The organism is Parasedimentitalea denitrificans, assembly GCF_011813015.1.
Classification (GTDB): Bacteria; Pseudomonadota; Alphaproteobacteria; order Rhodobacterales; family Rhodobacteraceae; genus Parasedimentitalea; species Parasedimentitalea denitrificans.
Map to the genome: position 1 here is coordinate 1 of NZ_QHLQ01000014.1, position 115,343 is coordinate 115,343.

Below are 115,343 nucleotides of genomic sequence, written 5' to 3' on the forward strand. Positions count from 1 at the left end.
TCACAGGCAACGCGCCGCATAATCAAACCAACCAGATGAGCCAAACTCTCACTTAGTTTAGGCCGCCTTTGGACCCAAAAACTCTGCCGACGCACATTCGATCTGTTGGGAATCCCCTTTAGGATCCATTAGACCGCGCAAAAGGTTTTTTGTGTTTTTTGAAAATTCTGCAAGCAAGGTGGGGACTCATCGAAATTGTTTGGAGATTGTGACCGTATCGAGTGTCAGCGATCCTCTTGGAAGTTGCAACTGCTAAGGTTGATCCGGAGAGGAGTGTATACGTTTCCTAGTTGCTAGATCGTAGGATGTGCTCCATTGGCTTTGGTAGGTCAGTTTAGGATGATCCTTTATGATGCTCTTTCCTGTATTTGGCTTTTTTTCCATCGTGCTTCGGCATCGTAGATTGTCATGTCTACTACAACCTCAATGCTTTCAAACAACGCAAGTTATTCGTGTTCGACAACGCTGGTTGTGAGCTCCCGCAACCAGCGTTACAGAACGCCCCGGAGCATAATCGCTGCGGGCGTTTTGCGTTTGGCCCATTGACAACAAGCCCGCCATTTCGCTCACCAGTTCAATGGCCAGAGTGCCGTCGTCCGGAATGAGCAGTATCGCGGACAAAAGAGACCGGATGATCGAAGCCGCATCAGTCTTTAAATTTGAGACATCGAGCGCCTCCGCGAGGTTTGCGACTTGATCACGGTACTTATCTGAAAATCCAGGGGGGGAGCATACGAGCCAGGGGGAGTATACGAGACTTTCGTCAGGAACCGTCGCAAGTTTCTTCTCTAGCTTTGGTTTGTCTTCCTCGAGGCTATCAAGTTTGTCAGTAGGAAGTCATCGCCTAGGTCTCAAACGCTTTCTGGTGTAACACTGTGCAAGTTTTGGGCTGGTAGGAATGCCCAATGTAATCCCTGAATGTGTTCTAAGTCTCCGCAACAATAGGGTTTTTGAGCTGTCCGACGTTTTCGATTTCAACCTCAACCAGATCGCCTGCCTTCATGAACAGTTGCGGAGACCGGGTGAAACCCACGCCGCCTGGTGTGCCCGTTACAATCAGGTCTCCTGGAACAAGCGGGGTGAAGCGGGAAATGTATGAAATTTGGCTGGCGATATTATGGATCATCTGATCGGTCCGTGCAGACTGTACGATCTGCCCGTTCAACCGGCATGTAATGGCCAGATCTTGTGGGTCGCCAACTTCGTCTTTTGTCACAAGATAGGGGCCAAATGCTCCGGTTGAGATGAAGTTCTTACCGGGTAAGAATTGTGTGGTGTGGGTCTGCCAGTCCCGAATTGAGCCGTCATTGTAACAGGAATACCCTACAATATTGCTCAGTGCCTCGCCTTCGGACACCTTAAAACATGGCTTGCCTATGACCGCCACGAGCTCGGCCTCGTAGTCCAGCTCACGTGATTCAGTCGGAAGCATAATTGGGGCGCCATGTCCGCATTGCGAGGCCGCAAATCGCGTGAACAGCGTTGGAAAGCCGGTGGGGGCGTGGTTGGTTTCGACCCGGTGCTCTTCGTAATTCAGGCCAACGCAGATGATCTTGTCTGGATCCGGGATCGGCGGCAGAAACGTGATTTCGTCTTCCTGTATGAGCGCCGAACGCTCAATCGCTTCATTGGCGAGTCGCTTGAATTCCGGGTCGCCAATAAAGGACCTGAGGGATGGGAAGCGTCCTTGCAAACGCTCCCCAATGTTGGAAACCCCTTGATCGGTGCGGACACCCCAAGACTGTTTTCCATTATGCGAAAAAGTCAGAAACCTCATCGATTTGAGCCCTTCATGCACGTTTCTTTAATTGAACGGTCATCTCGATTTCTATCGGAGCGTCGATGGTTAGCTGGTCCTGATAAAGAGCCGCGCGGGCATGTTTGCCGCGGTCTTCGCCCAGAAGTTCGACCCAGAAATCCGAGGCGCCATTCAACACCTGCGGTGCGTCCTTAAAACCGGGCTTGGCGTTTATGTAGCCCACCATTTTGACGATACGCTCAACTCGATCGAGATCGCCAATCACATGTTTGATCATCGACAGGTGGTTGATGGCGGTCAGGCGGGCCGATTGATAGGCATCTTCTAGGGGAATTGCGCCAGCTTGACCTGGGTGGGGCATATAGTCTTCGCCGTTTTCGTCAACCTTGGTGCCTACCGTACCGGATACATAAAGAATTTCTCCGACCTCGGTCCCACAGGTATAGTTCGCCACCGGCTTGGGTGGGCGCGGCAGTTCGATCCCCATTTCTTCCAGGCGTTTTTCGATCTGAGACATATTGATTTCCCTTCCCTTGATTATCCGATGTTGAATGTAATGGTTTTGATTTCTGTGACTGCGCGCAGCGTGTGTTTGCCGCCCAAACGGCCAATGCCGCTGTTTTTCCCCGGAGCGCCGCCAAAAGGCAGGTGAAGCTCCCAGTAGCAACTTGGGTTGTTGATGTTCACGAGGCCGGCCTGAATGCGTTCACCAAAATTGAAGGCGCGGGACAGATCACGGGTGAACACGCCCGCCGCCAGTCCATGTCCGGCTGCGTTGGCGGTGCGGATCAGGTCTTCGTCATCTTCGCAGACCACAATGGGTGCTACCGGGCCAAATGTCTCGGCGGTGTTCAAGAGCGAGTCTATTGGCACATCATCGATAACTGTCGGCGCATAAAACAACTCCGAGCCATGTTCTGCGGCGACACGCCCGCCGGTCAGCAGTTTGCCACCCCGGTCAAGTCCATCTGCGACGTGTTGCGCGACCTTGGCCACGACCGAAGAGTTGTTGAGTGGGCCCATTGTTGTATTCTCGTCCAGCGGGTTGCCAAGTGTGATGGCTTCGGCACGTTCCTTCAGTTTCTGCGCCAGCGCCTCGTGGGTGTCGCGGGTTGTTAGGATCCTGCCGGTCGCCGCGCAGACCTGTCCGGCGTTGAAGAAACAGCCAAAGGCCGCCGCATCTGCCGCCTTTTCGAGATCGGCATCATTGAGAACGATGACTGGGCCGTTGCCACCAAGCTCTAGCAGCATGGGTTTGCCCGCGCCTCGTTTGGAAATTATGCCGCCAGTCACCGGACTGCCGGTAAAGCCGATGCCGTCGGTTCCTGGATTTACGACAATCTCGTCACCCACAACGTCGCCTGGCCCATGTACTAGGTTGATGGAACCTTCGGGCACTCCGGCCTCGACTATGCACTCCATAAGAGCACTGGCGCAGGCTGAGGTCGACGGGGCAGGGACCCAGACAACGCCGTTGCCCGCAGCCAGACAAGGCGCAAGGTATTCAACCGGGATGTTGATGGGGAAATTCCAAGGAGTAATCACGGCATAGACACCGCGCGCCTTGCGGTAGCTGACCGCGCGCACGTTTGGCGTTTCGACCGGAATGTATTCGCCCTCCATCCATTTGATCAGCTCGGCCGCCTCGCGAAACCCTGTGGCTGCGGCGTCTACCTCGCCGTAGGCCTCAGAGATCAGTGGCTTGCCCTGTTCTGCTGAAAGGATTGACGCCAGACTGTCGCGTCGCGACTGAATTTGATCGGCTACCGCGTTGCACAGAGCTGCACGCTCCCAGGCGGTCATGGCGTCAAGGATCTTGTGTCCTTTGCGGGCTGCGATAATCGCGCCTTGCGCGTCTATGCGGTCGCTTTTAGCAACCGATCCAATGACTGTGCCATCGGTGGGGTTGGTCGCGTTGAAGGTTTCGCCACTTGCTGCGTCACACCATGCGCCTTCGATGAAATTTCGGTAAATCTGAGTCTGCATAATCAAATACCCTTTTCTATGCCAAATCTGCGGGGGATGTCTGGCCCGTGTGCACCACGCCACGCGCGATCAGATGCGAGCAGCGCAGAGCCTTGTCGAATTCAATTGTCTCGCCAGTTGCATCAGTCAGAGAGTGCGCGCCGCCATTGCGATTGAACACAGCGATATTGGCAGTGCTACCAATCTGAATTCGACCGAGTTCAGGGCAACCGATAATTTTTGCAGGGGTAGTGGTGGTGGCGGCCAGCGCCTTGTCGAAGTTCACACCCAGGGCCAAAAGCTTGTTCAATGTGGTCAGGGCATCAAAGGCGGGGCCGTCGATGGACATGCAGTGGATGTCAGAGCTGATCAGATCGGGAACAAACCCTTCGCGCAGCATGTTGCGGCAGGTTTCAAAGCTAAAGCCCCCCATGCCGTGGCCGATATCGAACAACACACCACGTTCCTTGGCCATCCAGGCGATTTCGCGAATTTGGCCCTCTTTGACGGGCGCGTTTGGTTCGGGGCGACAGCAATGGGTCAGGATGTCTCCGGGCCGCAGATCTACGAGGATGTCCTCGATATGCGGCGGGTCTAGATCGATGTGGCACATCAGCGGCAGTTTGGCCTTCTCTGCCGCTTGTAGGCCGCGTTCCAGTGCGTTGGCACCGTTTTCACCTGCCGCCAATCGCCCTGCGCGAACCTTAATGCCGACAATAATGTCCGCGAACTCCTCGGCGGCTTCAACGCAAGTCTCAACATCGAGCAGGGCAGGGTTTTCAGCCTCTCCAACCATGACTTTTGGTGAAAAGCCGTAGATGCCGGGGAACGAGATGTTCAGATAGGCCAGAGTGTTGAATGGGCTGGGCTTGTGAATGAATTCGCGAAAGCCAAGAATATTGGCCGCGCCCGCAGATCCAGCATCGACAAAGGTGCCAGTGCCAGAGCGTGTCGCTGCGATCTCCGGCCGGACACCCAGGGCGGTTGCTCCCCAGTAGATATGCGTGTGTATATCAGTTAGTGCCGGGGTGACGAGGCTGCCAGTGGCATCAATTACGGTTGCACCTTCGGGCATGGTTACCGCGCCGATCTGCTCGACCTGGCCATCCTGCAAAAGAATGTCAGCAATTTCGCCGCCTTCGCCGGGCGTGACGTGGACTTCTCCGCCCTTGATAACAACCTGTCTCACATTTGGTCTCCGTCATTTTGCTACATACGCGTCATAAATGAAGCAGAGCGTATATTGCCTGGTAACGCAAGAATTCAACAAGCGAATTACCGACTGGTCAGTCAATAACAGCTTGCCGACTGGTCAGTCAATAACGGCTTACCGACTAGTCAGTCAATATTGACAGGGAATTATTTTTGACCTACGAATCGGTCACTCTTTGGCGGCGCAACCAAAAAAGAAATCAACGGGAGAAATACCTATGTCCATTAAGAAAGCAGGAAGACTATCAACCGCAATTTGTTCCATTGTCGGGGCTACCGTTCTGATGATCGGCACTTCGCAAGGGGTGTTTGCAAAAGACACGGTCCGCGTAAGATTCGCGGAGTACAGCACCAAGACGGGGCCCTTCTTCAAAGATCTGGCAGCCGAATTTAATGCAAGTCAGGATGACATCGAAGTTGTCGTCGAGCATTTGCCTTGGCCTGAGATGCAGCAGCAGCTGATCACCGATATCTCAGCTGGAACTGCACCTGATATTTCGCATATGGCGACGCGCTGGATGGCGGGATTTGCTGTTGATGGTGCGCTGGCGCCGATTGACGATCTGATGTCCGACAATTTTGCCGATACGTTTGTTCCAACCTTCCTTGATCTGCAAAAAGTAGAAGGTCAAACATGGGGGCTGCCAATCGCGGCATCTGCACGCGGTATGTTCTACAATAAGGACCTTCTAGAGCAAGCGGGCGCTGCTGTTCCAACAAATTGGGAAGAGACTCAGGAAGCTGCTGCAAAGATCGCCGCACTAAGCGACGAGATCTATGGCATCGGAGTTCAGGGCGCTGGGCTGGATACCGAAGGGTACTGGTTTTACTCGCTTTGGACCCACGGCGGGGACATCGTTGGACCGGACGGAAAAAGTGGTTTTGCATCTGAAGCTGCTGTTGCGGCGACCCAGAACTATATTGACCTGATCAAATCGGGGGTTACTCAGCCCGGCGTTTTGGGGGCAAACCGCGAAGATTTGCAAAATCTGTTCACCGCCGGCAAGCTCGGGATTGTTCTGTCTGGGCCGTGGCTGAATGCGCAGCTATCCCAAGAGGCACCTGATCTGAAATACGGTATTGCTGAAATTCCAATGGCAACAGATCGGGCAACTTATGGGGTGACTGATACCATTTCGATCCTGGCGGACTCGGAGGTCAAGGAATCTTCGATGAAGGTGTTGGAGTTCTTCTTCAACGACGCAAACCGTCTGGCCTTTGGTAAGAACGAGGGCTTTGTTCCGGTGCTCAATTCAATGGCGAACGAGCCCTACTTTACCGAAGACCCCAACATGGCGGTTTTCTTGGATATGTCCTCGGTTGCAAAATTCGCGCCACTGGTGCCGCAATGGGAAGAAATGGCTGAAAGCCTGAAGACTTCGTTGGCAAAAGCCTATGCCGGTGATGAGGATCCTGCTGTGGCGCTTGCTGCCGCGGCAGATAAGATGAACGCTTTGATGAACGAGTAATCGTCTAGCGTAACCCGGTGCCCGGCGGTCTAGCTGCCGGGCGCATCACCCCAAAGGCAGGCACCAATAATGCAAGCGACGCAAACAAATGATCTGGCACCTTCTGGAAGGCGCGCACGCAAGCCCAGGGAAAGCCGCAACCTGTCCAATCTGGTGTTCATTCTGCCCAGCATCGCGCTGTCGCTTACAATCATCGGCTATCCGATCTTTGAAGTGCTCCGCATGGCAGTCATGGATGTGAACCGATTTGGCAAGATCCGGGGTTTTGAGGGATTTGGCAACTTTATCAAGATTTTCAGCGATCCTGTCTTTATCCAGTCCTCTTGGCAGACCCTAATCTGGACAGTGTCAGTGGTGGGGGGGACAGTTCTGGTCGCGGTCCCCGTGGCGATTGTTTTGAACGAGGATTTTCACGGCAGGTCCATCGCCCGCACGATCATTCTACTGCCTTGGGCGGTGTCGCTTGCGATGACTGCACTGGTGTGGCGGTTTGTTGTGAATGGGGACTTCGGAACCCTCAATCTCGCCCTGACCCAGTTAGGGCTGCCATTCAATAACCATCCCTGGCTGGCAGATGCGCAGTCAGCTTTTGCCATCGAAATTTTGGTGGGTATTCTTGTGTCGGTGCCGTTTACCGTGACGATCATTCTGGGGGGGCTGACCTCCATTCCCGTGACCCTATACGAGGCGGCGGCGATGGACGGGGCGACGCGGTGGCAAAGCCTGAGACGGATTACGCTGCCGATGCTCAGCCCGTTTCTGCAGATCGCCATAGTGCTCAACGTAATCTACGTCTTTAATTCGTTTCCGATCATCTGGATCATGACCAATGGCGGGCCAGCCAACGGAACCGACATCCTGATCACCTATGTCTACAAACAGGCCTTTGCCTTTGGCAAACTCGATGTTGCAGCGGCTGGATCGGTTGTGATGTTCCTGATGCTGCTCTGCTTCTCGGTCCTTTATCTCTTTATGACCCGCAACCGGAGTACAGACGGATGAGCTCCAAAGCCAAATTTTCATTGCTATGTTGGGGCGCCTTGATGCCGCTGATGGTTGTGATCCTGTTTCCCTACGCGACGATGCTGTCCACCGCACTCAAGCGGAAAGATGAAATCTTTCAATTTGAGATTTCATGGCTGCCGGATGGCCTTTATCTTGGCAACTTTGTCGAGCTGTTCGTGAACCGCGGGTTTGGGCAGGCGATCTTTAATTCGATTTATATCAGTGTGGGGGCGACGCTTGTCTCTCTGCTTGTGGCTTTGCCGGCCGCATATGCGCTGTCTCGATTGAAGCTGCCCGGTAAGAGCACGTTTCGAACCTATCTTTTGATCACGCAGATGATCTCTCCGATCGTGCTGATTGTGGGCCTGTTCCGTCTCTTTGCTTATTTGGGGATGATCAATGATTTGAACGCGCTGGTGTTTGCGCATAGCGCCTTTTACATGGCCTTTGCGGTCTGGATGCTGCAAAGCTATTTCGACACGATCCCCAAAGATCTGGAAGAGGCCGCTTGGATGGATGGGGCTAGCCGTTTTGCCTCGTTCCGCCGTGTCTTTCTGCCGCTTTGTCTGCCGGGCATCGCAGTGACCTCGCTTTTTACATTTGTGAATAGCTGGAACGAATACGCCATGGCATTGACGATCCTGCGCGATGGATCGTTGCAAACCGCACCTGTAAGAATCGCTTTCCTGACCGGCACGCTCTATGAGACGGAATGGAATATCATTATGGCTGCCACACTCATTGCAACATTACCCGTGGCTATCGTTTTTGCGTCAATCCAAAGCTATTTAATTCGGGGTTTGTCCCTTGGTGGAGTCAAATAGATGTCCTCTATTGAAATCAGAAATGTCACGAAATCCTATGGGGCGTTGCAGGTCCTACACGGAATTGATCTGAACATCGTGGACGAAGAGTTCGTTGTTTTGGTCGGCCCTTCAGGGTGCGGGAAATCAACACTGCTGCGCATGATTGCCGGGCTTGAGGAGATCTCTGGTGGCGATGTTCTGATCGACGGTGACCGGATCAACGATGTCAGCCCTCAGAAGCGCGACCTGGCGATGGTGTTCCAATCCTATGCTCTGTACCCGCACATGACGGTTGCTGAAAACATGGGGTTCTCGCTGTCATTGAGCGGGGCGAAAAAGCCCCAGATCCAGAAAGAAGTCGGTGAAGCGGCTAAAATTCTGCACCTTGAAGACTATCTTGAGCGCCTGCCCAAGAACCTATCCGGTGGACAGCGCCAGCGTGTTGCAATGGGGCGGGCCATTGTGCGCGATCCAAAGGCGTTCCTGTTTGATGAACCACTTTCCAATCTGGATGCAAAACTGCGCACACATATGCGCGCCGAGATCCGGCAGTTGCACCAAACGCTTAACGCTACATCTGTCTACGTGACCCATGATCAGATCGAGGCGATGACGCTGGCCGACCGGATTGTTGTGATGAACGCTGGCCGGATCGAGCAAGTTGGATCACCGATTGAGCTGTTTGACACGCCCATGACCAAGTTTGTTGCAGGGTTCATCGGAGCACCGACAATGAATTTCTTTGACGGGTGTGTTCAGGCAGACGTCGACGCAAATCCCTATATCACGCTGGGTGCTGACAATTCCCATGTACCTTTGCCTGAGGGCATGAAAAATCATGTCGGGCAGCAGGTTTCTATTGGAATTCGCCCGCAGCACATCTTGGCTGAACCAGCCGCCCCCGAAAGTGGCATGATCACCGGTTCCGTTAGTCTTGTCGAACAAACCGGATGTGAAACCAACCTGCTGCTCAGTGCAGCTGGTCAGCAGGTAACCGTTCAGACAAAAGAACGGATGAACGTCGCCACAGGAGACTGGGTGAACCTTTCCTTGAAAGCCGATTGCCTTCACATATTTGACCAGGGCACCGGACGGCGTTTGAATTGAAGAGAGCGAGAAGTCGATGACCAAAACAGCCGCCCGTCCGCTGACACGAGACCCGGAAAAGAAATCGCGGATGATCCTAAAGGCAGCCCGCAAGGAGTTTGCCAAATCAGGCTATGATGGCGCGCGCGTGGATAAAATCGCTGCGACATCCAAACTTAGCAAGGGGCTGATTTATCATCATTTTCAATCCAAGGACTTCCTGTTTCAGGCCGTTCTGGAGCAGCTTTACGAAGAGCTGAGTGAAGAGAATAAGGCGCTATACCTCGAAGATTTCGAGCCGGAAACCGGGGTTCAGCGGTTGATCGAGCATACCTTTGACTATTTTGTAAAGAACCCGGAATTCATCGTTCTGGTAAACACCGAAAACCTGCTCAAGGCACAGCATCTGAAAAAATCTGATCTGGTTGGAAAGACGTTTGAGCCGTTGCGAGCGAGTTTGGAAGGCCTTCTTCTGAAGGGGGCTGAACAGGGGGTTTTCCGGTCCAATGTGAACTCGACCGAGCTCTATATCTCCATCGTCGGTCTGGGCTATTTCTACCTGTCCAACATGCATACGCTAGGCGTTGTTTTTGAGACCAGCCTGACAAGCCCTGACGCGATTTCCGCACGCAAAGCCCATATTACAGAACTGGTGATGGGCTACCTGCGCAATACGTCCGGAAACTGACACCATGGTAATCAAAGCCCTGTCACAACTGATCGCAACGCCACAGAAATGGCGTGATGTCCTTGATACTCCGGCTGTTGTGGTGGATCTGGATGTTGTTGAAAAAAACCTACAACGCGGCGCTGACGTTGCCCGGGCAAATGGCCTTGAGTTTCGACCGCACATAAAAACCCACAAAATACCGATGCTGGCCAAGGCTCAGATGGAATTGGGGGCGGTTGGGATCACAGCACAGAAGATCTCTGAGGCAGAGGTTATGGTGGACGCCGGAATTACGGACGTTCTGATTTCTTATAATATTGTCGGAGACCAGAAATTGCGGCGGCTTCGAAGCCTGTCCGAACGTGTAAAACTGCGGACTGTCGCCGATCATAAAACGGTGGTTTCCGGACTTGCCGAACACTTCCATGATGCAAAAACGGAGTGCGGTGTTTTGGTGGAACTTGACGGTGGCCTGAACCGCTGCGGCGCCACTACAGCGGATGTGGCGATGGAAGTTGCCCACGAGATCGATGCGGCCCAAGGTCTTCGCTTTGACGGCTTCATGATCTATCCGGCCCCCAACAAGTGGAAGCAGGCCCAGAATTTTTTAGCCGAATGCAAGCTGCGCTGTACGCAAGAAGGATTGAGCGCTCGGGTCCTGTCCACTGGCGGTACGCCGGACATGCTGAACGTCGCGGCGGACGACAATGTGACTGAATACCGTGCGGGCAGCTACATTTATAATGACCGCTCGCTTGTAGAATTTGGCACAGTGAGCGAGGCGGATTGTGCACTTTCGGTCTTGGCTACGGTGGTCAGCACCCCAACCGAACATCGCGCAGTTGTTGATGCGGGCAGCAAGTCTCTGACCTCAGATTTGTTCGGGATGGAGAATTTCGGGATCGTGAAAGGCCACTCCAAAGCAAGGGTTTTTGCGTTGAGTGAAGAGCACGGACATATCGAATTTTCACCACTGGAAAGACCTTCGATCGGCGATAAACTTGAAATCATCCCCAATCATGCCTGCGTTGTCTCAAATCTGGTGGATTACATCCATTTTGTCCGGGGCGATTACTTGGTCGGCAAGCAGGCTGTTGTTGCGCGTGGTACGGTGACCTAACAGCTGTCGCACAGTGCATAGACTACGTTTGGCCGACGCATCGCTTTTCCAAATGGGCTAACAGGCTGAATTGCTGGGATAGGCGCGGCTAGGTATTTTGTTCGGCATCGCTGGTTGCGCCCTCCCGCAATCAAAAATAATCACAACAAACACATGTTAGTCACCTCCTTCGCAGGGCTCGCGTTGCTCGCTCAGCCTTGGAAGCACTGTGGAAGCAAAAGGAGTGATTTCGCACTGTAGTTGTTTTGCAACGACAGGACATCGAGTGAACACCTTCGTAATGAGGAGATCTAATGCAGAGCTCGATATTAGTAACTGGTCGCCTTCTTGTTTTGGCAGAAGGCTTGCCCCTGATATTGAACCGCGGAGAAGCTTAGGTAAAGTACACTCACATTATCGAATTAGCAAAGTGGCGGGGAATTCAAATGGATGCAAGAGAACAGCTCATCGATTTTTACCTAAGCTACCCAGAAAGCATGCTAAGCGTCCACGGTAAAAACCGATCTGACATTGCTCCTGACCTCATTCAATATCGGGATATTCAACTATACAACTGGAGCCAAGCTGAGATCTTCAAATTTGATGATGATGCCGAGACCATGTTGGCTGGCTTAATGAATGAACTCTCCAGTGAAGGTCTGGAAGACACGTTTCAGCACGTCAAAATTACCTGCCAGCATTCACGCTTCAGCAGAATATGAAGCCGCCGATATCCAAAGCGCCGCCGCTCAGATGACAAACCCTTCAGCCAACCTCGTAGCTCAGCATCTGCTGACCGCTTTGACACGCGCCGATAGACACGCGGATCGATGCCAGCCAAGGCATAGGCCCGCCTCTGAGTGTATCGCTTCTCTGTCATAGCCCAGGTCACAGCTTTTCTGCGTGATCCGGGTGTCAAAAGGTTTTCCCAACATTTCCTGGAGCGTCGATACATCCATCACCTGCTCGGCCAGCAGTTTCTTCAGCTTGGCATTCTCAGCCTTAAGCGCCTTCAACTTCTTCGCTTCAGACACTTCCATGCCGCCGTATTTGGAGCGCCACTTGTAAAATGTCGCATCGCTCACGCCATGCTTACGGCACAGCTCCTTTGCACCAAGCCCAGCTTGATGCTCCTTTAGTATCCCGATTATTTGGTCCTCGCTGAAACGGATTCTCTTCATCATCTGTCTCCTCAGTTGGAGAACAGGCTGACCATAAATGCAGGACATTTCAGGGGAGCAGGTCAATTGGCACGAATTTAAGCTAACAAGTCAAAAACATCTCCACCAACTTTCAGGTTAATCTCATCCTGACCTGCGCCGTCTACGAGTGCCCAGATGATCTGCTCGGTGGGGCGGTAAATTACAAAGCCCTCGGCCACGTCGGCGTCGCCTGAACGAACGCCTTCAGCACTGGCTGTGTGGGCGAAATTGACCTGAAAATCATCGCCGCTTGCGCTGCCTTCTCCAAATAGCAACAGGTCACCCTCGGCCGCCATGTAATCCTGCACCCAATCGGAACCATGGTCATAAATTCCAAGATGGTAAAACTTGTCCGCTCCACTTCCGCCGTTGATTCGGTCGTGACCAAACCCTCCGTTGACAAAGTCATCGCCATTTCCGCCGAATACCAGATCCGACAATGCGGATCCGGTGATCACGTCGTTGCCGTCTTGGCCTTGCAGATCATCGGTACCGAAACCGCCAGCGATGGTATCATTTCCCTCTTGGCCGTAAACAAGATCATTGCCGTAACCGGCGTCAATGCTGTCATTGCCAGATCCAGCGTATACGATGTCTCTTAGGTCTGCCTCTGTTTCACCACCGAATATGAAATCGTCTCCGGCACCACCGTTAAGCGTGTCATTGCCATCACCGCCGAGCAGGCTGTCGTTTCCGCCGTTGCCGATCAAACGGTCAGGCCCGTCAAGACCACTGATGGTGTCGTCGCCTTCTTCACCATGCAGCACGTCTGCATCGGGCGTACCGATGAGGGTTAAATTCATCGGGGTTATAGCAGTGGTTGCCACGCTGCTGATGCTTTCAGCGGTACCTTGGGTGTCCGTATAGCTAAAGGTCACCGAAAGGCTTTTGCCGATATCCTCTGGTGTTAGGATGTAAGTCGCCTTAGTGGCCCCTGAGATCGCGGCGCCGTCACGCAACCACTGATAGGCGATAGTACCGACATCGATACCATCAAGATCAGTGATGCCGGTTCCATCAGCTGTCAGAGTTTCGCCCGGAGTCATCTCACCGCTAATTGTCACCGCACCAGTTGGTGCGTCGTTGACGTTCTGGACTGGCTTGGTGGCTGCACTGGTCAAGTTCACGTCTTCAAATAGACCGTCGAGGAAGACAACGCGGGCGGATATTTCTTCCGCCACATCATCTTGTTGTAGCGTATAGGTCTTCGCGTTCGCGCCGGAAATCAACACTCCACCTCTCAACCATTGATAGGTCAAAGTGCTGATGCCGTCCGGATTGACCAGCGGCCCGATGGTTGCGGTAAGGATTTCACCCTGCGTCGCTGTTCCGGTGACGGTAACCGGCCCAGAAGATGCAAGACTGCTGTCTGCAAAGGTCAAGAAACCCAGATTGTATTTCGAGCCGGAAAGGTTCCAGATGAAATTCAATCCGTTTGTCACAACATCGGTGGTAAGTTGCGCGATATCTAGAAGGGAGAATTCAGATAAATCCAGCCTGTCGATGCCAAACTGAAAGTCGGAGAATTGATCTCCCATGGGGCCAGTAAACAGCTCGCGGGAGACTACAAAGGTGTCGCTGCCCTCACCACCTGAATGAGTATCCTCTCCGTCCTTCCCGGCCAGTACGTTATCACCATCATTCCCGACAAGAATATTTCCCAGTGCGTTTCCTGTTGCATCTGTATTGTTCGAACCCGTTAGGGTCAGGTTCTCGACATTAGTGCTGAGGGTTCGGCTGATACTGGATTCAGCGGTGTCGATGCCTTCGTCTTTACCTTCGATGACTGTGTCACCTTCGTCATCGACTATGTACAGATCGTCATCAGTTCCGCCGGACATACCGTCGGCACCAGTACCGCCGTCCAGTGTATCGTTTCCAGCCAAACCCGTCAGTGTGTCGTTTGCTCCAGATCCTTCCAGATAATTGGCACCACTATTCCCGATAAGTGTGTTAGCCAATTCATTGCCAGTCCCATCCAGATCATCCGCCCCAAGCAAGGAGAGGTTTTCAACAAATGCGCCAAGAGCATAAGAAACCGCGGAATTGACCGTATCATTTCCCTCGCTTTCAGCCTCGGTCACCGTCGTTCCCGCATTGCCAACGACATACAGATCATCCCCGGCATGGCCGGTCATATTGTCAGCGCCAGCACCACCACCATCGTCGAGTGTATTGGCTCCATCATTTCCGATAATCTCTTGCGATAGCGCATTGCCGGTCAATGCCAGCGCGGTCGTCGCCACGCGATCTGCTGCCTTCAGAACTTCGATGTCGTTGTCACTGGCCAATGCGAAATCGACCGTTGTATGGACTTGATCGTCGGTTCCTTCACCGGAATTCTCGTAAATGCTCGTCCCAACTGCATTGACTAGATAGGTGTCGTTGCCCGCATAACCAGTCAGCAGATCCAAGTTGGCTCCGCCGCCATCATCAAGCCGATTATCGCCTGCATTGCCGTAGATCAGTTGAAACAGCTCGTTGCCGGTCAGATCAATAGAGGTGGTCGCAGAGGCATCATTGGTGCGAAGTTCCTCGATGCTGAGACCAGCTGTAAGAGTATAACTAAGGCTGGTTTCAATGGTGTCCGAATTTCCTTCACCATCGAACTCTTCGATAACGGTAGTAAGATCATCCACCCGGTATAAATCATTCCCTATCCCACCGGCCAAAGTATCTAGGCCGCCGCCACCGCTGAGAATATTTGGCCCTGCGTTTCCTTCGATCCGCTGGTTGCCAGAATTACCCTGTAGGATCAGCCCTGAGAAGCCAGTAGGACTAATTGTGCGTAGTATCTCAATTTCTTGAGCAGTACCCAGCGTGTAATTGATACTGGTCTCGATGACATCCAATACGCCTTGTCCTGAGGTCTCAGTCACGGTGTCGCCGATGTTGTCCACTCTGAAAACGTCATTGCCAAGACCGCCCGTCATCGTGTCGGCACCAGTGCCACCGTCTAGGGTGTCATTGCCGTCATTGCCTTCCAAGAGGTCATTGCCGCCAAAACCATTCATGACATCGTGCTGCGAACTGCCGTAGAACCTATTGGCCGCCCCGTTGCCGAAGACAACGATTAGGTCTTGATCATTGTAAGTGTCATTGTTCCAAGTTTGGAAAGTAAAGCCCGTCATATCCACATCAGGAACACTTAACGCATCAATCCGCAGGGTGTCGTCACTGTCATCGCCAAGGTTGCCGTCAACCAACAAGGCATCAAGGAACCCTGCGTTGCCGAGCAATTGATCGGTGCTGACAATCACCATTGAGTGGGCTGCAGGGCCGTTTGAGTCAAACTCGATTTCACCGATGTTGGTAAAGGTGACATCCCTCAGGTCGGATGTGCCACCACCGGAAATCAAAACCTTATTTGCGCCCTGACCCCCATTGGCAATTTCACCTACAGCGCCGTCCTGTCCGTCGCTGTAGCGGAAACTGTCGTTGCCAGAGCCACCGATCATCTGGTCAACGCCACTGCCGCCTTCCATGGTGTCATTGCCACCGCTACCAAGAATGATGTCATCAACTGGGGACCCGATCATGATTTCGGTGTCGGAATCTCCGATTATGGTTGTCCCATCTCCCGGCTGATCAAACCCGGCAAACCCCATACCCGACAGATTAAGCAAGGTCTGCGTGGACATCCGCAAGTTGACGCGCACGGTTTCCCCGGCATGGGCAGCAGCGCTCACATCAAGCAAGGGGCTGAATTGTGCGGCCAGGAAATAGGCGCGACCCGGCCCTGCAAAAGAGAGCGCTTCGTTGTCGAAAAAAGCTGATGTTTCAAAGTCAAATGTGGAAGAGGAGCTTAGCCCAAACAGTTGAACCGTGTCGTAATCGGCGCCACCGTCATAATAGTCGCCCACTGTTGGGTCCGATGGATCGATTTGAATATAGTCGTTTCCGGCCCCTCCCAAAATTCGGTCAGTGCCACTACGTCCTCCCAAAATGTCGCTACCGCCCATTCCGTTAATGGTGTCGTTTCCACCTTCACCGTTAATTATGTTGCCGCTGTCATTGCCAGTGATGCTGTCATTGCCACTGGCGCCGTATGCGTTTTCTATCACCACGCCATTGGCGATGGTAAAACCGCCATAGATGCCATCCACGTGAGATATCCAGCCACCACCGCCTTCTTCATACAGTAGAGTTGCAGCTCGCAGGTCAATTGTTGCACCAGTCGCCCCAAACACCTGAATGTAGTCAGTGCCGCCTGCATCCCAGATTGTCTTGAAACCGGTTCCAGCGTCGTTTGTGGTATCAAGTATATAAGCGTTGTTACCCGTTGCGACAGTCATGTCAGCGCCATAACGGGACTGCAGAATGCCCAGATCCAGCGCCGACGGCCCCAGTGCGAAGCCATAGTTCCCAGCGCCAGAGGTGCCGGTGCTGGGATCTCCACCGTCGATGTCACCCCGATAGTTGTACCCCATGATCGTATAGGCGCCTTGGTTCAGACCATAGTCGCCATAGTCACCTTTGTTCGCGTCCACGCCGTCCATGATGTTTGACGTGCCGCCGCCCGAATGTGCGTGGGCAAGGCCAAGTGCATGGCCAAACTCATGGATCAACGTGTGATAAGCACCATTCCCTGGATCCCAGTCGTTGGTGTAATAACTGTCGGCAAGATAGCTGCTAGTGGAGTTCAGATTCCATAAACCGACGTTTGCATCTATTCGGCCTGGTGGTCTGAAATAGCCCGAGTAGCCGTCATTTTCATCATAGGTGACTAGGAACATATTCGCGGTTCCGGCGGACAAGGACCGACTTGCCGTTAGATTGATGCCACTCACCATCGACTGCAGCGCGTGCATAGTGTCGTCAATCTGTTGCTGAGTGAACCCAAGCGAAGCTTTGTCACTATAAATCTCGCCCACCCCTGCAAAATAGACGCTGATGCTGGTGTCGTAAAAACTGCTGCCCCAGTCCAGACTGTCACGCGGGCGCTCAACTGTCTTATCTTCTACGATAAGGCTGTATTCACCGGTTAACGTGCCAACCGCAGAGGCTTGAACGTATAAAGTAGCATCCGTGGCAACAGTGAACTTTACATAAGAATTTAAATAGTCGTTAGGAGGGTAGTTGTATATTGAGTTATCGTTTTCTATCAGCAGGTTGGTCAGCCCCGCGTCGGTATAGACACGCAAATAGCTGTCGGTCAGAGAGTTCCGGTTGCCTGAGCTGTTGCCGAATAAATTTATGGTGTAGGTTTTGCCCGCTTCAACATTCAAAGTGTATTCGTCAAGCTCTCCGCTGGCGCTGATCTCTCCATTGGTGAACCCTCCGATCCCCAGTGACCCTGCTAATCCGCCGGAGGTTCCAGCGCTTTGGTTTTGAGCAGTATCTTCAGTCGGTGATTTTGTGATTTGGTTGTCGGTAAATGTATCGTCGAACCAATACGGTTCGAAAGAACTCGAAATTGCCTGACCACTCAGGCCTTCCCAGTTGCTCTTGAAACCTAACCCCAGTTGCCCATCAGTTTGCGATGTGAATGCATCCCAGTTAGGGCTCCAATACTCCTCGAACCAGATGTCTTTCCGCGACTGACGAACGGCGGTATCCCCCTGTACAATGTATTGAAGGGTATTCCAATCAGCCGCTACAGGGCGTCGGTCCGAACGGTAAGCCATTTCAACTACCTCAGATAAAGGACACAGCGAGATCGGTCCCAAAACCAAATTTTGGAGATTGATTGCAAGGAACCACCAGCCTGGCCGCCGGATAGGGCCCATTCACCTGATGCAGCCGACATCCATCGTAAATAGAGCGTAAAAAGCCAATGTCACGGTGTTGGGTGGTTTTTCTGATCCCCACCTTGTGACGGGCAGAAATGGACAATTAACGGCCCCTGCCCCTCTTCATTGTCACCAGTGTCAATAAAACCAGCTGTCCTTAACAGCCTCATCCCTTTCGGACAGAATGAGGCTGTTCAAAGGAGCAGTGTTTTCAAGCAGGCCTTCAGTCGTTAGGGGCTACATCCGGCGGGCCTTCGGACATGCCTTTTGCCCATTGGGCGTTCATAACCCGGTTGAGCCAAGCCAAGCCGACTAAGGCAAGGCCTAACCCCATGAATGAAAACACTCGTGTCAGTCCCGATAGGCCGTTCATATCGATTAGGAACACCTTGGCGATGGTCAGTACAACACCCGCCATTGCCATCTTGCGCAGTATATCCGAGCGTCGCCAGAACGCGACGATCAAGATAATGGCCGAGCTTGCCAATAGAGCCAGCGTGTAAGAATACAGTTCAGGATCTGTTATGCCGGGAACGGTCAGATCGTTGCCACGCCAAGATCGCCGGATCTCAAGGGTAACATACAATGTGGTGAACAGACCGGCCAAAGAGGCAAACGAGATCTGGGCGTATCGGCCGAAATGGGTCACCTTCCAGGCGGCAACTGCAAATATGCCACTCAAAACGAGGTAGGCTGCTGCAAGTGAATCCAGAACAGGAGGCCCGAACACCAGCTCGTTACTGCGGGTCAATGGGTTTGCATCGCCAAACAGCTCATCCAATAAGAACAATAGAGCTATACCGTACGCCGTGGCCAAGCCGCCGCGTACCAGCTGGCTGAAGCGGCCGCTGGCTTGCATACGGTATAACTGATTGACCATAGAGGCCGCCCAGACGGCCGCAAGAATCCCTACATCTGCATGCGACCTGTCACCGGGTGTCGAAATCAAACGCAGGATCATGACGCTAATGAACACGGCGCCGATTGTGGCGATGGCGCTTTCCAGAACCAAGCCGGTCTTGGGCCGCGTGTGACGGGCGGCATGCCATGCTCCGACCAGCGGGATCAGGGTGCCAAGATAAGCCAACAGAACTTGGGTGGTCGATGTCTTGGGAACCCAGACGTCGTCCACAAAATAGAACTTGCTAGCCCAATAAAAGCCGGGATCGATGACCAACCGATAGGTGATCACTGCAACGCCAACCTGGACGAACAGACCTAGGGCTGGCAGGTCGAATTTTCGGTCGATCAGAACTGTCAGCAATACCATGACTGCGAGCGCCAGTGTCAGCGCTGTCTTGGCCAATAGCAGGAAGAACGCTAGCGCAATCAGCGTCAGCGCAGCGATACCAGACAGGGCAACCCGCAGGGCGCGCCGGTTGGTGTCCTGACCGCGGGCCGTACGCTCGGCCAGCAGTGTCATCAGGGCTGCAACAGCGATGGCGGTCAATGCCCATGGATAGGCTCCAACAACCTCGGTTGGTTGCCAAAGGAATTCCAGTATCAGGATCGCAACGGGTGCAAAAACGGCGGCAGCCAAGGCCCAAACCACTGGCGAGTTATCGGCTTTTACCTCGGCGCCTTCCATCTGTTGCATCCGCAGGAATGCCAAAACTGTCCCTAGCACGCCAATGGCAGTCAAAACCCAAGCGGTTGTCGGGGCCGCAGTCTCAGGCGGGCGTTGGGCTCCGGCCATAAACTCGCGGAACAGTGGGCCAAAGTCGATAGGCTCTAGCAGCAGTACAGCCAGTATAGCCAGCGCTGGAACCAAGGCGTGATCGTAAAGGGCAGGGGCCTGACGCATCCAGATCAATGCCGCGACCAACAGGACCACAAGAGCACTCAAGGCTAGATAGACCTCTTCGGGTTTTCCGGCATCAATTGCTACCGCCATTGCCGCTGCAGAGGCTGCAACGGTTACAGCTGCCGACAATCGGGTCGCGAATTCAGGGTATACCCGTTTTCCTGAGAAGCTGCGGCACATGTCGAGCAAGGAAATGCCGCTGTGTTGTGGCCATATGCTGCGTTCAGGGATGATTATTGCAGCGCCCGCAATCAACAGTGTTGTGGCCAGGAAATGCAGTTCGATCGCGCCGGAGAGATACAGCAACCAGCTTGCGGACAACGTGGCGACCAGAGCGAGCACCGAAACCCAGGCCCATCGTTTGATTGTGTCGATTGCAAGCCCAACCAGCGCAATCAGGGTGAAGTAATAATAGAAGATCCAAGGCGCATCAGACTCGCCGCCGATCAGAAATGGCGTTGCAGTGGCACCGATGATCCCAAGCGCGCTTAGGAATGGGCCGTAGAACCAGCCCAAAACAATCGCCAAGGCAGATACTAGGCAAAGTGCCGCAAGCGCAGAACCCGGATCTATCAGGCCATACATTGCTCGCGCCGAGAGGAGGCCAGAGAAAAGAGCGATCAGCCCCGCCCCAGCTAGAGCCGATGGCAGGTATTGCATGCTGCCCTCGACCTCGTCACCAAAGCGACGACGGAACACTTCACCGGCGATGACTAAGGCTGCACCGAACCCCAATGCAGCCATTACCCGCCAGAAAGGTGTCAGCAGCCCGTTCTCGGCACCGTATTGGACCATGAATACGCCAGCTAAGGCCAACGACGCTGCTCCGGCAACCAACACCCAGTTTTCGCGCAGCCACTGGCCAAGAGCGTCATAAGTGTCTTGTTTGAACACAAAGGCGCGTGGCGTTTTCTCCGCTTGCGTTTCCTGCGGAGGGACCGGAGGTTTAATGGTTTTCTGTCCGGGACTTTTTGTTTGACTGGTATCCGCTACATGGCGCGCGCCCACATCCTGCAACTCTGTTCTTGAATCAGTCGACGTGGAAGAGGGTTCGCCAACCTTAGCTTCACCCCAGGGGCGTGTGGTCTTGCTAGCCGCACTTTCGGTTGCCCTAGGTTTCGTACCTTGGCGCAGATGGTCGCGGACACGGTTGGCTTCCAAATCTGCCACTCGCGTCTTTAATCGCGCATGGGACACCAGCAAGTATGGTACGCCAATGACAATCACCAAGCTCAATAGCCCAAGAAGAAGCAGACCAAATTCCAGCATGAAAATTCCTTTGTAACTGAACGCAAACTACGGGTGGGCGCTGGGGCTGGCAAGTGCCGCAGGCTTAGATGATTTGACAATCAACTGCAGTCTTAAAAATCGCGGCCAGGGTGCCAACACTCGGTTTCACTTTAGGAGAATGCAAAAAAGGGCGCCACTGAGGCGCCCTTTGTGTGCAAAGTTGTTTATCGACCTTACAGATGATCGGGCTGCGGCATTCCCAGGACATGGAAACCACCATCTACACGAAGGATCTCACCCGTGGTGCAGGCCCCAGCGTCGGAGGCCAGATATACTGCAGTCCCGCCCACAGCTTCAAGCGTTGCGTTCGAGCGCAGCGGCGAGTTCTGGTCTGTATGCTTGTAGGTTTTGCGAGCGCCACCGATAGCGGCTCCGGCCAAAGTTTTCATCGGACCGGGAGAGATAGCGTTGACGCGGATGCCCTCGGGGCCCAGATCGTTGGCCAAATAGCGGGTCGCAGACTCCAGGGCAGCCTTGGCCACACCCATAACGTTATAGCTGGGGCATACGCGGTTAGAGCCCTGATAGGTTAGTGTCAGCAGGGTGCCGCCGTTTTCAACCATCATCGGATGCGCCCGGCGGGCGACCTCGATGAATGAATAGGCCGAGATATCCAGCGAGTTCTTGAAGTTGGCGCGGCTGGTGTTCAGGAAGCGGCCGGTCAGCTCATTCTTGTCAGAATAGGCGATGGCGTGCACAACGAAATCGATGGTGGGCCAGCGGCTACCAAGCTGTTTAAATGCGGTGTCCAGCGACGCATCGTCGGTAACATCAACGTCCACCATAAAGTCACTGCCAACACTCTCTGCCAGTGGCTGCAGGCGTTTGCCAAAGGCCTCACCCTGGTAGGTGAAGGCCAGTTCGGCGCCAGCTTCGGCCATAGCCTTGGCAATGCCCCAAGCGATGGAACGTTCATTCGCGACGCCCATGATCAGGCCGCGCTTGCCCTGTAGTGGTCCAGACATATCCGATTAATCCTTGTACTTGCTCAGGATCATCGATCCGTTGGTGCCACCAAAGCCAAAGCTGTTGGTCATGACGCTGTCCAGGCCGGCATTGTCAACAAAAGACGTTGCAATCTCGCCTTCGTTGATCGCCGGGTCCAGCTCGTCTACGTTGATCGACGGCGTGATGAAGTCATTGTCCAGCATCAAGAGGCAGAAAATTGCCTCTAGCGCGCCTGCGGCACCCTGTGCGTGGCCAGTCATCGACTTGGTCGAAGAAATTGGCGGTGTGGAGCCCTCGCCAAATACACGGCGAACGGCTTCAACTTCGCCAACATCGCCAACCGGGGTCGAGGTGCCGTGGGCGTTGATGTAGCTGACTTTGCGGTCCTCGGGCAGGGTTTCCAATGCCAGACGCATGGCGCGTTCGCCACCTTCACCGGACGGGGCAACCATGTCGTGACCATCTGAAGTCGCGGCAAAGCCGGTAACCTCGGCGTAGATTTTAGCACCACGCGCCTTGGCGTGTTCCAGGTCTTCCAGAACCACGATGCCGCCACCGCCTGAGATGACAAAACCATCGCGGTTTGCATCAAAGGCGCGGCTGGCTGCTGCCGGGTCGTCGTTTTTCTTGGAGGACATCGCACCCATTGCGTCGAACAGGCAGGACAGAGTCCAGTCCAGCTCTTCACCGCCACCGGCAAACATCACGTCCTGCTTGCCCATCATGATTTGCTCGGCCGCGTTGCCGATACAGTGCAGCGAGGTAGAACAGGCCGAGGTGATCGAGTAGTTGATGCCCTTGATTTTGAACGCCGTCGCCAGATTGGCAGAAATGGTCGAGCTCATGCATTTTGGCACGGCAAAGGGGCCAATCCGCTTGGTCGCGCCGGTTTTGGCAACCACCTGATGCGCGGTCAGCATGGCGCTGGTCGATGGACCGCCGGAACCAGCAACCAAACCGGTGCGGGTATTGACCACCTGATCTTCGTTTAGACCAGCATCTGCAATGGCTTGGCTCATGGCGATATGGGCATAGGCTGCGCCATCACCCATGAACCGCAGGGTGCGCTTGTCCACCAGTTCCTTGGTGTCGATCTTCAGCGTACCGGCCACCTGGCTGCGAAAGCCGTGCTCGGTCATTGAGGAGCTGGCTTCGATGCCAGATTTACCTGCCTTGAGCGAGGCAATGACCTCTTCGGCATTATTTCCGATAGAGGAGACAATTCCCAGTCCGGTGACGACGACACGACGCATACGTGCACTCCCTTGTTTGCTTATGCCTTATTAGGCCATTGCAGTGCTGAGGTGCAAGGTGGGTTGCGCCGTCCTGCCAGACAAACCGGCGTGACGGCGCAATGCACCTTGCATCATGTTTATCAGTTGGTATGCGTAATGAGGCGCCCGCCAAGCCGTCTTTAGCCGTCCAGTTCAACAACGGCCCCGGTGATCTGGCTGATCGCCAAGCCGGTATTAACCGCCCGATACTCGGACCGTGGTGGGCGAGCTACTCGATCCACACAACGAAGCACCCACACTCTCTCTTCCAGTGACTTCAAAGAATGTGACAAGGCCCGGTCCGTAATATTCGAAAGCCTATGCCTAATTTGGTTAAAATGATCGTCCTGATTGAGCGATGCTAAGATGGGTAAAACCCAAGTGCGGCGCAATAGGTCCTGATCGCGCCCCCCTGTCGCTAGGATAATGTCCGATGCAAGAAGAGCGCTTTTCTCGCCTGCCAACGTCAACCTAAATTCCGGCCGCAATGGATGACCATATCCGGAGCTTCGCTCTACCAGTCCAATCTCGATCAAGTGGGTCATACTAAGAGCAAAGGCTGATCTGCTTGCCCCTGTTGCTTTCAAGAGTGGCGCTTGGCGACCCGGCACCCCTTCCTGAAGTCGTGCCAATATTGGCAATGCCCAGGCTCTTGACGTGATGTTGATAAATGTATTTATGTACATAAAGTATAGTTACCATAATTTTACGCAAAGGCAAAGAAAATGGCTCTGATTTCCCTTAAAAACACCGTTACGATCGCTCTTTCGGTCAAAGACCGACACAAAAGCGCTGAATGGTATGAATCTGTTCTTGGGTTTCAAACGATCTACCACGCTGATGATGCGGGGTGGTCTGAGCTGAAGACCAAATCCGAGGGTGTCACGCTCGGGTTAGGCGAACATACGCAGCCCGTGCCCGGCAACTGTGTGCCGGTTTTTGAGACCGCTGACTTAGATCGCGACCGAGAGGTACTGGAAAACGCCTCCATTCGATTTGATGGGCCAACAGTTGTGATAGAAGGCATGGTCAAAACCGCTACCCTGTACGATCCCGATGGGAATGCGTTGATGCTTGCGGAAGATCTTACAAATGCAGTCTGATCACTCCCCAACATAGATTAGAAACACCATCGCAACAAAAGGCGCCTCCGGGGCCTTTTCCAAATCGCTCCAAATGTTAGCGCCAATCAGCTCTCGCTGAGCGCGACCTTCATGCCTTTGACTTCCTGAATTCATTCGCCAACAGTCTCAACGATTTCGCTGCTGTCACCCTTGATCAGACGGTGAGTTTGGATTTCTGTAAGGCTACTGCACGTCTGACAAAAAAATGACGGCTCGTGAGCCGCCATAAGTTGACCTCGGGGGAGGTTGTTTCAGAGGGGGTGGGGGACAACCATCGTTGGGATGTTTGAGCGCCTAAGGACCCTTTTGACAACTGTGCCTAGGAATGTATGCCCTGTGCCGTGCTCGTGCGTACCCATAACGATCAGGCCACAGTCAAGCTCCTTGGCGCGCGTCAGAATTTCCTCGGCAGGATGCCCGTCAACCAGCTCAACAGAACCGACTAACCCGTAGGCGTCTTTTTCTTCGGCCGAGAGCTTTTTCACAAAGTCTTTCTGGTTTGCCTTCAAGAGCTGCTTGATCGCGCCATGGCGGTTTTTAATCGCTTCTTTACGGGACGCATCGTCCTGCATGAACATCTGCATTGTCACAATTGCGTCTTGCGTCAATGGTTCCGTCACATGGAGAACATGCAGGTTGGCCTTGCTGGCCTGCGCTATGCTGAGGGCATAGCGCAGGGCGTTGTCGGAGTTTTCGGACAGATCTGTCGCGACTAGGATATCTTGTATTTTTGGTAGCATCGTTTAGCTCCTTCTCTCTGACCGCGGCTCAATATCCAAAGAACCTGGGTAGCCACAGGGATATCTCTGGTACAAAGGCGATGATGAAAATCGCGACGGTGTTGATGAAGGCAAACGGCAGAGCTGCCAGCGAGATCTTCTCAATCGAGATGTTCGAGATCCCCGATGCGATGAACAGGTTTTCACCCAGCGGCGGCGTCTGGAAACCAATGCCCAGGCAACACACCATCACCACACCAAAGTGGATCGGATCGATACCAACGCTATAGGCAACCGGCAGCATGACAGGCACCAAGATCAGGATTGTTGCCAGTGTTTCCATGAACATCCCAACGAACAGCAGGAAGAAAATCACCAGCGTCCAGATGACATAGATATTTTCGGTAACCGACAACATGCCATCGGCAATAACCGCAGGAATCTGGTTTTCGACCAACAAGCGCCCAAACACAGTCGCGGTGAACATGATCAACAACACACGACCGGTCAGCCAGGTTGTAGTCTCAAGTGCTGCGAACAGTTTCTGCCAGCTCAGTTCGCGATAGATGAACGCACCGACAACCACAGTGTAGAAAATCGCAACAATCGCAGCCTCAGTAGGTGTAAAGAAGCCGGAGTAGATGCCACCCAGGATAACCACTGGAGCCATAAGAGCCCAGAAACCGCGGTACAATTCGCACCAGATTTGGCGAGCGGACCAACCTTTTGCAGATCCACTGTAACCGTGCTTTTTGGCCAGAATATAGTTCATGGCCAGAAGGCTGCCGGCGATCAGGAAGGCTGGCATGAAACCTGCGATAAACAGTTTAGGGATCGAGACTGTCTGGAACTGACCAAATTCTTCAACCGCAGCAGGTGGAGCGGGCATACCTAGGGCAGCAATACCAAAGATGATCAGGGGGATCGACGGTGGGATAACAATGCCCAAGCCACCCGATGAAGCTGTGATAGCCGAAGAGAAACTTCTGCCATAGCCACGGTCGATCATAGCGGGGATCATCAGCATACCAACGGCTGCTGTTGTGGCTGGGCCCGAGCCCGAAATCGCACCAAAGAACAGGCAAGCAAACACAGTTGCAGCTGACATACCGCCTGTGAAAGGCCCGGCAAAGCTCTCGGCCACATTAATTAATCGCCTAGATAGGCCAGAGGCTTCCATCAATGCGCCTGCAAGAATGAAGGCTGGCAGCGCCATAAGCGGGAATGATCCCACAGAGGTAAAGGCGATTTGGACGAACTTAATCGGGTTTTCGTCGAGGTACAAAAACGAGATCAGCGTAGACACTCCAAGGGCAACGGTGATCGGAGCCCCGATGAACAGCAGAAAGAGAAATCCCCCGAAGAGGATGAGAATGATTTGAGATTCCATTATGCCTTCTCCAGCTCAAGTTCGGCAGCTTCAGCGCGCACTTCGTCCAGATCAATGGCGTCCGGATCACGCATGTCTTCGCCCTTGATGATCTTTTTGTAGTTCACCTGAAGAACGCGGAATGTCATCAACGCGAACGCAATCGGGAGAACGATATAGACCCAGCTAAGGTGGAAGCCCAAGGTTTGGGATGACTGGAACCTGTTCATTTTATTGAAGATAAAGTCGATGGACAGATACACAAAATAGACATTGAAGAAGACCCAGAACAGGTCTGCAAATGCCTCGATGTACTTGATTGCGCCCGGTGGCAGGAACTTAAACTGAAAGGTCACGCGGTTATGGGCGCCCATCTTGGCGGCATAGCTTGCGCCAAAGAAAACGAACCAAACGAACATGTAGATCGAAAGCTCTTCAACCCACGAAAAGGAAAAGTCGAACAGGGTTCGAACGACCACCTGCAGAAATAGAAGGCAGACGAATATCGCAAGCAACGTGCGACAGATGTAGCTTTCTATGTTGTCAATTACATACCAGAATTTAGTCATTGGCCCCTCACCCTTAGTTGAGAAAAGCGCCCGAAGGCGCTTTTCGTTTTTTGTTGTTTTGAATTACTCAGAAACGGGGTCACGACCGATGGCAGTCAGCACAGCGTTCATCTTTTCGATGCCGCCGATGCTGTCGTAGAACTTCGGCCACACGGCCTCGGTTGCCAGGGTGATGAACTCTTCTTCGTTGTTCTCTGGATCCGAAATTTCCATGCCGTTTTCCAGCAGGATCTGCTTAATTTCGGCTTCTTTCTCGCGCAGGAATGTGGCGGATGCCGCTGTCGCAGCTTTACCAGCTTCAAGCACAATGGCCTGATCTTCGGCTGACAGTTCCTGGAACACCTGCTCAGATATGATCAGAGGTTCAATCGAGAAGATGTAACGGATGTTTGTCACGTACTTCTGAACTTCGTAGAACTTCATCGCGTTGATGGTGGTGTAAGGGTTGTCCTGACCATCCACAACTTTGGTTTGCAGACCGGCGAATGTCTCAGACCAAGCCATCGGGGTTGGGCTGATGCCCCATGCCTTATAGGTGTCGATCATGATTTCGTTTTTAGGAACACGGATTACCAGCCCCTTGAGATCGGCAACGGATTTGACTGGTTTTTTGGAGTTCGTCAGAACGCGGAAGCCGGTGTAAGTCCATGCAACGATGCGTACACCAGCGTCATTGATTGTGTTTTCTGTTAACTCTTGACCGATTGGTCCGTTTGTCAGCGTTTCGGCATCTTCCAGGCTCAAGATCACATAGGGCAGAGTGAAAACGCCAACGGATGGTGAAAACGGCGTGATATTGTTGATCGCCAGCAGTGACATGTCCAATGTACCGATAGCGGCATCATTAACAGTATCCTGTTCAGAGCCAAGCTGACCGTTCAGAAATAGGGTACCTGTGTGCTTGCCACCTGAAAGCTCTTCAAGGGCATTAACAAAGCCAATACCTGTAGCTTCTTGGCTACTACCGCCACTGTCGCCAACAGCAATCTTAAAGTTCTTCGCGCTAGCAGGAGCTGCAACCATGAGTGCAGCAATGGCCGCTGCCGTCGATAGGGATTTAATGAATTTCATTTCGTCTTCTCCACTTGTTGAACTGTGATTGGCTCGCAGAACGACTCGCCGCCAATCGGAAAGCCACTGACAGTAATTCTCAATAGGTTGCATTGAGGGTGTGGTTAATACAAAGTTATTGACGTATAGTTTGATGAATTGGAAACATTGATGGCACGAAAATCAGCGAGCAATAAGGTTACTAATGTCGACATAAGGTTGCTCGAGATATTTAAAACAGTTTCGGTTTGCGGGGGATTTACCGCTGCAGAGTTCGAATTGAATATTGGCAGATCAACAATCAGCAAACATATCTCCGATCTGGAAACTCGGCTTGGCTTTAAGCTCTGCCATCGCGGGCCTGCAGGGTTTTCTCTGACTTCAGATGGTGAAAACACACTGAATGCCGCAGAAGAATTGTTTCTGTCGCTTGATAGATTTCAAGAGCGGGTAGATGAGGTGCGCTCCGATTTTTCCGGAAAACTGCGCCTAGCTTGTCTTGATCACTCTTCGACAAACCCAGAGGCTAAGGTTTTTGAGGCGATTCGAATGTTTCGAGATGCTGCACCTGGTGTCACGCTGGATATATCACTTGAGCCACATAATGTGATTGAAGATGGTGTAATCAATGGGAAATTCAATATCGGAATTGTTCCATTGCACCGAAAGTCACCAATGTTGAGATACAGGAGGCTGTATACAGAGGACATGCGACTATATTGCGGTCAGGATCATGAATTGTATGATAGCCCTATTGAAATTCATGATTTGGTCGAGCTGGGAAAACATGCTTATGCAGGTTTGAATTTCAACTCTCCGAACATGGCAATTCACCACGAGTTAAATTTGCGGAAGTCAGCATTTGTGCAAAACGAAGAAGCACTTACGCTGCTCGTTCTTTCTGGTCGGTACCTTGGTTTCCTACCCACCCATACCGCGAAGCCATTTCTCAAAGCAGGACTTCTGCATGAACTGCGCAGCGACACAGCAATTTACACGTCAAACATGTCCGCCATCGTGCGAAAAAGCGCTTCCACCGGCCGGAGGCTAGGTGTGTTCCTCGACTGCCTTACCGCCGCACATTCATAACCTAAGCTCGCATCAGTAAACGGTTCTCAAATTGGTCCTGGGGCAGAAGTTGGATTAAAGAGATGTCCATGAAAAAAGAGGCCCAAAGGCCTCTTTTTTGTTTCCAGATGCTACAACTTATCAGCTCTCGCTAAGCGCGACTTTCATGCCTTTGACGTCGTAGATCACTTCGCCGTCTGCCTCGACGATACCATCGGCAACGCCCATGGTCAGGCGGCGGGTTTGGATCGCTTTGGTGAAGTCAATTTTATAGGTCAGCATCTTGCGCTCGGGGCGGACCATGCCAGTCAGTTTGACCTCGCCTACACCCAGAGCATATCCGCGACCCTGCCAGCCACGCCAGCCGAGGTTGAAGCCGGTCAGCTGCCACAATCCGTCCAGACCAAGACAGCCGGGCATGATAGGGTTGCCGGGGAAGTGGCATTCAAAGAACCAGAGCTCTGGGTTGATGTCGAATTCAGCCACGATGTGGCCCTTGCCGTGAGCGCCGCCGTCGGCGCTGACCTCAGTGATGCGGTCCATCATCAGCATCGGTGGAGCGGGCAGTTGGGCGTTGCCGGGGCCGAAAAGCTCGCCTCGGGCGCATTTCAGCAATTCGTCTTTGTCAAAGCTGCTAGGGTAATCAGCCATACTGGCGCATCTCCTGCCTGAAGTATCAAATGTTGTCTGGTTCCATGTAGCATCCTGCCAGAGGGGCCTGCAAGTGCGTGACGCGGGGGCAGGGATAAGAGCACATGTGTAGTTGCGAATGAATTTCATTTGAAATTGGAGGAAAGAATCCTCTATATATGCACAGCTACACGATGCAGGATCTGCTGATGACGCCAAACAGCGCCCAAATCGCAACCAACTGGCTGGAAACAGCCGGCCTGCGGCCGACTCGGCAGCGGGTTTCTTTGGCTGAGCTTTTGGTCGGGGATGGCAATCATCGCCATGTTACCGCCGAAAGCCTGTACGAGTCCGCCCAAACCGAAGGGGCGGTGGTTTCGCTGGCGACTGTCTACAACACTCTTCGTGCCTTTTGTGAAGCTGGGGTTCTGCAGGAAATTACTGTGGATGGGTCAAGAAGCTATTTCGATACCAACACCCACGACCATCCGCATTTTTTCTGGGAAGATGAGTGCCGTTTGTCGGATGCGCCGGCGGATCAGCTTGTGATTCAGCAGTTGCCGGATGCGCCCGAGGGCGTCGAGATTGCCTCGGTTGATGTGGTGATCCGCCTGCGTAAAACCTAAGATACGATCACATTTTCATTAAATGAGTGGCGAGTGCAGCCTGTGCGCCACCAATGAAGGTCTCTTTCGGGGCCTGAATGTGGCTGACCAAAACAATAGGTTCCTCTGCTTCGAGATCAGAAATCGGTACGCTGGCTAGTGGTTTGCCGTCGTAGCTGAGTTCGCCGGGTGGCAAGCTGTAGCTAATTCCAATTCCTTCGCCATTCGCAGCCAGACTTCTGAGAAGCTCCAGCGAAGCGGCGCGGTGGGCAACGCGTGGAACTAGTCCCTTGGATTTGAATAGCGAAAGCATGTGCTGAACCGAGAGCCCTTCCTGTGATAGGATTAAAGGGTAGTCCACCAAAGACGCAAGTGTCACGGAAGTCTGCGCCGCAAATGTGTGATCGGGAGTGATCAATGCGTGCGGGGCAACGCGGCCCAATTCGTGACGATTAAAGCTGCTGTCCAGTCCAAGATCATAGCTGAGCGCCAAGTCGAGCTCGCTTTTGGACAGGGCTGAAATCAGTTGTTCGAATCGGTCAACGTGAAAGTCGATTTGAACATCAGGCAGGGCGGTGCGCAGAATTTTCAAAGCCGGGGCCAGTAGAAACGGAGCCAAGTCGATAAAACAGCCAAGGCTAAGGCATCGCTGGTCGAGGGGCGTCATGTTTGGGGTCTCTAGCAGGGCGGCCTGATCCAGCAATACTTGAGCCTTGGCTGCGAAGTCACGACCCTGGGGTGTCAACAGCAATGACGCACCACGCCGTCGCAAAAACAACGGGTGCCCTAAGTGATCTTCGATCCGGGTCAATGCGGTCGAGAGTGCAGGTTGGCTGACATTCAAGGTGTCGGCCGCCGCCGAGAGGCTGCCATGGCGCGCAACGGCAACAGCATATTCGTAGTGGCGTAGGGTTAGGTATAACATAAACCTAAGGCTACCTTTGGAAAATATTATTTGAAACTACATTTAGTTCAACGCAGATTGGGCGCAGCAAAAATACACCTTTAGCCTCAGGAGCCCATCATGGTTCATCCGCTTATCACCCAAGATCACATCGACCAGTATCAGAAAGACGGGGTTGTATTGATCCGAGGGTTATTTGCCCATCAGGTCGAGACCTTGCGCAAAGGTGTCGCTGCAAACATGGCAGAGCCCGGACCCTATGCGTCGAACAATTTCAAAGAAGGCGAGAGTGGGCGGTTCTTTGATGACTATTGTAACTGGACCCGAATTGCCGAGTTCCAAGACGCTATTAAGGCGGCTCCGGTGGCAGAAGTGGCAGCGGACTTGATGTGTTCAAACTCGGTTCAGATGTTCCATGATCATGTGCTGGTCAAAGAGCCAGGGACGTCGATGGCAACGCCTTGGCACCAGGATGGCCCCTATTATTTCGTCGAAGGTCAGCAGAATATCAGCTTCTGGTCGCCGCTAGATCCTGTGCGCGAGGCCTCGTTGCGGTGTGTGGCAGGGTCGCATCGGTGGGAGAAGGAAGTGTTGCCGACCCGCTGGGTTTCAGAGGCGGATTTCTTCCCGGACGAGGGACAGTACATGCCCGTTCCAGATCCCGAAGCCGAGGGAATGAAAATTCTGGAGTGGGAGATGGAACCGGGAGATGCGGTGGCCTTTAATTACAAAACCCTGCATGGCGCGCGCGGCAATACGTCAGACAGTCGCCGCCGGGCGTTTTCACTGAGGTTGGTGGGGGACGATGCGCGTTATGTTGAGCGCCCTGGCCCCACGTCGCCGCCTTATCCTGGGCATGAGATGGTGCCGGGGCACAGGTTGCGCGAAGATTGGTTCCCGATGTTGCTGCAGCGTTAAGGGAAGGGGCGCTGCCCCCGCCGCCCATTGGGCGTCTCCTCCGGGATATTTTTAGCCAGATGAAGCGCGGATGCAAAGTGTCGTCTTGTTAGATTTTTTGCGTCAAAACCACTGCCCAGGTTCCATCAGTCCGAGGTCCAGCAGCTGGCGCGAGTGCCATTCAAACGGAGTTGAGTTGCGCCAGCGGAAAGTGTCGATGTCGAATGCAGAGCCTGGGTTCCGCTTTAGCGCCTTGGCCGTGCGGAAAGAGCAGACGGCAGCGGTTAGGTTATGGTGCCAGGGGCAGGCGTAGGTGTTGTATTCCTGATCGTTGAAGCTGTGATTATCTGAAAGCCGCAATTCAGCTTTCGCTCGAAACAATGAAATTCGGTCGATTTTGCGACTGTGTGGGGGGATGTGCTCTTCGTATCGCCAACGTACCCCGCCAAAGAAATCAAGCTGTCGGTCGCGAGGATTATTGGTTTCCGGATCTGGCCGTGCTTGGGCGTAATAGCCGGATTTGTCCAAGTAGGCATGCTCTAGCGAGACTGCATTCGGGGTTTGTTGCAAATCGCCAGCGTAGAGATCGACCACGTAGGTTAGCATCGCGTCGCGTCGCTCTTCTGAGTGGTAGCTAAGCATCTCGGCCACGCTGCGTGTTTCGCAAAATGGATAGAATAGGTATTCTGCATTGTAGCAATAGTACAGCCAGCAGCCGGGGTTTGCCGCTGCAATGACTGTGTTTACTCCGTTGATGACGGCTCCGGGCTTTATACTATCAAAAGGGACGCGGTGAACTCTGGCTTCGACATCCCTTGGAATATCGAATGCGTCTGGGATCAAGGCCACCACTGTTTCAAAGCCGCATTCAAGGTGGTGTCGTAAGGTGGTGGCGATCTCGACTTCGTCCTCGATGAAGATGAGGGCGACCGGCCCTTTGGCCAGCAAAGCCTTGCCTTGTTCCAGAAAGTTGTCCAGCGACGTGTACATCATACCTGCTTGTTCCCGGCTATCTGGTGTTTCGCGCCAAAATCGGTTAATCGCGCCAACATTGCAAGCCGCCGCTTTTGCCTTTATGGCAAGCGGCTACTCTACCGTCTTGGAAGGCTGATCCCATGAGCGCCCCGAAGAAGTTGTTTATCAAAACCTACGGCTGTCAGATGAATGTCTATGACAGTGAGCGCATGGCCGAAGCGCTGGGCGGGAAGGGTTATGTCGAAACCAAAGCCGCCGAAGATGCAGATATGATTCTGCTGAACACATGTCACATTCGCGAAAAAGCCGCCGAGAAGATCTATTCCGAGCTTGGGCGCATGAAGAAGTTGAAAAAGGGCAATCCGGATCTGAAAATTGGTGTGACCGGATGTGTTGCGCAAGCTGAAGGCGAAGAAATTATGCGCCGTCAGCCGATTGTAGACTTGGTGGTCGGGCCGCAGAGCTATCACCGGCTGCCTGAAATGGAGACCAAAGTTCAGGCTGGTGAAAAGGCGCTGGATACCGATTTTCCTGAAGAGGATAAGTTCGAGAAGTTGAAGGGTCGACCCAAGGCTAAGCGTGGCCCATCGGCATTTCTGACAGTTCAGGAAGGCTGTGACAAGTTCTGCGCGTTTTGTGTGGTTCCATATACGCGCGGCGCTGAGGTTAGTCGCCCTGCAGATCGCATCCTGACAGAGGCACGGGAACTGGTCGAACGTGGGGTGCGTGAAATCACTCTGCTTGGGCAGAACGTCAACGCCTATCACGGAGCCAGCGCAAATGGCGACCTGACACTGGCGCAGTTGATTTGGGAATTGGACAAGGTCGATGGGCTGGAACGGATCCGCTTTACCACGTCGCATCCCAACGACATGATGGATGATCTGATCGAGGCACATGGCACTTGCGACAAACTAATGCCCTATCTACATTTGCCAGTTCAATCAGGGTCTGACAAAATCCTGAAACGGATGAACCGTAGCCACACAGCCGAAAGCTATCTCCGTCTTGTTGAGAGAATTCGGGCAGCGCGTCCCGATATCCTGCTTTCGGGCGACTTTATTGTTGGTTTCCCCGAAGAAACTGAGGCTGATTTCCAAGCGACACTGGATCTAGTTGAAGAGGTAAAATACGGCACCGCCTATTCGTTCAAATATTCGACCCGGCCCGGTACTCCTGCGGCGGAACGGCCTTTGGTAGACGAGGACGTGGCCTCGGAGCGGTTGCAAAGGTTGCAGGCACTACTCACTCGTCAGCAGCGTGAGGTGCAGGAAAGTATGGTCGGCCGTGAGGTCGGTGTGTTGCTTGAAAAGCCAGGGCGCCTGCCGGGGCAAATGGTTGGCAAATCAGACTATCTTCATTCGGTTCACGTTGGCGACTGCGACAAGGAGGTTGGCGACATGGTGCGCGTTCACATCGTTGCATCCTCTACAAATTCACTGGCCGGAGAGCTCATCCGCTAATAGATTCGGTTGATTTTTCAGTTAAAGAGCAGCTAATGGTGGAAAATGAGACTACAGATAGGGTGCGGATTTGGGCACAATGACCGCCTAACTACATCAGTGTTCCTCAATCTGGTCTAATCCACTCAAAAAAAGCATATGAAAACATGAGCTAACTGTCTAAAAGTTAGGTAGATTAAATTTATTGATGCGTCGCGTTTGGGGCTTTGGCGGCGTTTTGGGGAACTTAGGTGAAGGAATACTCGTTGTGTTGAATTTCCAAGCGAAAGCTGCGTTTGCCAGGCTAGCCGCTGCCACGGCCGCTCTGACACTGTTGACGGCGCCGCTGCAAGCGCAAGAGCAGCGTACAGTTGTGGGTGAACGCTACGTGCCGACAATTTGGGTTGACCCGGATGGCTGTGAACACTGGGTAATGGATGATGGTGCCGAAGGTTTCATGTCGCCTCATGTGATGCCAGATGGCAAACCTGTTTGCCGTCGCGGTAACATTTGCGGTGTGATGCCCACCGATCAATTCTTTGCTACAAACCAGCATTCGATTAGTTCTGCCGGCAAAAAGCGCCTGCAAGAGTTCTTTAAGTCTGCTAATGCCCGTACCTTTGTCATTGCTGGCCATACCGATAGCCGAGCATCTGACGAATACAATATCCTTTTGTCCGAACGGCGCGCGAATGCTGTTGCGCAGGTAGGAAAATCTGTCGGCGCGCGAATCGCGGATGTTCGTGCTTATGGTGAGCGTGATCCAAGTGTACCGAACACCAGTGCCTCTAACATGGCAAAGAACCGCCGTGTCGAAATTTATTGCCTGCGCTGAGGGAGATAACTCATGCAAATTACCAAAGCCGCTTCGCTTGTCGCTGCTGTAGCAATGTTGTCCGCCTGTTCTGAGACTGGTGATAAAACCGTTGATCAGCATTTCGGTGACGCCAGTTCTGGTGGTCTGTCGCAAATGACAGCGGGGATCTGGGTTGATCCCCAAGGCTGTGAACACTGGATAATTGACGATGGTCTGGAAGGTTACGCCGATCTACGCCGCACCCCTGATGGCAAGCCTGTCTGTAACAGTGAGTTGCCCCGTAATACGGCCACTGGGCCATTTAAAAGCGGGTCCAATTTCCCGGACACTCTATAGGGTCATCTCACACGATGATGTTTATAACGGCCGCCTGAAAAGGTGGCCGTTTTGACTCAAACTGTGTGATTTTTTGTACGCTGTGCTTGCACATGGGCTCAGGCAGGGGCACACTGTAATGGTAACGCCCAATATAGGAGGTCAGTTTGGCCCTCGGCGCCCTAGACACATCGTCAGAACCCTCCGCAGATAACGAAATCTTGCTGGAATTCCCCGATAACCGATTGCTGATCGACCTCTGCGGTGAATTCGACCGCAATTTAGCCGACATCGAACATAACCTCGAGGTGCAGATTGTGCACCGAGGCAACCAGCTTGTGGTGATTGGCGAAGACGATATTCGCCAACGGGCCGTGGATGTTTTGCAGTCTTTATACGAAAGATTGGAAAGTGGCCGCACGGTCGAGGCAGCTGATGTCGATCGGGAACTTAGAATGAAGCCTCCACAGGATCTACCAAGCGGAGGTCAGCTTGAGATGTTCAAAGGTGGGCATGTCGAGATCAAGACCCGTAAGAAGTTGGTCGAGCCGCGAACAGACGCCCAAAAAGCCTATGTTCAGTCACTTTTTGCGCATGAGCTTGCATTTGGGATTGGCCCAGCCGGTACTGGTAAGACTTATCTCGCGGTAGCTGTTGGCGTCTCCATGTTCATCACTGGGCATGTCGATAAAATTATCTTGTCCCGTCCTGCCGTCGAGGCCGGTGAGAAACTTGGATATTTACCCGGCGACATGAAGGACAAAGTCGATCCTTACATGCAGCCACTGTATGATGCGCTGAGTGACTTTTTACCTGGTAAGCAGTTGGCAAAACTCATTGAAGAAAAGCGGATTGAAATCGCGCCTTTGGCCTTTATGCGTGGTCGAACTCTCAGCAATGCCTATGTGGTTCTTGACGAAGCCCAAAATGCTACAACCATGCAAATGAAGATGTTCCTGACCCGTTTGGGCGAGGGGTCACGCATGGTGATCACCGGTGATCGGACCCAGATAGACTTGCCGCGAAATGTTCCATCGGGCCTTCAGGATGCCGAGCGCTTGCTGTCTTCAATTCCAAAAGTAAGCTTTAATTACTTTACGTCGCGCGACGTTGTCCGCCACCCGCTTGTTGCTGCTATCATCGAGGCTTACGAGGCAGATGACAAAGCTTGACCTCTCGGTTATGTCCCCTGTTCATCTGGCCTTAAATATCCCGGGGGTATGGGGGCTGGCCCCCAATACGCAAAAGTAGGTCATGACACTGGACATAACATTAGAAGACACCCGCTGGCAGCAGGTTCACTTGGAAGCTTTGGTGACTCAAGTTGTGGCTTTGACGCTGCAGCACTTTGATATCGACGTCGAAGCTTGTGAGGTGTCGGTTTTGGCCTGTGACGACCAGCGTATTGCAGAGTTGAACAATGAATTTCGCGATAAACCCGGGGCAACAAATGTCCTGAGCTGGCCTGCCGAGGATCTGGCCGCAGAGCTCCCCGGCGGCATTCCCGAAAGTCCAGAACCCGATTTTACCGGTGAAATTGCCCTTGGCGATATCGCAATTTCTTTCGACACATGTGCCCGCGAGGCCATGGACGCAGGCAAAGTGATGGACGACCATATCCGTCATTTGATCGTTCACGGGGTCTTGCATCTGTTGGGTTATGATCACATTCGTGACCCGGATGCCACGTTGATGGAAAATGTCGAGGTCGAGATACTTGGCAAAATGGGTGTGGATAACCCATATGTAGAAAAAGAGGCCCTCGATACGGGGCGCAACGGATAGGAAAAATGGGCGATATAGACGGCAGTTCTAACGCGGCGCATAGCGCGCAGCAGAGCGATATCAGTGCGGAGCCAAGACCAGAATCCACGCAACGGACTGGTTTTTTGGGCCGATTTTTTGGAAGACTGACACGATCAGAAGCCGAAGCGGTATCACCAGTTAACGGCCATGTTGCAGCGCAAGAGCAGCCGCATGGTATCATCAACCTCTCAAGGATGCGGGTTGAAGACGTCGCAATCCCCACAGCAGAAATCATTGCTGTGCCCGTTTCCATTCCGATGGACGAGTTGGTGACTGTATTTCGTGATAGTGGTTTGACCCGAATCCCGGTCTATGAGGGTACGCTGGATACACCTTTGGGGTTTGCTCACCTCAAAGATCTGGCCCTAACCCACGGTTTCAGCAGCGATGATCGTGATTTTGACCTGTCCCTGATGCTTCGTCCCGTGCTGTTTGTGCCGCCATCGATGCCAATTGGTGTGCTCTTTTCTAAAATGCAAACTGAACGGCGTCACATGGCTTTGGTGATCGACGAATATGGTGGTGTTGACGGGCTGCTGACGATCGAGGACCTGATTGAACAGGTCGTCGGTGAAATCGAAGATGAACATGATGCAGGTGAAGATCAGACTTGGTTCAAGGAAAAACCCGGCTGCTACATTGCTCAGGCCCGAACCCCACTCGATGAGTTTGAAGCTGAAATTGGTCGGTCCCTGACCAGTCATGAGGACGTCGATGAAGAAGAAATCGATTCTTTGGGGGGGCTGGTGTTCATGCTGTCAGGCCGTGTTCCGGCCCGAGGTGAAGTTGTTCTTCATCCCGATGGCCCGGAATTCGAAGTGATGGATGCAGATCCGCGTCGTATCAAACGGCTTCGGGTTCGGCTGCCGGACGAAGCTGCGTGATTTCAATTTTACGTGGGGCAAATTCACCAACCTCTTTGCAGTATTGCTCGGCCATACTAACAATGGCAATGGGTGCGGTGTTGGCCCAAGCTCTTGCGCCTGTGCAATTTCTGTGGGGAATACCCATAGCTTTTGGGCTGGTCTCTGCCCAGTTCATGCGAGTGAACTCAGCTTGGACTGGTGCAAGAGTAGGCTGGTTTTTGGGGTTTGGCTATTTTAGCTTTGCCATGTCCTGGATTGTCGAACCGTTTCAGGTTGATCCAGACCGACATGCCTGGATGGCACCGTTTGCCTTGGTGTTTTTGGCTGCTGGGCTGGCGTTGTTCTGGGGGCTGGCATTTGGGCTGGCGGCCAAAGTTTCGCAACGTGGCTTGCGTGTTCTGGCCTTGATCGTAGCATGGTCGCTGGCCGAGTTTGGCCGCGCATATCTGCTAACTGGCCTGCCGTGGGCGGCTTTTGGTCAATTCTGGATGGACAGTCCTGTTGCCGTTTTGTTGCCCTGGATTGGGCCCCATGGGGTTGCGTTTCTGACACTAGCTGCGGTTTTGCCGCTGGGCTTGGCCCTGCGAAACCCCGTCGTGGCCAGCGTGCCTTTGCTGTCGGCAGTGGGGATCTTGTGGCTCCTTCCGTCCCCGCCTGAGACAATCTTAACCTCTAAAACAGTGCGGTTGGTGCAACCCAATGCACCGCAAGATCAAAAATGGCATCCTGAGTACCGCTGGGGATTTGTACGTCGGCAGTTGTCCTATACCAGTGCTCAACCTCGACCAGATCTAGTTGTTTGGCCGGAAACCGCAGTCCCGCAGATGCTGAATTCTGCGGGTGATATTTTGGCGGCGATAGCTGATGCTGCGGATGGTGTCCCGGTGATCACTGGGATCCAGCGTCGTCTGGATCTGCGGTTTTTCAACTCTTTGGTCGTACTGGATGCTTCCGGAGGCGCGCGCCAGATATATGACAAGGCCCATCTGGTGCCCTTTGGTGAGTATGTGCCGTTTGGGAATATCCTTGCGCGGTTTGGCATTACTGGTTTCGCCTCGCAGACCGGTTCTGGCTATTCAGCCGGGCCGGGGCCTCAGATTCTGGATCTAGCAATCGGCAAGGCTCTTCCTCTTATCTGTTACGAAGCGGTGTTTCCGCAGCTGCTGAACTCGGCCCCCACGCGGGCGGATATGCTGATCCAGGTCACAAATGACGCCTGGTTTGGTACCTATTCCGGTCCGTACCAGCATTTGGTGCAGGCCCGGATGCGGGCAGCCGAACAAGGTCTGCCGATGATCCGGGTGGCAAATACTGGCGTCTCAGCGATGATTGACGGATATGGTCGCATCCGTGAAAGCCTCCCATTGGGAGAGGCTGGATTTGTCGATGCCCGACTACCGCGCCCTCTGGCGCCAACATTGTATAGCCGAATTGGCGATATACCGGTGTTTGGGTTACTACTAATGCTGGCTGGATTTGTAGTCGTGCAATCTCGGCGCTCTACATCATCCTAACGTTCACTTAACCCACGCTGTGGATAGCGATTGACCCGCGCTGAAAGGGCGCGTATCTCCCCTCAATACCCACCACAACGGCTTCCTGACGTGGTAGGCGAAACCCAATGGAGCACTTTCATGACCCTTAAGAATTTTACTTTCACTTCGGAATCTGTTTCCGAGGGCCATCCTGATAAGGTCTGTGACCGCATTTCGGATGCTGTTCTGGACGCTTTCTTGGCCGAAGAACCAGAGGCCCGCGTGGCCGCAGAGACATTTGCTACCACCAACCGAGTTATCATAGGTGGTGAAGTTGGCCTGACAGATCAGGACAAACTTCACGATTACATGGGCCGTATCGACGAAATTGCGCGCGCCTGTATTAAAGATATTGGCTATGAGCAGGAAAAATTTCACCACGAGACTGTTGAAATTACCAACTTGTTGCACGAGCAGTCTGCACACATCGCCCAGGGTGTAGATGCCGCTGCTGACAAAGAAGAAGGCGCAGGCGATCAAGGTATCATGTTTGGCTATGCCACAACTGAAACCCCAGCTTTGATGCCGGCCCCTATCCAGTACTCCCACGCGATCCTGCGGCGTCTCGCCGAAGTTCGAAAGGATGGTACTGAGCCTACGCTTGGCCCTGATGCCAAATCGCAGCTTTCTGTTGTGTATGAAAACGGCAAGCCGGTTGGCGTTAGCTCAGTTGTTTTGTCGACCCAGCATCTGGATGAAACGCTGACTTCGAACGATATCCGCGCGATTGTTGCGCCGTATATCACCGAAGTTCTGCCCGAAGGCTGGTTGACTGACGCGACTGAATGGCACGTCAACCCAACCGGCAAGTTTGTCATCGGCGGCCCCGATGGTGACGCTGGCCTGACAGGTCGCAAGATCATCGTGGATACCTATGGTGGCGCTGCGCCGCATGGTGGCGGTGCCTTCTCTGGTAAAGATCCGACCAAAGTTGACCGCTCTGCCGCTTATGCCGCGCGCTATCTGGCGAAAAACGTGGTTGCTGCTGGTCTGGCTGAACGCTGCACCATTCAGCTGTCATATGCTATTGGCGTATCGAAACCTTTGTCGATCTATGCTGACACGCATGGCACCGGCGAAGTGTCACCTGCTGCCATTGAAAAGGCAATTGATCAGGTGATGGATTTGACCCCACGTGGCATCCGTGAGCATCTGGGCATGAACCGGCCAATCTATCAGCGTACCGCAGCCTATGGTCACTTTGGCCGTGAGCCTGAGGCCGATGGTGGCTTTAGCTGGGAGAAGACAGATCTGGTCGAGGCCATGAAGAAACTGGTTTGATCCTTGTTTGCTGAAGTTTAGAAAAGGCGGGCCTAGTGCCCGCCTTTTTGTTTTTAGACTGAAATTGCCCCATGTAGAACATTTAGGCTTGGGCCATGACATGATTATTGGACAGCCTCCGGATCAGGGCATAGCATCTAGATAGCAGCCACTTGGAGCCGGGAGCCAATATGTTACGTATCATTCTTGTCGGAATGTTTTCCTTTGTGGCGCTGCCCCTGGCGGCAAAGGGGCCGCTGCCCGCGAAATTCACTGTCGACGGGCAGGTGTTGATTTACGACACCGAAATGCAAATTCTGGGAGAAGACGTGGAGATGACCGTCGATGACGTCGACGACTTGAAGGACATGCTCAGCAAGCATCCCGAAGTAACCGAACTGCAATTGAACAGTAGCGGCGGTAGTGTGTTTGCTGGCGAGGAGATGGCGTGGATCGTCATTGGTTTTGGTCTCGACACCACTGTATCCGGAGAATGTATCAGCGCCTGCATAGATCTGTTCCTTGCGGGCAACAGGCGCAGAATGACATTGGGATCCAAGATGGGGTTCCATCAGCGCCGCTGGTCCCCAAAATCGGTCAAAAGCTATTATGAAAATTGGAGTGCTGAAGAAGGCTGGGAAACGCCTTTTGACTTTGGCAGTTGGATTTATGCGGACACCCAAACTGAAATCTATCAGCATCTTAAATATCTGATTGAACGGGGTGTCGATGCCGGGTTTGCAGTTGAAACGCTAAGGGTTGATTCCAGTGCCGAATGGTATCCCTCGCGATTGAAATTAATTGCGGCTGGAGTGCTTCGTGAAGATCCAATGGCAAATTGATCCGACTAGTGTGACTTGACCCTGCTGGGCAGTTGCGGCACAGGGGCTGCCAATATTGCCGCCGCAGCCGAACAGGAACCTGCCAGATGTCCGACGATCAGACCCCGAGTGACAAGACCAGTGATGCGCCTGCAGGCGTTGGCCATCAAAGCGGAGCCCCTTGGCGCAACTTTTATGGTCGCTTCAAAGGCAAAACACTAAAGCCTAACCAGAAAACCTATCTGGACGAGGACCTGGGTCCTCTTAGCCCAGGCGCTGTCACTTGGGAGGAAAACCCGGAGCGTACAAATCTCGATTTGCAGGCGCTTTTCGGAGGTCGTGATGTTTGGCTCGAGGTTGGTTTCGGCGGGGGCGAGCACTTGGTGCACCAAGCCAGCAATAACCCCGATGTTGGCATTATAGGAGCAGAGCCTTACGTCAACGGTGTTGCCACGTTGTTGGGCAAGATCCGACAGTCCGAGTGTGACAATATCGCGGTTCACCCTGGCGACGCACGGGACCTGATGGATGTTTTGCCCGATCAATCAATCTCGCGTGCCTTCTTGCTATATCCCGACCCATGGCCCAAGGCCCGTCACCATCGCCGGCGGTTCGTGACGCAGGAACACCTAGAACCACTGGCCAAGGTTCTTAAGCCCGGAGCCATCTTCCGCGTTGCCACTGACATTCCTGATTATGTGCGCCAGACCAATGAGGAAGTTCCACAGGCTGGTTTTGAACGGCTGACAGTTGAGGGTGAAGACTGGCATCATCCCTGGAGTGATTGGCTTTCTACCCGATACGAGCAAAAAGCTCTGCGTGAAGGCCGTACCCCTCATTACCTGACTTTCCGGCGTCTTCCCTAAAGCCCTGAGGCGGATAGGTGCTGGACCGTATGCCGCCAATTCGCTACCGATAGCGCAAACGACTGATTGACGAAGGAACATCCATGTCTGCTCACGGCACTCCGATCCCGATGACCTCTCACCGCTGTGGCCCGCTCAAGGGCGTGGCTGAGGTGCCTGGTGACAAGTCGATCTCACATCGCTCTTTGATCCTAGGTGCTATGGCGGTTGGTGAAACGAAGATCACCGGGTTGCTTGAGGGCGAAGATGTGCTGGACACCGCCAAGGCAATGCAGGCTTTTGGCGCCGAGGTGACCAACCATGGTGGCGGCGAATGGTCAGTGTTTGGCGTCGGTGTTGGTGGCTTTGCCGAGCCGGACAATGTGATTGACTGCGGCAACTCGGGCACTGGTGTGCGGTTGATCATGGGCACCATGGCGACCTCACCGATTAGCGTGACATTTACCGGTGACGCCAGCCTGAACAGTCGCCCAATGGCGCGGGTCACCGATCCGCTGGCACTATTTGGCGCACAGACTGTTGGTCGCAAGGGCGGTCGCCTGCCGATGACCATCGTCGGCGCAGCAGATCCAGTTCCAGTTCGGTATGTGGTGCCGGTTCCGTCTGCTCAGGTGAAATCGGCTGTTCTTCTGGCTGGCCTGAACGCACCCGGTGAAACTGTAGTTGTCGAAAAAGAAGCCACCCGCGATCATTCTGAGCGGATGCTGGCTGGATTTGGCGCCGACATTACGGTGGAAGAGACTGATGAAGGCCGGGTGATCACCCTGAAAGGCCAGCCGGAGCTGAAGCCGCAGTCGATTATCGTGCCACGTGATCCATCCAGTGCTGCCTTTCCGGTTTGCGCAGCCCTGATCACCGAAGGGTCTGACGTACTGGTGCCCAATATTGGCCTGAACCCAACCCGCGCGGGGCTGTATTTTACCTTGCAAGACATGGGCGCGGATCTGACCTTTGAAAACATGCGCGAAGAAGGCGGCGAACCTGTTGCCGACCTTCGTGCCAAGTATTCGCCCAACATGAAGGGGATTGAAGTTCCCCCGTCTCGGGCTGCATCGATGATCGACGAATACCCGGTGCTGTCTGTGGTGGCCTCGTTCGCCACTGGCAAGACCATGATGGCGGGCGTCAAAGAGCTTCGGGTTAAGGAAAGCGATCGGATTGACGCCATGGCCAAGGGCCTGCGCGCCAATGGTGTGACCGTTGATGAGGGCGAAGATTGGTGGTCGGTCGAGGGGCTGGGCATTGATGGCGTGCCGGGCGGCGAGAGCTGTGACAGCGTGCTGGATCACCGCATTGCAATGTCGTTCATGGTGATGGGCATGGGCTCACAGAAGGCTGTGTCTGTGAACGACGGCAGCCCGATTGCCACGTCTTTCCCCATTTTTGAAAGCCTGATGGGCAACCTTGGTGCCCGGCTGACCCGCGACAATCACTAAGGGACTGCTGATGTCGCATTGGGCCCCTGCCAGACAAGTGCTTGTAGCCTATTGGTTGTGCTTCGCTGCGGCTTTGGGGGTCTATGCGGCCATGGTGACATGGACACTGCCAGGCATTGCAGCCGAGGCCGGGGGGCTAACGCCTTTTGACATGCGCCCCTTTGGTTATTCGCACGACGAGGCCCTGGCGTTCTTGTCGGCGCTAACGGACGAAGGTCGCAGGCTATATACTGGCCCGCAGAAGATGTTGGATGCAGTTTACCCGGCTTTTCTGGCCATCGTGCTGGCAGGGGCAGTCAAACACCTGTTCCCGCGCGGGGTACTTTATTCGCTCATGATGGCCTGCATCGTAGCCGGAATGGCGGCGGATTATCTGGAGAATATGCGTGTCGCGATAATGTTGGCGGGGGAGACCAGCCCTGATGCCATCGCAGCGGCGGCGCGCGCAACGGTTCTGAAATCATCTCTGACCGGGATTGCAATGATTGTTATACTTGGGCGGTTGATCCGTACCGTCTGGCACAAATGGACAAAAAATGACTGATAGCTTTACCATCGCAATCGACGGACCCGCAGCAGCGGGCAAGGGCACGATATCCAAGGCGGTTGCGACCGAGTTTGGCTTTGCTTACCTAGATACCGGTCTGTTGTATCGGGCTGTCGGAGCGCGCGTATTGACAGGGGTAGATCCAATCGAGGCTGCCCAGACTTTGCAACCCGAAGACCTGGACCGTGATGACCTGCGCACAGCCGAGGTAGCACAGGCGGCATCCAAAGTTGCGGTGATTAGTGAAGTCCGCTCGGCGTTGGTAGATTTTCAGCGCGCCTTTGCCCGTCGTGCAGGGGGCGCTGTTCTGGATGGGCGCGACATTGGCACTGTGATCTGCCCGAATGCGGAGGCGAAGCTATATGTCACCGCCAGCGCCGAGGTGCGGGCCAAACGGCGGTTTCTGGAGCTGACCGGCAAGGGCGAAGTGACATCACTGGAAACGGTTCTGGCAGATGTGAAGATGCGTGACGACCGGGATATGAACCGAGCTGAGGCGCCGATGAAGCCTGCCGAGGATGCTGTCGTAATTGATACCAGTGATTTGAGCATCGAACAGGCGCTAGAGTTGGCGTTAAAGACCATCGAAGCCGTACGACGAACATAAGCCCTTATTGGTTGATGGTGCGGCGCGCGAAATTCAACACCGCGGTCTCGCCTTCTAATTCTTCCATAAAATACACGGTTGCAAACGACGGTTCTACTTGCGCCGGTAAGAGAATCCGAATATATCGCGCGCTGTCAGTATAGAGGCGGCTAACGTCCACACGGCATTATGAGCAGGGCTGGGGAATACTCCGGCCCTTTGTGTTTGTTTGCTTATACCGTTTGTGCGGCGCCCATATTGACCAAACCCCAAGACCGGCGGAGACAACCGCACGGCCAGAAAACAAATGTAAAAGGAAACATGAGACCTCATGGCTCAAAACGTATCTATGGAGGACTTCGAAGCCCTTCTTAACGAAAGCTTCGAAATGGACACCCCTGATGAGGGTTCCGTTGTAAAAGGCAAAGTCATCGCGATTGAAGCGGGGCAGGCCATCATCGACGTCGGCTACAAAATGGAAGGCCGCGTTGATCTGAAAGAATTCTCCAATCCAGGTGAAGAAGCTGAATTGGCTGTTGGCGACGAGGTCGAAGTCTACCTGCGTTCCGCTGAAAATGCCAAAGGCGAAGCCGTTATCTCGCGTGAGATGGCTCGCCGTGAAGAAGCTTGGGATCGTCTGGAAAAGGCTTACGCAAACGAAGAGCGCGTCGATGGCGCAATCTTTGGTCGCGTCAAAGGTGGCTTTACTGTCGACCTCGGCGGCGCAGTTGCGTTCTTGCCCGGTTCGCAGGTTGACGTCCGTCCCGTACGTGACGCTGGCCCTCTGATGGGTCTGAAGCAGCCGTTCCAGGTTCTGAAAATGGACCGCCGTCGTGGCAACATCGTTGTATCGCGTCGTGCGATCCTCGAAGAGTCCCGTGCCGAACAGCGCGCCGAAGTTATTGCTAACCTGACCGAAGGTCAGGCTGTTGACGGTGTTGTCAAGAACATCACCGAATACGGTGCGTTTGTTGACCTAGGCGGCGTAGACGGCCTGCTGCACGTCACAGACATGGCATGGCGTCGTGTGAACCACCCATCCGAGATCCTGACAATCGGTGAGACCGTTAAGGTCCAGGTTATCAAGATCAACAAAGAGACCCACCGTATCTCCTTGGGCATGAAACAGCTGCAGGACGATCCATGGGATCTGGTTGCTGCTAAGTTCCCACTGGAAACTGTGCACACTGGTCGCGTCACCAACATCACCGACTACGGTGCATTTGTTGAGCTAGAGCCAGGTGTTGAAGGTCTGGTTCACGTGTCCGAGATGTCCTGGACCAAGAAAAACATCCACCCAGGCAAGATCGTTTCGACCAGCCAGGAAGTGGAAGTGATGGTTCTGGATATCGACAGCTCCAAGCGTCGCGTATCCCTGGGTCTCAAGCAGACACAGCGTAACCCATGGGAAGTTTTCGCAGAAGCACACCCTGAGGGCACCGAAGTCGAAGGCGAAGTCAAGAACATCACCGAATTCGGTCTGTTCATTGGTCTCGAAGGCGACATCGACGGCATGGTTCACCTGTCCGACCTGTCCTGGGACGAGCGCGGCGAAGATGCGATCCAGAGCTACCACAAGAACGACGTTGTTCAGGCGGTTGTCTCCGAGGTTGATGTTGAGAAAGAGCGTATCTCTCTCTCGATCAAAAACCTGGGTGGCGACAAGTTCGCTGAAGCAACTGGCGGCGTGAAGCGCGGAACGATCGTAACTGTTGAAGTTACAGCGATCGAAGAAGGCGGTATCGAAGTTGTGTATGAAGGCATGAAGTCCTTCATCCGTCGCTCCGACCTGTCCCGTGACCGTGCTGAACAGCGCCCTGAGCGTTTCAACGTTGGCGACAAGGTTGATGTTCGCATCACTAACGTTGACAGCAAAACACGTCGTCTGGGTCTGTCGATCAAGGCGCGTGAAATTGCTGAAGAAAAAGAAGCAGTGGCACAGTATGGCTCCTCGGACTCCGGCGCATCGCTGGGCGACATCCTGGGCGCAGCACTGAAGTCGGGCGACTGATCTTCAGCTCTCTTTAGAGATACAAACAATAAAAAGCCCCGCTCAACAGCGGGGCTTTTTTTGAATGAAAAGTCGGTTGTTCGTGATCCGAACGAAGCATCGGGTAGCTATGACGTTGCTCCGAATCAATTGCCTTTCTCTGTTCTCGGTTGCGTAGCGACTTGCTGAAATGCTGCGACAACGGTTCAGAAGGGCGTAAATAGCTCTTCTATAAGCAAAATTTCGCTCGATACGGGGCGATTTGACGGTTTAGTGCTGCGGTTTCTGTTCCCGCATCCATATGTTTTGTCCTATAGTCGTTTCAAATCACTTAGCTTTTACCGTTGGCTTGGGAGGGCCTGGAATATGATCCGCTCAGAACTGATTCAGAAGATTGCAGACGAAAACCCACACCTGTATCAACGAGACGTTGAGCGGATCGTTAATACAGTGTTTGAGGAAGTCACAGGCGCGATGTCGCGCGGTGATCGGGTAGAACTGCGTGGATTTGGCGCCTTTTCGGTGAAAAAGCGTGACTCGCGCGTGGGCCGCAATCCTCGCACTGGTGAAACGGTTCAAGTTGATGAAAAGCATGTCCCGTTCTTTAAGACCGGCAAGTTGCTGCGGGACCGTTTGAACGGAAAATAAACTGATGCGTTATGTTCGCTATGCCTTCTGGGTTCCTCTCGGGATTGTCCTGATCTCTGTGAGCTTGGCCAATAGTGCCATTGTTGACCTAAAGCTGATGCCAGATGCAGTGGCAGAGTTGCTAGGCTTCAACCCCAGCATCTCTCTACCATTGTTTGTGGTTGTTCTGGGCGGGATCGCCACGGGCTTGATTGTTGGCTTTGTCTGGGAATGGATCCGCGAACACAAACACCGTCGTGCTGCTGGTGGGAACGCCCGCGAGGTGCGTAAATTGTCACGTGAAGTGAACAAGCTGAAAACGCAAAAGAACGCGGGCAAGGACGAAGTTCTGGCTATTCTTGAAGACGCCAATTGAGGCCAGACTGATGAGTGACATTCGGGTCAAAATCTGCGGTTTGCGCAGAGAAGAAGACGTGACCGCAGCGGCGCAGGCTGGCGCCGCATATGTGGGGTTTGTTTTCTTCCCCAAATCTCCGCGCCATGTGCAGATAGAGGACGCTGCAGCTCTGGCTGCTCTGGCTCCGATTGGTCTGTGCAAGGTAGCATTGACGGTGAATGCCAGTGATGCAGAACTGGACGCCATCACCGCAAAGGTGCCGCTGGACATGTTACAATTGCATGGCTCTGAAAGCCCTGAACGCGTTGCCGAAGTAAAGGCACGCTATGGATTGCCTGTGATGAAGGCTATTGGCGTGGCGGATGCATCCGACCTGCCTCAGATTGATGCCTACTCGGCAGTTGCCGACCAGTTGCTGATTGATGCCAAACCAACTAAGGACGCTGATTTGCCGGGTGGTAATGGACTGTCATTTGACTGGCGCCTTTTGGCTGGGCGTAAATACTGGCAACGTCCCTGGATGCTGGCAGGCGGTCTGACCCCCGATAACGTGACCGAGGCTGTTCGGATGACGGGGGCCAACCAGGTAGATGTTTCCTCAGGGGTTGAGACCGCGCCGGGCCAGAAGGATCAGGATCTTATCCGTGCTTTTGTCGGAGCTGCATCCAGCTCTTGATTTAGTGCACAGGCTTAGGCAACGCAGACTGCGTTGCCTCTTCGTGAAAACGGAGTAAGAAACGGTCATTGGAACTGAATTTGGCATACAGGTTGTGTTTGTCGGCAAGGGAAGTGCAAAAACGGGTTCCTCTCGGTGAATTTGCGCTTTAGAACCGTTTCAACTGATGACGGAGACAGCAATGGCCGAAGATCTATTCAACAGCTTCATGAACGGACCCGACGAGCAAGGCCGCTTTGGCATTTTCGGCGGACGGTTTGTGTCAGAGACGCTCATGCCCCTGATCCTCAGCCTTGAGGAAGAGTACAACCGGGCCAAAGATGACGACAGTTTCTGGGCCGAGATGAAGGACTTGTGGACTCACTATGTTGGACGTCCAAGCCCTCTGTATCATGCCGAGCGTCTGAGCGAGCATTTGGGTGGGGCGAAAATCTATCTAAAGCGCGACGAGTTGAACCATACCGGCGCTCACAAGGTGAACAACGTACTGGGCCAGATTATTCTGGCGCGCCGTATGGGCAAGACGCGTATCATTGCCGAAACTGGTGCAGGTCAGCACGGCGTTGCGACTGCCACAGTCTGTGCCAAGTTTGGCTTGAAGTGTGTCGTTTACATGGGTGCCCATGATGTGCAGCGCCAAGCACCCAACGTATTCCGCATGCGCCTGCTAGGCGCTGAGGTTATTCCGGTGACATCGGGTCGCGGCACACTGAAGGATGCGATGAACGACGCGCTGCGTGACTGGGTTACCAACGTCAATGATACATTCTATTGCATAGGAACCGCTGCAGGTCCGCACCCATATCCTGCGATGGTGCGTGATTTTCAGTCGATCATTGGCAAGGAAGTCCGCTGGCAATTGGCCGAGCAAGAGGGCGAAGGCCGTCTACCGGACACTCTCATTGCGGCCATTGGCGGTGGCTCAAACGCAATTGGCCTGTTCCACCCGTTCCTTGATGACAAATCGGTTCGCATCATTGGCGTTGAAGCTGGCGGCAAGGGGGTTGACGAAAAGATGCAGCACTGCGCGTCTTTGACCGGTGGTCGCCCTGGTGTTCTGCACGGAAACCGTACCTATTTGTTGCAGGATGACGACGGCCAGATCCAAGAAGGGTTCTCAATCTCGGCAGGCCTAGATTACCCTGGCATCGGTCCTGAGCACTCTTGGCTGCATGATACCAAGCGGGCCGAATATGTTTCGATCACAGATATCGAGGCATTGGAGGCGTTTCAGCTGAGCTGTGCAATGGAGGGTATCATCCCCGCATTGGAACCAAGCCATGCACTGGCCCATGTCATGAAAATCGCACCTGACTTGCCCAAGGACCACATCATCGTAATGAACATGTGTGGACGCGGTGATAAGGACGTCTTTACAGTTGCTCGACATCTTGGCTTTGACATGTCGGATACCGAGGGCCGTGATATCGACTAAGCAGAACCTGTATTGTCGTCGGGACTGTTCGTCCCCGAAATACGGCGACCTTCCACTCTAGGAGGGGCGCCGTTTTCGTTGTTCGGTTAACGCAACGTGGGCTCTACATGTTGAGTGCGAGCCCTGAATGTTGGTTATTGGATATCGTTATCCTTACATTCTGTGCAAAAGGCTCTCTGGATCAGTTTCTTGTTTTACGTGTGCTTCGGACCGTAGAGCGGGAATGAAAGGAGGCCTGCTCTTTCCGAATGAGTGGTAACTCTTTGAATGAAACCCGATCTTTCCGATAGAGGGGCATAGGAAATTCAACTATAGCGGTATCAAATCTGGATGTGGCGACGGCCATTTGGAGAAAGGAGAGGAAACCTTCTCAATTCAATAAAAGGAAAGAGGGGAACATTAAGTACTTAGCAGGGTTTTTGCACATAACAATCGTGAAGCTGCCCTAAGTTTGGGACGAAACGGCGATTTCAGGAGGCACGGTTAATGCTTAAGGCACCTAAGTTATCACTTTCACTGAAGTTACCACTGGTGATGGTTGCGTTGACTGCGACCTTTTTGGTGACGGTGTCTTTCCTTGTTTATCGAATGGCTGAGCAGAATATCCGCCAAAACGTCTACTTCTCGCACGAAACGGCTGCTAAAGCTGGTGAGCAGGCGCTGACATCTTTGATTGATTCGGTCCGCCGGGATTTGGTGATGAATGCTGACCAGCCCACGACCTTCCGGGCGATCAGCAATTTCGACCGGGTATTCAAAATGATCGAAGAGGAGCCTGTTGGGTTCCTTACGCGTAATTATATCACCGATAATCCTAACGCTGCAGATCAACGTGCCGAACTGGTCGATCCTGGGGATGGATCCTATTATTCGCAGGCACACAGCAACTACCATCCGACATTTCTACGATCGCTGCGTCTGAATGGCTATCAGGACGTCTACCTGTTTAATACTGAAGGCCGTCTGCTGTATTCGGTCAACAAACTAGATGACTTCGCACAGGACTTTGCGTCAGGCCCCAATTCGGAAACCGGTCTTGGTCGGGCATATCAAGCTGCGCTTCAGTCTGCTCCAGGCGAAATCTCGACGTCAGATTTTGCCCCATATACGTTGACTGGCGGCGCGCCAGGTGCGTTTCTTGCAATACCAGTCCTAAGTAAAAAGAAGGCCGTTGTAGGGGTCTTGGCAGTCCAATTGTCTAGCGAACGGATTGTAAGCACTCTTTCTGCCAATCTCGAAGATGGCGATCACCAGAACATCTTTTTGGTTGGTGACGATGGGATCGCGCGCAGCCCCTCGATTGTCGAAGGCCTGTTTAACGTGCAAGATCAATTGCCCAGTACTGATCACCTTAGTGCAGCACAGGCCGGCGAAGAAGCCTTGTTTGAGACCGCCACTGCTACCAATGGGCAAAGCGCGATTGCGTTGGTCAAACCCCTAACTATTCCGGGGTTCTCCTGGTCTCTGGTCATGGAAACTGACCGTGGCGCGGCCTTTGCCGTGGTCCGTGAAATGCGCTTGGTGGCAATCGGCATGATCGCTGTTGCTGTAGCCATTGCGGCGGTGGTGTCCTGGTTTGCCGCCAGTCGGGTGACCCGACCCATTGAAGCTTTACGTGGGGTGACCAATGCGCTGGCGGAAGGGGACTATGAAACTCAGATATCAGGGCAAGCCCGCGGGGATGAACTGGGCGAGCTGGCTCGCACAATGGGGGACTTCCGCGATCGGTTGAAGCAAGCTGATGAAGCCGCGACGCGAGAGGCCGAGGCGGCTAGAAAGACTGCTGATGTGGTTGAAACAATGAGCCGTGCCCTTTCGGAATTGGAACGTGGCAATCTGGCCTGTGACATCAAGACACCCTTTGTAGCCAACTATGAGACGCTGCGAGAGAACTTTAACCACAGTTTGTCAAACCTTCGCGATTCAATGACGAGCGTCGTTGATGCCTCGCAAAACGTTGATCGGTATTCGGATGAACAGCGATCTGCTGCCACAGACATGGCCCAACGGACTGAGAGTGCGGCGGTCACACTGGAAGAAACTGCAAATGCTATTCACGATCTTTCGGACGGCGTCAAAGCCACAGCGGATCGAGCAGGGCAGGTCGACAACGTCATGAGAAGTGCCCGCTCGGAAGCTGAAAGCAGCAACACGGTTGTAACTTCGGCCGTCGACGCGATGGATCAAATTCAGAAGGCATCGAGCGAAATTTCACAGATCATCAATGTGATTGATGATATTGCATTCCAGACAAATCTGCTGGCGCTAAATGCGGGTGTTGAAGCTGCACGCGCGGGTAGTGCCGGAAGCGGGTTTGCGGTGGTCGCAGCCGAGGTCAGGGCACTTGCTTTGCGTGCATCAACTGCGGCTGGTCAGATCAAAGAATTGACTAATGCAAGCGAGAGCCATGTGTCCCATGGGGTGGCGATGGTTGGCCGTGCAGGAGAAGCGCTGACCAGTATTATTGGGCAGGTGACGTCGGTTTCCAGCCTGGTTACTGAGATTGCCGACGGCGTTAAAACTCAGTCTTCTGGACTGGTGAACATAAATGCGGCGATGCGACAGTTGGATGCGGTGACTCAGCAGAATACTGCTATGGCCGAGGAGGCATCAGCTGCCAGCCAGTTGTTGCAACATGAGGCGCAGAACCTATCGGGGATTGTGACACGGTTTGACATGGATGGCGGTGACACTTCATTCCAAGCGCCATACTCTACGCAGCCGGAATTACGCCGAGCCTAAAATGCATTATGCTAGGGGCAGTTAGCTGCCCCTAGCGTCGTTGCCCTTTAATACAACTGGCCCGCAATCTCTTGGTCAGAGAGTTGCTGAGGCCAGCCTGCCATTTCTAGACCGGTGCACAGGTGCTGTAGGTCCGCTTCGTTTTCGTAATGGAGTGTCGCTAGCAACTGATCCATTGAGAATTCGGGGTCCAGCGCGTCTAACGTTTGGAGCTGTCTTTCTGCCGCATGTTTGTTGCCCAACCAACCGTGACACGCGATCACAAAGGCTTGCTGGGCGGTGTCTAACGATGGGAGGTGGTCAAAGGCCTGCAGCGCTTCCTGATAGTTCTTTCCAGTAAAATGAGCTTTGCCCAGATGGCTCCAGAACCGTAATGGATGATGGGGGTTTAAGCGCATTGCCTTGGTGATCCATTCTACCCCTTTCTCGGCCTCTCCGGTCCAAGTGTAAAGTTCACCCATTTGCACCACCACCAGATCGTAATTGGGGTTCAGCTCTAAGGCCCGTTCCTGATGATATTTTGACCGAGTGAATTTGTGGTGCAGAATATCGATGGCTGCCAGCAGTCGGTGAATATCAGCATCATTGTCATCGAACTGCGCAGCGCGTTCACTCGATTTCTGCGCTTGTCCAAGCATGGCCTCCTTGTCTTCACACCAACCGTAGCCCCATGCCTGACCCAGAATGCAGCCGCGCCAAACGTGGGCATGGGCGTATTCGGGGTCTAGTTCGATTGCTCGATCCACCAGCTCCAACGCCTTCTTGTTGTCTTCGCGGTTGCTCTTGTGATGAAGCACCTTGGCGACCAGTAGGCATTCATAAGCAGCCAGATTTCCGGGTTTCTTTCGGGCCAGTTGGTCCTGTTGTTGTGCTTCGATACGGCCGGGTAGGGTTGCAACAATCGCGGCCGTCACCTCATCCTGAATTGCAAAGATATCATCCAAGGTGCGGTCATATTTTTCTGCCCATATATGAGCATCGTTGGTAGTATCAATGAGCTGAACAGTCACACGCAGCCGTTGCCCCGACTTGCGCACACTGCCTTCGACCAAATACTGCGCTCCTAGCTTTTCGCCGACGTCGCGCAGGTTCACGGCCTGTCCTTTGTAAACAAAGGTAGAGTTTCGTGAGATCACGAACAATTCGTGGCGGCGGCTCAGCTCAGTCAGGATATCCTCGGTCAAACCGTCCACAAAAAACTCCTGCTCCGGGTCACCGCTAAGATTGTCAAAAGGCAGGACCGCGATAGTTGGCTTGACTGCGCTGACGATGGAAGTTGGCTCAGGTTGCTCCGGCAGCGGGTTGCTGACGTCAGAGCTGTCCAGGTTGACTTGGTAGGCCTGAACGGGGCGCTTCATGTTCTTCAAGTGCTGCTCGCCAAGATCTTGGAATGACAAGTCGAGACGCCCAGAAACCTGGTCGTAAACAGCGGCTGAAACACAAACTTGTCCGGTTCCCGCAAGTTGCTCCAGCCGTGCGGCCACGTTGACCCCGTCGCCAAAGATGTCCCCATCTTCGAAGATGATGTCGCCTAGATTGATACCGATGCGAAATTCAATACGCTGATCGCCAGCGACATCCCTATTGCGCCGCTTCATCACGGTTTGAACTTTGACCGCACACTGAACAGCGTCTGCCACACTAGGGAATTCCACCAGCATGCCATCGCCAGTGGTTTTGATGATATGGCCCCGGTTGTCGGTGATCGCAGGGTCAATGAGTTCCAGCCGATGGGTGCGAAGCCGGGCGATTGTTCCGGCTTCATCTGCCTGCATAAGGCGGCTGTACCCAACCATGTCAGCAGCAAGAACGGCGGCAAGTCGTTGTGTCATGCGCTTCTCCCAGACCTAAAGCATACCCGAAAACAGTCTGCTTTTCTATGGTCCAGAAAGGAGTCAGGCCGCAGTGGTTGCAGTTATAACATGGGACTGGATTTTACCTTTGACAGGGCCGTCGCCAAATCTGTCTGCAATGACCTTGGCTGCCTGTTCAGTGATTTCACTTAATAGCCCAGCGTCGCGCGCTTCGATTTCGGCGCGCAGCGGTGTTCCCTGACAATATGCAATTGCCGGATGCCGGGCCGATGGGGCCGCGCTAACCCCTGCACGGGTTTCAATCTCGACTTTAGCAAAGCCTGCAGCGTGTAAGTCACTCTTGATCTGCTCAGGATCAGAATAGCCATGCGGAGTTCGGGCCAAGAACCGCGGTGGGTCCTTCGGGAAAAACTGAGAGGCCACTTCGGTAACTGTGTTGGCAAATTCGTTTTCACTGATTTGGTCCCAAACATTGAAGACAAAGGTGCCGCCGGGTTTCAGGACACGGTGAGCTTGTTGGTACCCCGCAATCCGATCAGGGAAAAACATGACGCCGTGCTGACAGTGAGCGACATCAAATGTGTCGGCCGCAAATGGCAGATCCAAAGCATCGGCGGGTAGCCATTCGATATTATTGGGCTCACCTTGGCGCTGTTCTGCGTGATCCAGCATTGCGGGATTAAGATCTGTTACCACATATCGCGATGTTGGGGAGAGCAGCGGGGCAAGAATGCGAGGCACCACACCGCTTCCTGCTGCGATCTCTAGAACAGAGGAGGGCTTCTGGGATGCAACCCGTTTGGCGAGATCCTCGGCACAGTCGGTAAAGATGAGAGGCACGAGATAGGTGTCATAAAACTCAGGAATGGACCCGGTGAATTCCTTGTCAGTCTGGAGCATCTGTGCCCTCCCATAAGAACTGAATGCAGTGTCGCCAAATTTCTTGCCTGGGAACGATAGCACAGACTTCACGATCACCAAGTCTGTCTTTGTTTTGTGTGAGGTAGCAGGAAACGGACACGACGATCGAAGTTCTGGTGCGAGGCGTTAAAGAAATGAGGCGGGCGTTAAAGAATTGCCCAATACGGCGCCGGTTGAATTCGTACCGCAACTTTGACGCATCTGTCTGTTTCCATGGAGGTGGCACCTCGAAAATCAAATGATTCGTTACCAGAAACGGGTGGAAGTCCTAATTTTGGGGCCTGTCTGTTAAGAAACTCGATCATATTTTATTGGTATTTTCGAAAAAAGGTTAACGCCTATGGCGGTTTTTTCGGGACCTGACACCTGTTTTCCTGACATATTGGGAAACAATAACCGGGGGGTTAGTAAATTGTTAATACTGTCACAATCTGTCCATGAAGTAGTCCATGCTTTGCAACATTGGGCCTCATTCCAGCCCCACGACTGAATGACGATGTCGGTGTGGGAAATTGGAGTGGTTGATGAGACTTCTTTTAGGAGCGCTGGCTGCTTGCCTGATGTTGGCAAGTCCCGAACGCGCAACGGCGGGTGATCCGTCAAGAAACGTACAGTCTGTACATGGATGGGAAGCCGTTGGTCGGTTGAACATTGGTGGGCGGAACATGTGTACCGGTGCATTGATCGCACCAAATCTAGTGCTGACTGCAGCACATTGTCTGTTCAATCAGGAAACTGGCCGCGAAGTTAAACCGAGCTCGGTTGAATTTGAGGCCGGACTAAATGGTCGCCGTGTCAAAGCGGCCAGAAGGGTGTCGAGGGTCGTTTTGCACCCGGAATATCAGTTCCGGAAACAGGGGAAATCCCAGATTGGGTATGATGTAGCTGTTTTGCGTCTGGACCGTCCGATCAACAGCAGTGAGATCATGCCATTTCGGATGGCTGCGGCCCCTCAGCGTGGGGATTCCGTCGGCGTTCTGTCCTATACATATGTTCAGAACAACAAGCCTAGATTTGAACAGCCCTGCGAAGTGTTAGCCCGTCAGGCGGAAACATTGGTCATGACGTGCCGGGTAGAATTTGGTGCCTCTGGCGCTCCGGTCCTTGCGGTTGTTCCAGGTCAGGCACCGCGCATAGTTTCAGTGGTTTCAGCCAAGGCCGCGATGGGAAACAAGCGTGTGTCCATTGGCACGGCTTTGGATCAGACAATGCAAATGCTAATCCGGAGGGCTGGCTAACAGCACTCTATCACCCCGACTGCTTCGAATAGATTTACGGCTTGTATCCCAGCGATACAGGCCGTTTGTCATTTTGGGATAGTGGTAGCGTTGTCTTGCAGGTCGTGCAGCGTTAGTCGGTAGATTATGGTTCGCGAAACGCCTCTCGGGATTTGTACAGCGGCTTGAGCAAGTACTTCAGGACGGTCTTTGACCCGGTCTGCAACTCGGCAGTGGCGCGCATACCCGGCCGGATCTCAATGTCTTTTTGGCGTTCAGTCAAATCTGACCTGTCGACTTTGACAGTAACCCGGTAATACGGAGGCGCGCGCGGATTGCGTTCATCTTCAAACGTGTCAGCCGAGACAAAGCCCACAGTGCCCTTGAGCGTTCCATAGATGGTATAGTCATAGGCGGACAGTTTGATCGTTGCGACCTGACCGGGCACAACGCTGGCGATATTTTCTGGCTTAACCCGTGCTTCGATGAACAGTTCCTCGCCCATCGGAATGATCTCCAGGATCTCCTCGCCTGGACGAATGACCCCCCCGATGGTGGTGACGGCCAAACTGTTGACGATGCCAGCCATGGGGGACGTGATGACGGTTCGGCTAAGCTGATCCTGCGCTAGCCGCAATTCCTGCTTGCGAGAGGTCAGGTCCTGCAAAGTCATTGAATACTCTTCGGCCAAGTCCAACTCCGACTGAGTGCCGATTTCGTTGTACTTAAGCCGAGCGTCACTAACCGCCTGTTTGGATCGGTTCACTTCGATCAGGGCGACGATTTTCTGTTTGTACAGCTTTTCCAGGTTTTTCAGCTCGGCCTTCAACTGGTCCAGGATTTCGCGAGCCCCATCACGACGGCCAGCGAAATCGGTCTGTCGTGCGTTCAGTAAGGCCTTCTCTGAGGCGAGGATGTCGGAGGACCGTTTCTGTAGCTCTTCGGGGACTATAAAATCATAAGCGCCCTCCAGCTCCGCCTCCAACCGGTATCGTCTAATCTCTAGCGCGTCGATTTGATCTTGCAGGTCATCTTTAGCAGCCCGGAACTTGGTGTCTTGCAAGCGTGCCAACACTTGCCCTGCAGTAACCGTGTCGCCTTGGCGAACCGACAGCTCGGCCAGAATTCCACCTTCAAGATTCTGTACGATTTGCGACCGAGAGGAGGAGACCACCTCACCATCCGCGCGCACTATTTCATCCACCCAGGCAAACGCGGCCCAGACCAGAAACACGATCAAGGCTAGGGCGACAAGATAGATAATTCGACTGGCGCCCCGGCTCGACGCGGCAAGGTCGTCTTCCGCCTGGCTCATTTTTTGTCCCCAGCGGCGAGGTGTGCCAGTACCTGATCACGTGGTCCATCAACAACCATGCGCCCGGCCTGAAGGATAAGGGTGCGGTTGGTCAGAGCAAGGATAGGCATCCGGTGGGTCGCAATGATTGCAGTGCGGCCCTGTAGCCACCCTTCGAGACGGCTGACCAAGGTGCGTTCCAGCGTCTGATCTAACGCAGCGGTTGGTTCATCCAGCAATACGACAGGCGGGTTTTGTAGCCACAGTTGAGCCCAGCCAATGGACTGGCGCTGACCGATCGACAATCCGCCACCTCCGTCACTAATTTGCAGGTCCAGTCCTTTGGGGTGACCGCGCACATAGGTCCCAAGGCCGGCAAAATCCAATGCTTCCATCAGGCGCTCATCGTCACGCTCTAGCTGGTTCAGGTTCAGGTTGCTGCGAAGGCTTCCGCTGAACAATCGCACATCTTGGCTAAGGTAACCGATGTTGCGGCGCAAGTCGCGTGGGTCAATTTGCGACATGTCTGTTCCATCAACCATCACCCGCCCGCGATCAGGGCTGTATAGGCCCGAGAGTACCTTGAGCAACGTGGATTTCCCCGACCCATTTGCCCCTAGAATGGCAATGCGTTGACCCGGAGTGATGGCGATGCCCTGAACATCCAAAGTGGGTGCGCCGTCCTCGTCATACCGGTATTCGACCTCAAGCAGCTCAAACTTGCCCTGAAGCGTCTGACGGCGCAGATAGGAGCGGTCAGCCTCTTTTTCCTGGGGGGCGTGGGCAATAGCATCCAGCGCCTCTAGGGCGGCCTTGACGTTGCTCCACCGGGCCATTGTGCCAGCGAATTGGGTCAGGGGGGCCAAAGTGCGGCTGGTCAGGATGCCGGTGGCGATAATCGTACCGACTGTGAATTCACCAGCGAACACCATGTAGGTACCTAAAACCACAGCGGCGATATAGGTGATCTGCTGCACGCCTTGCGACCAATAAGTCAGGGCGCTGGATAGGCGGCGTTGTTCAGTCGAAGAATGCGAAGACAGGGCATTCAGCTCATCCCACAGGCGCAGCATGCGGTCTTCGCCACGCTGAGTTTTCACTGTGTCGAGTTCGCTTACCACTTCGTGCAGCAGACGCCCGGCTTTGGCATTGGCACCCTGCGTTTGGCGTGTAAGCGCAATCATCCGCTTTTGCAGGAAATATGCAGGCAGCAGCATCAGGATGCCACCAAGTATGACGACCCAGACAATTGGTCCGGCGATTGAAGCGACCAATAGCAGAAACACGGTAACAAATGGAACATCTGCCAATGTGGCGATGGTCGAAGAGGTGAAAAACTCGCGCACAGAGCCAAAGTCGCGCATCGCGGCAAACAGCCCCGAGGGCGGTAACGGCTTCTTGTCAGACCGCATCCCAATCAGGCGCTGCATCAGGTTGCGCTGGATGGACAATTCGATCTGGCGGCCTGCAGCGTCGGTCAGGCGGGCGCGGGCCAGTTTTAGGGTCGCCTCCAACCCGATTGCCAGAAAGGCGCCGACGGCAAGCACCCACAGGGTCGCTTGTGACTGGTGCGGGATCACTCGGTCATAGACCTGAAGTGAGAACAGTGCGACTGACACAGCCAGAAGGTTGGACACCAACGAGCCTAGCATGATCTCACCAACCTGACGGCGGTACTTGGGAAACTCTCCCCAGAACCAGTGTTCGTTGGCGAGCTTTGGTGTGTGTCGAGCTGCGATTTGCTTTAGCGAGGCGCGGCCGGTTAACGTAGTGCCGCTGAATACAGGAGCGAAGTCAGCGACTGATACCTCGGCCTGATTATTCGGGCAAGTGGTGTCGAAAATGATCAGGCAGTCATCGACCTGCGACAACACCAGCACACACTGGCCGCCACTCATCATGGTGAGCGCAGGCCAGGCATCGGAGCTAACTTGAACGTTGTGGCTGATATTGGGCTGAATGCCGGTTGTTTCCAGCGCCTTGGCCAGCAAGTCCAACGAGACGTCGCCGGGGCTGTTGATCCACAGGTATTCGCTTAAGTCGCTGACGGGGACGTCTGTGCCCTTGAGACCCGCAAATGTCGAAATGAGTGTGGCGCGGTGCTCAATCCGAGCTGCCGTGCCCTCGATCAGTGCGTTTACTTCTTGACCATCGGCGTCGTTGACCGAAGGCTGCTCAACCTTTTGGAACTGTGCGTTGGCTACATCAGCATCTGAGGACGCAGAGCGGACACGGCCCATAGTCAGGCTGGCCGCTTTGGCCAGTTTTATGACGCTTGCTCCGCCTGCCGCAATTTTCCCCATCGGAGTTGATTTCTGATCTTGGAACTTGGTCAAAACGTGTCTCCATCGGCCAGGATCCCTAGATCGCGGGCCAGTTCCAATTGGATCAGTACAACTTCGTATTTTGAGTCTACATGCGCCTGTTCGCGCTGGACCCATTCCTCGTAGATAGACACGACATCCAGAACCGAGCGCTGTCCTGCATCAAACTGGGCCTGAAACAGGCGATAAGTTTCTCTGCTGGTCCGGGCGAGAGTAGCGGCCTCGGCCTCTTGACGGCGATACGAAGCCAGTCGTTGGGTTTGGCGGCTGTAGTTCCGGCGAGCATCTTCTTCTGCCTCAGAGATCTGTCGTTGAGCAGTCTCTCGGGCGGATTCAATTGCCTTCAGCAGGGCAGGAGTGCCCAGCCCTAGTGGAGTAGCCAGATCCAGTGTTAGCCCGGCGCCAGAACCTTCGTTGGTGGCATTGGCCGCAGCAGCAACCTGTGGCAATATCCCAGCCCGTTCGACTTTGGTTTGGGCAATAGATCGGTTCGCCTCGGCACTGGCCTTCAGAACGGTCAGATAGCTCGTGCTGTCTGGCGGAGAGCTGAGTGACAATTTTGATGGAGAGGTTTCAAACTCTTGACCTGTCAGGGCTTTCAGCTCTGCCCGCGATGTGGCTGCTGCTTCATGCGCTGTGGCGCGTGCCGAACTCATGCCATCAATTTTGCTTCGTACGACCCGCAAATCGGCACGATCCGAAACACCACCTTCGACCCGCCCACGGACGATCCGCTCAAATTCTTTCATTTGGTCAAGCGCCCGCCCGCCAAGTGCGGCCTTCTCATCGCCCTTCAAGGCCGATACATACAACGCAATTGCTGTCTCAACCCGATTGTTCATGTCAATTGACAGATTAACCGCAGCGACTTCGACATCAGCAGCGGCAAACTCACGTTCTGCCTTGCGGCGACCGTTGTCAAACAACACCTGTTCAATCAGAATTCCGGCCACAAGATCACCCAGACTGGTCAGGCTGACGGTCGGGCCGATAGTAGGCAACCAGTTCTTTGATTTGGCTTCGGCACGCAGCTTTGCACTGGTAAGTTCGGCTTCGGATGAACGCGAAGACGCATTGATGGCCGCAGCCGCAACGTCGCCATAGGAACTGTCCTGCTCCAGAAAAGAACGTCGGTCCAAAAGGGCGGATATCACTTCTGACCCGTTCTCCCCTTCAGCCTGTTCGAAACTGCTGGAGGGCGCGGCGTCTGGCGCGTCCTCTGATGCAATCTCATTCAAGAACGGGAGGGTGTCTGCGCAGGCCGACAGGCTGCATAACAGGGCTATCGCGCTGATATGTCGTCGCAATTGCATTCCGCCCTCTTGCTAGTATGCCCATAGGCGTAGTGTTGGGCCCGACGGCGCTAAGCGCGCTGTCAGGCCAAATTATTAGATGACTACGTTGATGTCGTCTTCGATCACCAGCGTTACGCCATCATTACCGATGGTGTAGACGCTATAAGTCTCACCGTCGATTGTCTGATTGGTACCGGTGTCGGTTGCACCTGTGATAGTGACTTTATCGTTGTCACTGTCGCCACCATGAATCGTCAACGTGTCAGAGTTGCTGGACAACGCCTTTATGTCGGCTTCTGTCAGGGTAAGATCCACATCCGTGGAGTAACCAAGATCCAAGGCTTCTACTTCGAATTGGGACAATCCTGAGTTTCCGGTCGTCGTTATTTCCGTCGCATTGTCTTCGAGGATCAATAATGTGCTGCCACTGTTACCGGCGGTATCACTTCCCGTCACCACGAGGTGGGTGCCATCTGGGATCGAAGAGCTAAAGCTGAATCTCGTGTTGTTTGAACCGTCGACACTCTGCAATGCCGCCGGAGTCGCCACGTTTCCAGCACCATCCAGTGTATTCACTGTGTATGTATCAACGTCGCCCAGAATTTTGATCTCGTCTACATTGTCATTGTCGAATGTAACGGTCTTTAGGTTCGGGTCGGCAACTGTATCGACCGCGAGAGGTGCTGATGTAGTGTAGGTGTTTCCGGCTGCATCCGTGGCTGTCACGCTGACCGAAGTGCTGTACTCGCCCGAAGCAATCGAACCAGATTCGAACAAGGCCGACCAATTGCCTGATGAGTCAACACTCGCTGTGCGTGAAACTCCGTCCACTGTAACGACAACACTGGCACCGGGTTCTGCAGTGCCACTAAGGGTCACTCCGGCCTGAGATTCGCTTTGATTGACGATGTTGTCGCCACCGGAACGGCCTCCGGCGATAGTGGCAGTGGTGCTTGTATCGACTGCGACTGTGCCCGAGGTTCTTGCAATATTGCCCGCTAGATCAGTAGCCTCTGCGGACACAGTAGCGTTATAGGTTCCGGCAGGGATTTCAGTACTTGAGAAGAAAGAGGACCAAGTACCACCTGAGTTCGCTGTCACAGTGTGGTTAACCGAACCAAGGCTGACAACTACTGTTGAACCTGGGTCGGCGGTGCCGGTTAGGGTGACACCAGCACTTTGTTCAGCGCCGTTGATGATGTTGTCACCGGCCAACGATGACCCAAGAGTTACAGCAGCTTCTGTATCGATCCGAACGGTGTGTGTTGCGGTCGAACTGTTTCCTGCCGCGTCCATGCTGGTTACGGACACTGTGCTATCATACTCACCCGTAGTGATAGAGGAAGAGGCGTAAGCGACTGACCAAGTCCCATTGCTAGCCACTGTGGTTGTCTGGGTCACCCCTTGGAACGTAACTTGAAGCGATGCGCCTGCCTCGCCAGAGCCTGTCAGTACAACGCCGTCTGAGGCTTCGGTTGCATTGACAATATTATCACCTTCAACGGTGTTAAAACCGATTGCGGGTGCGACTGTGTCAACCACCAAGGTGTCGGTTGTTGTCGTGCTATTTCCGGCTGCATCCGTGGTAACAATCGTGATGCCTGTGTTGTACTCGCCGGTCGATATTTCACTGCTGTCAAAAGCGATGGACCAAGTGCCGTCGCTGGCTACGGTCGTCGTCCGAGTTGTGCCGTTGATCTCAAGGGATACGGTTGCGTCGGCTTCACCGGTGCCTGAAATGACAGGATTGTTGGTGTGCGCTGTCGCGTTGACGATATCACCAGTGGATTGAGTGCCAGAGACGAGGTCAACTGTAGGAGGAGTTGTGTCGGAGCTGCCGCCGCCACCTCCGCCGCCGCCACCAATTACGGCTGCGCCGCCTACGACTGCTGCGCCTGCAGCACCGGCTCCAATGCCGCCGAACAGTGGGGCTGCAACCAGCGGGGCAACCACAGGTTCAATGCGGTCAATATCCAGGAACACCATATCGTCATAGGCGCTCCACTTGCCGGTCAGATCCAGCGGTTCGTATGAAGCAAACAGCATCCCTTGGGCGCGGTCTTCTAGCACAACTTCAATAAAGTTGCCTTCTTCGCTTAGGAAAAGGTTCTTACCGCCGGTAGCCCCAGTATTGAAATAGCTATCCAGGACAAGGGTTTCACCGTTAGCCAGTGTGATGTGAAGGTCTGAGCCGCGACGGGCATAACTCTCTACATCCGAGGGGCTAAGGTTCAGCGATACATCTTTTGAGTAAGTTGTATCGAGGATTGCAGGGGTGCCTTCGGCGAAATTGCCGTGCATGTTTGTCCCCGACATATCACGGACAATGTATCCGACAGTGCTCATAGTTTTACCGCTCGCTAATTTACCTAATAATTGCAGCAAAGCTGCTTAGGTGCCTGATCATTTTTTCGCTCAACAGTCGTCTTTGCGACCTATTTTGGGCCACTATGAGACAATTTGAGGTCAATTGTCCACAGTTTGGTTCGGCCTTCTTTATCCGATTGGGGATAAACCGTAATTTTCATGCCTCATTTCAATGACCTTTAAGGAGAGTGTGCGGTAATGCCACGCAGGTTTCTGGGCGGCCAATAGGAGCGTTGATGGGCTTTAAATAACTCTCTTCATTGTGGGGCGGGCCAGTCACGAAGTTCGGTCTAGCGTGGGCTTGGACTTCTGGCCATTCTGAACGTCAGTTTGAACAGTCATCACCATCTACATATAGCAACATGCGGGCTTGAATCGCTGAATTGTGAACGAGCGTTCTATTAAAACTTTATGGAAATTAAGGAAAACTACACCAGATTTAGATCATATGGTCTGTGTTACAGGGTGTTAGCTTTTTGGCCCAGAACGAGACGCTGAAGACCAGTTTCGGCACGCAAGTCCCTGCTGTTTTGCATAGTCTTCAGCATGTCGATAGCCGACCGCGGCACCAAGCAGATTTAGACGATAGATTTATGTGGACACTCCACGGCTCTTAGGTCGGGCGCTGTTTGTCCGCGCACAGTTTCTACCCGCCCAGGGCAGTCGCAATCTAGGAGGCAGTATCAAATGAAAGACCTTGCCGAACTTTTCGCCGAGCAGTACGGCGAAACGCGCGAACAGGAAATGTCGTTACAAGATTACCTGAATGGGTGTCGCGACGATCCCAATCTTTACGCAAATGTTGCCGAGCGGATGCTAAAGGCCATTGGTCAAGAGGAATTGGTCGATACGTCCAAAGACTCTAGGCTTGGACCCATTTTTCAAAACCGCACCATTAAGCGATACAACTCTTTTAAAGATTTCTACGGAATGGACGACACGATTGAGCGTATCGTCGGGTTCTTCAGGTATGCGGCTCAAGGCTTGGAAGAGCGTAAGCAGATCCTTTACCTGCTGGGCCCGGTTGGCGGCGGCAAGTCGTCTCTGGCAGAACGGCTAAAGCGCCTTGCCGAGGATGAGCCGATCTATGTGCTCAAGGCTGGAGATAAGATTTCGCCGATTTTTGAATCCCCGCTGGGACTATTTGACCCGGTTCGAATGGGTAAGATTCTAGAGCAGGAATATGGCGTGGCACGCCATCGGCTTCCCGGGTTGATGTCTCCGTGGGCAGTGCAGCGACTGGATGAATTTGATGGCGATATCAATCGGTTCTCGGTGGTAAAGCTGTACCCATCACGACTGCGTCGGATTTGTGTCGCCAAAGTTGAGCCCGGTGATGAAAACAATCAGGATATTTCTACCCTAGTCGGTAAGGTCGATATCCGCATGCTAGAGCATTTTAGCCAGGACAACCCAGACGCCTACAGCTTTTCAGGTGGCCTTAATCGTTCAACCCAGGGCGTTATGGAATTTGTTGAGATGTTCAAGGCGCCGATCAAGATGCTGCATCCATTGCTAACCGCGACCCAGGAAGGCAACTACATGGGCACCGAAAGCTTTGGTGCTATTCCGTTCAATGGCCTGGTTCTGGCGCACTCCAACGAAAGCGAGTGGCAGAACTTCAAAAACAACAAAAATAACGAGGCGTTTATTGACCGCGTCAGTATCGTAAAGGTGCCCTATTGCTTGCGTGTCAGCGACGAGGCCATGATCTACGAAAAACTGTTAAACAACAGTGAGCTAAAGGATGCGCCCTGTGCGCCGGAAACGCTTAAGATCCTCAGCCGCTTTTCTGTGTTGTCTCGGCTTAAGCCACATGAGAACTCTAATCTGTATTCCAAAATGCGGGTGTATGACGGTGAAAACCTGAAAGACACCGACCCCAAGGCAAAAACAGTTCAGGAATATCAAGATCGGGCTGGGGTTGACGAAGGCATGACCGGTGTCTCGACCCGGTTTGCCTTTAAGGTGCTGAGTTCGGTGTTCAACTTTGACACCGAGGAATTGGCGGCTGATCCAGTGCACCTGATGTATATTCTGGAGCAGATGGTCAAACGCGAGCAGTTCCCGCAGGAAACGGAAGCGCAGTATCTTGAGTTCATCAAAACGGAACTTGCGCCTCGATACGAGGAATTTATCGGCAATGAGATTCAGAAGGCTTATCTCGAAAGCTATTCGGAATACGGTCAGAACGTGTTTGACCGCTATATCTCATATGCGGATGCCTGGATCGAAGAGCAGGACTATAAAGACCCGGACACCGGTCAGTTGTATGATCGCGATGTGCTGGATAGCGAACTGAGCAAGATCGAAAAACCTGTTGGGATCGCCAACCCCAAGGATTTCCGCAACGAGGTTGTCAAATTCGCACTACGACACCGAGCCAATACAGGTAGCAATCCGGCGTGGAATTCATATGAAAAGCTTCGCGATGTGATAGAACGACACATGTTCAGTCAAGTCGAGGAGCTGCTGCCGGTAATCAGCTTTGGTAGCAAGAAGGACAGCAAGACCGAAGGCAAGCACCTTGAGTTTGTAGATCGGATGCGGGGCCACGGTTATACTGACCGCCAGGTGCGCCGTCTGGTCGAGTGGTACATGCGGGTCAATAAGGCCGGGTAACAGCGAAAGGTCTGTGATCAAATGCATCACTTTATTGACAGACGCCGGAACCCAAAGGGCAAAAGCCTGGGAAATCGGCAGCGGTTCTTGCGAAGGGCTCGGGACAATATCAAAGAGCGGGTTGATCAGTCGGTACGTGGGAAAACTTTACACCCAGAAGGTGGCGACCAAAATGACGGAGAAAAAGTAACCATTCCTTCCAAAGGGCTAAAGGAGCCGCGGTTGGCCCATTCGACAACAGGTGGTGTGCGGCGTCATGTGTTGCCGGGTAATAAGGAATATGTAGTAGGCGACACCATTCCGCGACCACAAGGCGGCCCTGGGCAGGGGGGGCGCAAAGCATCTGAGGATGGTGAGGGTGAAGATGAGTTTTCCTTCACTCTTTCGCAGGATGAATACCTAGAGATCCTGTTCGATGGGCTGGAGTTGCCCGATTTGGTCGAGAAAAATACCTTTGAGACGATCACTGTAGGTACTCGTCGGGCGGGGCTCACTACTGCTGGATCACCTAACAATCTGAATCTAGTTCGCACGATGCGCAATTCGTTGGGGCGCCGGATTGCCTTGCAGCGGCCAAGTCTAGCCGAACAACGAGATGTCGAAGAACAGATTTTCGCCCTGGAGGCTAAGGAACCGCTGACTGCAAAACAGATGGAAGAGCTGGATAAATTACAGGCGCGTCTCGAATTTTTGAAACGCAAACGCAAGGTTGTTGGGTACATTGATCCGCTAGATCTGCGCTATGATACATTTGTGCCCGAGAAAATACGCAACTCCAAGGCGGTGGTGTTCTGTCTGATGGATGTTTCCGGGTCGATGCAAGAGCGAGAGAAAGACCTGGCAAAGAGGTTTTTTCTGCTGCTGCATCTGTTCCTATCACGCGGTTATGAGCAAACCGAGATTGTCTTTATCCGTCACACGCATCACGCCGAGGAAGTGGATGAGGAAACCTTTTTCTACGCTCGTGAAACGGGCGGCACTATTGTCTCAACCGCACTGGAAAAGATGAAGGAGATCATCGCGGATCGCTATCCAACCGATGAGTGGAATATCTATGGGGCACAGGCGTCAGACGGCGAAAATTTCGGCAATGACTCGCTGCGATGCAAGGCTTTGCTGCTCGACCATCTCTTGCCTGTGTGCCAGTTCTACGCGTATGTCGAGATTGTCGATGAGGACGCGGATTTGCTGCTTAGCAGTGCGGATGCAGGTGAGGACCTATGGCAGGCTTATCGTCAGGTCAAAGACCAGGCTCCCCATTTTGAAATGCAACGGGTCTCGCTGCCCTCGCATATCTACCCAATATTCAGAGAGTTTTTCCTTCCAAAGATAAAAGGGGCGCAGAATGCAGGCGGCTGAAACCTCCTCGGATGTTCTGTTTGATGGTCCAGAGTGGACCTTTGAACTGCTCGAAAAGGCGCGCGACGTCATTGAAGAAATCGCATTGCAGGATTTGGGGTTGGATGTTTATCCCAATCAGATCGAAATCATCTCGTCTGAGCAGATGCTGGACGCATATTCTTGCGCCGGATTGCCGCTGATGTATCAGCACTGGTCCTTCGGAAAGCATTTTGTTCGCGACGAAACCCTGTACCGCACCGGGCGCCAGGGATTAGCCTATGAGATCGTCATCAACTCAAACCCTTGCATCAGCTACAACATGGAAGAAAACACCATGGCGATGCAAACGCTGGTGATGGCGCATGCGGCCTTTGGGCATAACCATTTTTTCAAGAACAATTATCTGTTCCTGCAGTGGACGGATGCCGCAGGGATTCACGATTATCTGGCGTTTGCCAAAAACTACATTGCGGCCTGCGAAGAACGCTATGGGCTGGACGCCGTAGAGGAAATATTGGATGCGGCCCATTCGCTTCAGGCGCAGGGGGTTTTTCGCTACGGGCGCCCCCCGCAGCCAACGGCTGCCGAAAAAGAGGCCATGCAACGGGTTCGTGAAGGGTATGAAAGTAGCCAGACCCTGCTGGATCTGTGGACTGACAGTACCATGCGTCGCGATGATGACGGCAAAGAGGGCGAGGATTCTGCGATCAGTGAACGTCAACGGGAACTGAATTTGCCGCAAGAGAATGTCTTGTATTTCCTTGAGAAAAACAGCCCTGTCCTGCAGCCATGGCAGCGCGAGATGCTGCGTATCGTGAGGAGCCTGGCACAGTATTTGTATCCGCAAAAGCAAACAAAGGTAATGAACGAAGGCTGCGCAACCTTTGTGCATTACTATATAATCACCAAGTTGTTTCAGCAGGGGCGGTTAACCCAGGGCGCCTTTATGGAGATGATGCACAGTCATACTAATGTTGTGCTTCAACCCGAATATGACGATCCTCGCTATAGTGGAATTAACCCCTACGCGCTGGGCTTTGCTATGATGATGGATATTCGTCGAATTTGCAAAAACCCGACCGACGAAGACCGCGATTGGTTTCCCGATTTTGCGGGCGACCCGAACTGGCGGGGCGTCCTAAAGGATGCCTGGGCAAATTACCGGGATGAGAGTTTCATCCAGCAATTTCTATCCCCTCATCTGATCCGAAAGTTCAAGCTGTTCACTTTGACCAACGATGCGGATAGGCCCAATCTGGAGGTCAGCCAGATCCACAATCGGGCAGGGTATCGCGATATACGCCGTGAACTGGCACAGTCCTATGATCTGGCCTATCTAGAACCGGATATTCAGGTCACGGATGTCGACCTGCGTGGTGATCGCGAGTTGAAGCTTACCCATTTTATGCGCAGTGGTATTCAGTTGGATCCGGGCAACCGAGACGAAGTCCTGAAACATGCCCGCATTCTGTGGGGGTATAATGTGGCGATGAATGTCACAGAGGAAAAGTGAGCGGTTCGTAATAGGGGCAGTCCGTTCAAATCTCTTCGCTTGAAATCGACATAGCAGCGTTGATGTATCAGGGATTGTTTTTCCTACAATGGCGAGGTGGTATTATCGCACTCACTTGATGGCGTTCGCGCAGGCCATTGTTGCCAAGCATACAGCAACCCAGCCACTCCGAGTGTCGCTAGCCCCCACAGTGCAGGCCCTGTTCCAAATTGGCTCATCAGCCAGCCAGACAGAGGGTAGGTGATCAGCCAGCAGCCATGTGACAGGGTGAACTGGGCTGCAAAAATGGCTGGACGATCCTCGGCCGCTGCCGATCGGCGTAGCAGTCGACCCGAAGGTGTTAAAATTGTGGAGTAGCCGACCCCAATTCCTAGCCAAGCGAATATTAGAGTTAGCAGAGTGAGACCCACGAGTTGTACTTGCACTGCAAGTAGGGCTAGGGCTGCAAGCGATATCAGTGCCCCTGCGCCCATGATGCGTCGATCCGAAGACTTGGTTAGCAATCGGGGTAGAATAAGGGCTGCCAGCATAGACCCGGCGCCAAAGCTAGCTAAAGCCCAGGCGACCATGTTTTCGCCCAACCCGAGTTCACCACGGACGGCAACCACCGTATTGACGATCACCATTGCTCCGGTGGCGGATGCCACCATGTTGAGCCCTAGCAGCCCGCGCAGCCGAGGGGTTTTCAGGTATAGGCGTATCCCACGGGTGGTGCGATCGTAGATGCCTCGTCTTCTTGTTGGTTTGGGTGACGGCAAGGTAATTGATACCACGAGCAAAGCGGACGCTATGAACCCCAAAGCAGTTCCAAAAAACATCGTTCCAAATGCCATGATGGTCAGCAGGGCTGCCGCCAACGCGGGGGACAGCAGGCTTTCTAGGTCGTAGGCCAGTCGCGACAAAGACAGAGCGTTGGTGTAGTCTTCTTCATCCGGTAGGACGTCAGGGATCGAGGCCTGGAATACAGGGGTGAAGGCAGCTGATGAAGACTGCAGCAGGAAAATAAGAACGTAGATCTGCCAGATTTGATCAACAAAGGGCAGGGCCAGCGCCACCACCGCGCGGATTATATCAAGGCTGACCAACCAGGCCCGCCGTGGCAGTTCCTCGGCAAGAGCGGAAGCAATCGGGGCAACGATCACATAACTGAACATCTTGATGGTCAACGCTGTACCGAGCACTAACCCGGCTTGATCTCCGGCTAGATCATAGGCCAATAGGGCAAGCGCAATCGTCGCCAAACCCGTTCCCATCACCGCGATAAGTTGAGCTGCAAACAAGTGGCGATAGGTGCGGTTTTTCAGAATACTCAGCATGGGTCAAAGATACCTGGTGATGTCCTTAAAGCTCTTAGTGTCAACGATCTTGCCGTCCTCCCCAGGCTCAAGGCAGTGGTCTATGTGGTCGTGAATTAACGCTCGCTTGGCATTGCTCACGGCCTTTTCGACGGCGTGAAGTTGCTGAGCAATTTCGTTGCAGGGGCGGCCCTCGTCGATCATGTTGATGACGGCGGCAAGGTGGCCGTTGGCTCGTTTTAGCCGGGTCGTGATCCGAGGGCGGGAGCTGTGTTTTTTGACTTCGGGCATTGGTCAATTATCCCCCCGGGGGGGATGTGGTCAAGTCCGAATCCGAGTTGTCACATTTCGGATGTATCTCTGGGTATGAGGGAAGGTAGAAAATAAAAAAATTTTCACTCTGACTGAAACGCCGAGGAAAGTGTGCGGTAAGGCTTTGAAAATGAACGGATGTTAGCGTTATCGAGCTGTCAATTTGCCTCTGTCGTGTGCGGATTGACACTACGGATCGCAGATTGGATACAATATGAATTAGTCGGATCCAGTAAAGGGTGCGGGTGAGTAAGTGCAGTCATTTTTCCTGATACTGCGTTTATTTGCACATTTTCGAGGCGGAAATGACCTCGGCGCTTAAGGTTCGGGCGAAATAATAATCAAAATGGGAGTTGAAAATGAAAGCTAGGTTTTTGATGGCAGCCGGCGCGTTGGCGCTGAGCACCAGCACCGCCTTTGCCAGCACGTTGGTTTATTGTTCTGAGGGGTCGCCAGAGGGTTTTGACCCTGCACTGTTCACCGCAGGCACTACTTTTGATGCGTCTTCGCATCCGATTTATAACCGTCTGCTGGAATTCGAAACCGGCACGACCAATGTTGTCCCTGGTCTGGCTGAAAGTGTTGAAGCCAGCGATGATGGTCTGGTCTATACCTTCAAGCTGCGTGAAGGTGTGAAATTCCACTCCAATGACACGTTCACTCCAAGCCGCGATTTCAACGCCGACGACGTGATTTTCTCGTTTGAGCGTCAGCGCTTGGAAGATCACCCATATAACAAAGTTTCGGGCGGCACTTGGGAATACTTCTCGGGCATGTCGATGCCGGACCTGATCGATTCAATCGAGAAGGTAGACGACTATACCGTCAAATTCACTCTGACACGTCCCGAAGCCCCATTTGTTGCCAACATGGCAATGGACTTTGCGTCGATCATGTCTGCCGAGTATGGCGAAGCCATGCTGGCTGCTGGTACACCTGAGGCAATGAACACAGCGCCAATCGGCACTGGCCCATTCTCTTTTGTGGCTTATCAGAAAGACGCAGTCATCCGCTATCAGGCACATGACGCCTATTGGAAAGACAAGGCCGAGATCGACAACCTGATCTTTGCAATCACTCCAGACGCATCGGTTCGCTATCAAAAATTGAAGGCGGGCGAATGTCACGTGATGCCTTATCCAAACCCAGCTGATATTGCTGCGATGCAGGACGACAGCTCGATCACTATGATGGAGCAGGAAGGCCTGAACGTTGGTTATCTGGCGTACAACACCACCATGGCACCGTTCGACAACCCAAAGGTTCGTCGCGCGTTGAACATGGCGATCGATAAACAGTCGATCATTGACGTTGTATTCCAGGGCTCGGGCGAGATCGCCAAGAACCCAATTCCACCAACCATGTGGGGCTATAACGAGGCTGTTCAGGACGACAACTACGATCCAGAAGCCGCCAAGGCGATGTTGGAAGCCGAAGGTGTTACCGATCTGTCGATGAAGATCTGGGCTATGCCAGTTCAGCGTCCTTACAACCCCAATGCACGCCGTATGGCTGAACTGATCCAGGCTGATTATGCCAAAGTTGGTGTGACTGTTGAAATCGTTTCCTACGAGTGGGGCGAGTATCTGTCGCGGTCGAAGGATCTGAACCGTGATGGTGCTGTACTGTTGGGTTGGACTGGTGACAACGGCGATCCAGATAACTTCATGGCAGTTCTGCTGGGTTGTGACGGTCGTGAAGCTTCGAACCGTGCACAGTGGTGCCACCAGCCGTTCGAAGACTTGATCCAGAAAGCCAAGATCGTAACTGATGCTGGTGAGCGTACAGCTCTGTATGAGCAGGCTCAGGAAGTGTTCAAAGAGCAGGCACCTTGGGCAACTATCGCTCACTCGGTTGTCTACATGCCAATGAGCACCAAGGTTAAAGGCTTTAAGGTTCACCCACTGGGCGGCCACATCTTCTACGGCGTTTCCGTCGAGTAAGATAACTTAACCATCCGAACCGGGGCCCAAATCGGGCCCCGGTTCACATTAATGCTTTCCGGAGACAAACAATGACGAATTCTCTGGCCGAATACCGCCAGTTGGCCAAATCTTTGGCCGTTGATGCACTGGCACTGGTTCCAGGTCCAAACTTTACCCGCGCCCTGGGCCATAGCTTTATGAGCCACGAACGCCCCTTTGTGCTGATCGTTGCCGCCGAAGGTCAGCCGGCTGCCATTGTTCCCAATCTGGAGCTGAGCTCTTGGGATCTGGTTGGCTTTGACGGCGAAGTGTTCGATTGGCGCGATCAAGACGGATATTCGGACGCCTTTGCCGCACTTGCACAGCATATGCCTATGAAGCGACTAGCAGTCGAAGGTCAGGTGATGCGGGTTTTTGTGCATCACGCGTTAAAACAGGCACAGCCTGAACTCGAAATTATTGATGCCGAGGTCGAAATCTCCGGACTACGGATGATCAAAACCGATGCAGACGTCGCAGCGCTGGAAGCCGCGATTGCCTTGTCCGAACGCGCATTGCACCGGGTTCTTGAAGGTGTCCGGGTCGGCCAGACCGAAAAAGAAATCGAAAGTGCCCTGATACAGGCGCTGTTCGCCGAAGGGGCTGAGGGCATGGCGTTCTCGCCCATCGTTGTTGCTGGTCCCAATTCTGCCATGCCGCATGCGCATGCAGGCGATTACAAAATTCAAGAAGGCGATCCGCTACTGTTTGATTTTGGTGGTCGTAAGGACGGGTTTGCCGCCGATATCACCCGTACCGTATTTGTGGGTGAGCCCAGCGATGAAGCTCGCGAGGTATACAACACCGTGCTTGCAGCCAACATGGCTGGTCTGGAAATGACCCGTGCTGGTGTGACGGCGCACGACATCGATGATGTTGTCACTGGTGTGCTGGAGGCCTCACCCTACGCTGACCGTATCCGCACTAAGACAGGTCATGGATTGGGGCGCGATGTGCATGAGGCGCCGTATATCATGCGCGGTAACCATCAGGTTCTGCCAGCAGGTACCGTTTATACCAACGAACCGGGCTTATATGACGTTGGCAATTTTGGCGTACGTATCGAAGATGACGTGCTGATCACCGAAGACGGATACCGGTCGCTGACCCAGTTCCCTAAAGACCTGATGATTGTAGGCCGCTAATGCTCCGTTATACGCTGTCCCGACTGCTGACGTTTCTGCCTACCTTCTTTGGCGTGACGTTGATCTCTTTTGCTTTTATCCGGGTGCTGCCCGGTGATCCTATCATTGTCATGGCCGGTGAACGTGGCATGACCGATGAACGCTACCAGGAAATGGTTGTGAAACTGGGTTTTGATAAACCCGTTCTGCAGCAATACTGGGAGTATTTGACCGGTGTGCTACAGGGTGACTTGGGCGAAAGCTTTGTCACCAAAAAGCCTGTTTGGGACGAATTCTTTGCCCTCTTCCCCGCTACAATGGAACTGGCAGCATGTGCGATGGTCTTTGCCATCCTGCTGGGCCTGCCAGCAGGGGTGATTGCAGCGGTGAACCGCGGCAAGTTCTTTGATCGCGCACTAATGTCTTCGGCACTGATTGGCTATTCGATGCCTATCTTCTGGTGGGCCTTGTTGCTGATCATTGTGTTCTCGGGCAACCTGGGCTGGACACCAGTATCAGGCCGAATTGACCTGCTGTATTACTTTGACGATGTGACTGGTTTCATGCTGATCGACAGTATCTTGTCGGGCCAAGAGGGAGCCTTCAAATCTGCAGTGCGCCACTTGATCCTGCCCACAATCGTGCTGGGGACCATTCCGTTGGCGGTGATTGCACGCCAGACACGATCAGCCATGCTAGAAGTGTTAGGCGAGGATTACATCCGCACTGCCAAAGCCAAAGGTATGACGCCAACGCGGATCAACGGTTTGCACGCACTACGCAACGCGCTGATCCCGGTGGTCACTGTGATTGGCCTGTCAGTTGGCACGCTGCTAGCTGGCGCCATCCTAACTGAAACCATTTTCAGCTGGCCGGGAATTGGCAAGTGGATGGTCGATAGTATCTTCCGCCGCGACTACCCTGTGGTGCAGGGCGGCCTGCTGATGATCGCCGTGATCGTCATGATCGTAAACCTATCTGTTGATATGCTGTACGGCGTTATCAACCCCAAAATCAGGAAGCGGTGATGACTGATCAAACCACCTCCACCGTCGTGGCGCGGCCCAGCCCGCTGCGTGAATTCTGGTACTATTTTCGCGAAAACCGTGGCGCTGTCTTTGGCTTCTGGTTCTTCTGTGCCTTTGTGTTCTGCGCCGCCTTTGCTCCTTGGCTGTCCCCATTTGACCCAACCGAGCAGTTTCGCGAGTTCATCCTGCAACCACCGGTCTGGCAGGAGGGCGGGTCGTGGACTTTCCCACTGGGCACTGATCCGCTGGGCCGGGACATGCTGTCACGATTGATCAGCGGCTCTCGCTATTCGTTCTTTGTCGGCATTGTGGTTGTTAGCATTTCGGCGTCGAGCGGTATCATCATCGGATTGTTGTCCGGTTTTGCACCGCGCTGGCTGGATTCACTCATCATGCGAGTGATGGACATCATTCTGGCCTTTCCATCACTGCTGCTGGCGCTGGTACTTGTGGCCATTCTGGGGCCATCGCTGACCAATGCGATGATCGCGATTGCCATCGTGTTCCAGCCGCATTTTGTCCGCTTGACCCGTGCTTCGGTGCTGGCCGAGCGGCAAAAAGACTATGTAACCTCGGCCCGTGTTGCAGGCGCTGGGATTAAGCGGTTGATGTTTGTCACCGTGCTGCCCAATTGTCTGGCGCCAATCATCGTGCAGGGGGCACTGTCGTTCTCGACTGCTATTCTGGATGCTGCTGCGCTTGGCTTTCTGGGCATGGGGGCACAACCGCCTACGCCTGAATGGGGCACCATGCTGGCTGAATCCCGCGAGTTTATTCTGCGCGCCTGGTGGGTGGTGACACTGCCCGGCTTGGCGATCCTGGTGACCGTGCTGGCGATTAACCTGATGGGCGATGGTCTACGTGACGCGCTCGATCCGAAACTAAAGCGGAGCTAAAGATATGAGCCTGCTAAATATTCGTAACCTGACGGTGGAATTTGCCACCGCATCAGGGGCTTTTCGCGCGGTGGACGGCGTTGACCTCACTGTCGACAGGGGCGAGATCGTCGCCATTGTGGGCGAGTCCGGCTCCGGTAAGTCTGTGTCGATGTTGGCATTGATGGGCCTACTGCCCTGGAACGCCAAGATCACCGCAGACGAGTTGATGTTTGAAGGCATCGACCTGCGTCACGTCTCGGCCCGGCAACGTCGTGATATCGTCGGCAAAGACATGGCGATGATCTTCCAAGAGCCGATGTCGTCTCTGAACCCTTGTTTTACTGTTGGGTTTCAGATCAAAGAGGCCTTGCGTCTGCATCTGGGGATGGACCGTAAGACCCGGCACCAGCGCGCGATTGAGCTGTTCGATCTGGTTGGCATTCCTGCGCCAGAAACCCGCCTGAATGCCTTTCCGCACCAGATGTCGGGCGGCATGAACCAGCGGGTGATGATTGCCATGGCGATTGCCTGCAAGCCTAAGCTACTGATCGCGGACGAGCCAACAACGGCGTTGGACGTGACCATTCAGGCGCAGATCCTGGACCTGCTGATTTCCCTGCGTGAGGAATCTGGCATGGGGCTGGTCCTGATCACTCACGACATGGGTGTGGTGGCAGAAACAGCCGAGCGTGTCTCGGTGCAATATGCGGGCCAAAAGGCAGAAGAACAGGTTGTACGCGATCTGTTCCGAAAACCGTACCATCCCTATACGGCAGCTTTGCTGGCAGCCTTGCCCGAACGGGCGACTGATCGCTTGTTGCCGACTATTCCAGGTGTTGTGCCGGGACAGTTTGACCGTCCAGTTGGGTGTTTGTTTGCACCACGTTGCGCGCATGCAAAAGAGATCTGCCAAACTACTCCGCCAGTTCCCGGCGGGTCTGAAACCGGCATGGCCCGTTGCCATTTTCCTGCCATCGCAACTGAAGAGGTCGCATGATGACTACTCCCGTCGTTTCCGCACGTGGCCTGCAACGGTTCTACGAAGTCAAAGATGGTTTCCTGAGCAAGCCGCAAACCCTGCGGGCACTGTCCGGTATTGATTTTGACCTGCAGCCCGGCAAAACACTGGCCATCGTTGGTGAGTCCGGCTGTGGCAAGTCGACCCTGGCGCGTCTTGTCACCATGATCGAAGAGCCAACCGGCGGCACCCTGACTATCGAGGGCAAAGAGGTGAAGCCTGATGACTGGGCCTCGCTGCGAAAGTCAGTACAGATCGTGTTTCAGGATCCATATGGATCGTTGAACCCAAGGCAAAAAATCAGCTCCATTCTGATGGAACCACTGGTTATCAACCGCCCAGATATGCCCCCGTCCGAGCGTGAAGCCAAAGCACGTGAAATGTTGACGCTTGTGGGGCTACGGCCTGAGCATTTTGACCGCTATCCGCATATGTTCTCGGGCGGGCAACGGCAGCGGATCTCTATCGCGCGCGCATTGATGCTGAACCCAAAGATCCTTGTGCTGGATGAACCGGTTTCGGCGCTTGATGTATCAATCCAAAGTCAGATCCTGAACCTGTTGGTTGAGCTGCAAGATCGGCTGGGGCTTGCCTATTTGTTCATCTCACATGATCTGTCAGTGGTGCGTCATTTTGCTGACGATGTGATCGTGATGTATCTGGGTCGTGCGGTGGAACACGCCAGCAAAGAAACACTGTTCAGCCATCCACGTCACCCCTATGCCAAGGCCTTGTTGTCGACCACTCCGCGTGCCGATCCCGAGGCCAAGCGTGACCGCATCAAGCTGGAAGGGGAATTACCATCCCCGCTGGATAACCTACCGGGCTGTGCCTTTGCACCGCGTTGCTGGTTGGCGACGGATGAGTGCCGCGCACAAAGGCCCGAACTGGAAGGCGATGTGCATCAGGTGGCTTGCTACCATCCGCTGTAACGGCGGATGTGCATTAGCCGCCGGCGTGCAGCTTTTCCTGTAGTGACGTTTTGGCGTCATGGATATGCGAATAGGTGAGCTCGGCCGCTCGGTCGATATCACCTGTTTCGCAGGCGTGCAGGATCGCCAAGTGCTCTTGATTGCTGCGTTCAATGCCATCCGTCATCACAAGTTGCGCGCGAAGGTGCCGGTCAATCCGATCCATCGAGTTCTCAATGATCGAAATATGATAGGGCATTTCGCTGGCGCCATACAGGGTAGAGTGGAACCGGCGGTTCAGTTCACCATAGTCCATTGGGTCCTGAGCGGCTGCAAACTGTTCCAGAAACCCGCGCGCATTGGTCAGGATCTCTTTGGTCATCTTGGGTATGGCAGCTCGGATCACTGCTGGTTCCAGTAAGCAACGGAAATCAAATATCTCATCGGCTTCTTGCATTGACAGACAAGCGACGACCGCGCCCTTGTAGCGGATGGATTTGACCAGACCCTGCTGTTCTAGCATGGTGATAGCTTCACGAACCGGGATACGTGACGTGTTGAATGCACGGGCAATTTCATCCTGGCGCAATGGCGCCCCGTCACTCAGGTCACCCTCAATGATGGATTTGCGGAGCGAGCGAAAGATAATCGTCGCCGCCGAGGCTGTCTTTCCGATGTCAACCGATTGAAACTTCAAAGTATTTGGCCCGTGCTGATGGTATGTCACAGGCAATTATAGCTTTGAAAGGGCGCAATGCAATGAAACTGAGCGCTGTGCCTAAATCTTGTGCACCTGCCCGAATGGGCAGGTGAGTGGCAGTCAAGGTGGACCGCATGTTTGCAGCTGTTCCTAGCTTTGCAACTCGGCCAGCATCTCGGCCAGCAATTCCATACCCGAGGCCCAGCCTTTGTCCATTCCTGCCATTGCAGCCTCAAAACAGGCCAGTTCGGCTGTGCTGGCATTATGGGGCACCCAAGTCAGTTTCAGCAGAGTTTTACCGCCATTGTCGGTAAAGGTTACCGTGGTCAGCAACACCCGCGGCCAATCTGGCATCATGGGGTTTTCCGCAGCTTCCCAATCTGCGTTTGCAACCGAGTGTAACCAGACCAGACGTGCTGGGGGATCAACCTCTGTGTATTCCATCCGCTCGTAGTTAGAGTTTCCACCCCATTTCATTTCATTTAGCCAGACACCGCCGGGTGTTACGTCCAGCTTGTGAATGACTGTTTCTACACCGGGGCCATACCAATGTGACAGCAACTCGGCTTCGGTCCATGTGCGCCAGACCAATTCGCGTGGGGCGTCAAATTCTCTTTCCAATACATAGGTGGGCAATTCACTCATTTGGGGGCTCCTTTTGTTCAGCCTGTTTCAATGTTTCCAACAGGTCATCCAGTTGATCAAAACTTGACGACCAAAATTCTTTGAAGTCTTCCAGCCAGTTAACTGCAGCGGCCATAGGCTTAGCCTTTAGTCGTGCTGGCCTGCGCTGTTTATCTATCGCGCGTTCCACCAAGCCCGCTCGCTCCAACACCTTCAGGTGTTTTGAAATTGCAGGCTGGCTCATCTCAAATGGTTCAGCCAGTTCATTCACTCCGGCATCACCAGCCGCAAGCTTGGACAGAATGGCACGGCGGGTGGGATCTGCCAGTGCGGCAAAAATTGCATCAAGGTTCTGTGACGAAGAGGCGTGGTTTGATAGCTGCATAACCAAATGGTTATATGAGGTGCCTGTGCGAGTCAATAGGCACAAAAAAACGCAGGCCAGAGCGGCCTGCGTTCATAATTGCCGAGCATGAGTGGGTGCTTAGAACTCCACCACAGCTCGGATCGATTTGCCCGCGTGCATCAACTCAAATCCCTCATTGATTTGGTCCAGTGTCAGCTTGTGCGTAATCATCGGGTCGATCTCGATTTTGCCATCCATGTACCAATCGACAATCTTGGGCACATCGGTCCGACCAGACGCACCACCAAAGGCAGTTCCGCGCCACGAGCGACCAGTAACCAGTTGGAACGGCCGGGTTGAGATTTCAGCCCCCGCCGGAGCCACGCCGATAATGATGCTTTCTCCCCACCCTTTGTGCGAAGCCTCTAGTGCGGTGCGCATGACATTGACGTTGCCAGTGGCGTCAAAGGTGTAATCAGCACCGCCCCCGGTTAGTTCGACCAGATGGGCCACCAGGTCACCGTCGACCTCTGACGGGTTGACAAAGTCGGTCATGCCAAAACGGGTGGCCATTTCCACTTTACCCGCATTCAAGTCGACGCCAACGATTTGATCTGCACCGGCCAATCGTAATCCCTGAATCACGTTCAGACCAATACCACCTAGGCCAAACACAATCGCAGTTGATCCAATTTCCACTTTAGCGGTGTTAATCACCGCGCCAATGCCGGTGGTGACGCCACAACCGATGTAACAGATCTTGTCGAACGGCGCGTCCTTGCGGACTTTGGCCAATGCGATTTCAGGTACCACAGTGTGGTTGGCAAAGGTTGAGCAGCCCATGTAGTGATGGATCGGCGTGCCATCTAACATCGAAAAGCGGGTGGACCCATCGGGCAACAGCCCTTGCCCCTGTGTGGAACGGATTGACTGACACAGGTTGGTCTTGGGATTCAGGCAGTAATCGCACTCACGACATTCCGGCGTATACAGTGGGATTACGTGGTCGCCCACTTCAAGGCTGGTCACGCCCTCGCCAACCTCGATCACCACGCCGGCCCCTTCATGGCCAAGAATAGCGGGAAAGATGCCTTCGGGGTCGTCGCCCGAACGGGTGAATTCATCAGTATGGCACAGACCTGTGGCCTTGATCTCAACCAGAACCTCGCCCGCACGCGGACCTTCCAGATTGACATCCATGACCTGTAGGGGCTGACCTGCTGCAACGGCAACGGCGGCGCGTGTTCTCATCATTTTAATATCCTTTTCCATAGAGGCCCAAAATTAGAGCGCGGCAATGACGTTGATGAAAGGGGCCGACAGTCTGCGCTCTTTTGGGTTGTCACAAGACCTAACCAAGCGAGTTAGTCCGTGCAAGTTCGACTGCCCAAATTACCATCCGTTGCTGATGCCCAATCCTACTATTGCGACAATCGGCCGGTTTCTTGCGCCATCTGGGCAGGGCATTCATTACAATTATCCAATAGCAAATCGCCCGCGTCTATTTTTTTGACGGATCTGGAGCTTTCTTTGAAGTTCCCTCTTGACCCTCCCGTCACGGGAACCTTCATATGCAGAAGGATAGAATGACTTCCAAAGGGTTTCCCATGTCCGCCAACACTCATATTACATTGCAATTGTCGGGTCTTAACTGCGCCAGCTGCGTCGGCCGAGCCGAGCGCGCGCTTGCTGCCGTGGACGGAGTAGAACAGGTTTCGGTTAATTTGGCGACGTCCACCGCTCAGGTTGATGGAAAGCAAAACCTGCCGCTGGACCATCTGACCAATGCGTTGGCTGATGCTGGTTATCCCGCTGTAGAAACACAGACCTCGTTGCGGATTGAAAACCTCAGCTGTGCTTCATGTGTGGGCCGAGCTGAGCGTGCTTTGCAGGCTGTGCCGGGAGTGATCTCGGCCAGTGTCAATCTGGCTAGCCAAAGTGCGGAGGTGGGGTATGTCGTCGGCGCCACCAGTGCAGGTGACCTTGCCAGGGCAGTAACTGCGGCAGGCTATCCAGGGCATTTTCGAGATGACGCGCTGGATGAGCAAGCCCAGACAGATCAGCACAGGGATGATGAAATTCAGCAGCTAGGACGTCAGGTTCTGATTGCCGGAATTTTGACGCTGCCAGTGTTCCTTATCGAAATGGGGGGGCACATGATCCCGGCGCTGCATCACTGGGTCGCGGCGAATATTGGCATGCAAAACAGCTACCTTCTGCAATTCGTCCTGACCTCGGCAGTCTTGATGGGGCCGGGCCGGGCGTTCTACTCCAAAGGGTTTGCTGCGTTGTTGCGGGCTGCGCCAGATATGAACTCACTGGTGGCATTGGGAACGTCTGCGGCATACGGCTTCTCCCTAGTTTCGACATTTGTACCAGCGATGCTGCCTGCCGGAACAGCCAATGTATATTATGAGGCCGCAGCGGTGATTGTGGTGCTCATACTGTTGGGCCGCTGGCTAGAGGCGCGCGCCAAGGGGCGGACGGGTGCCGCGATCCGGAAACTGGTGGGCCTACAGGTCCCAAGCGCGCTGGTGGTGAAGGATGGCAAGGCAGTTGAGACTGCGATCGAACAGATTTCTGTAAATGACCTGATCCGCACCCGTCCGGGTGAGCGCATTGCGGTGGATGGAGAAATCACCTCGGGTCAGTCCTATGTGGACGAAAGCATGATCACAGGTGAACCCATTCCAGTTGCAAAATCAGCAGGCGATCCAGTGACTGCTGGCACCGTGAACGGCAATGGCGGGCTTGAATTCAGGGCGACCAGAGTTGGCCGCGACACACTGCTGGCGCAGATTATCCAAATGGTCGAGCAGGCCCAGGGTGCAAAACTGCCGGTGCAAGGGTTGGTTGACCGCATCACTTTATGGTTTGTACCGGCTGTCATTGCGGCTGCGGCTCTGACAATTTTGACCTGGTTTTTGTTTGGTCCTGATCCGGCGTTATCCTTTGCTCTGGTGGCGGGCGTGTCAGTTTTGATCATTGCCTGCCCATGTGCCATGGGGCTGGCAACTCCAACTTCGATCATGGTAGGAACCGGGCGCGCTGCTGAAATGGGTGTGCTGTTTCGCAAGGGCGACGCGCTGCAACAGTTGCAAGAGATCAAATTGGTGGCGTTGGACAAGACCGGAACGCTGACAAAGGGCCAGCCCAGCCTGACAACATTCACCTGCGCACCTGGCTTTACCCGCGAAACTGTTTTGCCTTTGGTAGCAGCTGCAGAAACCCAATCTGAACACCCGATTGCACAGGCACTGGTGGCTGCTGCAGGCCCCGATCTTGCACAGGCCAGCAATGTTGAGGCGATCCCAGGATACGGGCTCCGCGCAGATGTTGGCGGTCTGGCGCTATTGGTCGGGGCCGACCGGCTGATGCAACGAGAAGGCATCGAAATCGGAGCCCTGGCAGAGACCGGCGCAGAATTGGCCAAGCGCGGTGAGACACCTTTGTATGCCGCAATTGACGGCAAGATAGCCGCTGTTATCGCGGTCTCCGACCCGATCAAACAAGGGACCCGCGCTGCAATTCAGGCCTTTCACCAACAGGGCCTGAAGGTCGCAATGATCACCGGAGACAACGCTGCAACCGCAGCTGTGATTGCCGCTGATCTGGGCATCGACGCGGTCAAGGCCGAATGCCTTCCGGGGCAAAAGGTCGAGGTACTAGAACAGTTGAAATCAGAACATGGTGCAGTGGGGTTTGTCGGTGATGGTATTAACGATGCCCCAGCCTTGGCTACTGCCGAAGTTGGCATTGCCATCGGCACCGGCACTGACGTCGCAATCGAGGCCGCAGATGTTGTGCTAATGTCCGGCGACCTGCGCGGCGTCGTCAATGCGCTGACTGTCAGCCGCGCCACCATGCGCAATATCCGACAGAACCTGGTTTGGGCCTTTGGCTACAATGTGTTGCTGATACCGGTGGCCGCTGGTGTTCTGTACCCCTTTGGTGGGCCGTTACTTTCCCCCGCTCTGGCGGCTGGTGCAATGGCCCTGTCCAGCGTCTTTGTTCTCAGCAATGCGCTACGCTTGCGTCGCCTGCGCCCTGCATTGGCTGAAGCACCCTCAACTCTGGACGCGGCGTTGGTCGCAAACCCTGCAGAATAGGAGGCTGGTATGAACATCGGTGACGTTTCCACCCGCTTGGGCCTACCCGCTAAAACGATCCGCTACTACGAAGACATCGGATTGATCAAACCGCTGCGCTCAGCCAATGGCTACCGCACTTTTGTTGCAGCTGACGTACATCGGCTAGCCTTTTTGGGCCGCGCCCGGGCGCTGGGCTTCACCATCGAGGATTGCCGTACCCTCATGGCGCTTTATCATGACGAAAGCCGTGCCAGCTCCGACGTCAAAGACTTGGCCAAGGACCACCTGGGCAAGATAGAGGCTAAAATTCACGATTTACAGATGATGCATGAAACTCTGAGTGAACTGGTCAATACCTGTGCCGGTGACAATCGCCCGGACTGCCCAATCCTCAGCGACCTGTCCGGCCTCAGCTCAACACTTAGCTAACGTCAAAGCGCCCAGACCTGTGTTTTACGCGGCCCTGGGCTTCTTTTTGCTGAAAATACTCAATCCAAAGGTCGCCACCAGCACGACGCTGGTGGCGGCATGGTTTAGGCAGGACGCAGACCCAAAATCTCGCGCGCCTGCTGCCAGGTCGCAACAGGACGCTCATATTTTTCACATAGCTTGGCTGTACGGGCAACCAATGCCGCATTGGACGGTGCGAGTGTCTCACGGTCCAGACGCATGTTGTCTTCCAGTCCTGTGCGGGTGTGCCCACCAGCAGCAATCGCCCATTCGTTGATCTGGAGTTGTCCAACTCCAACGCCAGCACCACACCATTGCGCATCGGGTGCCAGGCGTTTCAAAGTCCTGACGTAGAATTCAAACACTTCCTCATCCACCGGCATGGCGTTCAAAACGCCCATAACAAACTGAACGTACAGGGTACCCGCAATACGACCATCCCGGTTCATTTTCACCGCTTGGTGGATATGAGACAGGTCAAAGGCCTCAACTTCAGGCTTTACCTCATAGGTGCGCATTTCCGAGGCGAGCCAATCAACCAGGCCAGGCGAGTTTTCGTAAACGCGGGTCGGGAAATTGTTCGACCCAACGGAAAGTGACGCCATGTCTGGGCGCAGCGGCAACATGCCACCACGATCTTTGCCCGCACCGGACCTACCGCCTGTCGACAGCTGAATGATCATGCCGGGGCAATGCTTCTGCAGCCCCTCCATCAGTAGGCCAAATTTCTCTGGGTCCGAAGTCGGTGTCTCGTCATCATTGCGCACATGACAGTGAGCGATCGAGGCACCGGCCTCGAAGGATTCATGTGTGCTTTCAATTTGCTCTGCAACGGTGATCGGCACCGCAGGATTGTTCTCCTTGCGCGCGACCGAGCCGGTGATTGCTACGCAGATGATACAGGGGGTACTCATGGGATGATCCTAGATTTCAATGATGTCAAAAACACAGTTCTGTCCTCACCACGATGGCGAAAATCCAAATCTTTGACTGTCTTAATGATAAGTCCCGCAGGATGTGCATTCAATGTTTTTCATGGCTTGACCACGGTTCAATTGACCGTTGTTTGAATACCGCACAAACAGAAGCTGAATGCGTAATATCTTGGAGAATATTGGGCTGCGCAATTGAGAAATGGGGGCAGACTACGCAGATTCTCGCAACTTTCGCGTGTTTCCTGTCTGTCCGTTTCTGTTGACAGCTAAAAAATTGACTCGCTAATTTGATATTGAAGCGTTCCGGGCGGTGCTTTTGGGAGAGACCCGACCCAAGCGATTAACTCGCGACTGGTCCGGTAATGTCCGGACAACACAACGCTCATCAGAGCGGGGGAGGACAGTTTGGAAGTTTTGCAGCTGCTGGTTAGCGGGCTTGCGAACGGCTGTGTTTACGGCCTGATCGCGCTTGGGTTTGTGCTGATTTACAAAGCGACCGAGGCGGTGAACTTCGCTCAGGGTGACTTTATGATGCTGGGCGCCTTTGTGACGCTGGGCCTAACCAATGCTGAATACATGCACCTGCCATTTTGGCTGGCGGCCCCGCTGGCAATTCTGATCATGGCGGTGTTGGGCTACCTGCTCGATTACTTTGTGTTGCGCCATCTGTTTGGTCAAAGCCAGACAGCGGTTGTCATCCTGACCATTGCGCTGGGCTTTGTGATCCGTTTTGTGGCTGGGGTGATCTGGGGACATGAGCCGCAGACATTGGAAAGCCCTCTGGCATTTGGAGACGTTCACCTGGGGAGCGTAGTGCTGGGCATGGCGGATGTGGCGGTGATCATAGTGACGGTGTTGATGACGCTGTTCCTGTACCAGTTCTTTCAGCGCACTAAGCTGGGCTTGGCAATGCAGGCTGCCAGCCAGAACCAGATGGCAGCCTATTACATGGGCATTCCAGTAAAACGGGTTCAGGGGTTGATATGGGGGCTGTCCGGCGCAACTGCGGCGGTGGCGGGTATTTTGTTTGCCTCAAAGGGCGCGATAGACCCAAATGTTGGACTGTTGGGGATCAAAGCCTTTGCAGCGGCGGTGATAGGCGGCTTTGGGTCGCTCCCCGGGGCCTTGGCTGGTGGACTGATCGTTGGGGTGATTGAACCCTTCGCCTCACGTTACTTTGCTGCCGGTTATTCTCAAATCGCCCCTTACGCCCTACTATTGATTGTACTGGTGGTGCGCCCGAATGGGCTGTTCAGCCAGGTTCGGATCAAGAAGGTCTGACAGTGCGCATCCAGTTCAAAACCTCATACAATGATGATATCCGCCTGTTCCCAGATCGCTGGACGCTGGGCGTATATACAACACTGTTGGTAATGGCCTTTGCGCTGCCGCTGTTGATTGGTGAGTTCTATCTGGGTGAAGTCACCAATGTGCTGATCTGGGCCATTGCTGGGTTGGGGTTGATGCTTCTGACAGGGCAGGCGGGTCAGGTCAGTCTGGGTCACGCTGCCTTTCTGGCAATAGGTTGTTACACCAACACCATCCTGATTGAGGCGGGCTTGTCTTTTATTTTGGCCTTCCCGCTAGCTGGCGTGATCACTGGCATGGTGGGTGCAATCATCGCAATTCCTGCGCTGCGGCTGCACGGAATTTATCTGGCAATTGCGACAATTGCCCTGTCGATCTTGGCGGATGACATCATCGTGCTGTTGGATCCCTGGACCGGCGGGGTCAGCGGAAAGTTCCCGGATATGATCACAATCTTCGGGTTAGAGATTGAACGTTGGTCGATGCCGACGCGGTTCTATTACCTAGTGTTGCTAGTGACGATCCTCTGCACGCTATTCTATCGTAACTTACTTCGGTCCCCCTTGGGTCGGGCTTTTGCAGCAGTGCGCGACAGCGAGGTTTCCGCCACTGCGATGGGCGTTCATATCGCGCGCACCAAGACCAAGGCCTTTGGCCTGTCCTGCATGATCACCGGCTGGGCAGGGGCGCTGATGGGCTATTACGCAGGCGCGTTCAATAACGAGACTTTCTCGTTGGTGATTTCGATCACCTTGCTGATGATGATTGTGATTGGTGGTCTGGGGTCGATCCACGGCGCGTTCTTTGGTGCGGTGGTGGTGGCGTTCCTGCCGCAGGTGTTGTCGATCCTTAAAGGTGCGGTTCTAGGTGGAGGCGTCGCCATTCCCGGGCTGGAAACGGGTGTGTTCGGAATGATCCTGATCCTGTTCATTCTGTTCGAACCAATGGGCATTTATGGCCGCTGGCTAAAAATCCGCACCTGGTTCGAATTGTTCCCCTTTGCGCGCAAGGACATGTTCCGCCGCCAGAAAAGCTATCTGAAAACGGAGCGTCTGCGATGAGCCTGCTGAAGATCAAGGACGCGACATTGAAATTTGGCGGTGTGGTCGCTGTGGACGATCTGAGCCTGTCGGTCGAGGAGGGTGAGATTTACGCCATCGTCGGGCCAAATGGGGCAGGCAAGTCGACTGTCTTCAACCTGATTTCGCGGTTCTACCAACCGTTTTCAGGCAGCATCAGTTTTGACGGGCAGAACCTGCTGGACCGCTCGGCAGATCAGGTGGCGGACCTAGGCATCGCGCGCACGTTTCAGAATATTGAACTGTTCGACCATGCCACTGTGCTGCAAAATCTGCTGGTAGGGCGCCACCGGCATCGTAAGACCTCAATGGTCGAGGAGCTGTTCTTTGCCCCTCGTGTACGACGAGAGGAACTGGCGCATCGCGAAGCTGTAGAGGAAATAATCGACTTTCTGGATCTTCAGCCATACCGCGACAAAATGATTGCTGGCTTGCCTTACGGGGTGCGCAAAGTGGTGGAGCTGGGCCGGGCACTGGCATCAGGCCCAAGCCTGTTGCTGCTGGACGAACCGGCCTCGGGTCTATCTGTCGAAGAAACCCAAGACATGCGCTGGTGGATCGACGACATCCGCAAACAGATGGGCATCACTGTGTTGATGGTGGAACACGACATGGGACTAGTCTCCAGTGTTAGTGATCGGGTGCTGGCTTTGGCGGATGGGGCCAAACTGGCCGAGGGCACTCCGGCGCAGGTGCAGGCAGACCCCGCCGTGATCGAGGCCTATCTGGGCGCAGGTGCGGTGTAATGGGTGAGCCGCTGCTAGAAATCAAGAATCTAGAGAGTTATTATGGTCCAATCATGGCTATTCGCGGTGTTTCCTTGAAGGTTGAGAAGGGCCAGATCGTCACTGTCCTTGGTGCGAATGGAGCTGGAAAGTCGACCTTGCTAAGAACCATTTCCGGTATCATGGACCCGGAAAAGGGGCAGGTGTTGTTTAAGGGCGACGAAGTCCAGGGGCAGGAACCGCATAAGATTGTTCAACGCGGTATCGTGCATGTGCCGGAAGGGCGCGAGGTGTTCCCGCTACTGACGGTGGATGAAAACCTGACACTGGGCGCCTACACCCGCAGTGACCGGGCCGGAGTTCAGCGCGACCGTGAGATGGTGTTTGATTACTTCCCCATTTTGGCCGAACGGCGCAGTCAAGAGGCAGGCACCCTGTCCGGTGGGCAACAGCAGATGCTGGCAATCGGCCGTGGGTTGATGCTGCGGCCCGAGATCATGTTGCTGGATGAGCCCTCGCTGGGGCTGTCACCGATATTGGTACAAGAGATCTTTGCCATCCTGCGTCGGTTGAATGACGAACGGCAGGTCACGATGATGCTGGTAGAGCAGAACGCCCGCATTGCACTGGATCTGGCCGACGTTGGCTACGTGATGGAAATCGGGCGCATCGTAATGGATGGCACCGCTGACCGACTGATGCAAAGCGAAGACATCAAGGCATTCTATCTGGGCCACCAAGAGACAGGCCAACGAGGCGAACGACGCTGGAAACGTAAAAAGACCTGGCGATAGGGGGCGGAGGCGATGAATATGCAAACGGTTGAACACCCGCAGGTCACGTTGAATGGCGTCTCTTATAATGCCACGCCCGGATTGCGTCCGGTGCGGGTGGATGGCTGCGACACCATCGTCAAACTGTTTGCCGCGCGCTGCGCTGAACTCGGGCCGCGGGTAGCGCACCGGGAAAAGGATAGGGGCATCTGGAAGTCCTATTCCTGGGCTGAGTACTGGGCGCATGCGAAGTGGTTAGGGCTGGGCTTGCGTGCACTGGGATTACACCGTGGAGAGGTGGTGTCGATCCTAAGCGAAGACCGCAAAGAATGGCTTTACGCGGATATGGGAATACAGGGCGTCGGCGGAATTGCTTCGGGGGTTTATACCACTGATTCAGCGGCACAACTGGCTTACCTTCTGAATGACAGCGGCAGTCGGTTCTTGATCGTCGAGGATGACGAGCAACTGGATAAGTTCCTAGAGATCCAGGACCAAGTATCCGAGTTGGAAAAAGTCATAATACTGGAGCGTGAAGGGCTGTACGATCTGGACCATGACAGATGCCTGTTTCTTGATGACCTTTATGAGATCGGGCGGCAGTATGAGGTTGAAAATCGGGACTGCTTTGAAGACGAAATTCTGAAGTCCAAACCGGATGACATAGCTTTGCTGATCTATACCTCGGGGACCACAGGCAGGCCTAAGGGGGCTATGTTGTCACATGAAAATGTACTGGCCACCATGGAATCCAGTGCCCGGTCTCTTGAGACTTTGCCGAGTGACGAGCAGTTATGTTTCTTGCCCCTTTGTCATATCGTGGAACGCAACTTCTCAGTCTATCTCTCGCTTGCAGCACACAGCACGGTGAATTTCGCCGAAAGTCTGGAAACGGTTTTTGACAATGCGGCCGAGGTGTCGCCCACGACCTTCTTTGCGGTGCCGCGTGTCTGGGAAAAAATCTATTCCAAAGTGCTGGTAATGGCCCAAGACGCCACACCTGTCGGGCGCTGGGCATTTACTCAAGCGGTAAAGGCCGGAGCCGCGCGCGCAGATTATTTGTTGCAGGGGGCAGTGGTCCCCAACGCCGTGCACGCGCGCTATGTGTTGTGGGATTTCTTGGTGCTTCGAAATCTGCGGCGAATGCTGGGAATGGACAGAATACGGCGAGGTGGAACAGGAGCTGCACCAATCTCACCAGAGTTGTTGAAATGGTACTGGTCGATCGGTGTGCCCCTGCTAGAAGGCTATGGCATGACCGAAAACGCGGGGCTGTCGGCGTCTAATACCCTCGTATCCAACCGGGCGGGTTCAGTTGGACAGCCTGTTCCGGGTGTCACAGTTCGGATTGCGGACAACGGAGAAATTCAGACGCTGGGTACCAGCAATTTTCAGGGATATTGGCGCAACGCCGAAAAAACGGCAGAGACATTCACTGATGATGGCTGGTTGCGCACCGGCGATGTCGGGAAATTGGATGCAGATGGTTTTCTAACCATCACTGGCCGGATCAAGGACATTATCATCACCGCAGGTGGTAAGAACATTACTCCAGCTGAAGTCGAAAGCCGGTTGAAGTTCAGCCACTATATCGCCGACGCAGTCGTGATCGGGGATCAGCGCAAGTATCTGACCTGTCTGATTATGATTGATCAGGAAAACGTGGAAAAATTTGCACAGGATCGTAAGATACCCTTCAGCGACTTTGCCTCGCTCTGCGCTGCTGAACAGGTGGTGGCTCTGATCGCGGACGAAGTCGAGGTGGTGAATGGTGAGTTCGCCCGTGTTGAACAAATCAAACAGTTCCGCCTAATCAACGTATTGCTGACGGCCGAGGACGACGAGTTGACCGCCACCATGAAGCTAAAGCGTAATCTGGTGGAGCAAAAGCACAAGGCACTGATTGATCAGATGTATTGAGAATGGGAACGTACATATAACGAGAATACCATAGGGAGTACTTTGAATGACTAAAGTGACATCCGTACTGATGGCAGCGGCATTTGCCGTTGGGGCAGGCTTTGCTGTTCAGGCAGACACCCAAGGGGTCAGCGATACCGAAGTGGTGATTGGCTCGGTCAACGACCTAAGCGGCGTTTTCGCGGCTGTCGGTGTACCAGCCGTCAATGGCGCTAACCTTCGTTTTGCCGAAGCTAACGCTGCAGGTGGCGTACATGGTCGCCAAATCCGCTTTGTGGTCGAAGACAACGGCTATCAGATCCCTCGTGCGATGCAGGGCTATAACAAGCTGCTTAACCGCGACAAGGTCTTTGCCATGCTGCTGTCGCTGGGCACACCGATGAACACGGCTGGCTTCAAGCTGCTGGACCCCAAAGGGATCCCGAATGTCAGTCCTCTTTCTGCCTCGGTGCAGATGCTGCAAGAACCAGCCACCAATAAGTTTACCGGATTTTCCAGTTATTGGGATCAGGTGCAGGCTGGGGTTCGGTATCTGGCAGCTAAGTTTGAAGCGCAGGAAGTCTGTTCCATGTATATCCCATCGGATTTCGGCAAAGAGATTTCCGACAGCACCAAAGATATCAGCGCCTCATTGGGGTTGAGCTTTGCGGCAGAAACAACCCACAAGCCGGATGAGTTGGATTTTGTAGGTTCACTGACCAAGTTAAAGGCAGCAGGCTGTGATGTTGTCACCTTGGCGTTAGGGGTGCGGCAGGGCATCACCGTTGCCGGGACCGCAAAGAAAATAGGCTGGACGGACGTAAAGTTCATGAACACCTCGGCAGGCTTCTTAGGTGTCGTTGCTGCGGTTCCGGGGGGCGTAACCGAGGGGCTGTATGCTGCTGCTGGTTGGGTAGATTTGAACGCGCGCGCAGGGGATGAGGTGCCTGCCAAATTCATGGCCGACTACACGGCTGAATTTGACAAACCGGCAAGTGGATTTGCCATGCTTGGTTATACGGCCGCTGATACTCTTGTCAGGGCACTAGAAGCAGCCGGCCCGGACCTGACTCAAGATGCCTTTCTTAAAGGCATGGAGAGCCTGAGTTATTTTGATGCGCTAACGGATACTCAAGTTACCTATGCGGCAGATGATCATCGCGGCACTGATGTAGTTGTCATTTCGGTGGTTGAAAACGGCAAGTGGAAAGAGCTAAGCCGCCAATAACGGTCGAGGGCATGAAAAATATTAGGCCGGGCCTTAGGTCCTGCCTTTTGCGCTAGCTTCACCATGACCTGCGTTCTTTAGGTCTTTCGTAAAATACGACGTGAGAAAGCCGAAGAAGTAGTTTGATATGGTGCCATTTCTCGCAACACTAAGTTTGAATTACAACTTAAGAGTGTCCTTTCAACTTTATATCTTTCCGGTAAAGCGTTGAATTGAAAGCGGTGTTCCCGCTAAAGGTGAGCCGCTGGTGCCTATTTGGTGTATTTCCAGTATTGATTTTTTAACGAGTTTCTTATTTACTTATAAAGAGCAGCACTTTTTGCTGAAGTTTTCCGTGTATCCCGTTGTTTGGGGAGTTTGTTTATGACTAAGTTACTGAAAATTAATCATTTTGGGGCCTTTGGGGTTTTTGTCTGTGACGGGAAGAATATCCCCCTAGGTGCGAAACATCAGGCCTTGCTAGGGCTGCTGTCAAAAGCCGATGGGGGTATCCGAACCCGCGCTTTTTTGGAAAACACTCTGTGGAATTTGGCTCAACCTGAGCAGGCAAAGGCGAGCCTGCGAACGGCTCTCAGCACCCTGCGCCGCCATCTTGGAAAAGAGGCATCGCAGCTGCTGACGGCCAATCGTGAGCGTGTCGTGCTGGATCTGGATCGCGTTGAAATTCTAGGCAATCAGGGTAGCGGTGAATTCATGGAAGGCTTTGAACTTCCCCATGAGGCATTGTTTCGTGAATGGCTGATCCAAGAGCGCGAAGGCGGCAACTATGACATTCCGCGTCGTCGCGCAGAAGTCGGCGGGGGCAGGGATTATAACCGAGCCGTTCTGGACGAGTTGCTGCCCCGGATCGCTGTGCTCCCCTTTGTCTACCGCGCACCCAGTAAAGGCACCACGCCATTGGGGTCGATGTTGTCAGAAGAATTGGTTCGGCATCTGTCTCGTAGTCAGGCGTTTTCGGTAACCTCTTACCTCGCTTCGCGCCAGTTTGATCCTATGTCGGTTAGCCCAACCGAAGTCGCCTCGATCGCTGGTGTAACCTATTTGGTGTCAGGGGTCGTCTATGTGAAAGGGCAGGAATTCCGTCTCAAGGTTGATTTCCAAGATGCCCGTCGTGAACGGGTTCTTTGGTCGCGTGAATACAATGGTTCATTGGCTGATCTTATGGCGGGTGATTGTGATGCTCTGCAGGCAGTGTCGCAACAGATTGGGCAAACCGCTATAGGGGAATCTGTTCGTCAGGTGAAATTCAAGCCCTTGGCAAATCTGGACAGCCATACTTTGCTGATGGCCGCGATCTCCCTGATACAGGATATGCGCCCCGACCAGTTCAACGCGGCCCAAGATCTGTTGGGCGTGTTGCTTCAACGAGAGCCAGGTCACCCATTGGCACTGACCTGGATGGGGTTCTGGCATGTGATGCGCGTCCAAAAGGGATTGTCGAATGATCGACAGCTGGATACTCAGCTGGCAACCCATCTGGCCGCCAGCGCCTTGAACGTCGATCCAGCATTCTCCTTGGCCCACACGCTGAAGGGAATGATCTCAAGCCACCTTTTGTTTCGATTTGATCTGGCGCAAAAGTCATACGATTTAGCGCTAGAGGATAACCCGAACGAAGCTTTGGCCTTGCTGTTGATGGGCGCTATGCGTGCGTTTCAGAATGACCCGGACGAAGCCGTGGAATTCACCGATGCGGCACGACGGCTGACACCTCTTGGACCACAGCGCTATTATTTCGATTCAGTTTCGGCGACGGCACAGCTTTCCGCCGGCCACTTTGCCCGCGCGTTGGCCTTGGCAGACCGGTCCCTGATGGAAAACCGTGACTACCCGTCCACATTGCGGACCAAGGCCATAGCACTGGAACTTTCCGGTCGTGGAGAGGAGGCCCGAGAGGTGGTGCGTGACCTGCTAGAGGTATCGCCGGACTTTACCCTAAGCCGGTATCTTAACGAGCATCCTGCCGCGATTTCATCGAGTGGTCGAGGCTGGACCCGTGCATTGCGAGCAGCGGGCGTTCCGGAATAAGTAGTGTGTCTTCTACTGGTGGGGTGCAAACCCTACCAGATCCCAATCATCTCAGTGACAAATATGGCTGAACTGTGAGCACTAAATTCACTGTTTGGGCTTGCCAAATACCAAAACGGCATCGTTCAGTTCACTAGATCGGGAACCCGGCGCCCAGTAAAAAGGCCCCGGAGCATTTGCTCCGAGGCCTTTTAATTTTTAGAAGCGGCGCCTTAGTGCGCTGGCGCTTTATCCCAGTCTTCCTGCTTTGGCAGGATCTCAAAGGTGTGCTCTGGTGGAGGTGACGGCAGGGTCCACTCCAGTGTGTCAGCATATTCATTCCAGTAGTTGTTCTGAGTGATCCGAGCACCACGCAACAGGGCGTGAATTACGATACCAAAGAACAGGATGAACGAAGCAAACGAGATGAACGCACCGATCGACGAGACATAGTTCCAAGTGGCGAATGCCTCAGGGTAGTCGATATAGCGACGTGGCATGCCCTGGCGACCCAAGAAGTGCTGTGGGAAGAAGGTTACGTTGGCACCGATGAAGAACATCCAGAAGTGAATATGTGCAAACGTCTCGTTGTACTGGCGGCCAGTCATCTTGCCGAAGTAGTAGTAAACTCCAGCAAAAATCGCGAATACAGCGCCTAGTGACATCACGTAGTGGAAGTGCGCAACAACGTAGTATGTGTCGTGGTAGGCACGGTCTACTGCGGCCTGCGACAGAACTACACCGGTTACACCGCCAACGGTGAACAGGAACAGGAAGCCAAAGGCGAACATCATAGGTGCTTTGAACTCGATCGATCCGCCCCACATGGTGGCAATCCAAGAGAACACTTTAACACCAGTCGGGACCGCAATGACCATGGTCGCCAGCATAAAGTAGGCCTGTTGGTTTAGCGACATACCAACGGTGTACATGTGGTGTGCCCAAACAACAAAGCCCAGAACACCAATTGCGATGATCGCCCAAACCATTGGCAGGTAGCCAAACACTGGCTTGCGCGAGAAGGTTGCGATGACGTGAGAGATGATACCAAAGCCTGGCAGAATCACGATGTACACTTCGGGGTGACCAAAGAACCACAGGATGTGCTGATACAGGATCGGATCACCGCCACCGGCAGCGTCGAAGAAGGTGAAACCAAAGTTACGGTCCATCAGCAGCATGGTGATCGCGCCAGCCAGAACAGGCAGCGACAGCAGGATCAACCAAGCGGTGACAAAGATCGACCAGCTGAACAGTGGAACCTTGAACAGGGTCATGCCCGGGGCACGCATGTTCAGGAAGGTGGTGATCATGTTGATCGCACCTAGGATCGACGATGCACCCGATACGTGGACCGCGAAGATCGCCAGATCCATCGACATGCCACCTTCGTTGGTGGACAGCGGTGGGTACAGAACCCAGCCAACACCAGAACCAAGCTGATCGTTGCCACCAGGGCTAAGGATCGAAGCAACACCCAGTGCGGTACCGCCTACATAGAGCCAGAAGCTGAGGTTGTTCAGGCGTGGGAATGCCATGTCTGGCGCGCCAATTTGCAGCGGCATAAAGTAGTTACCGAACCCACCAAACAGTGCAGGAATAACCACAAAGAACATCATCAGAACGCCGTGATATGTGATCAACACGTTCCAAAGGTGGCCGTTCGGAGTACACTCCATGGCCGAGTCAGCGAACATACGTGCGCCTTCCATGCACATGTACTGAACGCCGGGTTCCATTAGCTCAAGCCGCATGTAAACGGTGAATGCGACAGAGATCAGACCGACGAGAGCCGAAACGATCAGGTAAAGAATGCCGATATCTTTATGGTTTGTGCTCATGAACCAGCGGGTGAAAAATCCCCGCTCGTCAGCATGATCGTTACCATGAATGGCTGCGTCTGCCATTTGGTGCCTCCTGTTATATGGCGAAAGGCTCCGAGAGCGGACTCCGGGCACCTTGATTCAGAAGGTTTTTAGAGTGGGTGGGCTGTGCCTTCAATGGCGGAGTTTGATATAGATCAAGAAAAATTGACGCGCCCCCCCTTCATGGAGCTTGAAAATGCCCATCAATGCACCATTGGGTACGCAAAAATGTGTTTTTCCCGCCCCCCTGTAGCTTTGAAGCAGTATGCAAGGCAGAAGAGTATGGTACTGGGTTTCAACTAGGCGCCGAATTTGGGCCCGCGACCACAAGGAATGATCAGATGTATGACCCCGACAATATCTTCGGTAAAATCTTGCGCGGTGAAATCCCATCAACGCGTGTCTATGAAGATGACGATACTCTGGCGTTTATGGATATCATGCCGCGCGCCGAAGGGCATGTGCTGGTTATTCCCAAGACCCCCTGTCGGAATATGCTCGACGCGTCACCTGAGCAGGTTGCCGCCGTCATGAAGACAGTTCAGATATTGTCACGTGCGATGATGGTTGCCTTTGAAGCGGATGGTATCACTCTGCAGCAGTTCAATGAGGCCGCAGGCGGGCAAGAAGTTTTTCACCTGCATTTTCATGTACTTGCTCGTCACGAAGGGGATCGCCTTTGGGCGCCGGGGAATATGGGTGATCAGGCAAAAATTCAGCAAAACGCCATGAAAATTAGAGCCGCGATTTCCGATCTTCAGATTAATGTGTGAAATGATCTAACTTTCACCCTTTTGATAGTGTCGTGCCGACGGTTAATACCATTATAGGCTGAGCCGGTCCTGCTGCACAAATTGGTTGAGAGGATTGTCGCGTGATTCCAGCATGAAAGCTTGAGGCATGAGTAATTGGGTCCCTACAAAGTACAAGACCACGAACTGGTCGACTTACAACACTGCATTGAAGCGTCGTTGATCGCTAGCAATCTGGATTGATCCCGAGATGGTCTGGGTTTCGCCGCCGAACGGCAAACGCGGTCGACGTCAGCAATTCACTGGCACCGCAATCCAGGCCTGCCTGACACTGAAGGTCTAGTTCGGCATGCCGCTTCGGCTGACGACAGGCTTTGTTGAGAGCTTTCTGAGGTTGGTCGGGTTGGACTGGGCAGTGCCGGATTTCAACAGCTTAAGCCGACACCAGAGGACACTGAAGGTGAGCCTGCCGTATCGCGGCTCCAAGGGCCCGCTGAACCTGGTTATCGAAAGCATCGGCATCAAACCGGGAGAGAAGGTGAATGGAACGCACGAAAGCACGGTGGTTCGAGACGGCGTATCTGGCGCAAGATACACATCGGTATCGACCAAGAAACACTGGTGGTTCGGGCCATCGAGGTTACGACGAGCGCAGGAGCAATCGCTAAAAACGAAGCTGTGCGCGTCAAAATATCTGGGCAGAGCACTGTGGCGGAAAGTGACTCGTTTCCACCGCCGACGCCGCGTCGAAACAAAGATGCATTGTGTGAAACTGCTCGGTCAATCGCTCATGGCTAGGGACTTCGAAAGGCAGGTTGCGGAGATCCAAATTCGCATCGCTGTGCTCAACCGCTACACGGCAATTGGTACACCTGTCACAAAACCTGTAGGATAAGTCTATCCGGGGTAAGGGGAAGTTTGGCCCTCATGCGGTTTGCGCAACAAAGCCTCATGTTCCGTTAGTAAGAATGGGCCCGCTTCCATCTTGCGACGAAAGTCGCAAGCTGCTCAAATAAGCGTCGAACAGGACGCTGATCCACAACTGGCCGCATTGCTACAGGCAAGCCACGATCTAACGATGTGCCATGACGGTGCAGGATTCAGGACGGTGCAGGATTAAAGGCTGATCTGCATTGGCTCGTGAATGATTGGCGTCGCCATGTCGATGGGCCTTCAAAACCAGTTATTTATTTGCATGGCGATGCTGATCAGGTGACCTCGGTCGAACAGCTGCAACGCGCAATGGCGGGGCGTAGAAATGTGCAAGTGCGACTTTGTCGGGATGACGGATCGACGCTGCTCTATTCTCGGCCTGAACTTGTGCTTGCTGCGCTTGAGGAGCTGGCAGGCAAGTAAGCTGGGCAGACTTCTCAAGTATCCTTAGGGTGAGTTGAAAACCTGCTCAAAGCTGCTTCGCAAGGCGACGTCAACATCATTCATGCGGACGGGCAGGCCTAAATCAATCAGGCTGGTCACCCCATGTTCCGTAATTCCGCAGGGTACAATGCCGTCAAAGTGGCTTAGATCGGGATCTAGGTTGATCGATATACCGTGAAAACTGATCCATTTCCGTAACCGGATACCGATTGCAGCAATCTTGTCTTCGGTCTTGGCTCCGGTGGCCATCAGCGGTTTGTCATCCCGCTCTACCCAGACCCCGACCCGGCCTTCGCGAATATGGCCGGTGACATTGAACTGATCCAATGTCAGGATCACCCATTGTTCCAGCTGTTTCACAAACTTACGCACGTCATGCCCACGTTTGCCCACATCCAGCATGACATAGATCACCCGCTGGCCCGGCCCGTGATAAGTATACTGGCCGCCACGTTTGCTCTCATAAACCGGGAACCGATCCGGATCGGTCAGGTCCTCGCGCTTGGCCGATGTCCCAGCTGTGTATAAGGGCGGGTGTTCGACCATCCAGATGCATTCTTCCGCCTCTCCGGCGGCAATCGCGGCGGCGCGGGCCTCCATGAACTCCACTGCCGCGTCATAGTCGGTCAGCCCGTCACTGGTGATCCATTCAACCATGTCTCAGACCTCAACCTTGCCATTGGCCACTTTTTGCAGGATCTCGGCATATTGCGCCGCGCCTTGCGCACCGCTGATCAGATATTGCTTGTCGAAAATCATCGCAGGCACACCCGTTACACCTTGTTTCTGCCAAAAGGCCTGCTTTTTGCGCACTTCACCCGCAAAGCGCTCGCTGTTCAGCACCTCTCGCGCCTCATCTGCATCCAACCCGGCCTCATTCGTTGCCGCAATCAGAACCTCGGGGTCCGACACATCTTTGCCTTTGCTGAAATACTCCACAAACAGGATCTGCTTTAGCTGCGTTTGCAGGCCCTTCTCGAATGCCCAGTCCAACAGCTGATGTGCTTGGAATGTATTCACCATCCGCATCTCATCAGTGAAGTTAAACGCAAACCCCAGCGAGGCACCCAGATTCGTCAACCGTAGGCGAGCGTCTACGGATTGCTCCTTGCTAATCCCATATTTCGCCATCAGATGCTCGCGCAGGATTTCCCCCTTGGCCGCCATATCCGGGTTCAGCTCAAAGGGATGCCAACGCAGTGCCGCCTTCATGCCGGTCTGTTTCAAGGCATCTGACAATTGGCGAAAGCCAACAACACACCAGGGGCAAACAACATCCGAAATGATGTCGACTTGGACAACGCGCGACGGGGCAGTGTTGGTCATGACAATTCATCCTCTGACATCAGGGCGGGGCACCGCAAAGTTGTCTGAGACATAAGGGATTTTGGGCGCGGATCAACCAGAATGAAAAAGGCGGCGTTTTTGCTCTTCACAAGTTCCCGGCCCTCGTCTATATCGCGCTTTACCAAGCCTAGACAGTGCGGTCGTGGCGGAATTGGTAGACGCGCAGCGTTGAGGTCGCTGTGGGGTAACACCCGTGGAAGTTCGAGTCTTCTCGACCGCACCAAACTAGCGCATCAGCGCTAAAGGTAGTCTCTTTCTGAACGTCGATAATTCGGACAACCAATTTCATTCTGACTTCACGCACTGGTCTAACTAGGACACGCGTCAGTGCTCAGTTTCTTCCGGTTTCTCTACGGTAAGAAAGAAATGGTCCGGCGAGGTACCCTCTGTGAACCGCTCGACAATTTCGTTCGGCACCGATTCCGGTCCGGCCAAAAATACATTTGAACCAAACGCTGGCAAAAGCCGGGACAGGCTCTGGTAGCGAGAAGAGTTCAGCGTGATGTAAAACGCTTGCGGCTCTGGCTGCGCTAACAGCTCTTTGATTTTTGAGCGGTGGCAGGCAACCGAATGGGCATGGGCTGCCGCAATTTCTGGATCGGCCATCAATCGGTCCCATTCCGCTGCCAACGTCGGGATCATTCTCTGAATTGATCTGTCCTCGGTGGTGTTGTGGTTCATCCGAAACCAATATGCGCCACCCTGATCGCGGTCCACATGGTTGACCCGACCTCGATCGCGCTTCACCAAGAAACTTTGGGTAGAACGCACAGCGTAGTGGTTCAAGCTCACCAGGTCATAGCCGACAGTGTCCTTGTTAGAGCGCCAGCCTGAGCGAAATTCCTTCTTTGGCATTTCCTGCCCGGAACCGTTGACCCAGTTCAGATACCCCGCCGCAGCCCCATCCAACCCCTTGGGGCGATGAACCCCAAGTTTCTTGAAAATACCGTTGTTCTGGTAAAGCGTTTTGAATCCCCAAGCCTGATGTGGCCGAGACGCGCTTTTGGCTGCGCAGCGGGTAAACTGGCGCAACAGGAAATCGTCTTCGTAAGTTTCCAGATCGGAATTCCCGAACAGCCGCCACGTGCAGGAAATCATGTTTGCCTGCCCAACAGCCGCAAACAAATCTTGCAGATGCCCGTCACCCACATGAACGTTGATGAATTCATCCACGTCCATGGTCATTAGCCAGTCGGCGTTTTTAACAGTCTCCATCTGTTCAGCGGCGCGAAACCCGGCGTGCTGTGGCTTTAGGTTCATCTCTCGAAACGGATTGGGGTAGTGTTCCACGATCCCCCGTTTCGCCAACAGGTCGAGAAAGCTGTCGGTGCCATCAGTGCAATCGTTGGTAAAGACAATAATGTCGGTTACCCCGATGACCCGGTGATAAGCGATCCACTCCAACAGGAATGGCCCTTCGTTCTTCATTGCAGTTACCAGCACAACTTTATTACCGCGTTCAGCAGCAGGGACGGAAACTAGTTTCGGGTCGATTTCTGGTTCGGGCACTCGGAACGGATTATAACCCAATGTGTTGCGTGAAAAATCGAGTAGTTCCGTGTTTTCACGTAAACTGCTTTTGGGGGCGATCTGCGCCGGGGCAGCATTCGGGTGGCGCATACCGGAGAAACGCCAAAGCTGCTTGTCAGGCGCGGCCTGCGCTTCTAATCCGATGATCCGGTGGGGGCGCCATACGTGCGGAATATTGCGCCTTTGAACAGGGCAAAATACCCAACGCGAAAAAGACGCCTTCAGATCAAAGGGGGTACAGATGTGATCACCCGGGCTGGGTTCGCCACTATTGGGCAACTTCCACGCAAAGGCGCGCTGCCCAGTGAGTGTTATAAGCGGATCGGGACGGGCAGCGCGCGCTGCATCATAAACAGTGCAGTCTCCGGGCTCTGGCGGAGCAAGCCAGTCCGACAAATCCAGGTACGCAATCCCGGAGGCCCGTGTAAACAATGCATCGCGTGCTAATTCCAACAGAATTTCATCACTAAACCGTGCTCGCCAAGGGTCCGGTACTGGCGGTTCCATCCGGCCTTTCCCCGGCGCATCAGGGGCATATATCAGATGTCGTTCATCACCTTCACCAATGCGCCCAGTTGGTCCCGGCAGGTCCAACACAACGATCCGCTGCATCTTAGTGGGGGACTGTTTCAACACATCAGAAAACCGTGCGAAAAAATCACTGCCCTGACCATTCGGGCCCAGTCTGTTCAGAAAAAGCGCGGCCGTCGCGCCATGATATAGGGCGTGATGGGCCAACCAGGTGCAAATATACGCAGGATCGGCCAATGGATTGGCTGCCGCGTCACCTTCATCAGCAGGTATGGATAACGCCTGGTTCAGGGTGCTGAGCAGGCAATCCTGCCCGGTGAAAAGATCGCTGCGCGATGAAAAGAGCGGCACTGTTAAAGGCACGCCGTCATAGCTCAGGCTCAATGCGTTGGCCGTTGTATCAGTAACCGAACCGTAGACAGATAGCCCCGCAGTGCCGTGCAACGGGATCACTTTGTTCGCAGTGAACCCGGAATTTTCAATTTTCAGCTTACCGGCTTGGGCAGAGTGGTTGAAATATACACGGACCCCACCGATCCCGTCCCCCAACGCAGCCAGCGCAGCGACATTGTCGTGCCGTGCAGGTTTCAACGTCATGTGCACCACTTCGGTTTTCCCCGAAAGTGTCGTCGACAGTTCGATCATAGTTAGGTCTCAGTACACATAGCCAAAGCTTCGAATATTAGTGGTTCTCGGGGCTGTCAGGTGAGGCGAACAGGGTCACGGACCGCTCAGCGATAGTGTCACGGCAGCGTTTTACGAACTGCTTTTCGACCAGATGTTCGCGGCACAATTTGTCGATGCTGATGTCACTCTTCAAGGCCTCCAGCCCGATCATAGCCTGAAAATCTGGTATGTTTAACTTGTCGTCCTGTGGCTTTCTCTTCACTGGGATCAGCGCGGTGGTTGGGTCAATGCCATGCTTTTTCAGCAGGGTGTCCATAAAACTTCCGCGTCGAGGAGAGTTGTTTTCTCTCTCTTCCAGCCTTGGCTTCATCCGCCGCGCCCAGAAATGCACCCCTCGGGTTTGCGGAGTGATGTGCGCGTCGACCCAGTCGTTATGACGCGAGAGGATCATTTTGTTACGGTCAGGAAAACCAACAGGATAGAAGGCTTCGACCGGCTCCGCATGTTCGATTTCACCGGTCTGCATTAGAAAATGCGTCACCGAAGCAGGTCCGGTAAAGCCCCAGTTCTGTGCCGTCATGTGCACCGGCGCGCCTGCGTCCTGCTCGCGCCGCAGTTCTTTGCGTTGTGCAGGTTTCAGCCAGGGGGCAATGGCGTATTCGTCCTTGAAGAAGTCCAGCAAGCCTAACAGGGCAGGGGAGTTTCGCGGCAATCCAAGTACCGCGTTGCACACCTGCCCTGGCTTTTCCCATCCAAAAACATGCGGCTTGTCACAGTCAAAGGGGCGGTAGCAATACATGTCTGCATCGACCCAGATCGCATCGGTTTTGGCCAGCAGGTGCAGCCGCCACATATCGGCGTTAATAGCTGGACTGCCGGTACGGACATGACGCAGCATTGGGGTTCCCGGATATATGTCCTCGGCATTCCCCGCGATTACGCCAGGTGGAATGTTATCGATGGGGCTGTAGCTGTAGAGCGTGATCCTGTGACCGGCATCGGCAAAGGATTTCAGGCACAATTGCTCCAGCCAAGAAAGTTGTCCGCCAATCCATAATGTTGCGACTTCAGGAAGCGTAACCATTATTGTGCCACTCCTCCGGCGTTAAACCGGTTCATGCGATTGCAAGCCATAGCCTGTTGTCTACTTCTAACCATCACGCTGTCTGCTCATTCTTGGTGTTCTTTTGCCCACTTTGTCGTGAACGGGTTCTAACGTCGAGGGTCGTTGCCAAATAATTCGTCCGGGGAATGTGTTTTCCAATGTCTTTGGTGGGGAATCTATCCTGACTGACCTAATGGCGTAAGTGTTCGGTCTTGCCGACACCTAAACGGGTACTCGCCAAGGTAGAGTTGACGCTGCCCCACCTGAAATTGCGTGGTTGGATATCTCTTTTATGTTGGCTGCAGTAATTGCCGCCATATTATCGTCAACTCATTGAGCGTCTGGCACTTTCAGGCAGGACCGTGCTCGAAGATCCCTCCAATATCCTCCCTTCACTGACCGAAAATCCGCTGACTGACGCATCAAATGGCACCACAGAAACCCCTCTGGAAGTCGAGGCCGATCTTACCAGCACGGTGGCACAGGCTATAGGCATGGGGGCTGAACATTGGAGAGACCAAGTAGTCCGCCGCCCTGGTAAGGGGCGCATTGATCTTTTCGACACCTTTGCCCCGACCTCGTTTGCCTTTGCTTTGCTTCGACCACGGCATCTGTTGGCTCAATGAAACCTTCTGGGCGTAGCTGGCAAACTTATAGTCCACATCGAAAATCAGGAACAATTCTCTGCCCTGCAAAACCAAGGCCGGTTCTGGGGGCGGTTCCGTTTCAACGAACGCTGTAATCTCGATGATACGCTCGCTTAATGCGGCTGCGCAGGCGGCCAGTGCGGTGCAACGAATTATAACAAGACAAGCTTTGCCAAAATAAGTTACTGCTTGGGGATGAGCAGAGAGGAAGACTTCAAGTGGGCAAAGAAATACTTACGATTATTAAGGCAGACGTCAAAAATGAGGTCGTCAAGGCAGTAAAACCAAAATTTGTCGAACTGGGTAAAATGACCTTTGTGGCAAGCTGCGAAGTAGACAAAAGCGTAGCCAAGGAACTCGACACCGACGCCAGATTTGTTGCAAAGCTTTATGATGACGCGACAAAAGAGTACAAAAAACTTCTGGGCGAGGTCAGCCTGCGCGTACAGACCGCCGATAATCTCGGTTCGATCCTGCCGCTGACCGACAAAGAGTGCAAAGAGTTTGATGCCGATATCAACAAGCTATTTGCCAAGTATCAAAAGTCTATCGAAGCCGTTGCCAACAGCCATTTCAACAAGTGGAAACAGGCAAACAAGGACCGTAAAAAGTACCGTCTTAAAGTCGTAAGCACGATCGTGATTGGTAGTGCCTGCGCGATCGGCAGCACTGCTTCACTAGCCGCAGGCGCAGTGACCGGCGGCGTGTCTATCGCGGCCAGCATCTACGGCATCGCGCAAAGCGTTGTTTCGGTTGCCAGAGCAATTCAAAAGGTTACGTCGGACCTAGAGAAGATCCATAAGAACTTGGAAAAAGCGACCAAAGAGCTTGTTGACGCCTATACAAAACAGTCCAAGGCCAAGGTGAAGGCCAAGGAGATCGGCAAGGAATTCCTCGCAGATTTCCTTATGGTCGAGACCTCGGGCTTTAACCGGGTCGACAAGCATCTTGAGACTTACAAGGCCAAGCTCAAAAATGTCGATTTGGAAGCAGCTAAGCTGGGTAAAGAGCTGAACAAAATGCTCGACCAGCAGAGCAAGCTTGATAAGGAAATCGACAAAAAGCTTGGCAAGATGGTCAAGGACCGCAAGTACAAGAGCAAGAAAATTGACGGCCTATTTGAGTCGATGGAGAAAACGCGCAAGGCCACGGCGCAGCTTATCAAGGACATCGAAGGTTTTGACGCCAAGCTAAAGCCAGCCGAGAAATTCCGAGATAACACGCAAAAGGCGGTGGATGCGCTGCGCCATAAGGATCCGACATGGGCCAAGTGGGCAATTTGGATTGGCAGCCTTGGTTTAACTGCAGGCGTTTCGACCATCGCCACTGGCGGGCAAAACCTTGTCCAAGCCGCTGAAGGCATCGAAAAGGGCCTTAGCGCGCTGAGCTCCGAGCTCGGTTAAGACGACCATGCCTCTCTTGCAGATTGGGTTGTTTGAACCATCTGCAAGGGGGCATTACAGACTTGGCTGGCGCAGCACACGCTTAATCTGACTTGCGGCACTCTGCTTAATTTTCTTGGGGTGTTGCGCAGTCAGCGTACGCTCTGCTTGGGCTGAATTAACAGTGCTACATTAAGCCCTCTCTCCCAAACGCATATGCGCCGCAGGAAAGGGTTTTTCATGAACAAAGTAATCACCGAAGGCTTAGCATTGATGCCACCCGTATTCTCGGGCGGTCTTGATGTTTGGTCCAGTGGCGATGGTGTGCCGGGGTCCGATACATATGATGGCGCGGTGAGCGCTGCCTTGGTGCCCGCGGATGCTGACTTTGGCGGCTGTCTCGAACTGCAAAAGACCGACGCTACCCAAAAACTGCGCTATATAGGGCAAACGCCACTGCTTCCGGGGTGTTACCTACAGGTCAAGGCTCGGGTCAAAGCCGTTAGCGGCGCGCTGCCAAGTGTGCGCATTGCCGCTTGGGCTGGCGGCTTTGGTAATAGCCATATTGGTGGCGTTGTTGAAACCGGTCCTAGCACCACTCTCACCAGCTATGGTGAGGTGGTAGAGATCAGTGCGATCATCGGAACCGGCGCGCGGGGTGGTGTCGATATGCCCTGGGGCACCAGCGCAACCTATGGACACATGGGCTTGGACCTGACCGGTGCCACCGGCGGCGTGGTGCGGATCAATGATATTGAGATCACCGATATCACCAGCGCCTACCTGCGCGACATGCTCAGCTTGGTAGATGTGACCGATTTTGGCGCCGTCGGGGATGGATCAACCAATAACGCCCCAGCGTTCGAGGCCGCAGATGACGCCGCTGATGGGCGTCGTATTTTGGTTCCTGCCGGTTCGTATTATTTGGATGATACGGTTTCACTGAACCATCAGGTTGTGTTTGAAGGCACCGTTACCATGCCTACAGACAAGATGCTGCTTTTGACCAAGAGCTTCGACTTCCCGACCTATGCAGCGGCGTTCGGAGACGAGGAACTCGGGTTCAAAAAAGCTTTCCAAGCCCTGATCAATAACGCAGACCATGAATCACTCGATCTGGGGGGGCGCAAGGTCAGTCTGACTGGGCCAGTCGACATGCAGGCGGCAGTCCCAAACAAAACCAGCTATGCCACCCGCCGGGTGATCCGCAATGGCCAGATCGAGGCACAGTCAGGCACGGCGTGGGATACTGTGACGGTGACATCGCAGGCCACATACGACCCAAATGACTCTCGTACCCTGTCATCAGTGGCAGACATTGCCAACATCCCCGTTGGTGCTCTGGTCGAGGGCTCTGGGGTCGGGCGCGAGGTCTATGTGAAATCCAAGAACACTGGCGCTGGTGAGCTAACCCTGAATGCGCCGCTTTATGATGCGGCTGGCACGCAGGTATTCACCTTCAAAGACTTCAAATACATGTTTGATTTTAGCGGCTTCAGCGCGCTGAGTAAATTTGGAATTACTGAGGTCGAACTACAGTGCAACAGCCATTGCAGCGCAATTCGCTTGTCGCCAGCCGGGTCGGTGTTCAGCCTGACTAACTGCTTCGTCTCACGTCCCAAGGACCGTGGTATTTCGTCAATTGGCACAGGCTGTCAGGGTATATTGGTCGACAATTGCCAATTCCTGTCCTCCGAAGAACCCGAGGATGTCCCAGACCGCACATCGATAGCGCTGAACGTGAACGCCAATGATGCTAAGCTGCGTAACAACCGGGTCACCAAATTCCGCCATTTCGCTCTGCTTGCAGGGGGCAACAACACGGTCGCCGGCAATCACTTCTTTCAGGGGGACTCCGTCGCTGGAGGCGTTCGCACGGCAGGTCTGATCCTTGCCAGCACCTACTGCTCGACCACGGTGTCAGATAACTACATCGACAACTGCTTTATTGAATGGACAAACGAGCAAGACGCTACCCCAGATTTCACCTCCGGGTTTTCCTTCAGCTCGTTTTCAATCTCGGACAATGTGTTTCTGTCCGGCGACGTGGCCCCTTGGTTCAGCTATATTGTGGTCAAATCGCACGGCAGCGGCCACTACCTGAACGGAGTCTCGGTGTGCGGCAACAAGTTCCGCTCCATCAACGGCAATATCGACCGTGCCGAGCGGGTCGATACCAGTTTCGCGGGGCTTGATTTCAGTCGCACGAAAAACGTGTTCTTCGAGGGCAACACCTTCCACAACGTATCAGCTGCGGTGTCCAACCCGCTACGGATCCGGCACGAGCAATCCTCAGCCGCCAAGACATGGACCGTTGACCCCGGTGATGCACTGCCCTTTGGCGGCAGGTCGCGCGGCGTGGATAGCGTCATCGCGCTGGGCGCAATCACTACCAGTGGCGGATCATCACGCTATGCAATGCCCTATGCCGATCTGGAACAGGGCAGCAACGAGGATCAGGTTGATCTGGTTTGGGAGGAAGCCGTGAAAGGTGAGGTGCAGCTGACCATGCGCATGGATAAATGATCAGTTCTGGTTCAGATCCTGCGGGCCCAGGTGAAACGCCTTGCCAAAGCCACCATTCAGATGGGCCTCAACAATCTCAAACCGCACAAAGGCAAAATCGGTAAAGCCGATATACAACTTGGCCTTAGGGTGGTCGCGCAGGTAATGCGCCGCCAGCGCGCTATAACCGTCATCGGCGTGGCGCAGGAAAGACGCGCGGCAAATCAGGCTAAGGCGCGGATGTGTCAGCGGATCACCTTTTTCGCTGGGCTCACCCACCAGCAGTGAACAGTTTGGGTTTGCCAACATTGCGCCTGTGTGCGTCGACAGTGATGACACTAAACTCAAGGGGGCACCTGCGGGATCAAGACCAAAAGCCACCCGTGTCACCAATGGTGCGCCTGTATTCAGAACCACCCCAAGAGCAGCAAACCGCGCCTGTGCCATCAGGTCCTGCGCGAGCGCGCGGGCATCGTCGTCGGTGGGGCGAATTGGGTTGGTCATTACAGATATGTCCTCGGCCATACCCTAGAACCTGTGCCACACTCCGACCTTAAGTCCAAGGCTGCGCTGCGTCGTCACGCGGTGTTGCAGGCCAATCAGCAGATGAGAGTCGCGGGGCAGGGGAACCTGTAGCGAGGGGGTGATGGAATAGAACAGCTGGTGTCCCGAGATCTTAGCGGTTTCAATTTGCAACATTGGGCGCAGATGTTCTTCCGCGTTCAGCCCTATTGTCGCGTCCAGTTTTACAATCGGCTGCGAACTGGTTCCTCGCTTTTCATAGGCGCCATCAATCGCCAGCCAACCAGGGCCCCAGGTGCTGTCAAAGCCACGCCCATAGGACAGGGTCAGCTTATGCATCGGCTTCCATTCATTACGATAATGGGCGCCGCCCAATGAAATTTCGGTAGCTAGATGATGCTCAGGTGGCAGAAAATTCAGAGAAACACGGGCAAAAATCAAGGTATGGCCTGCCAGCCTGTCGGCGTCATTCAGATCAACCCCAAGCGTCAAGGACTGGGTTATCCCGTAATCACCATAATAGCTTAGCTCGGATGACCAGTCGCCGCCATCCCGCCGAAAGGTAACACTTGCAGATGCAAAACCGCTCCCCGGGTCGCGCAACCAGGCCCCGGCAAGGCTAGGGCCCGCACAGTAAATAAAAAGCCAGAGAAAGACCAAACCCCGAAACATGGCAAACAACCCCTAAGTCCAATTTGGGGTCGCGCATGGTTAACAAGGGGTTACTTTTCTATCACCACTGGGGTGTCAGCCAAGGATTTAACGCGCAGATTGCTGAAAACGCTTCTTGTTTTGGTGAAAACCCGCGTAGGCTAAAACTGTTCAACGGAGGAGCCAATGCCAACAATAGCCAAAACCGCTGATATCCAAACCGTCATCACCACCTTTGAAATGACGCCAGGAACATGCCAGGATCTGCTAGACGCCCTGAATGAGGCCTATGCGGAGTTCATCTCGCAACAACCGGGCTTTATCGCAGCGGGTCTGCACGTCAATGACGCCCAGACCCGAATTGCCAACTACTCTCAATGGCAACGCCGCGAAGATTTTCTGGCCATGCTCCGCACTCCGGAAATGCGCGAGCGAAACCGAAAACTCAACGGATTATGCCGTAGTTTTGAGCCTGTGATGTATGACGTCGCCGAAACTTTCAGCTAGAGCGACCAGACCTGAAATGCCTTACGGGATCTTCATCTGGCTTAAAATATCCCGGGGGTGAATTGGCCGCAGGCCAAAAGGGGGCAGCGCCCCCACTCTGTCACGTGCGGCGCTGGCTACTCCCTATCTGTTACCTCTAATCACCAGAAAAACCAAATTGTTGACTGGGCTCGCGGTCAGGACGGGCTAGTTGCTCTGGGTAAGGATTTGGACGCTGTTCTCGCTGCTAAGCGATTGGACTGCTTCGAATAACAGGTTGACTTGAATCAAGGAATTTATCTGCGATTAGGCGCAGCATATACCTAGGTAACGACAGGAGGTATTTGATGTATCACAAAATTCTGGTGCCTATTTCCTTTGACCCCGACCGCGATATCTCCGGGGCAATAAAACTTGCAAAAACACTGTGCACCTCGGGTGGTGCTGTTACGCTCTTGCATGTAGTCGAACACATTCCGGCCTATGCCATTTCCTACATGCCGCTGGATTATCTGGCGCAGGCCCGAGAAGCCTTGCAGACAGAGCTTGATAACCTGGCCGCCACTCTGCCGCATGCAATTGGTGTGGTGATCGAAGGCCATTCGGGGCGGTCAATTCTGGATTGGGCTGAAACCAACCATCCCGACCTGATTATTATCGCGTCGCATCGTCCGGGAATGCAGGATTTATTGCTCGGCTCCACCGCGTCGCAAGTGGTCCGCCATGCGGCTTGCGCTGTTCATGTGCTGCGCTAATACATGATCCGCAATGGTTCACTCGAGTATGAATGACACGTCTCGAAAGAATGATCAGACACATCGGCCGCCTATATCAAGCGCCAGAAGCGAGCTTGCTTCTGGCGCTTGATGCCCGTGTTGGTCAGTGAACGGTGCAGAATGATCCATGTTGTGCGCCCTGCATCAACTGGTCAAAATCCTGCCCTCGCATTTCAACCAGTGTTTTGTGGTCACCGGCTTCGAACCAGACTTTGTCCAGCCCTGTCAGGCTGTTGTCCACGATGGTAGGTACGTCGTAGGCCTCGCCGACGGGCGGTGCGGCGCCTAGGTTACAATCGTCAAACAGGACTTCGATTTCAGACTCGGCAGCCAGCCCCAACCGCCGATCCAGCATGGCTTGCAACTGGGTCAGATCAACGTGGTGGTTTGAGGGCACAACAGCCAGCATAGGTCCTTCCTCCATATGGATCAGAACCGATTTGGCCAGATGGTCGCCGGGCACATGTGCAGCCTCTGCGCAGCCACTTGCGGTGGCGGCATAGGGGTGGGCGATCATGTCAAAGGGAAGGCCTTGGGCTTCGAGATGGTGTTTCAGGCGTGCGGCAATGGTCATCTGGCGTCTCCGTCGGGCTGACGGGTGCCCCATGGCCGCACGGCTCTTAAACCAGCGGCGCGGCCTGGGCGCCCTGAGGTTTCGAGTGGGGCTCTACTGTGCCCCGCGAACCCGATAAGAGCAAGCCCCACTGCCAGATTACAGCGGCACACCGGTAGATTTGGCAAAGATCAGCGCAAGCCGGATAACCTGGTTCGGCAGCATCAATAGCGCCGACCGCAACAGGACCTTGTTGGAATTGATTGCATCAGCTATCCGTACATAGTGCGACTGCGTATGTGATGGCGCACGCAGTAGAATGGTTTGCGCCTGTTCCATGGCCTGAGTGGTGCGGGCCCGCGCAGTTGGAATAGCCTCAGGTTTGATCGGCACAAAGCTTTGCGTGAACCTACGACGCTTGGGTTTGGTAGGATCGCGATACTGAGAGACCACCGCCGCCAATTCAGCTTCGACGTGTTGTATTGCGTCCTGCGCCTCGGAGTAGCTGGTTCTTCCTTTCAGGAATTTGTTCGCCTCGCGATAGGTTTGACGAAAGCAGTCCCAGCGGTAGATTTTCTTTTCGCGCCAGCAGCGATCAAATCCGGAGTTTAGTATGCGGACAATTTCATTTGTGGTTCTGCGGTTTAGGCTCGTGCCATAATGAGAGTCACCGTTATCTCCGTCGTCTCTGTCAGAGCCGGTTTCGCCTGCGGCCACAGGCAGAGCTAGAAGCGGGATTAGCAGGAAGACTGTTAGAAATCGCATAAACATCAAAAATCTCCTTTTGATCTTGAGCGTAGCACGGTTTCTCGGACTGGCTAAAATTTTTACCCGGACTGGATGTATTTACCCTGTCAGGCGCAGGCTAGGTTGGGATGGCAGTCACTCAAGGAGACAGAAATGCCAGAGGCCACAGCCACACAGATGATCGACGACGCGCGGGTGCGGGTGACGCGGTTTGATTTTGAGCCGGGGGCCGAAACCGGCTGGCACACCCACGCGATGGACTATGTGATCACTGCCGTGACCGACTGCCATATGCGGTTGGATATGCCGGGTGGCGAAGTGCGCGAGGTGGTCGTGCCTGCTGGCACCGCATATCGGCGCGAGGAAGGCGTGGAGCACAATGTCATCAATATTGGCGAGGGAGTGATGAGCTTTGTTGAGGTGGAGTTGAAGTAGTCGTTAACCTTGCGCGGGTCGATAGGCCCAGCGATAGGCCAGAGCCACCCCACCTGCTCCGCCGATGATATTGCCCAGCGTGACCCAGAACAGGTTGGTGATAACGGCGCCAATTCCCACCTGCGCCCCGGCTATCATGCCTTGGGGCAGTAGGTACATATTGGCGATTGAGTGCTCAAACCCCAACAGGACAAAGGCGCTGATGGGCCAGAGGATGGCGAGGATTTTGCCCGCAGCGGTGCGTGCGGCAAAGGTGAGCCAGACGGCGAGACAGACCAGAGCATTACACAGGATCCCGCGTGTTAGGGCCTCAACTGGTGAGAGGGCGGCTTTGCCCTCGGCCATGGCGGCTGCGGTGGCCCCGATGGGGCCGTTCAGTAGCCCGGTGCCGAGCATCGCCGCAGCCAGCGCCAATGCGCCGATCAAGTTGCCGAGGTAGACAATGCCCCAGTTGCGAAGCAGGGCGGTGAGGGTGATTTTCCGGTCCACGGCGGCCATGGTCATCAGGGCGTTGCCAGTGAACAGCTCGGCCCCGCCGACGATCACCAGTATGAGGCCCAGCGAGAATACTACGCCGCCCAGAAACCGCGCCGGGCCGGTGGGGTCCACCCCGGTCATCACCGCCGTATAAGCCGCGCCGCCAAGGGCGATGAAGACCCCGGCCAATATGGCAAGGGTCAGGGTTTGGGCCGCAGGCAAATGCGCCTTGGCCACCCCGGCTTCCTCGACCCGCCGGGCAATCTCGGCAGGTCTATAGGCGTCCAGTCCGGTTGGGTTTGGTTGCGACATGGGCTGAGGGTAGAGCGGTGGAGAGCGTTGGGTCTTTGATTGGGATCAAAGGGGGGGGGCTGGTGAGCCTGTCGGGAAGATGTTGCAAACCTATGCCCGTGCAAAGCACGGGCTGCGCCCGACCTCCCCCACGGGAGGGCGCATTCGCTCCCACCCTAGGTCGGGCGCGAATACTGAGGTAGCTGGCCAAGTATATGAAGGCTAAGAAGCGAAGTATTCTATGAACCTCTTTCTCCTAGCCTCCTGAGTGATATCACTACGAAGTGTGATATCGTCAGCCAATTTGTAACCTGACAGGGTCAATTCGTTTTCGAACTCTCGCAAATAGTCTAATTTTCGGAACTTCTCCAAACTTGCGTTTAGTTCCAGCAACCGCCGATGAGGGATGATAAACTCGATATCTCCTGCGACGAAACGAAAACCTTCTTCAATTTCAAACGTCCCGACAAATCCATTTCCATATTTCGCTACAATGCAAAGAAGGTCACGTTCTTCCTGAAATAGAGAGGGGTCAGTTGTATCGGTGCTGGTCGCTTGCCGATCGTCGATTATATCTTCAGCAAGATTTTTGTTAATTTCTTGGGCTCGTTCTAGGCGTTCGGCGGCGGCGATTTTTGCTTCTTCTCGAGTTTTATCAAGCTGGGCTCGCAGCTCTTCTTCTCGAATTTGATGGTTTAACTGGTAAATTCTTTGCTCGTGAAGAACGTCGCTCTGATGTCTTCTAAGGCTTTCGACAGGCCGCCGTGCCAGAACAGCTCCGCCTAACTGAATCCACGGCAAGGCCAAAGCTAACCCGAGACCGACTAAGAGTGGGTACCAGAAAAGCGTAAGTGTGTTTGTACTTGAGTCAAAGAACTCGAATTTTTTGAGAACATCGGCCTTTGCAAAGAAAAGGAACCAGAATGACTTCCAATTGATTACAACCACAGAAATCGCAACTGAGCCAAGAATTGGGCTCTTAACCCTTTGGGCCCACGCTTCCGTTATGTCTTTCACGAACTCCATGTGCAGACACTAAACTCAGGGTAGCATGGAGGGAAGTTGTTTCTTTAAAAGCGATATCTCAGTAGTCACCGCCCCCGCCGCTTCACATTGCCGCCACGCTGCCCCGATCTGCCAGCCGTTGACCGCCCGCGCGACTTCACAGCCGCCTCGGATGCCTTTTCTACCGCGTATTGCCGCGCCAGAGGATCGTCAGAAATCGTCAAATCCACTGCCTCCAGCCGTTTGACCTCGTCCCGCAGGCGGGCGGCTTCTTCGAACTCCAGGTTCTCGGCAGCCTTGCGCATGTCGGCACGCATACCATCCAGCACCGCCTCCAGATTTGCGCCGTGCATCGGTTTGTCGATGGTGGCGGTGACGCGCGACATGTCGGTGTCGGCGGGGTAGAGACCGGCCAGAACATCCTCGACGTTCTTTTTGACCGTGGCCGGGGTAATGCCGTGCTCGACGTTATAGGCTTCTTGCTTGGCGCGGCGGCGGTTGGTTTCGGCCAGCGCGCGCTCCATGCTGCCTGTGATCTTGTCGGCATACATGATGACGCGGCCATCGGCGTTTCGGGCGGCGCGGCCGATGGTCTGCACCAGCGAGGTTTCCGAGCGTAGGAAGCCTTCTTTGTCGGCGTCCAGAATAGCAACAAGTCCACATTCGGGGATATCCAGACCCTCGCGCAGCAGGTTGATGCCGATCAGCACATCAAAGGCACCCAGACGCAGGTCGCGCAGGATCTCGATCCGCTCCAGGGTGTCGATGTCACTGTGCATATAGCGGACCTTGATGCCCTGTTCGTGCATGTATTCGGTCAGATCCTCGGCCATGCGTTTGGTCAGGGTGGTGACAAGGGTGCGGAAACCGTTGTCGGTGACTTTGCGCACCTCGTCCAGCAGATCATCGACCTGCATCTGCACGGGGCGGATTTCGACCGGAGGGTCCAGCAATCCGGTGGGGCGGATGACTT

General features: G+C 53.9%; 98 protein-coding genes, 1 tRNA gene, 2 pseudogenes and 1 riboswitch (1 of these 102 running past the window's edge). Of the genes and pseudogenes, 59 read left to right on the plus strand and 42 right to left on the minus strand.

The window, feature by feature from the left end; translation table 11 throughout:
* Nucleotides 1-925: 925 nt before the first annotated feature.
* From DL239_RS14000 to DL239_RS14015, 4 genes are read right to left on the minus strand one after another with little or no spacing between them, the layout of a single operon-like run.
* Nucleotides 926-1,777 carry a fumarylacetoacetate hydrolase family protein gene (locus DL239_RS14000; protein WP_167684729.1) on the minus strand — a complete coding sequence of 284 codons (852 nt, stop codon included), beginning with the start codon at nt 1,775-1,777 and terminating at the stop codon, nt 926-928.
* Between the two features lie 13 nt (nt 1,778-1,790).
* Entirely contained in the window at nt 1,791-2,276 is a 486-nt protein-coding gene (locus tag DL239_RS14005; protein WP_167684730.1) for a RidA family protein, read from the minus strand.
* Nucleotides 2,277-2,296: 20 nt separating this feature from the next.
* The gene (locus DL239_RS14010) at nt 2,297-3,745 is read right to left on the minus strand and encodes an aldehyde dehydrogenase family protein (RefSeq protein ID WP_167684731.1); all 1,449 of its coding nucleotides are present in this window, start codon (nt 3,743-3,745) and stop codon (nt 2,297-2,299) included.
* 16 nt (nt 3,746-3,761) lie between these two features.
* Nucleotides 3,762-4,913, minus strand: a complete 1,152-nt coding sequence (locus DL239_RS14015; RefSeq protein ID WP_206188463.1) for an amidohydrolase family protein — start codon at nt 4,911-4,913, stop codon at nt 3,762-3,764.
* 241 nt (nt 4,914-5,154) lie between these two features.
* On the opposite strand from DL239_RS14015, the gene DL239_RS14020 reads away from it, so the two are divergent.
* The 7 genes from DL239_RS14020 to DL239_RS14050 all read left to right on the plus strand — a co-directional run bounded on the left by DL239_RS14020 (nt 5,155) and on the right by DL239_RS14050 (nt 11,793).
* A complete protein-coding gene (locus DL239_RS14020) occupies nt 5,155-6,405 on the plus strand; it encodes an ABC transporter substrate-binding protein (protein WP_167684732.1) in 1,251 nt (416 codons plus the stop codon).
* A 69-nt stretch (nt 6,406-6,474) separates the two neighbouring features.
* Complete coding sequence (locus DL239_RS14025; protein ID WP_167684733.1) at nt 6,475-7,407, plus strand: carbohydrate ABC transporter permease; 933 nt, start codon at nt 6,475-6,477, stop codon at nt 7,405-7,407.
* Entirely contained in the window at nt 7,404-8,234 is an 831-nt protein-coding gene (locus tag DL239_RS14030) for a carbohydrate ABC transporter permease (protein WP_167684734.1), read from the plus strand. The genes DL239_RS14025 and DL239_RS14030 overlap by 4 nt, the downstream gene beginning before the upstream one ends.
* A complete protein-coding gene (locus DL239_RS14035; protein WP_167684735.1) occupies nt 8,235-9,323 on the plus strand; it encodes an ABC transporter ATP-binding protein in 1,089 nt (362 codons plus the stop codon).
* Nucleotides 9,324-9,339: 16 nt separating this feature from the next.
* Nucleotides 9,340-9,990 (plus strand): TetR/AcrR family transcriptional regulator, encoded by a 651-nt coding sequence (locus DL239_RS14040; protein ID WP_167684736.1) that lies wholly within the window; start codon nt 9,340-9,342, stop codon nt 9,988-9,990.
* 4 nt (nt 9,991-9,994) lie between these two features.
* Nucleotides 9,995-11,092: an alanine racemase gene (locus DL239_RS14045; protein ID WP_167684737.1), complete on the plus strand. Its 1,098-nt coding sequence runs from the start codon at nt 9,995-9,997 to the stop codon at nt 11,090-11,092.
* Between the two features lie 425 nt (nt 11,093-11,517).
* Nucleotides 11,518-11,793, plus strand: coding sequence for a hypothetical protein (locus tag DL239_RS14050; RefSeq protein ID WP_167684738.1), 276 nt, complete (start codon nt 11,518-11,520; stop codon nt 11,791-11,793).
* Here DL239_RS14050 and DL239_RS14055 read toward each other — a convergent pair.
* The 6 genes and pseudogenes from DL239_RS14055 to DL239_RS14080 all read right to left on the minus strand — a co-directional run.
* Nucleotides 11,760-12,252, minus strand: a pseudogene (locus tag DL239_RS14055) (transposase); the annotation flags it as partial. The gene DL239_RS14050 and the pseudogene DL239_RS14055 overlap by 34 nt on opposite strands.
* A gap of 77 nt (nt 12,253-12,329) precedes the next feature.
* A complete protein-coding gene (locus tag DL239_RS14060; protein WP_167684739.1) occupies nt 12,330-17,900 on the minus strand; it encodes a M10 family metallopeptidase C-terminal domain-containing protein in 5,571 nt (1,856 codons plus the stop codon).
* Nucleotides 17,901-18,228: 328 nt separating this feature from the next.
* Nucleotides 18,229-21,078, minus strand: coding sequence for a DUF2339 domain-containing protein (locus tag DL239_RS14065; RefSeq protein WP_167684740.1), 2,850 nt, complete (start codon nt 21,076-21,078; stop codon nt 18,229-18,231).
* 194 nt (nt 21,079-21,272) lie between these two features.
* Complete coding sequence (locus tag DL239_RS14070; protein WP_167684741.1) at nt 21,273-22,064, minus strand: enoyl-ACP reductase FabI; 792 nt, start codon at nt 22,062-22,064, stop codon at nt 21,273-21,275.
* Nucleotides 22,065-22,070: 6 nt separating this feature from the next.
* Entirely contained in the window at nt 22,071-23,300 is a 1,230-nt protein-coding gene (fabB, locus tag DL239_RS14075; RefSeq protein ID WP_167684742.1) for a beta-ketoacyl-ACP synthase I, read from the minus strand.
* A gap of 161 nt (nt 23,301-23,461) precedes the next feature.
* On the minus strand, nt 23,462-24,007 hold the full coding sequence (locus DL239_RS14080; protein WP_167684743.1) for a winged helix-turn-helix transcriptional regulator: 546 nt from the start codon (nt 24,005-24,007) through the stop codon (nt 23,462-23,464).
* A 39-nt stretch (nt 24,008-24,046) separates the two neighbouring features.
* Here DL239_RS14080 and DL239_RS14085 point away from each other — a divergent pair, with 39 nt between their 5' ends.
* Entirely contained in the window at nt 24,047-24,424 is a 378-nt protein-coding gene (locus tag DL239_RS14085; RefSeq protein ID WP_167684744.1) for a VOC family protein, read from the plus strand.
* 272 nt (nt 24,425-24,696) lie between these two features.
* Here the strand turns inward: DL239_RS14085 and DL239_RS14090 are convergent, their stop codons facing one another.
* From DL239_RS14090 to DL239_RS14105, 4 genes are all read right to left on the minus strand, one after another.
* On the minus strand, nt 24,697-25,185 hold the full coding sequence (locus DL239_RS14090; protein ID WP_167684745.1) for a universal stress protein: 489 nt from the start codon (nt 25,183-25,185) through the stop codon (nt 24,697-24,699).
* 28 nt (nt 25,186-25,213) lie between these two features.
* The gene (locus tag DL239_RS14095) at nt 25,214-26,554 is read right to left on the minus strand and encodes a TRAP transporter large permease (protein ID WP_167684746.1); all 1,341 of its coding nucleotides are present in this window, start codon (nt 26,552-26,554) and stop codon (nt 25,214-25,216) included.
* Nucleotides 26,554-27,102: a TRAP transporter small permease gene (locus DL239_RS14100; protein WP_167684747.1), complete on the minus strand. Its 549-nt coding sequence runs from the start codon at nt 27,100-27,102 to the stop codon at nt 26,554-26,556. Before DL239_RS14100 ends, DL239_RS14095 begins: the two co-directional genes overlap by 1 nt.
* Before the next feature lie 63 nt (nt 27,103-27,165).
* Nucleotides 27,166-28,173: a TRAP transporter substrate-binding protein gene (locus DL239_RS14105; RefSeq protein WP_167684748.1), complete on the minus strand. Its 1,008-nt coding sequence runs from the start codon at nt 28,171-28,173 to the stop codon at nt 27,166-27,168.
* 150 nt (nt 28,174-28,323) lie between these two features.
* Here DL239_RS14105 and DL239_RS14110 point away from each other — a divergent pair, with 150 nt between their 5' ends.
* Nucleotides 28,324-29,241: a LysR family transcriptional regulator gene (locus DL239_RS14110; RefSeq protein ID WP_167684749.1), complete on the plus strand. Its 918-nt coding sequence runs from the start codon at nt 28,324-28,326 to the stop codon at nt 29,239-29,241.
* A 120-nt stretch (nt 29,242-29,361) separates the two neighbouring features.
* Here DL239_RS14110 and fabA read toward each other — a convergent pair whose 3' ends face one another.
* Complete coding sequence (gene fabA, locus DL239_RS14115; RefSeq protein ID WP_167684750.1) at nt 29,362-29,871, minus strand: bifunctional 3-hydroxydecanoyl-ACP dehydratase/trans-2-decenoyl-ACP isomerase; 510 nt, start codon at nt 29,869-29,871, stop codon at nt 29,362-29,364.
* Between the two features lie 188 nt (nt 29,872-30,059).
* Between fabA and irrA the strand changes: the two genes are divergently transcribed.
* Nucleotides 30,060-30,476 (plus strand): iron response transcriptional regulator IrrA, encoded by a 417-nt coding sequence (gene irrA / locus DL239_RS14120; protein WP_167684819.1) that lies wholly within the window; start codon nt 30,060-30,062, stop codon nt 30,474-30,476.
* Nucleotides 30,477-30,483: 7 nt separating this feature from the next.
* On the opposite strand, the gene DL239_RS14125 is transcribed toward irrA, so the two are convergent.
* Nucleotides 30,484-31,380 carry a LysR family transcriptional regulator gene (locus DL239_RS14125; protein ID WP_167684751.1) on the minus strand — a complete coding sequence of 299 codons (897 nt, stop codon included), beginning with the start codon at nt 31,378-31,380 and terminating at the stop codon, nt 30,484-30,486.
* A gap of 99 nt (nt 31,381-31,479) precedes the next feature.
* Here DL239_RS14125 and DL239_RS14130 point away from each other — a divergent pair, with 99 nt between their 5' ends.
* Nucleotides 31,480-32,277: a phytanoyl-CoA dioxygenase family protein gene (locus DL239_RS14130; RefSeq protein ID WP_167684752.1), complete on the plus strand. Its 798-nt coding sequence runs from the start codon at nt 31,480-31,482 to the stop codon at nt 32,275-32,277.
* Between the two features lie 102 nt (nt 32,278-32,379).
* On the opposite strand, the gene DL239_RS14135 is transcribed toward DL239_RS14130, so the two are convergent.
* Complete coding sequence (locus tag DL239_RS14135; RefSeq protein ID WP_167684753.1) at nt 32,380-33,249, minus strand: glycosyltransferase family protein; 870 nt, start codon at nt 33,247-33,249, stop codon at nt 32,380-32,382.
* A 122-nt stretch (nt 33,250-33,371) separates the two neighbouring features.
* Here DL239_RS14135 and miaB point away from each other — a divergent pair, with 122 nt between their 5' ends.
* The 19 genes from miaB (at nt 33,372) to DL239_RS14230 (ending at nt 53,356) form a co-directional block, all read left to right on the plus strand.
* Nucleotides 33,372-34,694, plus strand: coding sequence for a tRNA (N6-isopentenyl adenosine(37)-C2)-methylthiotransferase MiaB (gene miaB, locus DL239_RS14140; RefSeq protein ID WP_167684754.1), 1,323 nt, complete (start codon nt 33,372-33,374; stop codon nt 34,692-34,694).
* Nucleotides 34,695-34,881: 187 nt separating this feature from the next.
* The gene (locus DL239_RS14145) at nt 34,882-35,508 is read left to right on the plus strand and encodes an OmpA family protein (RefSeq protein ID WP_167684755.1); all 627 of its coding nucleotides are present in this window, start codon (nt 34,882-34,884) and stop codon (nt 35,506-35,508) included.
* A 12-nt stretch (nt 35,509-35,520) separates the two neighbouring features.
* A complete protein-coding gene (locus DL239_RS14150) occupies nt 35,521-35,826 on the plus strand; it encodes a hypothetical protein (RefSeq protein WP_167684756.1) in 306 nt (101 codons plus the stop codon).
* 146 nt (nt 35,827-35,972) lie between these two features.
* Complete coding sequence (locus DL239_RS14155) at nt 35,973-36,977, plus strand: PhoH family protein (RefSeq protein WP_167684757.1); 1,005 nt, start codon at nt 35,973-35,975, stop codon at nt 36,975-36,977.
* 82 nt (nt 36,978-37,059) lie between these two features.
* A complete protein-coding gene (gene ybeY, locus DL239_RS14160; RefSeq protein ID WP_167684758.1) occupies nt 37,060-37,590 on the plus strand; it encodes an rRNA maturation RNase YbeY in 531 nt (176 codons plus the stop codon).
* Nucleotides 37,591-37,595: 5 nt separating this feature from the next.
* Nucleotides 37,596-38,495, plus strand: coding sequence for a hemolysin family protein (locus DL239_RS14165; RefSeq protein ID WP_167684759.1), 900 nt, complete (start codon nt 37,596-37,598; stop codon nt 38,493-38,495).
* Between the two features lie 77 nt (nt 38,496-38,572).
* On the plus strand, nt 38,573-39,991 hold the full coding sequence (gene lnt, locus DL239_RS14170) for an apolipoprotein N-acyltransferase (protein ID WP_369410573.1): 1,419 nt from the start codon (nt 38,573-38,575) through the stop codon (nt 39,989-39,991).
* A 66-nt stretch (nt 39,992-40,057) separates the two neighbouring features.
* Nucleotides 40,058-40,106: riboswitch (SAM-SAH riboswitch) on the plus strand.
* A gap of 5 nt (nt 40,107-40,111) precedes the next feature.
* Entirely contained in the window at nt 40,112-41,293 is a 1,182-nt protein-coding gene (gene metK, locus DL239_RS14175; protein ID WP_167684760.1) for a methionine adenosyltransferase, read from the plus strand.
* A gap of 170 nt (nt 41,294-41,463) precedes the next feature.
* Nucleotides 41,464-42,114, plus strand: coding sequence for a COG3904 family protein (locus DL239_RS14180; protein WP_240931873.1), 651 nt, complete (start codon nt 41,464-41,466; stop codon nt 42,112-42,114).
* An 86-nt stretch (nt 42,115-42,200) separates the two neighbouring features.
* The gene (gene trmB, locus DL239_RS14185; RefSeq protein ID WP_167684761.1) at nt 42,201-42,959 is read left to right on the plus strand and encodes a tRNA (guanine(46)-N(7))-methyltransferase TrmB; all 759 of its coding nucleotides are present in this window, start codon (nt 42,201-42,203) and stop codon (nt 42,957-42,959) included.
* 83 nt (nt 42,960-43,042) lie between these two features.
* The gene (gene aroA / locus DL239_RS14190) at nt 43,043-44,395 is read left to right on the plus strand and encodes a 3-phosphoshikimate 1-carboxyvinyltransferase (RefSeq protein ID WP_167684762.1); all 1,353 of its coding nucleotides are present in this window, start codon (nt 43,043-43,045) and stop codon (nt 44,393-44,395) included.
* A gap of 10 nt (nt 44,396-44,405) precedes the next feature.
* Nucleotides 44,406-44,939 (plus strand): hypothetical protein, encoded by a 534-nt coding sequence (locus DL239_RS14195; protein WP_167684763.1) that lies wholly within the window; start codon nt 44,406-44,408, stop codon nt 44,937-44,939.
* Nucleotides 44,932-45,549 carry a (d)CMP kinase gene (gene cmk, locus DL239_RS14200; protein WP_167684764.1) on the plus strand — a complete coding sequence of 206 codons (618 nt, stop codon included), beginning with the start codon at nt 44,932-44,934 and terminating at the stop codon, nt 45,547-45,549. Before DL239_RS14195 ends, cmk begins: the two co-directional genes overlap by 8 nt.
* Before the next feature lie 310 nt (nt 45,550-45,859).
* The gene (gene rpsA / locus DL239_RS14205) at nt 45,860-47,539 is read left to right on the plus strand and encodes a 30S ribosomal protein S1 (RefSeq protein ID WP_206188464.1); all 1,680 of its coding nucleotides are present in this window, start codon (nt 45,860-45,862) and stop codon (nt 47,537-47,539) included.
* Between the two features lie 345 nt (nt 47,540-47,884).
* On the plus strand, nt 47,885-48,166 hold the full coding sequence (gene ihfB / locus DL239_RS14210) for an integration host factor subunit beta (RefSeq protein WP_127749944.1): 282 nt from the start codon (nt 47,885-47,887) through the stop codon (nt 48,164-48,166).
* Between the two features lie 4 nt (nt 48,167-48,170).
* On the plus strand, nt 48,171-48,521 hold the full coding sequence (locus tag DL239_RS14215; protein ID WP_167684765.1) for a LapA family protein: 351 nt from the start codon (nt 48,171-48,173) through the stop codon (nt 48,519-48,521).
* A 10-nt stretch (nt 48,522-48,531) separates the two neighbouring features.
* On the plus strand, nt 48,532-49,179 hold the full coding sequence (locus DL239_RS14220; RefSeq protein ID WP_206188465.1) for a phosphoribosylanthranilate isomerase: 648 nt from the start codon (nt 48,532-48,534) through the stop codon (nt 49,177-49,179).
* Nucleotides 49,180-49,360: 181 nt separating this feature from the next.
* Complete coding sequence (gene trpB / locus DL239_RS14225; RefSeq protein ID WP_167684766.1) at nt 49,361-50,614, plus strand: tryptophan synthase subunit beta; 1,254 nt, start codon at nt 49,361-49,363, stop codon at nt 50,612-50,614.
* Between the two features lie 486 nt (nt 50,615-51,100).
* On the plus strand, nt 51,101-53,356 hold the full coding sequence (locus DL239_RS14230; protein ID WP_167684767.1) for a methyl-accepting chemotaxis protein: 2,256 nt from the start codon (nt 51,101-51,103) through the stop codon (nt 53,354-53,356).
* Nucleotides 53,357-53,403: 47 nt separating this feature from the next.
* Here the strand turns inward: DL239_RS14230 and DL239_RS14235 are convergent, their stop codons facing one another.
* Together DL239_RS14235 and DL239_RS14240 are read right to left on the minus strand one after the other, a co-directional pair.
* Complete coding sequence (locus tag DL239_RS14235) at nt 53,404-55,188, minus strand: adenylate/guanylate cyclase domain-containing protein (RefSeq protein WP_167684768.1); 1,785 nt, start codon at nt 55,186-55,188, stop codon at nt 53,404-53,406.
* Nucleotides 55,189-55,251: 63 nt separating this feature from the next.
* On the minus strand, nt 55,252-56,070 hold the full coding sequence (locus tag DL239_RS14240; protein ID WP_167684769.1) for a class I SAM-dependent methyltransferase: 819 nt from the start codon (nt 56,068-56,070) through the stop codon (nt 55,252-55,254).
* Between the two features lie 545 nt (nt 56,071-56,615).
* Here DL239_RS14240 and DL239_RS14245 point away from each other — a divergent pair.
* A complete protein-coding gene (locus DL239_RS14245; protein WP_167684770.1) occupies nt 56,616-57,329 on the plus strand; it encodes a trypsin-like serine peptidase in 714 nt (237 codons plus the stop codon).
* Between the two features lie 124 nt (nt 57,330-57,453).
* On the opposite strand, the gene DL239_RS14250 is transcribed toward DL239_RS14245, so the two are convergent.
* From DL239_RS14250 to DL239_RS14265, 4 genes are all read right to left on the minus strand, one after another.
* Nucleotides 57,454-58,623: an HlyD family type I secretion periplasmic adaptor subunit gene (locus DL239_RS14250; RefSeq protein WP_167684771.1), complete on the minus strand. Its 1,170-nt coding sequence runs from the start codon at nt 58,621-58,623 to the stop codon at nt 57,454-57,456.
* A complete protein-coding gene (locus DL239_RS14255; protein ID WP_167684824.1) occupies nt 58,620-60,842 on the minus strand; it encodes an ATP-binding cassette domain-containing protein in 2,223 nt (740 codons plus the stop codon). The genes DL239_RS14250 and DL239_RS14255 overlap by 4 nt, the downstream gene beginning before the upstream one ends.
* A gap of 92 nt (nt 60,843-60,934) precedes the next feature.
* Complete coding sequence (locus DL239_RS14260; RefSeq protein ID WP_167684772.1) at nt 60,935-62,239, minus strand: TolC family protein; 1,305 nt, start codon at nt 62,237-62,239, stop codon at nt 60,935-60,937.
* A 75-nt stretch (nt 62,240-62,314) separates the two neighbouring features.
* Nucleotides 62,315-64,567 carry an Ig-like domain-containing protein gene (locus DL239_RS14265; RefSeq protein ID WP_167684773.1) on the minus strand — a complete coding sequence of 751 codons (2,253 nt, stop codon included), beginning with the start codon at nt 64,565-64,567 and terminating at the stop codon, nt 62,315-62,317.
* Between the two features lie 708 nt (nt 64,568-65,275).
* Here DL239_RS14265 and DL239_RS14270 point away from each other — a divergent pair.
* From DL239_RS14270 to DL239_RS14280, 3 genes are read left to right on the plus strand one after another with little or no spacing between them, the layout of a single operon-like run.
* Nucleotides 65,276-67,210, plus strand: a complete 1,935-nt coding sequence (locus tag DL239_RS14270; RefSeq protein ID WP_167684774.1) for a PrkA family serine protein kinase — start codon at nt 65,276-65,278, stop codon at nt 67,208-67,210.
* Between the two features lie 21 nt (nt 67,211-67,231).
* Nucleotides 67,232-68,569 carry a YeaH/YhbH family protein gene (locus DL239_RS14275; protein WP_167684775.1) on the plus strand — a complete coding sequence of 446 codons (1,338 nt, stop codon included), beginning with the start codon at nt 67,232-67,234 and terminating at the stop codon, nt 68,567-68,569.
* Nucleotides 68,556-70,064, plus strand: a complete 1,509-nt coding sequence (locus DL239_RS14280; protein ID WP_167684776.1) for a SpoVR family protein — start codon at nt 68,556-68,558, stop codon at nt 70,062-70,064. Before DL239_RS14275 ends, DL239_RS14280 begins: the two co-directional genes overlap by 14 nt.
* Nucleotides 70,065-70,147: 83 nt before the next feature.
* Here DL239_RS14280 and DL239_RS14285 read toward each other — a convergent pair whose 3' ends face one another.
* Together DL239_RS14285 and DL239_RS14290 are read right to left on the minus strand one after the other, a co-directional pair.
* Nucleotides 70,148-71,380: an MFS transporter gene (locus DL239_RS14285; protein ID WP_167684777.1), complete on the minus strand. Its 1,233-nt coding sequence runs from the start codon at nt 71,378-71,380 to the stop codon at nt 70,148-70,150.
* Nucleotides 71,381-71,383: 3 nt separating this feature from the next.
* Nucleotides 71,384-71,650, minus strand: coding sequence for a metal-sensing transcriptional repressor (locus tag DL239_RS14290; RefSeq protein WP_167684778.1), 267 nt, complete (start codon nt 71,648-71,650; stop codon nt 71,384-71,386).
* A 380-nt stretch (nt 71,651-72,030) separates the two neighbouring features.
* On the opposite strand from DL239_RS14290, the gene DL239_RS14295 reads away from it, so the two are divergent.
* The 6 genes from DL239_RS14295 (at nt 72,031) to DL239_RS14320 (ending at nt 78,615) form a co-directional block, all read left to right on the plus strand.
* Nucleotides 72,031-73,614, plus strand: a complete 1,584-nt coding sequence (locus DL239_RS14295) for an ABC transporter substrate-binding protein (RefSeq protein WP_167684779.1) — start codon at nt 72,031-72,033, stop codon at nt 73,612-73,614.
* Between the two features lie 71 nt (nt 73,615-73,685).
* Nucleotides 73,686-74,780 (plus strand): M24 family metallopeptidase, encoded by a 1,095-nt coding sequence (locus DL239_RS14300; RefSeq protein WP_167684780.1) that lies wholly within the window; start codon nt 73,686-73,688, stop codon nt 74,778-74,780.
* Complete coding sequence (locus tag DL239_RS14305) at nt 74,780-75,787, plus strand: ABC transporter permease subunit (protein WP_167684781.1); 1,008 nt, start codon at nt 74,780-74,782, stop codon at nt 75,785-75,787. The genes DL239_RS14300 and DL239_RS14305 overlap by 1 nt, the downstream gene beginning before the upstream one ends.
* A complete protein-coding gene (locus tag DL239_RS14310; protein WP_167684782.1) occupies nt 75,787-76,683 on the plus strand; it encodes an ABC transporter permease subunit in 897 nt (298 codons plus the stop codon). The genes DL239_RS14305 and DL239_RS14310 overlap by 1 nt, the downstream gene beginning before the upstream one ends.
* A 4-nt stretch (nt 76,684-76,687) precedes the next feature.
* Nucleotides 76,688-77,662, plus strand: coding sequence for an ABC transporter ATP-binding protein (locus DL239_RS14315; RefSeq protein ID WP_167684783.1), 975 nt, complete (start codon nt 76,688-76,690; stop codon nt 77,660-77,662).
* Nucleotides 77,662-78,615: an ABC transporter ATP-binding protein gene (locus DL239_RS14320; RefSeq protein WP_167684825.1), complete on the plus strand. Its 954-nt coding sequence runs from the start codon at nt 77,662-77,664 to the stop codon at nt 78,613-78,615. The genes DL239_RS14315 and DL239_RS14320 overlap by 1 nt, the downstream gene beginning before the upstream one ends.
* 13 nt (nt 78,616-78,628) lie before the next feature.
* Here DL239_RS14320 and DL239_RS14325 read toward each other — a convergent pair whose 3' ends face one another.
* The 4 genes from DL239_RS14325 to DL239_RS14340 all read right to left on the minus strand — a co-directional run bounded on the left by DL239_RS14325 (nt 78,629) and on the right by DL239_RS14340 (nt 81,515).
* Nucleotides 78,629-79,291: a GntR family transcriptional regulator gene (locus DL239_RS14325; RefSeq protein ID WP_167684784.1), complete on the minus strand. Its 663-nt coding sequence runs from the start codon at nt 79,289-79,291 to the stop codon at nt 78,629-78,631.
* 153 nt (nt 79,292-79,444) lie between these two features.
* Nucleotides 79,445-79,939: an SRPBCC family protein gene (locus tag DL239_RS14330; RefSeq protein WP_167684785.1), complete on the minus strand. Its 495-nt coding sequence runs from the start codon at nt 79,937-79,939 to the stop codon at nt 79,445-79,447.
* Nucleotides 79,932-80,303 carry an ArsR/SmtB family transcription factor gene (locus DL239_RS14335; protein ID WP_167684786.1) on the minus strand — a complete coding sequence of 124 codons (372 nt, stop codon included), beginning with the start codon at nt 80,301-80,303 and terminating at the stop codon, nt 79,932-79,934. The genes DL239_RS14330 and DL239_RS14335 overlap by 8 nt, the downstream gene beginning before the upstream one ends.
* Before the next feature lie 99 nt (nt 80,304-80,402).
* Nucleotides 80,403-81,515: an S-(hydroxymethyl)glutathione dehydrogenase/class III alcohol dehydrogenase gene (locus DL239_RS14340; RefSeq protein ID WP_167684826.1), complete on the minus strand. Its 1,113-nt coding sequence runs from the start codon at nt 81,513-81,515 to the stop codon at nt 80,403-80,405.
* Between the two features lie 356 nt (nt 81,516-81,871).
* Here DL239_RS14340 and DL239_RS14345 point away from each other — a divergent pair, with 356 nt between their 5' ends.
* The gene (locus tag DL239_RS14345) at nt 81,872-84,373 is read left to right on the plus strand and encodes a heavy metal translocating P-type ATPase (protein WP_167684827.1); all 2,502 of its coding nucleotides are present in this window, start codon (nt 81,872-81,874) and stop codon (nt 84,371-84,373) included.
* Nucleotides 84,374-84,382: 9 nt separating this feature from the next.
* Nucleotides 84,383-84,784, plus strand: a complete 402-nt coding sequence (gene cueR / locus DL239_RS14350) for a Cu(I)-responsive transcriptional regulator (protein ID WP_167684787.1) — start codon at nt 84,383-84,385, stop codon at nt 84,782-84,784.
* A 104-nt stretch (nt 84,785-84,888) separates the two neighbouring features.
* On the opposite strand, the gene DL239_RS14355 is transcribed toward cueR, so the two are convergent.
* Nucleotides 84,889-85,719, minus strand: coding sequence for a 3-oxoadipate:acetyl-CoA acetyltransferase (locus DL239_RS14355; protein WP_167684788.1), 831 nt, complete (start codon nt 85,717-85,719; stop codon nt 84,889-84,891).
* A gap of 426 nt (nt 85,720-86,145) precedes the next feature.
* Between DL239_RS14355 and DL239_RS14360 the strand changes: the two genes are divergently transcribed.
* From DL239_RS14360 to DL239_RS14390, 7 genes are all read left to right on the plus strand, one after another.
* Nucleotides 86,146-87,021: a branched-chain amino acid ABC transporter permease gene (locus DL239_RS14360; protein ID WP_167684789.1), complete on the plus strand. Its 876-nt coding sequence runs from the start codon at nt 86,146-86,148 to the stop codon at nt 87,019-87,021.
* A gap of 2 nt (nt 87,022-87,023) precedes the next feature.
* The gene (locus tag DL239_RS14365; protein WP_167684790.1) at nt 87,024-88,109 is read left to right on the plus strand and encodes a branched-chain amino acid ABC transporter permease; all 1,086 of its coding nucleotides are present in this window, start codon (nt 87,024-87,026) and stop codon (nt 88,107-88,109) included.
* Complete coding sequence (locus DL239_RS14370) at nt 88,106-88,873, plus strand: ABC transporter ATP-binding protein (RefSeq protein WP_167684791.1); 768 nt, start codon at nt 88,106-88,108, stop codon at nt 88,871-88,873. The genes DL239_RS14365 and DL239_RS14370 overlap by 4 nt, the downstream gene beginning before the upstream one ends.
* Nucleotides 88,873-89,646 (plus strand): ABC transporter ATP-binding protein, encoded by a 774-nt coding sequence (locus DL239_RS14375; protein ID WP_167684792.1) that lies wholly within the window; start codon nt 88,873-88,875, stop codon nt 89,644-89,646. Before DL239_RS14370 ends, DL239_RS14375 begins: the two co-directional genes overlap by 1 nt.
* A 12-nt stretch (nt 89,647-89,658) precedes the next feature.
* Nucleotides 89,659-91,545: an AMP-dependent synthetase/ligase gene (locus DL239_RS14380; RefSeq protein ID WP_167684793.1), complete on the plus strand. Its 1,887-nt coding sequence runs from the start codon at nt 89,659-89,661 to the stop codon at nt 91,543-91,545.
* Nucleotides 91,546-91,591: 46 nt separating this feature from the next.
* Nucleotides 91,592-92,752, plus strand: coding sequence for an ABC transporter substrate-binding protein (locus tag DL239_RS14385; protein WP_167684794.1), 1,161 nt, complete (start codon nt 91,592-91,594; stop codon nt 92,750-92,752).
* Between the two features lie 363 nt (nt 92,753-93,115).
* Complete coding sequence (locus tag DL239_RS14390) at nt 93,116-94,780, plus strand: transcriptional regulator (RefSeq protein ID WP_167684795.1); 1,665 nt, start codon at nt 93,116-93,118, stop codon at nt 94,778-94,780.
* A 212-nt stretch (nt 94,781-94,992) separates the two neighbouring features.
* On the opposite strand, the gene ctaD is transcribed toward DL239_RS14390, so the two are convergent.
* Nucleotides 94,993-96,666: a cytochrome c oxidase subunit I gene (ctaD, locus tag DL239_RS14395; RefSeq protein WP_167684796.1), complete on the minus strand. Its 1,674-nt coding sequence runs from the start codon at nt 96,664-96,666 to the stop codon at nt 94,993-94,995.
* A gap of 299 nt (nt 96,667-96,965) precedes the next feature.
* Here ctaD and DL239_RS14400 point away from each other — a divergent pair, with 299 nt between their 5' ends.
* The 3 genes and pseudogenes from DL239_RS14400 (at nt 96,966) to DL239_RS14410 (ending at nt 98,732) form a co-directional block, all read left to right on the plus strand.
* Nucleotides 96,966-97,397: an HIT family protein gene (locus DL239_RS14400; RefSeq protein WP_167684797.1), complete on the plus strand. Its 432-nt coding sequence runs from the start codon at nt 96,966-96,968 to the stop codon at nt 97,395-97,397.
* A 127-nt stretch (nt 97,398-97,524) separates the two neighbouring features.
* Nucleotides 97,525-98,271: pseudogene (locus DL239_RS14405) on the plus strand (IS5 family transposase).
* A gap of 245 nt (nt 98,272-98,516) precedes the next feature.
* The gene (locus DL239_RS14410) at nt 98,517-98,732 is read left to right on the plus strand and encodes an alpha/beta fold hydrolase (protein ID WP_167684798.1); all 216 of its coding nucleotides are present in this window, start codon (nt 98,517-98,519) and stop codon (nt 98,730-98,732) included.
* 24 nt (nt 98,733-98,756) lie between these two features.
* Here DL239_RS14410 and lipB read toward each other — a convergent pair whose 3' ends face one another.
* Both lipB and DL239_RS14420 read right to left on the minus strand, forming a co-directional pair.
* A complete protein-coding gene (gene lipB / locus DL239_RS14415; RefSeq protein ID WP_167684799.1) occupies nt 98,757-99,410 on the minus strand; it encodes a lipoyl(octanoyl) transferase LipB in 654 nt (217 codons plus the stop codon).
* A 3-nt stretch (nt 99,411-99,413) separates the two neighbouring features.
* Nucleotides 99,414-100,079 carry a DsbA family oxidoreductase gene (locus DL239_RS14420; protein WP_167684800.1) on the minus strand — a complete coding sequence of 222 codons (666 nt, stop codon included), beginning with the start codon at nt 100,077-100,079 and terminating at the stop codon, nt 99,414-99,416.
* A gap of 157 nt (nt 100,080-100,236) precedes the next feature.
* Here DL239_RS14420 and DL239_RS14425 point away from each other — a divergent pair.
* Nucleotides 100,237-100,323: transfer RNA gene (locus DL239_RS14425), tRNA-Leu, on the plus strand.
* A gap of 101 nt (nt 100,324-100,424) precedes the next feature.
* On the opposite strand, the gene DL239_RS14430 is transcribed toward DL239_RS14425, so the two are convergent.
* Together DL239_RS14430 and DL239_RS14435 are read right to left on the minus strand one after the other, a co-directional pair.
* Nucleotides 100,425-102,806, minus strand: a complete 2,382-nt coding sequence (locus DL239_RS14430; protein WP_167684801.1) for a glycosyltransferase family 2 protein — start codon at nt 102,804-102,806, stop codon at nt 100,425-100,427.
* 37 nt (nt 102,807-102,843) lie between these two features.
* The gene (locus tag DL239_RS14435; RefSeq protein WP_167684802.1) at nt 102,844-103,872 is read right to left on the minus strand and encodes a glycosyltransferase family 32 protein; all 1,029 of its coding nucleotides are present in this window, start codon (nt 103,870-103,872) and stop codon (nt 102,844-102,846) included.
* 383 nt (nt 103,873-104,255) lie between these two features.
* On the opposite strand from DL239_RS14435, the gene DL239_RS14440 reads away from it, so the two are divergent.
* The 3 genes from DL239_RS14440 (at nt 104,256) to DL239_RS14450 (ending at nt 108,448) form a co-directional block, all read left to right on the plus strand.
* Nucleotides 104,256-104,519, plus strand: coding sequence for a hypothetical protein (locus DL239_RS14440; protein WP_167684803.1), 264 nt, complete (start codon nt 104,256-104,258; stop codon nt 104,517-104,519).
* 239 nt (nt 104,520-104,758) lie between these two features.
* Nucleotides 104,759-105,943, plus strand: a complete 1,185-nt coding sequence (locus DL239_RS14445) for a hypothetical protein (protein WP_167684804.1) — start codon at nt 104,759-104,761, stop codon at nt 105,941-105,943.
* 219 nt (nt 105,944-106,162) lie between these two features.
* Nucleotides 106,163-108,448 (plus strand): glycosyl hydrolase family 28-related protein, encoded by a 2,286-nt coding sequence (locus DL239_RS14450; protein WP_167684805.1) that lies wholly within the window; start codon nt 106,163-106,165, stop codon nt 108,446-108,448.
* Here DL239_RS14450 and DL239_RS14455 read toward each other — a convergent pair whose 3' ends face one another.
* Both DL239_RS14455 and DL239_RS14460 read right to left on the minus strand, forming a co-directional pair.
* Nucleotides 108,449-108,931: a HugZ family pyridoxamine 5'-phosphate oxidase gene (locus DL239_RS14455; protein ID WP_167684806.1), complete on the minus strand. Its 483-nt coding sequence runs from the start codon at nt 108,929-108,931 to the stop codon at nt 108,449-108,451.
* A 24-nt stretch (nt 108,932-108,955) separates the two neighbouring features.
* A complete protein-coding gene (locus tag DL239_RS14460; RefSeq protein WP_240931875.1) occupies nt 108,956-109,552 on the minus strand; it encodes a hypothetical protein in 597 nt (198 codons plus the stop codon).
* A gap of 234 nt (nt 109,553-109,786) precedes the next feature.
* Here DL239_RS14460 and DL239_RS14465 point away from each other — a divergent pair, with 234 nt between their 5' ends.
* Together DL239_RS14465 and DL239_RS14470 are read left to right on the plus strand one after the other, a co-directional pair.
* Nucleotides 109,787-110,107, plus strand: a complete 321-nt coding sequence (locus DL239_RS14465) for an antibiotic biosynthesis monooxygenase family protein (RefSeq protein WP_167684808.1) — start codon at nt 109,787-109,789, stop codon at nt 110,105-110,107.
* 326 nt (nt 110,108-110,433) lie between these two features.
* A complete protein-coding gene (locus tag DL239_RS14470; RefSeq protein ID WP_167684809.1) occupies nt 110,434-110,841 on the plus strand; it encodes a universal stress protein in 408 nt (135 codons plus the stop codon).
* Nucleotides 110,842-110,965: 124 nt separating this feature from the next.
* On the opposite strand, the gene DL239_RS14475 is transcribed toward DL239_RS14470, so the two are convergent.
* Together DL239_RS14475 and DL239_RS14480 are read right to left on the minus strand one after the other, a co-directional pair.
* Nucleotides 110,966-111,436 (minus strand): aminoacyl-tRNA deacylase, encoded by a 471-nt coding sequence (locus DL239_RS14475; RefSeq protein WP_167684810.1) that lies wholly within the window; start codon nt 111,434-111,436, stop codon nt 110,966-110,968.
* A gap of 138 nt (nt 111,437-111,574) precedes the next feature.
* Nucleotides 111,575-112,186 (minus strand): hypothetical protein, encoded by a 612-nt coding sequence (locus tag DL239_RS14480; protein ID WP_167684811.1) that lies wholly within the window; start codon nt 112,184-112,186, stop codon nt 111,575-111,577.
* Between the two features lie 129 nt (nt 112,187-112,315).
* On the opposite strand from DL239_RS14480, the gene DL239_RS14485 reads away from it, so the two are divergent.
* Nucleotides 112,316-112,597, plus strand: a complete 282-nt coding sequence (locus DL239_RS14485) for a cupin domain-containing protein (RefSeq protein ID WP_167684812.1) — start codon at nt 112,316-112,318, stop codon at nt 112,595-112,597.
* A gap of 3 nt (nt 112,598-112,600) precedes the next feature.
* Here the strand turns inward: DL239_RS14485 and DL239_RS14490 are convergent, their stop codons facing one another.
* The 3 genes from DL239_RS14490 to uvrB all read right to left on the minus strand — a co-directional run.
* The gene (locus DL239_RS14490; protein WP_167684813.1) at nt 112,601-113,386 is read right to left on the minus strand and encodes a formate/nitrite transporter family protein; all 786 of its coding nucleotides are present in this window, start codon (nt 113,384-113,386) and stop codon (nt 112,601-112,603) included.
* A 201-nt stretch (nt 113,387-113,587) separates the two neighbouring features.
* On the minus strand, nt 113,588-114,391 hold the full coding sequence (locus DL239_RS14495) for a hypothetical protein (RefSeq protein ID WP_167684814.1): 804 nt from the start codon (nt 114,389-114,391) through the stop codon (nt 113,588-113,590).
* A 65-nt stretch (nt 114,392-114,456) separates the two neighbouring features.
* Nucleotides 114,457-115,343 carry the final stretch of an excinuclease ABC subunit UvrB gene (gene uvrB, locus DL239_RS14500; RefSeq protein WP_167684815.1) on the minus strand. The gene runs 1,306 nt beyond the window's last position, so only the last 887 of its 2,193 coding nucleotides appear in the window; its start codon lies beyond the right edge, outside the window — the gene reads right to left on this strand; the stop codon is at nt 114,457-114,459.

What these genes read in the sequence shown, in the direction of transcription:
- DL239_RS14000 (WP_167684729.1), bottom strand. Translation starts at nt 1,777, where the DNA reads ATGAGGTTTCTGACTTTTTCGCATAATGGAAAACAGTCTTGGGGTGTC.
- DL239_RS14005 (WP_167684730.1), bottom strand. Translation starts at nt 2,276, where the DNA reads ATGTCTCAGATCGAAAAACGCCTGGAAGAAATGGGGATCGAACTGCCG.
- DL239_RS14010 (WP_167684731.1), bottom strand. Translation starts at nt 3,745, where the DNA reads ATGCAGACTCAGATTTACCGAAATTTCATCGAAGGCGCATGGTGTGAC.
- DL239_RS14020 (WP_167684732.1), top strand. Translation starts at nt 5,155, where the DNA reads ATGTCCATTAAGAAAGCAGGAAGACTATCAACCGCAATTTGTTCCATT.
- DL239_RS14025 (WP_167684733.1), top strand. Translation starts at nt 6,475, where the DNA reads ATGCAAGCGACGCAAACAAATGATCTGGCACCTTCTGGAAGGCGCGCA.
- DL239_RS14030 (WP_167684734.1), top strand. Translation starts at nt 7,404, where the DNA reads ATGAGCTCCAAAGCCAAATTTTCATTGCTATGTTGGGGCGCCTTGATG.
- DL239_RS14035 (WP_167684735.1), top strand. Translation starts at nt 8,235, where the DNA reads ATGTCCTCTATTGAAATCAGAAATGTCACGAAATCCTATGGGGCGTTG.
- DL239_RS14040 (WP_167684736.1), top strand. Translation starts at nt 9,340, where the DNA reads ATGACCAAAACAGCCGCCCGTCCGCTGACACGAGACCCGGAAAAGAAA.
- DL239_RS14045 (WP_167684737.1), top strand. Translation starts at nt 9,995, where the DNA reads ATGGTAATCAAAGCCCTGTCACAACTGATCGCAACGCCACAGAAATGG.
- DL239_RS14050 (WP_167684738.1), top strand. Translation starts at nt 11,518, where the DNA reads ATGGATGCAAGAGAACAGCTCATCGATTTTTACCTAAGCTACCCAGAA.
- DL239_RS14060 (WP_167684739.1), bottom strand. Translation starts at nt 17,900, where the DNA reads ATGGCTTACCGTTCGGACCGACGCCCTGTAGCGGCTGATTGGAATACC.
- DL239_RS14065 (WP_167684740.1), bottom strand. Translation starts at nt 21,078, where the DNA reads ATGCTGGAATTTGGTCTGCTTCTTCTTGGGCTATTGAGCTTGGTGATT.
- DL239_RS14070 (WP_167684741.1), bottom strand. Translation starts at nt 22,064, where the DNA reads ATGTCTGGACCACTACAGGGCAAGCGCGGCCTGATCATGGGCGTCGCG.
- fabB (WP_167684742.1), bottom strand. Translation starts at nt 23,300, where the DNA reads ATGCGTCGTGTCGTCGTCACCGGACTGGGAATTGTCTCCTCTATCGGA.
- DL239_RS14080 (WP_167684743.1), bottom strand. Translation starts at nt 24,007, where the DNA reads ATGTACATAAATACATTTATCAACATCACGTCAAGAGCCTGGGCATTG.
- DL239_RS14085 (WP_167684744.1), top strand. Translation starts at nt 24,047, where the DNA reads ATGGCTCTGATTTCCCTTAAAAACACCGTTACGATCGCTCTTTCGGTC.
- DL239_RS14090 (WP_167684745.1), bottom strand. Translation starts at nt 25,185, where the DNA reads ATGCTACCAAAAATACAAGATATCCTAGTCGCGACAGATCTGTCCGAA.
- DL239_RS14095 (WP_167684746.1), bottom strand. Translation starts at nt 26,554, where the DNA reads ATGGAATCTCAAATCATTCTCATCCTCTTCGGGGGATTTCTCTTTCTG.
- DL239_RS14100 (WP_167684747.1), bottom strand. Translation starts at nt 27,102, where the DNA reads ATGACTAAATTCTGGTATGTAATTGACAACATAGAAAGCTACATCTGT.
- DL239_RS14105 (WP_167684748.1), bottom strand. Translation starts at nt 28,173, where the DNA reads ATGAAATTCATTAAATCCCTATCGACGGCAGCGGCCATTGCTGCACTC.
- DL239_RS14110 (WP_167684749.1), top strand. Translation starts at nt 28,324, where the DNA reads ATGGCACGAAAATCAGCGAGCAATAAGGTTACTAATGTCGACATAAGG.
- fabA (WP_167684750.1), bottom strand. Translation starts at nt 29,871, where the DNA reads ATGGCTGATTACCCTAGCAGCTTTGACAAAGACGAATTGCTGAAATGC.
- irrA (WP_167684819.1), top strand. Translation starts at nt 30,060, where the DNA reads ATGACGCCAAACAGCGCCCAAATCGCAACCAACTGGCTGGAAACAGCC.
- DL239_RS14125 (WP_167684751.1), bottom strand. Translation starts at nt 31,380, where the DNA reads ATGTTATACCTAACCCTACGCCACTACGAATATGCTGTTGCCGTTGCG.
- DL239_RS14130 (WP_167684752.1), top strand. Translation starts at nt 31,480, where the DNA reads ATGGTTCATCCGCTTATCACCCAAGATCACATCGACCAGTATCAGAAA.
- DL239_RS14135 (WP_167684753.1), bottom strand. Translation starts at nt 33,249, where the DNA reads ATGATGTACACGTCGCTGGACAACTTTCTGGAACAAGGCAAGGCTTTG.
- miaB (WP_167684754.1), top strand. Translation starts at nt 33,372, where the DNA reads ATGAGCGCCCCGAAGAAGTTGTTTATCAAAACCTACGGCTGTCAGATG.
- DL239_RS14145 (WP_167684755.1), top strand. Translation starts at nt 34,882, where the DNA reads ATGCGTCGCGTTTGGGGCTTTGGCGGCGTTTTGGGGAACTTAGGTGAA.
- DL239_RS14150 (WP_167684756.1), top strand. Translation starts at nt 35,521, where the DNA reads ATGCAAATTACCAAAGCCGCTTCGCTTGTCGCTGCTGTAGCAATGTTG.
- ybeY (WP_167684758.1), top strand. Translation starts at nt 37,060, where the DNA reads ATGACACTGGACATAACATTAGAAGACACCCGCTGGCAGCAGGTTCAC.
- DL239_RS14165 (WP_167684759.1), top strand. Translation starts at nt 37,596, where the DNA reads ATGGGCGATATAGACGGCAGTTCTAACGCGGCGCATAGCGCGCAGCAG.
- metK (WP_167684760.1), top strand. Translation starts at nt 40,112, where the DNA reads ATGACCCTTAAGAATTTTACTTTCACTTCGGAATCTGTTTCCGAGGGC.
- DL239_RS14180 (WP_240931873.1), top strand. Translation starts at nt 41,464, where the DNA reads ATGTTACGTATCATTCTTGTCGGAATGTTTTCCTTTGTGGCGCTGCCC.
- trmB (WP_167684761.1), top strand. Translation starts at nt 42,201, where the DNA reads ATGTCCGACGATCAGACCCCGAGTGACAAGACCAGTGATGCGCCTGCA.
- aroA (WP_167684762.1), top strand. Translation starts at nt 43,043, where the DNA reads ATGTCTGCTCACGGCACTCCGATCCCGATGACCTCTCACCGCTGTGGC.
- DL239_RS14195 (WP_167684763.1), top strand. Translation starts at nt 44,406, where the DNA reads ATGTCGCATTGGGCCCCTGCCAGACAAGTGCTTGTAGCCTATTGGTTG.
- cmk (WP_167684764.1), top strand. Translation starts at nt 44,932, where the DNA reads ATGACTGATAGCTTTACCATCGCAATCGACGGACCCGCAGCAGCGGGC.
- rpsA (WP_206188464.1), top strand. Translation starts at nt 45,860, where the DNA reads ATGGCTCAAAACGTATCTATGGAGGACTTCGAAGCCCTTCTTAACGAA.
- ihfB (WP_127749944.1), top strand. Translation starts at nt 47,885, where the DNA reads ATGATCCGCTCAGAACTGATTCAGAAGATTGCAGACGAAAACCCACAC.
- DL239_RS14215 (WP_167684765.1), top strand. Translation starts at nt 48,171, where the DNA reads ATGCGTTATGTTCGCTATGCCTTCTGGGTTCCTCTCGGGATTGTCCTG.
- DL239_RS14220 (WP_206188465.1), top strand. Translation starts at nt 48,532, where the DNA reads ATGAGTGACATTCGGGTCAAAATCTGCGGTTTGCGCAGAGAAGAAGAC.
- trpB (WP_167684766.1), top strand. Translation starts at nt 49,361, where the DNA reads ATGGCCGAAGATCTATTCAACAGCTTCATGAACGGACCCGACGAGCAA.
- DL239_RS14230 (WP_167684767.1), top strand. Translation starts at nt 51,101, where the DNA reads ATGCTTAAGGCACCTAAGTTATCACTTTCACTGAAGTTACCACTGGTG.
- DL239_RS14235 (WP_167684768.1), bottom strand. Translation starts at nt 55,188, where the DNA reads ATGACACAACGACTTGCCGCCGTTCTTGCTGCTGACATGGTTGGGTAC.
- DL239_RS14240 (WP_167684769.1), bottom strand. Translation starts at nt 56,070, where the DNA reads ATGCTCCAGACTGACAAGGAATTCACCGGGTCCATTCCTGAGTTTTAT.
- DL239_RS14245 (WP_167684770.1), top strand. Translation starts at nt 56,616, where the DNA reads ATGAGACTTCTTTTAGGAGCGCTGGCTGCTTGCCTGATGTTGGCAAGT.
- DL239_RS14250 (WP_167684771.1), bottom strand. Translation starts at nt 58,623, where the DNA reads ATGAGCCAGGCGGAAGACGACCTTGCCGCGTCGAGCCGGGGCGCCAGT.
- DL239_RS14255 (WP_167684824.1), bottom strand. Translation starts at nt 60,842, where the DNA reads ATGGGCCGTGTCCGCTCTGCGTCCTCAGATGCTGATGTAGCCAACGCA.
- DL239_RS14260 (WP_167684772.1), bottom strand. Translation starts at nt 62,239, where the DNA reads ATGCAATTGCGACGACATATCAGCGCGATAGCCCTGTTATGCAGCCTG.
- DL239_RS14265 (WP_167684773.1), bottom strand. Translation starts at nt 64,567, where the DNA reads ATGAGCACTGTCGGATACATTGTCCGTGATATGTCGGGGACAAACATG.
- DL239_RS14270 (WP_167684774.1), top strand. Translation starts at nt 65,276, where the DNA reads ATGAAAGACCTTGCCGAACTTTTCGCCGAGCAGTACGGCGAAACGCGC.
- DL239_RS14275 (WP_167684775.1), top strand. Translation starts at nt 67,232, where the DNA reads ATGCATCACTTTATTGACAGACGCCGGAACCCAAAGGGCAAAAGCCTG.
- DL239_RS14280 (WP_167684776.1), top strand. Translation starts at nt 68,556, where the DNA reads ATGCAGGCGGCTGAAACCTCCTCGGATGTTCTGTTTGATGGTCCAGAG.
- DL239_RS14285 (WP_167684777.1), bottom strand. Translation starts at nt 71,380, where the DNA reads ATGCTGAGTATTCTGAAAAACCGCACCTATCGCCACTTGTTTGCAGCT.
- DL239_RS14290 (WP_167684778.1), bottom strand. Translation starts at nt 71,650, where the DNA reads ATGCCCGAAGTCAAAAAACACAGCTCCCGCCCTCGGATCACGACCCGG.
- DL239_RS14295 (WP_167684779.1), top strand. Translation starts at nt 72,031, where the DNA reads ATGAAAGCTAGGTTTTTGATGGCAGCCGGCGCGTTGGCGCTGAGCACC.
- DL239_RS14300 (WP_167684780.1), top strand. Translation starts at nt 73,686, where the DNA reads ATGACGAATTCTCTGGCCGAATACCGCCAGTTGGCCAAATCTTTGGCC.
- DL239_RS14305 (WP_167684781.1), top strand. Translation starts at nt 74,780, where the DNA reads ATGCTCCGTTATACGCTGTCCCGACTGCTGACGTTTCTGCCTACCTTC.
- DL239_RS14310 (WP_167684782.1), top strand. Translation starts at nt 75,787, where the DNA reads ATGACTGATCAAACCACCTCCACCGTCGTGGCGCGGCCCAGCCCGCTG.
- DL239_RS14315 (WP_167684783.1), top strand. Translation starts at nt 76,688, where the DNA reads ATGAGCCTGCTAAATATTCGTAACCTGACGGTGGAATTTGCCACCGCA.
- DL239_RS14320 (WP_167684825.1), top strand. Translation starts at nt 77,662, where the DNA reads ATGACTACTCCCGTCGTTTCCGCACGTGGCCTGCAACGGTTCTACGAA.
- DL239_RS14330 (WP_167684785.1), bottom strand. Translation starts at nt 79,939, where the DNA reads ATGAGTGAATTGCCCACCTATGTATTGGAAAGAGAATTTGACGCCCCA.
- DL239_RS14335 (WP_167684786.1), bottom strand. Translation starts at nt 80,303, where the DNA reads ATGCAGCTATCAAACCACGCCTCTTCGTCACAGAACCTTGATGCAATT.
- DL239_RS14340 (WP_167684826.1), bottom strand. Translation starts at nt 81,515, where the DNA reads ATGAGAACACGCGCCGCCGTTGCCGTTGCAGCAGGTCAGCCCCTACAG.
- DL239_RS14345 (WP_167684827.1), top strand. Translation starts at nt 81,872, where the DNA reads ATGTCCGCCAACACTCATATTACATTGCAATTGTCGGGTCTTAACTGC.
- cueR (WP_167684787.1), top strand. Translation starts at nt 84,383, where the DNA reads ATGAACATCGGTGACGTTTCCACCCGCTTGGGCCTACCCGCTAAAACG.
- DL239_RS14355 (WP_167684788.1), bottom strand. Translation starts at nt 85,719, where the DNA reads ATGAGTACCCCCTGTATCATCTGCGTAGCAATCACCGGCTCGGTCGCG.
- DL239_RS14370 (WP_167684791.1), top strand. Translation starts at nt 88,106, where the DNA reads ATGAGCCTGCTGAAGATCAAGGACGCGACATTGAAATTTGGCGGTGTG.
- DL239_RS14375 (WP_167684792.1), top strand. Translation starts at nt 88,873, where the DNA reads ATGGGTGAGCCGCTGCTAGAAATCAAGAATCTAGAGAGTTATTATGGT.
- DL239_RS14380 (WP_167684793.1), top strand. Translation starts at nt 89,659, where the DNA reads ATGAATATGCAAACGGTTGAACACCCGCAGGTCACGTTGAATGGCGTC.
- DL239_RS14385 (WP_167684794.1), top strand. Translation starts at nt 91,592, where the DNA reads ATGACTAAAGTGACATCCGTACTGATGGCAGCGGCATTTGCCGTTGGG.
- DL239_RS14390 (WP_167684795.1), top strand. Translation starts at nt 93,116, where the DNA reads ATGACTAAGTTACTGAAAATTAATCATTTTGGGGCCTTTGGGGTTTTT.
- ctaD (WP_167684796.1), bottom strand. Translation starts at nt 96,666, where the DNA reads ATGGCAGACGCAGCCATTCATGGTAACGATCATGCTGACGAGCGGGGA.
- DL239_RS14400 (WP_167684797.1), top strand. Translation starts at nt 96,966, where the DNA reads ATGTATGACCCCGACAATATCTTCGGTAAAATCTTGCGCGGTGAAATC.
- lipB (WP_167684799.1), bottom strand. Translation starts at nt 99,410, where the DNA reads ATGGTTGAATGGATCACCAGTGACGGGCTGACCGACTATGACGCGGCA.
- DL239_RS14420 (WP_167684800.1), bottom strand. Translation starts at nt 100,079, where the DNA reads ATGACCAACACTGCCCCGTCGCGCGTTGTCCAAGTCGACATCATTTCG.
- DL239_RS14430 (WP_167684801.1), bottom strand. Translation starts at nt 102,806, where the DNA reads ATGATCGAACTGTCGACGACACTTTCGGGGAAAACCGAAGTGGTGCAC.
- DL239_RS14435 (WP_167684802.1), bottom strand. Translation starts at nt 103,872, where the DNA reads ATGGTTACGCTTCCTGAAGTCGCAACATTATGGATTGGCGGACAACTT.
- DL239_RS14450 (WP_167684805.1), top strand. Translation starts at nt 106,163, where the DNA reads ATGAACAAAGTAATCACCGAAGGCTTAGCATTGATGCCACCCGTATTC.
- DL239_RS14455 (WP_167684806.1), bottom strand. Translation starts at nt 108,931, where the DNA reads ATGACCAACCCAATTCGCCCCACCGACGACGATGCCCGCGCGCTCGCG.
- DL239_RS14465 (WP_167684808.1), top strand. Translation starts at nt 109,787, where the DNA reads ATGCCAACAATAGCCAAAACCGCTGATATCCAAACCGTCATCACCACC.
- DL239_RS14470 (WP_167684809.1), top strand. Translation starts at nt 110,434, where the DNA reads ATGTATCACAAAATTCTGGTGCCTATTTCCTTTGACCCCGACCGCGAT.
- DL239_RS14475 (WP_167684810.1), bottom strand. Translation starts at nt 111,436, where the DNA reads ATGACCATTGCCGCACGCCTGAAACACCATCTCGAAGCCCAAGGCCTT.
- DL239_RS14480 (WP_167684811.1), bottom strand. Translation starts at nt 112,186, where the DNA reads ATGTTTATGCGATTTCTAACAGTCTTCCTGCTAATCCCGCTTCTAGCT.
- DL239_RS14485 (WP_167684812.1), top strand. Translation starts at nt 112,316, where the DNA reads ATGCCAGAGGCCACAGCCACACAGATGATCGACGACGCGCGGGTGCGG.
- DL239_RS14490 (WP_167684813.1), bottom strand. Translation starts at nt 113,386, where the DNA reads ATGTCGCAACCAAACCCAACCGGACTGGACGCCTATAGACCTGCCGAG.
- DL239_RS14495 (WP_167684814.1), bottom strand. Translation starts at nt 114,391, where the DNA reads ATGGAGTTCGTGAAAGACATAACGGAAGCGTGGGCCCAAAGGGTTAAG.